Raw genomic sequence first — 97,062 nt, 5'->3', positions numbered from 1 at the left:
CAATACTAATTGCCCGTGAGGCTTGACCATATAACACCCAAGCAATTTGCTGAAGCAGATTGCGGTGGTGAAGACGCTACGAACCGAAAGTTCGCGATTCACAAGCATCACATATCCGGATTCGCTGGAGTGTCTATCAAGACCTTCTGGCAACAGAATTTCTTGACGACCATAGAGCATTGGAACCACCTGATCCCATCCCGAACTCAGTAGTGAAACGATGCATCGCCGATGGTAGTGTGGGGTTTCCCCATGTGAGAGTAGGTCATCGTCAAGATTCATTTCGCAAAACCCCTATCTGCGCATGCAGGTAGGGGTTTTGTCTTTGTAGCGCTCTAAAAGCCAATGCAGACTGCGTGGTTGGGCACAGAATCCGGGCTTGTATACAGGCGCAGGCACATCAGATGCGGGGTTCCTAGACCCCCTTCCGCAACAGCTATGTTAGTGTGCCCCTACGTTCCACTTCCCAGGATGCCTGTACATGCTCCCCACGCTCACTGATAAAGAGCTCGACCGCCTCGAAGACTTGCTCATCACCTACGGTAACGATTACTCCGTACTCAACCTTGCGGAGCTCAATGGCTTCTTCACCGCATTGGCCAGCTCCCCGTCGACTGTGCAGCCCGGGGAATGGTTGCCTGCCGTGGCCGGTGGCAGCGTACCGAAGTTCAAGAAGCCGGCCCATGAGGAGGCCTACACGGCCCTGATGCTGCGCTATGCCAGCCAGGTGGCGGAGCAGTTGGAGGAAGACGTCGACCACTTCGTACCGCTGTTCGAAGAAACTGAAAGCGAGCAGGGGCCTGTCACAGTGATGGAAGAGTGGTGTTTCGGTTATATGCGCGGCACACAGGTTGCCGCTTGGCCTGCACTGCCCGCCGCGCAAGAGCCACTGCTGAAGGCTATTTCGCTGCACGGGCTGGAAGATAACGTAGAACTGCTCGATCAGATGTCCGAGCAGGATATCCAGGCATGCGTGCCTCAGGTGATCAATGCCGTGCGCAAACTCTATGCGTTTCAGCATTCGGCAACGTGAGCTGAAATCTTAGCCCGACGGTTGCAGGTAGGCGCCAGTGCCCTCAACTGCAGGCGGGGAGGGCGAGACGCTCAGCGGCGTGGGTATCTTGAGCGGCTCATCCGCAGTAGGCGGCAACCCTGCCAGCCGGTGCATACTGGGCTTCAACGCTGGATACAGGTCGCAATAGACCGAGAACAGCTGATCGTATAACGCCTGGGTGCGAGGGTTGGGCGTGGCGCGTCGTTCAAGGGTGCGCCACCCACGCACGTTGGCCAGGTCGTCAATGTCGCCCGTGGCCAGCGCTGCTAGCATGGCCGCGCCCAGCGGTGCTTCCACGGCTTGCTCGATGGTAAGCACCGGATACCCGGTTATATCGGCAATGATCTGCATCCATAGGTCCGAGGCTGCGGCGCCCCCTACCACGATCAACTCGGGGTCCAGGCGCTCGGCGCCTTGGCGACCGCGCTCAATATTATGGCGCAGGGCATAGCCCAGCCCTTCCAGTACTGCACGGTAGAGGTGCGCTCTGGTGTGGTACAACGACAGGCCTACATAAGCGCCGCTGGCCTGGGCGTCCCAGACGGGGCTGCGTTCACCCATCATATAGGGCAGGAACACCAAGCCGTCTGCCCCCGGCGGGGTTTTGCCTGCTTCGTCCTCCATCAACTGGTGCACGTCCACGCCAACGCCCATGGCGGCAGCGTGTTTTTCCCGTGTACAGAATTGCTCCCGAAACCAACTGATCGAAGCCCCCGCCGTGATGGCACCGCCGAAGATGTAAAGGTAATCGGCCGGCTTGTGCACGTAGGGCATGCTGATAAGCCCCAGTTGTGCATCTGTGCGGCGATTGACGAAACCCCAGCACATGCTGGTCCCGAGCATCGCCACATGATTGCCCGGGGTCAGCACGCCGGCTGCGAGCGTTGCCATCGCCGCGTCCACGCCACCAGCCACCACCGGAATGCCGGGGCTAAGCCCCATCAACCGGGCAGGTGAAGGCAGCAGTTCACCAATGACTTCACCTGAGTCGACCAGGCGCTGCGGCATGAGCTGGGGGTTGATCCCCAGGCGCTCGAGTAGGGGAACTGACCAGGTGCGTTGCTTGATGTCGTACACGCCACCGATATTGCCTGCCGAACTGTGGTCTACGGCCACACACCCGCTCAAGTGATACTGCACGTAGCTGTTGGGTGGCAGCAGATAATGCGTCCTGGCCCACACGTCTGGCCTGTTGCGCTTGATCCACAGCATCTTCGTGTAGCCGTAGTAGCTGTCCACACCGTTGCCGGTCGTGTCGTGAAGGTAGGCGAGGTCGATATTCTGCCGAACCCAGTCAGCTTCTGTCGTGGCTCGGCGGTCCATCCAGATGAGGCACGGGTGCAGTGGCATCATCGCTGTGTCCACCGGTATGCCCGACCCGCCGTACAGGCTGCTGACACAGATGGCTTTGATATCGCTCGGCTGGATGCTGCTGCTGGCGACGGCATTGGCGACCGCCTGGTAAACCGCCTTCAACCACACATCAGGCCACTGCTGTGCCCAGAGTGGTTCTGGCTGCTCGACCTGGTAGCCCACGGAGGCCTGAGCAACGATCGCCCCTTGAGTTGAAATCAGCAGTGCCTTGGTACTCTGCGTACCGATGTCTACCCCAACTACATAGTTCATGAGCACATCCTTTGGTTGTTTTTATTGGCTCATGTTGACGTCTACATTTTTAGCCTGGTGTGAAGGCTCAGGATTAGAGCTGGGCTAAATCGACAGGCAATGTAAACGTCAACATTGAAATAAAACTAGCACGGCATTTTTCACCTGACAATGTTGCGTGTACCCTCGACCCACCGCCTCCTGATGCTGATTCGACATGGCCAAACCTGGTAAAGCTACGATCACCGATATCGCCAAGCGCGTGAACATGACGACTGTCACCGTATCGCGAGCGCTCAACCAGCCGGAGAAAGTGAAGAAGTCGACCCTGGCGCACATTCTTGAAGTGGCCCGCGAGCTCAATTACGTGCCCAATGCATTTGCCCGCAGCCTGAAAAACCAGGAGAGCCGGTTGATCGGCCTGGTTACCGCCAGCCTGGACAATCCCTTTTATGGCGAGATCATCAAAGCGATTACCCGCGAAGCCAAGCGCCGGGACTACACCTTGATGCTTTTCGACACAGATGGCTCCCCGGCGCTTGAGGAGAAGGCAGTCGACACGCTGCTCAGCTACCAGGTAGCAGGTATTATTCTGTCAGTGGTATCTGATGCTGAAGATTATTGCCCAGCCTACCTTCCCAAGTTGGAGCAGGCCGCCATACCGGTAGTGCAGATCGACAGGAAGCTGCACGATGCCACGTTCGCCGGTGTATATCTGGATAATGAAGAAAGCGGTCTGCGGGGCATGCGGGCGGTGCTTGCCCAAGGTTATCGCCACGTGCTGGTGGTAGGTGGCCCCGCGCGCTCGGCCATCACCCAGGCCCGTCTTGCCGGGATCCGCAGGGCGATAGAGGAATGTCCAGATCCGGTTACCCTCGATGTGCTTGAGGGTGACTACACACAGGCGCCTGCATGCGACCGGACCGCGGCTTACCTGCAAGGCGGAGCGCGGCCTCAGGTCATCTTCGGCCTGAACAACCTGATGACCCTGGGCGCTCTGGAAGCGCTGCGCAGCCAAGGCCTGTCGAGGGCGGACATTCAGCTGTTCAGCATCGATCAGGTTCCGTACGCCGAACTTCATGGCGAGCCCATTGCGTGTGTCAGCCACAGTAGCTACGAAGCCGGGGCGGGCGCCATCGGCATGCTGTTCGAAGCCATAGACGAGCCCGGTCGCACCCAGGCAGACCTCACAATCAAAGGCACATTGCTTGGCTGAGGCGGCAGCCCGGGTCATCATCAACGTATTTGCTTACAAATGTAGACGTTGACATTTTGCTTGTCACGCACCTAGATTCAGCGCCGTGACAAGGCTGAACGGCCAAAGATGTAGACGTGAACATTTCTGCCCAAACAATTACAACATGCCTCACGAAGGCAAGCAGGAGCTGAATATGTCCTATCAACTGGAAGGGAAGGTTGCAGCAATCACGGGTGCCGCCTCTGGCATCGGCTTGGCCACCGCAGAAGCAATGACACTGGCGGGGGCCCACGTGGTCTTGATAGACCGGGATGAAACCGCCCTTGGGCTTGCATGTGAGCGGCTTGGGCCGCAGGCGACACCGTTGGTGATCGACTTACTGGACAACGACAGCTGTGCCACTCTGCTCAAAGGGATTGTGGATCAGGCTGGCGGATTGGATATTTTCTATGCCAACGCAGGCAGCTATCTGGGTGGCAACTTCACCGAGGCCGACCCCCTGGCCATCGACCGCATGCTCAACCTCAACGTCAACGCGGTCATAAAGAACATCAACGCTGTGCTGCCACACATGATCGCCAAAGGCACCGGCGACATCATCGTCACAGGCTCGGTCGCCGGGCATTTCCCTGTCCCTTGGGAGCCTGTGTACTCGGCGTCGAAGTGGGCCGTGAACTGCTTCGTACAAACCTTGCGCCGCCAGGTCAAAGACCAGGGCATCAGGGTTGCGGCCGTGTCCCCCGGCCCGGTCAACAGCGCCTTGCTCGCTGACTGGCCGGCAGAAAACCTGCAGAAAGCCCTGGCCCTTGGCAGCCTCATAGAACCCTGTGTGGTGGCCGATGCGGTCATGTACATGCTCACGCGCCCTCGAAACGTGACCATCCGCGACATGGTGGTGCTGCCTTCGGCGTTTGATATGTAGCAGGTATCACTCTCCCACAGGGCCAGGTGTTGCATTGAGTGTGTGCCTGCCAGTGGGAGAGGGCTCGCCCGCCCTAGGCCTTCAATCACGACTAATGGTCTTATTATTCCACCCCACGAAATTATGGATTACCCCGCACGCTGATTCCTCTGCGTTGTGATCCGGTGCAGCATGTGCTCCACCAGCCCACCCCGGTGCTGACCTGGAGTTCAAGCCATGCCTCGCCCCATCAAGCTTTACAACTTCCCCAAGTCTGGCCACGCCCTCCGTATCGAACTCATGCTCTCTCTCCTCGGGCTGCCAACCGAACAGGTGCTTGTCGACTTGGCAAAGGGGGCACACAAGCAACCGGATTTCCTGGCGCTCAACCCGTTCGGGCAGGTGCCGGTCATTGACGATAATGGCACTGTGATCGCTGACTCCAACGCCATCCTGGTCTACCTGGCCAAGCAATACGGCGAAGGGGCCTGGTTGCCGGAGGCCCCTGCGGCGGCTGCACGTGTGCAGCGCTGGCTGTCGGTGGCGGCCGGGCCGTTGGCATTTGGCCCCGCTGCGGCCCGGCTGGTTACCGTATTCGGGGCCTCGTTCAACACCGACGAAGTGATCGCCCGCGCCCACACCCTGCTCAAGGTAATGGACGCCGAGCTGGCCAAAGCACCCTTCCTCGCGGGTGATACGCCCACCATTGCTGACGTCGCCAACTACTCCTACATTGCCCATGCCCCTGAGGGCAACGTATCGCTTGAACCTTACATCAACGTGCGTAACTGGCTGGCGCGCATCGAAGGGTTGCCTGGTTTCGTGCCCATGCCGCGCACCGTCATCGGGCTGCAGACCAGCGCCTGACACCCCCGCCCCTCATGAGGAGCGCCGTTATGGAACAGCCTCAGCACCACCGCGCCTCACCCTGGCATGCGGGCGAGAAAAGCCTGCAGGAAATGGCCGGGGTAGCGGCGCGCATGGAGGCGGTCGGGCAAAAGGTCATTCGTGATCACATGCCCGAGCAGCACCGCAGCTTTTTCCAGCAACTGCCGTTCCTGGTGGCGGCCAGTGTCGATGCCCAAGGCTGGCCTTGGGCAACCCTGCTGGAAGGGCCGGAAGGGTTCATCCGTTCCCCGAGCCCCCAACAACTGACCATCGACGCCGGGTTATCAGCGGATGACCCCGCCACCCCCGGGTTGCGGCCTGGGCAGGCCATTGGGTTGCTGGGTATCGAACTGCACACGCGTCGACGCAACCGTCTCAATGGGCAGATCCGCCACTCGGCGTCAGGCGAGTTGCAGGTCACAGTGGAGCAATCCTTTGGTAACTGCCCGCGCTACATTCAGCCGCGTGACTACAGGCGCGTCGATGCGCCCGCCCAGCGGCGTGAGGAATCAACCACCCTGAACGCGGCCACCCGAACATTGATCCAGGCCGCCGATACCTTCTTCGTTGCCAGCTACGTGGAGCATGACGACGGCAAGCGCTCGGTTGATGTGTCTCACCGTGGCGGCAGGCCGGGGTTCATCAAGGTAGAAGGCAATGTTCTGACTATCCCGGACTATGCTGGCAACCTGCACTTCAACACGCTGGGCAACCTGCTGCTGAACCCGCTGGCCGGTTTGCTGTTCATTGATTTCACCAGCGGCAGCGTGCTGCAGCTAAGCGGGCACGCCGAGGTACTGCTGGAAAGCCCCGCGGTTCACATGTTTGAGGGCGCACAGCGGTTATGGACGCTGCGTGTGGAAGAGGTAGTGTGGCGCCCAGCTGCTGTTTCCCTGCGCTGGGCCCTCAAGGAGTAAGCCCGCGGTGTACCCTGCTACCGCTACCTCGAGCCCTTGGAGCCTGAATGGACCAGATCCACCTGATGAAGGTGTTTGTCGCAGTCGGTGAGCTGGAAAGCTTTGCCGCCGCCGCCCGCCGCCTGGATATCTCCCCGGCTGCCGTCACCCGTGCGGTCAGCGCCCTGGAACAACAGCTCGGGGTCAAACTGCTGCTGCGTACCACGCGCAGCGTACGCCTGACCGAAGCCGGCAGCCGCTACCTGGAGGACGTACGGCATATCCTGGCCAGCCTCCATGAGGCCAACGAAGCCGCTGCCGGCATCAACGCCAACCCTAAAGGCGAGCTGGCGGTGACCGCGCCGAGCCTGTTCGGCAAGAAATTCGTCATGCCCTGTATCGTGCGCTACCTGCAGCACTACCCGCAGGTGGATGTGTCTGCCTACTTCCTCGACCGGGTGGTGAACATGGTGGAGGAGGGCATGGATGTGGCCGTGCGCATCGGCCCGTTACCCGACTCCGGGCTCAGGGCGTTGCGCGTGGGCCAGGTGCGGCGCATGTTGTGCGCCTCGCCCGGGTATCTGTCGCGCCACGGGATGCCACGGCATCCCTCGGATTTGTCCGACCATGCCGTGATCGGCACCACCAACCTTTCCCCAAGGGCCGGCTGGCGTTTCGGGGTCACCGATGAGCCCACCCTGGTGCGCATGAAGCCGCGGCTGATGGTCACCAGCAATGATGGGGCTATTGCAGCGGCCGTCGGTGGGTTGGGGATTGCACGGCTGTTGTCGTATCAGGTCGCAGACGAGTTGGCCAGCGGCCAGTTGCAGGTGATTCTGGCCGAATACGAGGAGGCTCCCTGGCCGATTCATGTGCTGCACAGGGAGAGCAAGTATGGTTCAGCCAAGGTCAGGGCCTTCATCGACATGCTGGCGCACGAGCTGCGTATGCAGCGGTTGGATTGAGCGATCCGATGGATGCCCCCTGTAAATGCTCTGCTTGATAATGATTCTTGGTCGCGTGTAACATCGCTGCCCGTGTGATTTACTGGTATGCCGTTCCGTGTCGGATGACAAGCTCCAGCTCTACTTGGCCCACCGCGCGGCATTGCTCGACTACGCGTCGCCAATCGTGGGCTGTCGGGCCCGTGCAGAAGATGTCGTGCAGGAAGCCTGGCTTCGCTTCAGCCGGCAGGACGCGGATACGAAAATCAGCCATCCGGCCAGTTACCTGTATCGCATTGTGCGCAACCTGTCGCTTGACCACACGCGTCGTATGGCTACCGAGAAGGTCCAGCCTGGTGGCGAAGAGATGCTCACCGACCTGCCCTCCAGTTGCGCCTCACCTGAACAAGCTGTCACTCAGCAGGACGAACTCGCTGTCATCAGCCGGGCGCTCGAAGCGTTGCCCGAACGAACAAGGGTGGCCTTCGAAATGCACCGGCTGGGTGGTTTTACCCTGCAGCAGGTGGCTACCCACCTGGGCGTCTCTGTAAGCCTGGTGCACCAGCTCGTCCATGATGCATTGCGCCAGTGCATGGCACAACTGGAGGAGGATTTGTGAAAAACACTGCTGTTGGCGCGTCCTTTCCAATGGGCGGACTCTGTGCGACCCTGCGCGCCCCCGTGCCCCTGGAGACTTGCCGGACATGACGTCAGCAGACCGCGTATGCAGCCGCCGCGACCAGGCCCTGGACTGGCTACTGCGCATACAGCAGGCCCCGCACGACGCACACCTGCGTGCAGAGCTACTGCAGTGGTGCACCAGCGATGTGGCCAATGCCCAGGCCTATGCAAAGGCCGAGCGTGTCTGGCGCCTGACCGGCCAGCTTGCGCCTGCCACCGCCCAGCACTGGCCCGCACCGCCCAGTACGGCCACGGTGGTGCAACTTTCAGCCACGAGGCCACGCCGCTGGTGGCTGGGTGCAGCAGTGGCGGCCTGCCTGCTGGCCGCCGTTGCGCCATCGCTGAACCTGCGCCTGCATGCCGACTACCGCACCGCTCAAAATGAAATGCGCGATGTCACCTTGGCTGACGGCAGCGTGATACATCTGGACAGCGACACAGCTATCAGCGTGGACTACTCAGGTGATCACCGTGACGTGCGCCTGCTCGCCGGCCAGGCGTTTTTTGAAGTCATGCCCAACAAGGCCAAGCCCTTTCATGTGCGGGCCGACGATGTACGGGTGACAGTCACTGGCACCGCGTTCAACGTCCAGATACGGCCGGGCATTGTGGGTGTCGATGTCCAGCATGGCGCGGTTCGGGTTGAAGACGCAGTACGTACCCAGGTGCTGTCTGGCGCACTGGGCGCGGGGCAACGGCTGCGGTATACCCATGGCATTGCCCGGGTTCAGGTCTTCGCGCCTTCGCAGGCCGCAGCGTGGCGCCAGGGGCAGTTGGTGGCCGACGACCAGCGTATCGCTGATCTGGTGCAGGAGCTTGCCAGGTATATCCCCGGCAAGGTTTTACTGCGCGATGAGGCATTGGGTGAAAAGCGTGTCACCGGCGTCTACGACCTGCGCAAGCCTGAGGCAGCACTGCGGGCCGTGATCCAGCCTCACGGGGGGGAAGTGCACAGCTACGGCCCCTGGTTCCTGGTAATCAGCAAGCGCTGACCGCTCCGCTGAGCAGCGCGAGCACCACCCTCGAAATAAAAATTTCAGAATTTTCTGAAAATTACCCGAATTGACCCGTCTTCTTACCCGCGCGCAACAACTGATATCGATTCTTATTCATTTTTGCTGCCCGGCATGCGTCGGGGCGGGGATATAGCATGTCTCACACCATAAGCCGTAAGCCGCGTCGTGCACGTGGTTGGTCGTTGCGCCTCACCTATGTCATGGGCAGCAGCCTGCTGGGCATAGGCTGCATGCTGCCTGTGCCAGTGCTGCGGGCCGCCGAGGCCCCCACACAACTGACCCAGGTGCACGCTTTCGCTATCCCGGCGCAAAGCCTGGCCGCCGCACTCATTGCCTACGGCCAACAGAGCGGTTTGCAGGTGAGTGTCGATGCCCAGATGCTCGCAGGTGGACAAAGTAACCCCGTGCACGGCCACTTCAGCAGCGAGGCAGCCCTTGCTCGCCTGCTCTCCGGCAGCGGCCTGACCTGGAGCACCGACGGCGAGGTGATCAGCCTGCGTTTGCTGGACGGCCAAGCCGGTGCAGGCCCGCTTGAGCTGCACGACACCCTTGTGCTGGGCGACACCGAAGGCAACAGCTACCTGGGTGCCACCGTCATCAGCGGCCAGGCCATTCGCGCGTTCCCGGGTGCCAACGGCGACATCACCACACTGCTGCAAATGCACCCCAGCGTGCAGTTCTCCGGCGCGCAGAAAAACTCCAATACGCCCGGTGAGATCGACCCCGCCGACATCAGCATCAACGGCGCCAAGTTCTACCAGAACAACTTCATGATCGATGGCATCTCGATCAACAATGACCTGGACCCCGGCGCCCACGGCTACAGCGAGAACCGCCAGTTCGATGCGGCGCCCAGCAACCCGCACGGCATTGCCCTGGACGCCGACCTGCTGCAGGAAGTCAAGGTCTACGACAGCAATGTGCCGGCCGAGTATGGCGGCTTCAATGGTGGTGTGATCGACGCCATCACCCGCCGGCCGAGTAAAGGCTTGCACGGTAAATTCTCGTACGGCATCAGCCGGTCGGAATGGACGCGCTACCACATCACCCAGCACGATCAGGAAAGCTTCGACAATTCGTCCTCCGAGCAGTACCAGCCCGAATTCGAAAAGACCACGCTGCGCGGCATGCTCGAAGGCCACCTCACCGACAACTTTGGTGCGATCCTGAGCTTTTCCCAGCGCCGCTCGGTGATCCCCCTCAACCGTTACGACAACGGTTACACCAGCCCCAACACCGATAGCCGCCAGGACCAGACCCGTCAGCTCGACAACTACATGCTCAAGACCTACTGGGATGTCAGCGACCGGCTCACGCTGGAGGGGTCGTTCATCCATGCCCCCCAGGAGAACGTGTTCTTCCGCGAAAACTTCCTTGACTCCGGTTTCACCAACAAGAACGGGGGGTGGCAAGGCTCTTTGAAGGCCATCTGGGAAGGCGACCAGGCCCGCTGGACACATACCCTGGCGCTGACCAACCTGTACAGCTCGCGCGAGTCTGATGAAACCGACACCGTGCTGTGGTGGTATTCAGACGCCAAGAACTGGGGCAACCCCAGCATCACCAACGCCAAAAGCGGCGAGGGTGCGTTCGGTAACCTCGACCAGACCCAGCGCGGTGTCGACTACACCCTCAAAGGCGAATGGCAGACCTTCGAGTTTGCTGGCCTTGCTCACGGCTTCACCACAGGCCTTGAGCTGTCGCAGCAGCGCGCCGTATGGGAACGCGAGGAGACCGGGCAAGGCGTCAGTACATTCAAGCGTGACAAGGGCACCAGCTGCGCAGGCAGCGACCCCTGGTGTTCGGTCAGCCCATTGCTTGATGGCAATAGCCGGCAGTGGGCCAGTACCCGCACTCAGTACAATGCCGGCAAGATCGACCTCACCGAAAACGCCTACGCGTTCTTCGTTCATGACCAGATGCAGGTGGGCAAGCTCAGCCTGCGTCCCGGCCTGCGCTTCGAAGGCGATGACTACATGAAGCAGAAGACCGTATCGCCGCGCTTTGCCGGTGACTACGATTTCTTCGGGGACCGCAGCACGGTGCTGGTGTTCGGCGCCAACCGTTACTATGGGCGCAACCTGTTCAAGTACCGGCTCGCCGATGGCCGTCAGGGCCTGAACACCACCTACACCCGTGCCACCCAGACCAGTGGCTGGGTTGGGCGCCAGGGGCTCAACACCAACCGCCTTGCGGACATGAACATCCCCTACGACGACGAGCTGATGTTGGGCCTGGAGCAACAGTGGCTGGACACCGATTTTCGCCTGAAGTACGTGCACCGCAAAGGTAAGGATCAGGTCGTGCGAGCCTCCTCGCGGGTACTGGGCCTTGACCCTGCGCAGGGCTACCAGGCCATCTACTACAACTACGTCAATGCCGGTACAAGCGAGAGCGACAACGTCTCGCTCACCATCACGCCCAAGCAGACCTTCCGTGTGCTGGGCAGTGTTACCAACCTGCAGCTGGCGCTGGACTGGTCGCGAAGCAAGAACGCCTACAGCACCTATGAAGCCGGTTTCAACGATACCGAGTATGCCGACGGTGACGTGCTCTACGAGGGTAAACGGCTGGCCTACAGCCAGCTACCGGCCAGCGATTTCAATCGCCCATGGACCGCGCGCCTGACCACTGTCACCGAGATCCCCGCCTGGCACCTGAGCATCAGCAATTTCTTCCGCTACCGCGGCGCTTACGACCAGATCATCGACACGGGTCGCACCGAGGAAAGGGACGGGGAGGCTCTACAGGTTTACGACACCGCCTCGGTGGCCGCTGCGCCGACTTGGGACATGCGCGTGAAGTGGGAGATTCCCACCGCCCGTGAGCAAGCCCTGTTCGTCGCAGTGGACGTGACCAACGTCACCGACAAGGTCAACCCGATCGTGAGCAACAGCAGCACCGCCCGCACCACTTATGAAGTCGGCCGCCAATACTGGCTGGAAGTCGGCTACCGCTTCTGATCCCCCTGAGATAACCGTGGATAACCCGATGAACAAGCTCATCGCGGGCCTGCTTGGCCCGCTGCTGCTGAGTGCCTGCGCTTCGCTGCCTGGACATGACGCGCCACTGCCCTGGGATGCCCAGGTGCTACAGGGCCGCCTGGCCAACGGCGTTGAATACCGCCTGGTCCATGAGGCGACCCAACCAGGCCGGCTGGACCTGCGCATGACAGTAAATGCCGGCTCAGTGGACGAGGCCCACGACCAGGTAGGCGTCGCGCACCTGGTCGAACACATGGTGTTCCACAGCCATGCCGGGAATGCCGAAGACCTGCGGGCGCGCATGCTCAACTTGGGTTGGGTGCAGGGCCGGCACTTCAATGCCGTGACCAACTACGAACGTACCCAGTACATGCTCAGCCCGCCCGCCGGGGTGCGCCAGGCGCCGCAGGCACTGGCAGTGCTCGGCGACATGGCGTTTGCCCGCGACTACAGCGCGCTCGACCTTGAGCGCGAACGGCCGATCGTCATCGAAGAATGGCGTGGTGGGCTGGGCGTGGCACAGCGCATGAACGAACAGCGCACGGCGTCGCAGCGGGTGGGCTCACGCTACCCCGCGCACCGCACCATCGGCAACGAAGCGGCCATCCGCAGTGCCAGCCTGGCCAGGCTGCAGGCCTTCCAGGCCAGTTGGTACCGGCCTTCGAACATCGTCATCTCGGCGGTGGGCGATTTCGAGCCACGGGCGATGCTGGCGCAGGTCGAAGCGGTCTTCGGTGCGGCCCAGGCCAGCAGCACACCGCCGCGCGATCATCGCGACTTGCCGCTGGACGATCACCTGAAGGTTTTCCGCTTGCAAGACCCTCAGTCGGGCAGCAACCAGGTGGCGCTGTTGCTGCGCCTGCACGAACCCGGTAGCCGCGGCACTACCCGTGCGGCCATGCGCGAACGGTTGATCGACCGCATGACCTTGGCGGCGCTGGTCGACAGCCTGCGTCGCCAGCCCAGGCAGCCCGGTGTGCGCAGCCTGACCGCGCAGAAAACCCTGATCGGCACCCAGTCAACGGTGTTGGGGATCGCCGCGGGTGTGGAGGGCTTGCAGCACGAACAAGCGCTGAAGCAGTTGCTGACCGAGATCGAACGCTTGCGCCAGCATGGTTTCAGCGAGCAGGATTTTGCTGAAGGGCGTGCTCATATCCGCGCGCTGGGCAACAAGACCTTGGCTAACCCTGTGCCCCGCACGTTCGAACAGTGGGTCGGTCTGCTCAACGACGCCACCGCCCCCGAGGCTCGGGTGGTCGAGCGCCATGCTGCGGCACGCCGCTACCTCGAGGTATTGCCAGGCATCGAACTCAAGGACCTGAATGGCAGGCTGCGGCTCTGGCTTGGCAGTGCAGACCGTGTGCTGCAGTTCACCGTACCTGGGCAGGCGCAGGTCGTGTTGCCCAGCGTGGCGGCCGTGGAGGCACTGCAGGCGGGCATTGCCCGCCAGGCGCTTGCCGCCCCCGCTCGGCAGCAGGCAACCGCGCCGGTTATTGCAACCTATGAGCCCGGTACGCCGGGGCCTGCCGGGCGAATCGTGACCCGCAAGGCATTCACTGCCGAAAAGGTCGAGCACTGGACGTTGGGCAACGGCGACCGCCTGGTATGGTTGCGCCGTAACGGCCCCGATGGCAAATGGTTACTGCAGGCGGACTCGCGCGCCGGTTATCGCTTGGCCGATGCACCCGCCTGGCGCTTGCAAATGGCCGCGCAACTGGCGGTACGCAGCGGCCCGGCAGGTGCCCAGGCATGGCGCCAGGGCCAAGGTGCAACCGTGAGCCTCGAGCATCAGCCGCAGCGCTTGCAGTTGAACCTCAGTGGCGCTCCCCGGCAACTGGAAGCTTTGCTGCAGAGCTACCGCCTTAGCCAACTGGCCGGCATCGACCCGGCATTGTTCGACGAAGCCCGCAACGACCTGCTGCAGCGGCTGCGCAATCGGCCTGCCGATGTGCGCGCTCGCCAGGATCACGAGCAACGGGTGCTCAAGTACGGTATCGATCATTGGCAAGCACCGGGCGTAGCTGCACTTCAGCAGCTTGAGCGCGAGCAACTGCAGGCCGATTGGCAGCGCCTCGCCCGTGCGCCTGTAACCTTTTACCTGATGGCCGACGTGGCCGCTGACCAATTGGCACCCCTGGTACGTGGCTACCTGGCCAACTTGCCGCGCGGCGCGTCGCCAAGCCCGCAACCCACCGTGCAGCAACCTGGTCAGCGCCGCAGCGACCTGGCAATCGCGCTGGAACCCCGTGCGGTGCTTCAAGCCAGCAGCTTCCAGTTACACGCATGGCAGCCCCAGGCAGCCATGCGTGTGGCATTGCTGCGTGAGCTGGCCAACCAGCAACTCAAGCAACAACTGCGTGGCGAGGCTTCTGGTGTATACCGCCTGAATTTCGACGCACAGCTCAGCCCCGATTCACAGCGCATCGAAAGCAGCCTGAGTTTCAGCTGCGACCCGGCGCGTGTGGATGAGCTATGGGCGCTGGCACAACACACACTGGCCGGCCTACACGTGGATGAACAGTGGCTGCAGTCACAGCGTCGCGAACTGGTGCGCCAGGAGGCCAAACGCCGAGAAGACCCGCAAACCCAGTTCAAGCGCCTGGTCCTGAGCGAACGCCATTGGCAAGACCCGCGCTACCTGAGTCAACAGGCCGAACTGCCAGAGGCACTGACCTTGCCCGCCATGCAGCAACTGGCGCGCGAGCTATTCCCCGCCGCCAACCAGGTGCAACTACGGCTGCTGCCACTGCCTGCAGCACAGGAGCAGGCGCTATGAGCACTTTACTTGCCTTCTACCGGCTGAGCCGACCGTTCTGGCGCGACCGCGGGCAGTGGCCGGCCTGGCTGATGATGGCGGCGGTGGTTGGCTTGGGGCTGCTGGTGGTGCAGATCAATGTACAGATCAACAGCTGGAGCAAGACGTTCTACGACACCCTGGCCGCGTTCGACACCACGGGGCTTTACGGCCTTGTGGGTGAATATGCCCTTTACTTGGGCAGCTACGTGCTGATCGTGGTGTCCATGGACTACATCCGCAAGGCACTGGAGCTTCGCTGGCGCCAGGCGATGACCAGCCGCCTCACTGACGCCTGGCTGGGCGATCAGGCCTACTATCGCCTGGGGTTGACCGGCGAGCCTGATAACCCTGACCAACGTATTGCCCAGGACGTCGACCTGATGGTCGGCCTGAGTATCGAGCTGGTAGCGTCGCTTGTAATCAACCTGGCGCAGGTCGGTGCTTTCGTTGTCATCCTGTGGAACCTCTCCGGGGTTCAGACCTTCACCCTGTTCGGCGAGCTTTATACGGTGCAGGGGTATCTGGTTTGGATCGTACTGGCCTACACCGCGCTCGGCAGCCTGCTGACACACCTGATCGGCAAACCACTGCATGCGCTCAACTACGAGCGCGAGCACCGTGAGGCAGATTTCCGTGCCAGCCTGCTGCGCAAGCGGGACCATGCCGAGCAGATTGCGCTGTACCGGGGCGAGGCCGTGGAGCGCGAGCACCTGGCCGAGCGCTTCCAGGCTATTGCCGACAACTGGCGGCGGTTGATGGGGCGCGAGCGTAACCTCAGTTTGTTCACGGTGTCTTACGAACGTTTGAGCCTGATCATCCCAGTCTTCGCCGCGCTGCCGGCGTTCATGGCCAAGGCCATCACCCTGGGTGGCCTGATGCAGATCCGCAGTGCGTTCAACGCCGTGCACGGTTCGCTTAGCTGGTTCATCAAGTTGTACAACAAGTTGGTGCGCTGGAGCGCTGCCTTGCAGCGCCTGGAACAGTTCCAGCTGGCCATTGACGCCAGCCGCGCTCAGGTGGGCACCGCTGCACGCGGCAACTGCCTGTGCACGCGCGGGCTGACACTGTGCAGGCCTGATGGCAGCATGTTATTGAAAAGCATAGACCTGCGTGTGGAGGAGGGCCACTGGGCGCGCGTAGGCGGTCGCAGCGGCCTAGGCAAGTCAACCTTGCTCAGGGCTTTGCAAGGCTTGTGGCCTTACAGCCAGGGCGCCTGGCAGTTACCTTCAGGGCGTAGCCTGTTGTTACCTCAAAAACCCTACATGCCATGCATGAGCTTGCGTCGGTTGCTGGCTTACCCACGGGTATGTCCGATCGACGATGTGTCCTTGATTGATGCACTGGTCAAGGTGGGCCTGGGCGGTTTCATCGGCCAGCTCGACCAGCAGAAGGAGTGGGAACGTGTGCTGTCCGGCGGCGAGCAGCAGCGCCTGAGCCTGGCGCGGGCGTTGCTGTACCGGCCAGACACCCTGTACCTGGATGAAGCCACCAGCCAGCTGGATATCAGCAGTGCGCAATGTTTGCTGGAGATGCTCAAACGGGAACTGCCGGATTGTACCGTGGTGGCAGTGACCCATCAGGAGGGGTTGGGAAAGTTGTTTGGTCAGACGGTGGAGCTGGCGGCTGTAGAATTACCGGCTACTGGCTTTGTTGGACGGTAATGGCCCGTCACGGGATCGCTATTGTGCGATAGCTCATTCGGGACTGTCAGTTTTTTTGTGTTCGGGCCGGTAACGGCCTGCCGTCAGGCAGGCCCTGATTTTCACCAGGTCGGCCTGATGAACCGATCTCCGTACAGAATCGCGAACTGATTCATCGCACTTTTCCAATCATGCGCCGCCGAGCCCCAGTTTGCCGTGATGTTTCGCAGCCCCAGCCCTATCAGCTTGGTGGCTGCTTCATCGTTCGGGAAATGCCCCCGGGTTTTAATGATCTTGCGTAGCTGAGCATTGATGCTTTCAATGGCGTTGGTGGCGTAAATCACCTTCCTGATGGCCGGTGGGAAGACGAAAAATGGAATCACTCGATCCCAGGCGCGTCTCCAGGCAGCCACCACCGTTGGATATTTCTCGCCCCACGGCCCGTTCTCAAACTCATCAAGGGCTTGCTCAGCCGCCTCAGCATTGATGGCTTGGTAAATCGGCTTCAGCTCCTTGGCCAGAGCCCGTCGCTTGTCCCAGGCTGCGTAGTCGAGGCTGTTGCGGATCAGGTGCACGATGCACGTCTGCAACGTCGTCTCTGGAAATACAGCGCTGAGAGCCTCTGGCATGCCCTTGAGGCCATCGGTCACGGCAATCAGCACGTCCTCGACCCCACGTGTCTTGAGATCGTTAAACACCTTCATCCAGAACTTCGCACCCTGGGTGTTCTCGATCCAGATGCCCAAGATATGGCGCGTCCCGTCGGGGAGAACGCCCAACGCCAAGTAGATGGCCTTGTTGCGCACTAGGCCTTCTTCGCGGACCTTCACCCGCAGCGCATCGAAGAAAATGACTGGGTACATCGGCTCCAGTGGCCGCTGTTGCCACGCGCCAATCTCCTCCATGACCTCGTCTGTCACAGAACTGATGAAATCGGGTGAAACGTTGGTTCCATACTGCTCGGATAGAAAGGCTCGGATCTCTCTGACCGTCATTCCACGGGCGTACATGGCGATGATCTTGTCATCGAATCCGGTGTAACGGGCCGTCCCCTGTTAAAACCGTCTTTGCACTCTTGCCGTTACGTTGGTTGGTTTCATCCTCTGGGCGCTGCGCGCCCGGCGGATAACCCAAGTGATGGCCGAGTTCGGCACTCAAAGCGCGTTCGATCAGGGCCTTCTTGAACGCCGCAGAGGCATCCTCGATAGCCTCTGCGGACATCAGGCCCTCGCCGAACTGCTCCAGCAGCTCTTTAGGGATTTTGGGTAGGTCACGCAAGGGTTTCTTTTTGGTTGGCATACATGCACCTCTTACTCATGTTATGCCCGAACACAAAATTTCTGACACCCTCGGCTGTAGAAGCTCTACCGTGAGGCCTCTGGAGACATATTACGACTTAGGTAGTCCCATGCACTATTCCAACAGCGGGCGCGATCCCTGTAGGAGCGGCTTTAGCCGCGAACACCGGCAAAGCCGGTGCCATCCACCGCGTAGCCTGCTTCGCGGGCATGCCCACTCCCACAGACGTCCGCCTGTAAACCGAAGACATGGTTTACAAATTCAATCCAATCGCCTGTGGACCCTGCCGCAACCCTGCGCTATCTTCAGATCTGGCCTCGCCCTCGACCACGTAGACTGGCATGTCCAGTCCCGGCACCTCGTTGTGCCGTACCCCTCTTGTCGGCGTGGGCGGGGCCTCTTCTTTTCTCGACAGTCGAACCATGGCGTCTATCAATATCCGCATCGACGACGAACTCAAAGCCCGCGCCTACGAAGAGCTCAAGCGCCTCGGTGTAACCCCCTCCGAACTCATGCACCAGGTTCTGCAATATGTAGCAGAGCAGGGCAAGCTGCCTTTCGGGCCAGCCAGCATGGCCGACGAAGATGAAGACCTCATCGCGTCTGTAAATGAGCGTCTCGCTTCCCCGCTGCGCATGAAGGTCCAACTGGATGACCTATAGCATCTGACTCGATGTACGGCGCCGGCTTTGCCTGCGTTCGCGGGTGATCTCTAATGCCAATCAGTCAGCAAAAATTGGGGCCGCTTTGCGCCCCATCGCCGGCAAGCCAGGCTCCCACAGGTACAGCGCATGGCTTGAGTGCGATGCGGTCGGTGTGGGAGCTGGCTTGCCGGCGATGGGCTGCGCAGCAGCCCCGATTGGCTTAACTGACTGGCATTAACCCGCTACCCCGCTTTTGACCTGCTAACCCAGCAATTGCCAGCAAACGAAGTCTTTTGTAGGAGCGGGTTCACCCGCGAAGGGGCCAGCACAGGCAAAAATAGCTCGCTAAACCCCATGCATCCGCAGCGCCCGCTGCGCACACTCCCGCCAACTCAATTTGCGCTTCTCCACCGGCCCCGGCAGCTCCACTTCCCCCGCCAGCACCACCGGCATATCCCGCATCCTCACCCAAGGCTCACTCTGCCAATACAACAAAGTCGCACTTCGCCCACCAGGCCAGCACATCTGCCCCAGCCGCGGCGCATCGTCCACCCCATCAGCCTGAGCATCACGCAGCACCGCCACCACCTCATGCGTCAGCCACCAGCGCAAATGGCGGTTCTCCGGTACATGGTGATGCGCCAACAAGGTATAGGCTCCGGACTCGCTGACCATGGTGGCCTGCTGGTACTTGCCATAGCGCAGCAGCGGCACAGAGCGGTACTGGTCCGGGTCGAGCTTGCGCATGCAGTGTTCGTCGAAGAAGTGACCGCTCAGCCGGCCGAGTTCGTGGGCGCAGAACCAGGCTTGGGATTCGAGCCAGAGCGTGTGGAGGGGGCGGTTGTGGCGAGTGAAGAGGGTGGGTGTTTGAAGGTCAGACATGGCTGGCCTCCGTGGTCATTGTAGATTTGAGCTGGCAAGACGCATGTGCGAAGAGCCTGAAATTGCTGGATTTGGCAGGCATTTTATTACCTCTACGTGATTTCAGCTTTCTTAGGGCTGGGTGTCGGGAGCTAAGAAATCCCACGTAGCGGACCGGACGTATTCCCCTTGCGGGTCTTGTATTAGTCCGCTCCCGACATAACACGTTTTCTGCGCGCAGGATTAGACCACAGGCACAAAAAAGCCGCATCTGTCGGGGCGGATTGACCGCTACGTGAGGCGTTTCTTAGGCGCCGCTTGTCACCTTGCCCTCCTCGGTAAGCAGAAGCAAATGCTTTCTCGTAGGAAAATGCTGAACTTAAAAGATCGTTAGGCTGTAGAAGGTCATGCTCGCCTATGGCCGAGCATGATCGACCAGCTCAGACGGGCGAAGGATCGTGGATGGTGGGTTGGCGAACATGCTCAATGTGATCTGCTGAGCGCCGACAGCTAGTCACGGTCATTGTTCGAGCGACCAGTGCCTAATCGGCCTAATGATGGCCTGGTCTGCTGCCGGACGTTGTGACGCTAGCTTGAACGGAGGCGCCTTCAGATTTGGCTGCTCAGTGGCCAGCCTGCGCTGATAGCGCCACTGTTATCTGAGTCGCGGGCAGCCGGCCTATAATTACTGAGGGTAGGGCGGTTAGGCTCACTGGTGGTTTTGACGGATTCACCGTCAAACGTAACAATTCGGGTGTGGATGTTTAGCTGAAGGAGGAATAGGATGCAGAGCTCGACGAGGCGTGAGGCTCATTGACCGATAATTGTGAGGATTTTTTGATGACAAGACCTGTTGCAATTGCGCACTGGTTTGTAAACAACCTTAGCGACCATGCTGCTGGTGAGGTAGTAACGCACTTACAAGTGCAGAAGCTTCTATATTTCGCTCAGGCATGGCATATGCTGGCCTTAGGTCGCCCTTTGTTTGAAGAAGACATGCAAGCTTGGCCCCACGGCCCCGTAGTGCCGTCGGTCTGGCATGAGTTCAAGAGTTACGGCTGGCAGCCAATTGCTCCTGGCGGTGCATCCGAAGATATTTCTCAGGATTCTCTGAATATCTTGACTCAGGTTTGTGATATCTACGGAGCGTTTGCTGCCAAGAAACTTGAGGCAATGACTCACTCGGAGCGTCCATGGATACAAGCTCGTGGCAATCGCCCTCCAGAACAGCGGTGCGACGAGGTGATTACAAAGGATTCAATCCTTAAATACTATAAGGAAACTTACGGGGAGATGGAAGAAGGTGAAGAGGCTGCCCAAGGATAAGATTCAGAGGCAAGCACAGTCGCTGGGCAAGTTATCTCCTATTGAGGAAAAAGTCTTCTCTCTCGGTGGTGTGATGAGCGGTGGTTCAGCAGACAATGAAAATCCTTTTGTAACGCTGAAATATTTTTGCCATTCCTTTGAATGTTTCTCAGCTTGGGAGAAGGAAGAGCTTAAGAGTTTTAGTGATTTCTTGTCTTCACTACGGCAGAGGACTTGGCGCCAAGTTTTAGAGACGAGCGGAAAGTCAGGGAGCAAAGTAGGCTTGGGGTACACGCCTTATGATGTGGCTACTGTGAAAACCGGTGCTGAAGAACATCTTAAAAGTGTTCGGAGTCAGATTGGAGATGATATCACTTTTTTTGAGCTTCGCCTTAATCAGAGAATTCGTGTTCACGGTTTTAGAGCAAAGGCGGCGTTTTTTTTAGTATTATTGGATCGCGAACATCGAGTTTTTCCATCTTAGGCCTTTAGTTGTTCTGCTTTAAAGCTTCACTAGCTAAGGTGCCCTTTGTCATTCGCTAGCTTGAGGCTTGGTAGGCTTAGTTTCTTGATGGGGGGGCCGGGTTAGACCCGATGTTTGAATGAGCTTGAAGTGAAATTTTTCCCTTGTTGCGACGAAAGGGGGCCAGCATGTGGGGTCTTGGATTACTTCGCAACCTATGTGGGAGGCGCGGCTGGCACCGGGCAATAGCTCAAGGTGTCAATGAATTTTTGTAATTTCTTAGGCCACGTGCCGGGAATAAATCCCATGTCCATGATTATGTAAGACTGGCTGTCATGCTTGAAAACTTGTGTCTCGGACACTTTCCAAGTGTAATAACCTTTTAGCGGTAGTTGAACAGACTTTCCAAACGCCTCTTCCAGTAAAGGCTGCAGGCGATCAGTGCCTAGATCTAATTTTTCTAGGTTAAAATTATCAATGTCAATTTTTGGTTGTGCGTGCACTAAAATGTGCGTAATTTTTTTTCTGGTATCTTCTTCGTCGAAATAGTAAGTTATTCCGCTAATGAAGCCGTGAAGTTTGACGTTATAGTATCCAGGCTGTGTTATGTCTATCTGGTCTTTTGGAAATATGTCAAATATTGAATCTGCGCTATCTTTTATGCGAAGCTTCCCTAGTCCTCTAGGGTAAGGATTGTTGTGCTGGATGACGTCAAAATTTAAAGCTTCTGCCAGCGACTCTTTAGTCTTCTTTAGATCTGTTGCTAGAGTTGTGTTTTTTTGATTGGCTTCAGATAGCTGTTTTTTTAGATTGCTTATGTGTTCAGTTTTTCCGTTAATTTCTTTTTCTTTCTCATTCAGCTCTTTGTTTTTTTCACTTATCTCGTTGTTGAGCCCGGCCGTCCTTGTGGGAATTAGGCTTTGTTCATAAATGCCGATTGCAAACAACAATGCTGCAGCTACGCTAATGGCGGCTGTTACTACATGACTATTGTCTTTCCATGAACTCATGAGTGGTCTCGCACAAAAAAGTCTAAATGTGCCGGTGATTTAGGTGCTCGCGAGGCCCTTTACATGGTAAAAGGGTCATAAATTTAGTTGTAAGTTAAATTATGGGGTCTCTAAAGGCTGTTAAGCATCAGCCTTTAGAGTTTTTTGAGAATCAGTCCCAGCTCAACGCCCCACCAGTCTGATACTCAATCACGCGCGTCTCAAAGAAGTTCTTCTCCTTCTTCAAGTCCATGATCTCGCTCATCCATGGGAACGGGTTGGTCGTGCCTGGGTATTCTTCTTTCAGGCCAATCTGGGTCAGGCGACGGTTGGCAATGAACTTGAGGTAGTCTTCCATCATTGCCGCGTTCATGCCCAGCACGCCGCGAGGCATGGTGTCGCGGGCGTATTCGATCTCCAGCTGGGTCCCTTGCAGGATCATCTGGGTCGCTTCTTCCTTCATCGCCGCGTCCCACAGGTGCGGGTTTTCGATCTTGATCTGGTTGATCACATCGATGCCGAAGTTCAGGTGCATCGATTCGTCACGCAGGATGTACTGGAACTGCTCGGCCACGCCGGTCATCTTGTTGCGGCGGCCCATGGACAGGATCTGGGTGAAGCCGCAGTAGAAGAAGATGCCTTCAAGCACGCAGTAGTAGGCGATCAGGTTGCGCAGCAGCTCCTTGTCGGTTTCTACGGTGCCGGTGTTGAATTCCGGGTCAGAGATGGCGCGGGTGTACTTCAGGCCCCAGGCGGCTTTTTTAGCGACCGACGGGATCTCGTGGTACATGTTGAAGATCTCGCCCTCATCCATGCCCAGCGATTCGATGCAGTACTGGTAGGCGTGGGTGTGGATCGCCTCTTCGAATGCCTGGCGCAGGATGTACTGGCGGCATTCCGGGTTGGTGATCAGGCGGTACACGGCCAGGGCCAGATTGTTGGCGACCAGCGAGTCGGCGGTGGAGAAGAAGCCGAGGTTGCGCATGACGATGCGGCGCTCGTCTTCGGTCAGGCCGTCCATGCTCTTCCACAGTGCGATGTCGGCGGTCATGTTGACCTCTTGCGGCATCCAGTGGTTGGCGCAGCCATCCAGGTACTTCTGCCAGGCCCAGTCGTACTTGAACGGTACCAACTGGTTGAGGTCGGCGCGGCAGTTGATCATGCGCTTTTCGTCAACAGCCACGCGGGCCGACGAGCCTTCCAGCTCAGCCAGGCCTTCGGCGATGTCGAGGGCGTCGAGGGCGGCCTTGGCGCGCTTCACGGCTTCGGAATCAGCAGCGGTGGCGGCACGGGCCTCCAGGGCGGCGGCACCGCCGGCGCTGTCCAGCTTGTCGAGGGTGGCGGCGGCAGTGGCCTGCGCAGGGGTGTTGCCTTTGGCGGCTACTTCGCCGTCTTCTTTGTCGAATTCGTCCCAGCTCAGCATGGTGAGGTTCTCCTGCTTGAGGGCCATCTATGGAGTATGGCCGGTGGATCGTGGTTGCGATGCTTTGGCCCCGGAGGGGGTACTGCAGTGCACGCAAATCTGATTGCCCTTGGTCGGGCTGGCCCAGGCATTGGCGCCCAGGACTGTTGTGTTTGGCTGTTGGGCAGGCGGCGGCAAGGCCGGCCTCCCACAGGGTGCCGTGTGGCTACACGGAAAAGAGGCTTCCCAAGGGAAGCCTCAGCCAAGCCTTACTGGCAGGCTTCGCAGTCCGGCTCGTCGATCGCGCAGGCCTTTGGCACAGGTGCCGGGCCGGCGGCCTGAGCAGGGGCGCTGTCGCCACCGCTGGACACGGCGTTGAGCTTGCCGGTGTTGATGGTCGACTTCTCGGTGCTGGTCGCGGCCAGGGCACGGAGGTAGTAGGTGGTTTTCAGGCCACGGTACCAGGCCATGCGGTAGGTCACGTCCAGTTTCTTGCCCGAAGCGCCGGCGATGTACAGGTTCAGCGACTGGGCCTGGTCGATCCACTTCTGGCGACGGGAGGCGGCATCGACGATCCACTTGGTCTCGACTTCGAAGGCGGTGGCGTACAGGTCTTTCAGCTCTTGCGGGATACGCTCGATCTGCTGCACCGAACCGTCGTAGTACTTCAGGTCGTTGATCATGACCGCATCCCACAGGCCGCGGGCTTTCAGGTCGCGGACCAGGTACGGGTTGATCACGGTGAACTCGCCCGACAGGTTCGACTTCACGTACAGGTTCTGGTAGGTCGGCTCGATGGACTGCGACACGCCAGTGATGTTGGCGATGGTCGCGGTCGGCGCGATGGCCATGATGTTCGAGTTACGAATACCTTTTTGCACGCGCTCGCGCACCGGCGCCCAATCCAGGGTTTCTTCCAGGTTGACGTCGATGTACTTCTGGCCACGGGCTTCGATCAGGATCTGTTGCGAATCCAGCGGCAGAATGCCCTTGGACCACAGCGAACCCTGGAACGTCTCGTAGGCGCCGCGCTCGTCGGCCAGGTCACAGGAGGCCTGGATGGCGAAGTAGCTGACCGCTTCCATCGACTTGTCGGCAAACTCGACGGCAGCATCGGAGCCGTACGGAATGTGCTGCAGGTACAGCGCATCCTGGAAGCCCATGATGCCCAGGCCGACCGGGCGGTGCTTGAAGTTGGAGTTGCGCGCTTGCGGCACCGAGTAGTAGTTGATGTCGATGACGTTGTCGAGCATGCGCACAGCCGTGTTCACGGTGCGTTGCAGCTTGGCGGTGTCCAGCTTGCCGTCGGTGATGTGGTTCGGCAGGTTAATCGAGCCCAGGTTGCAGACGGCGATCTCATCCTTGTTGGTGTTCAAGGTGATCTCGGTGCACAGGTTGGAGCTGTGTACCACACCCACGTGCTGCTGCGGCGAGCGCAGGTTGCAAGGGTCCTTGAAGGTCAGCCACGGGTGGCCGGTTTCGAACAGCATCGACAGCATCTTGCGCCACAGGTCTTTGGCCTGGATGGTCTTGAACACCTTGATCTTGTTGTACTCGGTCAGGGCTTCGTAGTACTCGTAACGCTCTTCGAAGGCCTTGCCGGTCAGGTCGTGCAAATCTGGCACTTCCGAAGGCGAGAACAGGGTCCACTTGCCGTCATCGAAGACGCGCTTCATGAACAGGTCCGGGATCCAGTTGGCGGTGTTCATGTCGTGGGTACGACGGCGGTCATCACCGGTGTTCTTGCGCAGCTCGATGAATTCTTCGATGTCCAGGTGCCAGGTTTCCAGATAGGCACACACCGCGCCCTTGCGCTTGCCGCCCTGGTTCACTGCAACGGCGGTGTCGTTGACCACTTTCAGGAAGGGTACGACGCCCTGGGACTTGCCGTTGGTGCCCTTGATGTAGGAGCCCAGTGCACGCACCGGGGTCCAGTCGTTGCCCAGGCCACCGGCGAATTTGGACAGCATGGCGTTGTCGTGGATCGCGTGGTAGATGCCCGACAGGTCATCCGGCACGGTGGTCAGGTAGCAGCTGGACAGCTGCGGGCGCAGGGTGCCGGCGTTGAACAGGGTAGGCGTCGAGGCCATGTAGTCGAAGGACGACAACAGGTTGTAGAACTCGATCGCGCGGGCTTCCTTGTCCTTCTCTTCCAGCGCCAGGCCCATGGCCACACGCATGAAGAACACCTGAGGCAGCTCGAAGCGTACGCCATCCTTGTGGATGAAGTAGCGGTCGTACAGGGTCTGCAGGCCCAGGTAGGTGAATTGCTGGTCACGCTCGTGGTCGATGGCCTTGCCCAGGCGCTCCAGGTCGTAACCTTTGAGGGCAGGGTCCAGCAGCTCGAACTCCACACCCTTGGCCACGTAGGCCGGCAGGGCCTTGGCGTACAGGTCGGCCATTTCGTGGTGGGTGGCGCTGTCGGCCACGTTCAGGAAGCCCAGGCCTTCGGCGCGCAGGGTGTCCATCAGCAGGCGGGCGGTAACGAACGAATAGTTCGGCTCACGCTCGACCAGGGTACGGGCGGTCATCACCAAAGCGGTGTTGACGTCCTTGAGGGCCACGCCGTCGTACAGGTTCTTCAGGGTTTCGCGCTGGATCAGGTCGCCGTCGACTTCGGCCAGGCCTTCGCAGGCTTCGCTGATGATGGTGTTCAGGCGCGCCATGTCCAGCGGGGCCTTGCTGCCGTCAGCCAGGGTGATGCGAATGGTCGGGTGCGCCTCGATCACGCTTTCGACGTTGGCGCGGGTAGCGCGCTCTTTGGCGCGCTGGTCGCGGTAGATCACATAGTCGCGGGCGACTTTCTGCTCGCCTGCGCGCATCAGGGCCAGTTCGACCTGGTCCTGGATTTCCTCGATGTGAATGGTGCCACCCGATGGCATGCGGCGCTTGAACGTCGCGGTGACCTGCTCGGTCAGGCGCGCGACGGTGTCGTGAATGCGCGACGAGGCGGCGGCGGTGCCGCCTTCAACTGCGAGGAACGCCTTGGTGATGGCCACGGTGATCTTGTCGTCGGTGTAGGCGACGACGGTACCGTTACGCTTGATCACGCGCAGTTGGCCAGGTGCAGTGGCGGCCAGATCCTGGTTGGAATCGGCAACCTGCGGGGCCTTGGCCTGCGAGTTCTCGCGAGTCGTGTCGGTTTGCATGGGTGGGTGTCTCCACAGTTTCTATATTGATCAGGCGCCTTCTGGGCGCCCACCGTTCCGTCCACTTGCTCGATTGCCCTGGGGGATGCGCAAAACGAACGCATCCGCCCGCGCGGGCGTACCGACTTCGGGACAGACTCAGGAATTAGGGCAATGGCTCGCCGCTCCCTGGCCGAAGTCAAAGGTTCTGGGCTGGGCCCAAAAACTGTTGCTCACAGGTGGCAGGCCTGGCCTGTTGCACCCGTGCCCGAACAAGGCCCTGGAAGGGCTTGCCTCGGTCGCCTCCGCAGGAGCGGTTTGGCTGCTGAAATCACGTGAAGTTCAGCCGAAAAATCGCTTGATTTTGCGGGTTGACTTTTAGGTGTGATTTTGCACGAACCCCTATATCTAGTGGTTCGCTGCGTTCGGGATACAAGATAATGCGGTATTGGGGTGTTTGCAAGGCGAGCTGCTGTGGATAAGTTGTGTGTACTTTGTGAGTGAATCCTGAGTATTCGCTGTAGGCCTTGTGGCCACTGGTTTGGAGTCCTTTTCAGCCCTGAACTGCCATTGGGCAGATTTGCGCCGGCGTGATCTTTGTCACAAAAGCCGCTTCATCCAACGTGCTGGCCATGGCTTGGCGGCGTACCCCGCCAACCGTACTATGACCCAGCGAACACCCTTCACAAGGCGCCTGCCATGGACAACCGCTGCGCACGTATCCTCATCGTCGAAGACGACCCGCGGCTGGCCGAGCTGACCGCCGAGTACCTGCAGGCCAACGGCTATGCTGTCACCGTCGAGGGGGATGGTGGCCGGGCCGCACGGCTCATCATCGACAGCCAGCCCGACTTGGTCGTGCTCGACCTGATGCTGCCCGGTGAAGACGGCATGAGTATCTGCCGGCGCGTGCGCAGCCAATACCCTGGCCCCATTCTGATGCTGACGGCGCGTAGCGATGAACTCGATCAGGTGCAGGGCCTGGACCTTGGGGCCGACGACTATGTGTGCAAGCCGGTGCGGCCGCGTTTGCTGCTGGCGCGCATACAGGCGCTGCTGCGCCGCACTGAACGGCCCCAGGGCCATGCCTTGGCCTTCGGTGCGCTGCACATCGATAACCGCCTGCGCGAAGCCCGGCTGGGCGAGCAGTTGATCGAGCTGACCGGTGCCGAATTCGACCTGCTCTGGCTGTTGGCCAGCAACGCCGGCAAGGTGCTGACACGCGAGCAGATCTTCACCGCGCTGCGCGGCGTTGCCTATGACGGCCAGGACCGTTCCATCGATATACGCATTTCCAGAATCCGCCCGCGAATAGGCGATGACCCCCTCCAGCCGCGTCTGATAAAGACGCTGCGCAACAAGGGCTACCTGTTCGTCGGCGAGGCGCCATGAGCAACTCGATTTTTCTGCGTATCTATGGTGGCATGCTGGCCGTGCTGGTGCTGGTGGCGCTGCTTGGGGTGCTCAGCCTGCATCTGGTCAACGAGGTGCGTGCCGCCCAGCACCGTGAGGGCCTGGCTCAGGGTACCTTCAGCCTGATGGCCGACAACCTCGCCCAGCAGAACGACACCGAACGCAAGCGCTCGCTGCTGATGTGGGAGCGCCTGATGGGGGTGCCACTGGCCGTGCAACCCATGGCAGCCGTAAGCCTGGACGGCGCACAGCGTGCGCGCTTGTATCGCGGCCTGGTGGTGGTGGAGAAAACCGGCGCGCATGCGGCCAGGGTATTGCGCAGGGTGGGCCAGCAGGACCTGTTGCTGGTGGCGCAGGTGAAGCAGGTCAGCGAGCAGTTGGCCCGCGCCACCCTGTACCTGCTGGCCGACGAACTGGTGCGCTACCCGGTGACGGAGCAACAGCAGCGCCTCGAGCAGCTCAAGCAGGACAAGGGGTTCGGCTTTGGCGTTGCGTTGCAGCGCATCGAGCGGGCGAGCCTGGACGATGACCAGCGACGCCGCGTGGAGGAGGGCGACACGGTCATGGCGCTGGGCCGGGACGGTGACTCGATTCGGGTATTCGCCGGGTTGGCGGGCTCGCCCTGGGTGCTGGAGATTGGCCCGCTGTACCAGCTCAACCCGTACCCGCCGCAACTGTTGGTACTGATCGCACTGCTGGGCCTGAGCCTGATCGGGCTTGTCGTGTACTGGCTGGTGCGCCAGCTTGAACGCCGTGTTTCCGGGCTGGAAAGCGCCGCAGCGCGCATCGCGCACGGCAGCCTGGATACGCGCGTGCCTGCAGGTGGCGCCGACTCGGTAGGGCGCCTGGCCCAGACGTTCAACGGTATGGCCGAACACCTGCAGCGTTCGTTGACCATGCAGCGTGAGCTGGTGCGGGCGGTGTCCCATGAACTGCGCACCCCCGTGGCACGCCTGCGTTTTGGCCTGGAAATGGTCGAAGCCGCCGCTACCGAGCAGGCCCGTGCCAAATACCTGGCCGGCATGGATGCCGACATTCAGGACCTCGACGAACTGGTCGATGAAATGCTGACGTACGCCCGCCTGGAGCAGGGCGCACCTGCCCTGCGGTTTCAGCCAGTTGACCTGGACGCGCTGCTCACCCGGGTAATCGACGAACTGGCGCCGCTACGCCCCGGTGTCAGGGTGCTGCGGGGTAATTGTGACAGCACCGCCGCTGATGGCGCCTGGGTCGAGGCCGAGCCGCGTTACCTGCATAGGGCGGTGCAAAACCTGGTCAGCAATGCCTTGCGCCATGCCGAAAGCGAAGTGCGCCTGAGCTACCAGCTGGGGCCTCAGCTATGCCGCATCGATGTGGAAGATGACGGCCCTGGCGTGCCTGAAAGCTACTGGGAGCGCATTTTCACACCCTTTACCCGGGTCGATGACAGCCGCACCCGCGCTTCCGGTGGGCACGGCCTGGGCCTGTCGATCGTGCGGCGCATCATCCACTGGCATACAGGCCGCGCTACGGTAAGCCGCAGCGCCAGGCTTGGCGGGGCCTGTTTCAGCCTGGCATGGCCGCCACGGCAAACACTGCAGTAGTGCTCAGGCGCTGACCAGGCTCAGCAAGTGGCCCGCCTGCAGGCAGAACTGGCCCTGCAGCACGGCGCCATGCCGCCACTGGGGTGAAAGGTCGGTCAGCAGGCGCAGGCGGGCCAAACCGTCAGCGGACCAGTCCAGCAGCTCGGCGTGCTCGAAGTAGAAGCGCTGGCCGGTCAGCGGGTAGAGGGTCTTGAACAGGCTTTCCTTGAGGGAGAAGGTCAGGGTCACCGTCATGCCCAGCTGGCTGCGGTCCAGCCGCTCCAGCTCCATCGGGGTCAGGATCTCGCCCATCAGCCGTTCGGCGCGCTCGTCGTCCAGCAACGCTTCCTGATCCAGCCCCAGGCCCTGGCAATTGGTTTGGGCCGCTACCACGGCCGCTGCCCAGCCTTTGCCATGGGTAATCGAGCCGCGAATGCCAGCAGGCCATACAGGCGAACGGTCTTCGTGCGTTGCCGGCACATGATCGCGGCCGTCCAGGCGCTGCAGAGCGGCCCGCGCGCACACGCGGCCGGCCAGGTACTCCGCCTGGCGCTTGGCGACCGAGCGTTGCAGGCTGGCACTGGGGACCACACCCGCGCGGTGGAAGTCGTCAGGGCCCAGGCGGGCGGGGTCGAACGCGCAGCTGACCAGGACCGCCCCGGGTAGCGGGCGGGGCAGGGGCCAGTGGTGTTGAAGCGGGGCGCAACAGGCAGGCAATGTGTTCATGGGCCTATTGTGCCAGCTGCGCAGATGCCATGGGAGGCCGTAGCTATTTGAGTACCTTCTTGAAGAACGCCTGCATGTCGGCCCACGAGCGCTCGTCCGCTTCCTTGTTATAGCCGATGTCCGGGCCACCATGCCCGCCATGGCTCAGCCTGTCTGCGTCCGGGTTGGTGAACCCGTGCTTGGCGCCTTCAAGGGTGACGAACGTGTAGTCCACCTTCGCCGCGTCCATTTCGGCCTTGAACGCGTCTACCTGCTGCGGGGTGACCATGCTGTCTGCGCCACCGTGCTCTACCAGGATCGCGGCCCGCACCACGCCTGGCTTGGCCGGTGTGTCGGTGACCAGCGCACCATGGAAGCTCACCACGCCGTCGAGCTTCTCGCCGCGGCGTGCGGCGTCCAGCACTACCTTGCCGCCGAAGCAGTAACCAACGGCGCCCAGTTCGTGTTTGTTGGTGTTGGGCTGCATCTTGAGCAGCTCGAGGCCGGCATCGAAACGCCCTGCGGCTGCGGCAGGGTCCTTCATGGCTTCGGCCATGAAGGCCTGGGCGTCCTGAGGGTGTTCGGTGTGTTTGCCATCGCCATACATGTCGATGGCCAGCGCGTTGTAGCCCAGCGCTGCCAGGTCGCGGGCACGGCGCTTGGCGTAGTCGTTCAGCCCCCACCACTCGTGCACCACGACAATGCCGGGGCGCTTGCCAGTGACGGCGTCATCGTAGGCGTAGTAGCCAACCAGCCGATCGCCATTGGCATCCTGGTAGGGGATTTCGCGGGTTTGGACCGCCGCTTGGGCGAGGGCGGCGCTGCACATCAGGGTCAGGGCCAGCAGGGCACGCATGGGTAGTACTCCTTGTTCGCATTCGGTTCGTTCAGCCAGGGTTCAGCGTGGGTTCAGTCGCGGTTCAGTGTGCCTTGCTTACTCTAGCTTCCACACCAAAGCAGCGCACTCAAACAGGAGCTACTTGCCATGAAAACCTTCAATTCCCTGCTTGCCGCCATGGCCGTCTGCGCCGCTGGCATGACCAGCGCCCAGGCCGCTGATGACACCTTCGCCAGCCTGACCTACGGCCAGACCAGCGACAAGGTTCGTAAGTCGGGCCTGCTGCAACGCAACACCGACAACCTCAATGCCGACGGCATCATCGGCAAGGACGATACCTGGGGTGTGCGTCTGGGCCAGATCAACGACCAAGGCCGCTACTACATGACCTACGACAGCGTTTCCGGTGACCACAGCGGCTTCAAGCTGCGCCAGCAGAACCTGCTGGGCAGTTACGATGCCTTCCTGCCAATCGGCGATACCACCAAGCTGTTTGGCGGTGGCAGCGTGGGCATCACCAAGCTGACCCAGAATTCGCCAGGTGCCAGCCGTGACAGCGACTACGGTTATGCCTACGGCCTGCAGGCGGGCGTGATCCAGGAGCTGACCGACAAGGCTTCGGTCGAGCTGGGCTACCGCTACCTGCGCAGCAATGCATCCACCGAGTACAGCGCCCACGGTGCACCCAAGTCCGGTGTGCTGCGCCTGACCAGCAGCGCACAAACGTATCTGGCGGCTTCCTACAAGTTCTGAGACCCAAGCCGCGTTATCCTGTACAGGCCCAATCGCTGTCACCTCAGCGATTGGGCCTGTACAGGCAAAGCCATAAGGAGCTGCACATGAAACTGCTGGTGGTCGAGGACGAAGCGCTGCTTCGCCATCACCTCAACACCCGCCTGGGCGAAAGCGGCCACGTGGTCGAAGCGGTTGCCAATGCCGAAGAGGCGTTGTACCAGGCCGAGCAGTACCATTTTGACCTGGCCATCATTGACCTGGGGCTCCCCGGTATCAGCGGGCTGGAGCTCATTTCGCGCTTGCGCAGCCAAGGCAAGGTTTTCCCCATCCTCATCCTCACCGCCCGTGGCAACTGGCAGGACAAGGTGGAGGGCCTGGCCGCTGGCGCCGACGACTACCTGGTCAAGCCGTTCCAGTTCGAGGAACTGGAGGCCAGGCTGAATGCATTGTTGCGCCGTTCCAGCGGGTTCACCCAGTCGACCATCGCTGCCGGGCCGCTGGTGTTGGACCTCAACCGCAAGCAGGCGGCCCTGGGTGAGCAACCGCTGGCGTTGACCGCCTACGAATACCGCATCCTCGAGTACCTCATGCGCCATCACCAGCAAGTGGTGGCCAAGGACCGCCTGATGGAGCAGTTGTACCCAGGTGACGAGGAGCGTGACCCCAATGTCATCGAAGTGCTGATCGGCCGCCTGCGGCGCAAGCTCGAAGGCGAGCAGGGCTTCAAACCCATCGACACCGTACGCGGGCTGGGCTACCTGTTCACCGAGCGCTGCCGGTGATCCGCTCCCTCCGGGTACGCCTGATGCTGGCCGCCACACTGCTGGCGCTGCTGTTCATGCTGGCGCTGCTCCCGGCCTTGCAGAAGGCGTTCAGCCTGGCGCTCGAGGAGTCCATCGAACAGCGCCTGGCCTCGGACATCACCACCCTCATTTCTGCCGCCCGCATCGAGCACGGCCAGCTGCAGATGCCTGAGCTGCTGCCCGACGAACGCTACAACCTGCCGTACACCGGGCTGCTGGGTTACATCTTCGACCGCCAGGGCAAGCTGGTCTGGCAGTCCCGCGCCACGGCGGCGCAAAACGTCAACTACACCCCCCGCTACGATGGCCGCGGTAACGAGTTCGCCCGTATCCGCCAGGCCTCTGGCGAGGAATTCTTTGTCTACGACGTCGAGGTCAAACTGCTGGGCGGCCAGAGCGCGGCCTACAGCATCGTTGCCCTGCAGCCGGTGCGTGAGTATCAACACACCCTCGATGGCCTGCGGGAAAAACTCTACTTCGGTTTCGGCGCTGCCCTGCTGGCGCTGCTAGTGCTGCTATGGGCCGGCCTGACTTGGGGCCTGCGCTCGTTGCGGCGCCTCAGCCACGAACTGGACGACCTGGAGTCTGGCGCGCGGGAAGGCCTGAGCGGCGATCACCCAAGGGAGCTGCTGCGCCTCACCGGCTCATTGAACCGTCTGCTGCGCAGCGAGCGTGAACAGCGCCAACGCTACAGGCACTCGCTGGACGACCTGGCTCATAGCCTGAAAACACCCCTTGCGGTGTTGCAAGGGGTAGGCGAGAGCTTGCAGCAGCGCAGCGGTGAGCGTGAGCAGTCGCGTATCCTGCAAAGCCAGATTGAGCGCATGAGCCAGCAGATCGACTACCAGTTGCAACGTGCCAGCCTGCGCAAAAGTGGCCTGGTGCGGCACAGCGTAGTGTTGCGGCCACTGCTCGACAGCCTGTGCAGCACCTTGGCCAAAGTCTACCGGGACAAAAACGTGGACGTGACGCTGGACGTGCCGGAACAGGCCTGTGTGCCGATGGAGCAAGGGGCCCTGCTGGAACTGCTGGGCAACCTGCTGGAGAACGCGTATCGCCTCAGCCTGGGCCGGGTGAACGTCAGTTGGGCCAAGGTGCCAGGCCAGCTTACGCTGTGCATCGAAGATGACGGGCCCGGTGTGCCTGCCGATCAGCGCCAGCGCATTCTGGAGCGCGGGGAGCGGCTGGACAGCCAGCACCCGGGGCAGGGCATTGGCCTGGCAGTGGTCAAGGACATCGTCGACAGCTACGACGCCCGGCTCAGTTTGGGTGATTCGGTACTGGGCGGCGCCGCCTTTAGAATCACCTTCAATTTGGAATAGGCCTTTACCACCCGGCGCAAGGCGGATTTCCGCCATCGCCGGTGTACAAATTCCGCCAGCGGGCGGAAACCCGCCATATCCTCTGCAGTGTCGCCCCGTCGTTGGGCACGAAATGCCCGTAAATACTGCCATTGCACCTATCGTGGGCATTTTGGCACCACCTTTGCTATCGATATCGGCAGAGGCCTGCCAAGGCAGCTCGAACACAACGACAAATCCCTCCATGTGCAGGAGGGTTAGCGATTCAGGCGCCGCACCACCCTGGGAAGGGTGAACCGGCGCACTCGAGGAAATTTAGCCATGACGACACGTCAGCCGCTGTACAAATCCCTGTATGTCCAGGTGTTGGTCGCCATCACCATCGGCATTCTGCTCGGCCACTTCTACCCAGAAACAGGCGTCGCCCTCAAACCGCTGGGTGATGGCTTCGTCAAACTGATCAAGATGGTCATCGCCCCGATCATCTTCTGCACCGTGGTCAGCGGCATCGCCGGCATGCAGAGCATGAAGTCGGTCGGCAAGACCGGCGGCTACGCGCTGCTGTATTTCGAAATCGTCTCTACCGTCGCCCTGCTCATCGGCCTCGTCGTCGTCAACGTGGTCAAGCCAGGCGCTGGCATGCACATCGACGTCAGCACCCTGAACGCCAGCAGTGTGGCCGCCTATGCCGCCGCCGGCGCGCAGCAGACCACCGTCGGCTTCCTGCTCAACGTCATTCCCAACACCGTGGTCGGCGCCTTCGCCAACGGCGATATCCTGCAGGTGCTGATGTTCTCGGTGCTGTTCGGCTTCGCCCTGCACCGCCTGGGCAGCTATGGCAAGCCGCTGCTGGACATGATCGACCGTTTCGCCCATGTCATGTTCAACATCATCAACATGATCATGAAGCTGGCCCCGATCGGCGCCATGGGCGCCATGGCGTTCACCATCGGCCAGTACGGCGTGGGTTCGCTGGTGCAACTGGGCTACCTGATGGCGTGCTTCTACGTCACCTGCCTGCTGTTCGTGCTGGTGGTACTGGGCGGCATCTGCCGCGCCCATGGTTTCAGCGTCCTCAAGCTGATCCGCTACATCCGTGAAGAACTGCTGATCGTGCTGGGTACTTCCTCGTCGGAATCGGCCCTGCCGCGCATGCTGGCCAAGATGGAGCGCCTGGGTGCGAAGAAATCGGTGGTTGGCCTGGTAATCCCCACCGGCTATTCCTTCAACCTGGACGGCACCTCGATCTACCTGACCATGGCGGCCGTGTTCATTGCCCAGGCCACCGACACCCCGATGGACATCACCCACCAGATCACCCTGCTGCTGGTGCTGCTGGTCGCATCCAAGGGTGCTGCTGGCGTGACCGGTTCGGGCTTCATCGTGCTGGCGGCTACGCTGTCCGCCGTTGGCCACCTGCCGGTTGCCGGCCTGGCCCTGATCCTCGGCATCGACCGCTTCATGTCCGAAGCGCGTGCACTGACCAACCTGGTCGGCAACGCCGTGGCCACCGTGGTGGTTGCCAAGTGGGTCAAGGAAATGGACAACGACAAGCTGGCTTCGGAGCTGGCCTCCGGTGGCGGCCCGCTGATCGATACCCGTCCTACCGACGACCTGGGTGTCGCTGAAGGCCCTGCTCGCTGATCTCGGGCTAGCGAAACGAAAAAGGCGACTGTGAAGTCGCCTTTTTCATGCCTGCGTATTTACCCTCGGTGTGCGCTTGCAGGTTGGCCCGAATCAGGCCAGCACCACCTCCAGCACCCGAATAACCTGCGCTTGCGGGTAATGCCAGCGCACCTGCACGTCCCAGAACCTCACCCCGTATACCCGCTCCGGCGTGGGCACCTGGTAGGCAGGCCGTGGGTCTTGGGCCAGGCATTGCTCGATGAGGTCTACCACGGGTTGCCCCAGGCGCAGGGTATGCTCGCGAGCTTGCGCCAAGGCTGCGTCGCCCCACTGCACGGCAATCGCTACAGGTGGCTGGCTGGCCATCTGGTTACGGGCATCGGCGACGGTGTCGGCGTAGGGCACATAGGGTTTGATGTCCAGCACCGGGGTACCATCGAGCAGGTCGATGCCCGACAGCAGCAAACGCCCGGGCTCCACACCCTCCAGGCGGACCACCGACTGGCCGATACCGTTGGGCCGGTGGGTGGCACGGGTGGCAAACACCCCCATGCTCTTGTTGCCGCCCAGGCGCGGGGGCCGCACTTTCAGCCGCGGCTTTTCTTCAAGGGCCTGGTGGAACAGAAACAGCAACCAGACGTGGCTGACCTGTTCCAGGCCGTCTACAGCATCACCCTGATCGAACGGCGGCAGCAGCTCCAGCACCCCCCGTGCAGCCGGTGCCAACTGCGGCTGGCGCGGTATGGCGAACTTTTCCTTGAAGCAGGAGCGCACGATGCCGACCGGGCTTACCGTATGCTGCATGGTCATTCAGCCGCGCACGCGCTGGGTAAGGCCCTTGAGGAAGTTGCGCAGCAACTGGTCGCCGCAGGCACGGTAGTTCTCGTGGCCAACCTTGCGGAACAGCGCGCTCAGCTCGGGTTTGCTGACGGGGAAGTCCACTGACTTGAGGATGGCGTGCAGGTCGTCTTCCTTGAGCTCGAAGGCTACCCGCAGTTTCTTGAGGATGAGGTTGTTGGTAACCGGCAGCTCGATTGGCTGCGCTGGCCGGCTGTCATCCTTACCGCGGCGGTAGATGACCAGGCCGTCCAGAAAGTGCGCCATTACCCGTTCAGGGCAACGCACGAAGCCTTCTTCTTCCTCTTTTTTCACGTAGGTCGCCAGCACCAGGGGATGCACGTCGAGGCCGGATAGCCCGATGATTTCGGCCATTTTGGCGTCGTTCACCTTGAGCATGTAGCGCAGGCTGCGCAGGACGTCGTTGTGGTTCATTGCTGCAGAATCCTGTTCAGGTGCCGCGCACCAGCGCGGCGTGTTGCTTAGAAGCGTTCGGTTGCCGCCACGTAGCGCCATTGGCCAAGCGGCAGCTTGCCCATGGACACACCCCCCAGGCGGATGCGGCGCATGCCCAGCAGCTCAAGGCGCAGATAGGCGCACAGCTCGGAGATTTGCCCAGGTTGAGGGTTTTTCAGCACCAGGCGCAGATGGGTTTCGTTCTGCCAGCTGGCCTTGGCCTTGGGCAATTCACGGTCATTACGCATAACACCCCGCGCCAGGCGTTCCAATGCCTGCGGGCTGGCTTCGCCGCGCACCTGGACGACGAATTCCTGCTCCAGACGGCGCAGGTCGGCATTGACCTTACGGGTCACCCGCCAATCCTGGGTGAACACCTGCAAGCCGCTGGCACCGGGTTCAAGCGGCGCTACGCAGGCCTGGCGGGCAAAATGGCCGTGCAGGGCGCGCACGCCTTCACGGTGGGCCTCGCTCAGGCTATCCATGCCCATGCTTACGCGGGCGCTCTCGGTATCCTGGCCGGCAGGCTGGTTCAGCAGCAGGGTAACCGGCTCCAGTGTTTCGGCGCGGGCGCCAGGCAGGAGGGCGACGCTTTGCTGTTCAACCTTGAACTGCGGTTGCTCGACCACCACACCGTCGACCGTCACCCAGCCCCCCTCTATATACAGCTCGGCCTCGCGACGAGAACAGCCAAGCTGCTCGACAAGGCGTTTGGACAGGCGGGTGGGTTCGGACATGACGGCGGTTCGCAAAGGCAAAAAGAGCCTGCATTGTACCTTCCCGCGCGGTTGAGGGGCGGGAATCTGTGGCAATCACACCGTTTTGCGCAAACGCATGTGCAGCAACGGGTAGGGCTGGCCCAGGCCATCGGTTGGCGAGCGGCCGGTCACTTCGAACCCTTCGTGCAGGTAGAAGCCCAAAGCCTTGGGGTTCTGCTCGTTGACGTCCAGCGTCTGGGCATTCAGCACGCTGACGGCGTGACGCAGCAACCGCTTGCCCACCCCGTGACCATGCCAGGCAGGGGCCACGAACAGCATGTCCACGCGGCCTTGGGCCACCCCGATAAAACCCTGGATACTGCCGTTTGGCGCCCGGCAGCACACCAGCATCACGGCGTCCAGGTACTGGCGCAAGATCTTGTCGCGCAGCAGCAGGATGTAGCCCTCGGGCATGAAGTCGTGAGTTGCGCGCACCGCATCTTCCCAAACCTGCACCAGCTCCGGGTAATCGCTGAGATGTGGCGTCTCCAGGGTTGGGAGCTGGCTCATGGTCAGATCGGCTCGGCCCACATGTCGTACTCATCGGCATCTACCACCCGGCAGCGCACCTTGTCGCCCGGCTTGAAGCCATGGTCGCCATCAATGAACACGCTGCCGTCGATTTCGGGTGCATCGAAGAAGCTGCGGCCAACCGAGCCTTGCTCTTCCACTTCATCGATCAGCACGTCGATTTCCTTGCCGATACGCAGTTGCAGGCGGGCAGTACTGATGGCTTGCTGATGAGCCATGAAGCGGTCCCAACGGTCCTGCTTGATGTCATCCGGCACCTCGGCAAGGCCCAGGTCGTTGGCAGGCGCGCCTTCCACCGGCGAATACTGGAAGCAGCCCACGCGGTCGAGCTGGGCTTCGGTCAACCAATCCAGCAGGTACTGGAAGTCTTCTTCGGTTTCGCCCGGGAAACCGACGATGAACGTGGAACGGATCACCAGCTCCGGGCACTGCTCGCGCCATTGCTTGATGCGGGCGAGGGTGCGGTCCTCGAACGCCGGGCGCTTCATCGCCTTGAGCACCTTGGGGCTGGCATGCTGGAACGGGATGTCCAGGTACGGCAGGATCTTGCCGGCCGCCATCAGCGGGATCACATCGTCAACGTTCGGGTACGGGTACACGTAATGCAGGCGAACCCAGGCACCCAGGCTGCTCAGTGCCTCGCACAGTTCGAGCATGCGGGTCTTGACCGGGCGGCCGTTCCAGAAGTCGGTCTTGTACTTGACGTCCACGCCGTAGGCGCTGGTGTCCTGGGAAATCACCAGGATCTCCCTCACACCGGCCTTTACCAGGCGCTCGGCCTCGCTCAGCACCTCACCCACCGGGCGGCTGACCAGCTTGCCGCGCATGGACGGGATGATGCAGAAGCTGCAGCTGTGGTTGCAGCCCTCGGAAATCTTGAGGTAAGCGTAGTGGCGCGGCGTGAGCTTCACGCCCTGTGGCGGCACCAGGTCGATCAGCGGGTTGTGATCCTGGCGCGGCGGCACCACTTCGTGCACGGCATTGACCACCTGCTCGTACTGCTGCGGGCCGGTCACCGATAGCACGCTTGGGTGCACGTCACGGATACTGCCTTCCTCGACACCCATGCAGCCGGTGACGATGACCTTGCCGTTTTCCTTGATCGCTTCGCCAATCACTTCCAGCGACTCGGCCTTGGCGCTGTCGATGAAGCCGCAGGTGTTGACCACCACCACGTCGGCATCTTCATAAGTGGGCACGACTTCGTAGCCTTCCATGCGCAGCTGCGTCAGGATGCGCTCGGAATCGACCAGGGCTTTGGGGCAACCCAGGCTTACGAAACCTACCTTGGGGGTGGCGGGCGTGGTGGACATGACTAACCTCGGTATTGAATGCAGGTCGCCCGGCCGGAATCGGGGGCGAGCTTGACGGGCGCTTTCGGCGCCTCTGATCAAAAAGTGCGCAATTCTAGCGAGCACAAGGTCGCTTGACCAGCAGAAATACGACGAACGCTGCGCTATGCTTCGCGCCGTTGCGTCAGGCCGCTGCGGGTGGCCTGCGTGGAAGTGAACAACAAGGGCCTTGAAGGCCGTCTGCGGGAGTGGTCGATGGTTCAGGCAAGCAGTCACGCCGAGGGCGGGCACCCAGGTAAGCAGGGCGCGACACGGTCGCTGGGCCTGCTGGTGGCGGCGGTCGGGGTGGTTTATGGCGATATCGGCACCAGCCCGTTGTATACCCTCAAGGAAGTCTTTACCGGCGGCTATGGGGTGCCGGTCAACCATGAAGGTGTGTTGGGGATCCTGTCGTTGATCCTCTGGTCGCTGTTATGGGTGGTGTCGTTCAAGTACGTGATGTTCATCCTGCGCGCAGACAACCAGGGCGAGGGCGGCACCATGGCGCTGACTGCACTGGCGCGGCGGGCCACGGCGGCCTACCCGCGGTTGCGCACGCTGATGGTGATATGCGGGCTGATCGGCGCGTCGCTGTTCTACGGCGACAGCATGATCACCCCGGCCGTGTCGGTGCTGTCTGCGGTAGAGGGCATGGGCCTGGCGTTCGATGGCATCGACCACTGGGTGGTGCCCATTTCGCTGGTGGTGCTGGTGGCGCTGTTTCTGGTGCAAAAACACGGTACCGAGAAAATCGGCAAGCTCTTCGGCCCGGTGATGGTCACCTGGTTCCTGGTGCTGGCTGCCCTTGGCGTGCACGGCATTCTGCAAACACCCGAAGTGCTCAAGGCTTTCAACCCGGGCTGGGCGGTGAACTTCTTCGTCGTCCACCCAGGCATGGGCGTGGCCATTCTGGGGGCTGTGGTGCTGGCCCTGACCGGTGCCGAGGCGCTGTATGCCGACATGGGCCACTTCGGTCGCAAGCCCATCGCCCGGGCCTGGTTCGCCTTGGTGCTGCCTGCGCTGGTGCTCAATTATTTCGGCCAGGGTGCGATGCTGCTGCAGAACCCGGAGGCAGCGCGTAACCCGTTCTACCTGCTGGCGCCGGGCTGGGCCCTGCTGCCGCTGGTCGGCCTGTCGACGCTGGCCACCGTCATCGCCTCCCAGGCGGTGATCTCGGGGGCGTTCTCCCTCACCCGCCAGGCCATCCAGCTGGGTTACATTCCGCGCATGCATATTCAACACACCTCCAGTGACGAGCAGGGGCAGATCTACATTGCCGCCGTGAACTGGACGTTGATGGTAGGGGTGGTGCTGCTGGTGATCGGCTTCGAGTCATCAGGGGCACTGGCGGCGGCTTACGGGGTGGCTGTGACCGGGACCATGCTGATGACCACCATCCTGGTGTCTGCGGTGATGCTGTTGCTGTGGAAGTGGCCGCCGATGCTGGCCGTGCCGATCCTGGTGGGGTTCCTGCTGGTCGACGGGCTGTTCTTTGCTGCCAACGTGCCGAAGATCGTACAGGGCGGTGCCTTCCCGGTATTGGCCGGTGGCGTGCTGTTCCTGCTGATGAGTACCTGGAAGCGCGGCAAGCAGATCTTGGTGGAGCGCATAGACGAAGGCGCGCTGCCGCTGCCGCTGTTCATCAGCAGCATCCGCATCCAGCCGCCACACCGGGTGGAGGGCACTGCGGTGTTTCTCACGGCCCGGTCCGACGCGGTGCCCCATGCGCTGTTGCACAACATGTTGCACAACCAGGTGCTGCACAGCCAGGTGGTGCTGCTGACCGTGCTCAGCGAGGACCGGCCGCGGGTGCCGGAGCAGGAGCGTTTCGAAGTGGAGGCCTACGGCGACGGTTTCTTCAGGGTGGTGCTGCACTTTGGCTTCATGGACGAGCCTGACGTGCCGGCAGCGTTGAAGCTGTGCCACCTGGACGACCTGGACTTCACGCCCATGCGCACCACGTATTTCCTCAGCCGCGAGACGGTCATCGCCTCCAGGCTGGAGGGCATGTCGCGCTGGCGGGGCAACCTGTTCGCGTTCCTGCTGAAGAACGCCAACGGCAACCTCAGGTTCTTCAACCTGCCGCTCAACCGAGTAATCGAGTTAGGAACGCAGGTAGAGATTTGAGTGACTAGGCAGGGGGGGCCTGAAGGCCCCCCCTTTTCCTCAGTTCTGCTCCGCCACACTCGACTTGCCTTGGCGCGTCTCTATCTCGTCGATCAGGCGCTTGGCCAGTGCCGGGTAGTTTTCGTCAAAGTGGTGGCCGCCCGGCAGCTTCAAACGCTCGCCCACGGCCGTCTTGTCGGTACAACCGCTTTCGTCGGTTTCTTCCACCCCGTACACGCACACCACCTTGGCCGCTGGCAGTTTTGCCATTTCCGGGCCTGTAGGCGCTTCCTGGCCTTCCTTGCCCAACCAGCCTTCAACTTCGATCTCAAAGCTGCCACTGCGAGCGAAGGCCAAAAGCACAACGGCATCGATGCGTTGCTGGTCCTCGGCCGGCAGGCGGTTATAGATGGCCGGCAGTACGTCTGCACCAAATGAATAACCGGTCAGCACGAAGCGCTTGGTGCCCCACTTCTGGCGGTAGTGATGCATCAGCTCTGACAGGTCGGCTGCGCTCTGTTCCGGCGTCTTGTGCTGCCAGTAGTAGCGCAGAGTGTCGATGCCCACCACCGGGTAACCGAGCTTGGCCATTTCCCCGGCCACATCACGGTCAAGGTCGCGCCAGCCGCCGTCACCGGAAAGGAACAGGGTCACGGTGTCGGTCGTCTGCCCGGCAGGTACTTCAACCACCGGTATGGCCAGGGCGTTGCCGTCCTGGCCAACCAGCGCCTGGGTCAGCTGCGCCTTGAGCACTTGTGGCAAATGAATGTCGTAGTCGCTGATGCTGGTTTCGGCGTTGGCCTGGTCGCGGACGAAGGCGGCGCTGGCATCATCGGGGTTGTCGTTCCAGGCCACGTTCCAGTGGCCGTGGGGGGCGGATTTAGGCAGCGGGGCCTGGCACCCGGGTTGCTCCAGCGTGAAACCCACGGAAATAGCCCGGGCCTTGTCGTTGCCTTGGCTGGCCAGCCAGCGCCAGGCCTGTGCGGCACCTGGCCCGATACCGGCCACCAACGTGGGTGGCTGCGGCAACTGGGCCAGCGCCTGGTCCATCGCTTGCTGCTGCTTGCTGCAATCGGCGGCGGGCAAGGTCACCTGCACCAGTTGCGCATCTGCGGCCTGGGCCAGGTCCAGCAGTTGCTTGTGGGTCAGGGCCTGGTCTTCAGGCACACCGATGGCGACCCGGGCGGTGGCGCGCACCCCGGGGGTAACACGGGTGATGCTGGTGCCATCAATGGTCAGTTGTTCAAGCCGGGCCTCAGGTGCTGGGCGCGTCCATAGCCAGAACGCCAACCCGGCGCCAAGGGCGGCCAGCAGCAAGGGAACCAGCAGGTACAGCCAAAAGCGTCGGGTCATCAGCGTTTCACCAATCCAGTCAAGCCGCCGGCAATCAGGGCAGCAGTGTCGGCCAGTGCCACCAGGGGGTCGAGCCCGGCTGGCACAGCCATGTAACGGGGTTCCCAGTCCGGTTGGAACTTGTCCTTGAAACGGCGCAGCCCCTGGAAGTTGTAAAGCTGCTCGCCACGGCGGAACACCATCGAACCCAGGCGCTGGGTAAGGGGCGCGCCACGGCGCGGCTGCAGGCCGGAAAGCGGCACCATGCCGAGGCTGAAGCGGCCGTAGTCATGGCTTTTGTAATGCAGGATCAGGCCGATCATCATGAATTCCATGGTCAGCTTCGGCGCCTCTGGGTGGGCGCGCATCAGGTCCAGGCTCGCCAGTTCGTTGCTGTGGGTTTCCAGCAGGTTGGCAAACGCCACCGGCCGGCCCTGGAAGCGAATCAGGGCGATGCGGAAGTGCTGCAGGTACTCCGGGCTGAAACGCCCCAGCGAGAAGCCTTTCTCGCGCACGTTCTTGCCGGTCAGCCAGGCATCCGAAATTTCCTTCAGCTCGGCCAGCGGGGCTTGGCCGTGCTCGTGAATTTCCAGGGTCAGGCCATCGCGACCGCCACGGTTCCAGGTGTAGCGCAGGTCCTTCATCTCCTTGCCTTTAGCTTCGAGATCAAAGCGGCGCAGGTCGACCCGGGCTTCCTCGCCCAGCTTCAACGCGGTCAGGCCAATGTCCATGTAGAACGGCAGGTTCTCGGCGCGCACCTGGTAGAACACCGGCCGGGCATGGTGCAGGTCGCACAGGTCACGGAACTGCCAGATCATTTCAGCACGTTCCTGGGCAGGGCCAATGGGGTCGTACAGCGCCACCAGGCTGCGACCACGGCGTGCGTACATCAGAAACGCGTTGTCGCGGGGGTGGAACAGCAGGGCCTTGTCGCCGGTCAGGGCCAGGCCCCCGTCGGGTTGGTCCGACGCCAGCAGTATGCGGTTGGCGCGCTGCAGCTCCGCTTCATCAGGCTGATGAATGACCGGTGGCGCCGTACGCAGCAGCCAGGTCAGCGCCAACGCGGCCAGCAGCAAGGCACTGCCCATGGCCGCACGCAGACCGCGTGGGGCATCGGCGTCCAACGTGAACTGCCACCACAGTTGGTGGCTGTACGGCACGTCCTGGTAAGCAAACAGCAGCAGCCATACCGAAGCACCGACCGCGCAGGCACTGGCGACCAGATACACCGGCGAGAACGGCAGTTCCAGCAGGCGGCTTGGGCGGTAGAACGAGCGGCGGAACAAGGCGAGCAGGGCAGCGGTGAATGTCAGCAGGGACGCTTCTTCCCAGTCGAAGCCCTTGAGCAGCGACAGCAACGAGCCCACCAGCAGCAGTACCGTGGTCAACAACCAGGCAGCCGACAGGCGCCGGCGCAGGCCCTGGGCCAGCAGCAGGCACAGTACGCCAATCAGGCTGGCGCCAAAGTGCGATGCGTCGATCAGCCGGTGAGGGATCAGGAAACCCATGTGCTCAAGGCGCGAGTCAATCTCGGGTGTAGCGCCGGAGAACAGCAACACCACGCCGGAGATGAACACCATGATCGCCAGGATCGGCGCAGCCAACCCCGACGCAGCCTTCATTGCCTGCTGGGCGAACAGCAGGCGCTTGGCTTCATTGGCCAGCAGCAGTACGCACGCTACCAGCAACGGCAGCACCACATAGATCAGCCGATACAGCAGCAAGGCCGCTGCCAGCGGAGCGGCACCCAGCTGGTTGGCAAAGGCGGCCAGCAGGATCGCTTCGAATACCCCGACACCTCCCGGTACGTGGCTGAGCACGCCGGCTGCCAGGGCCAGCAGGTAGACCAGGACGAACGCGCCGAAAGGTGGTGCCTCTGGCAGTAGCAGGTACAGCACAGTAGCCGCAGCGGCGACATCCAGCGCAGTGATCAGCAACTGCAGGCCTGCCAGGCGGGCACCTGGTAGGCGCAGGGTGCGGCGGCCCAGTTGCACCAGCAGGTTGTCTGCCAGTGGTTGCTCCGCAAGGCGCCTGCGGTACAAGCCGGCCACCAGCAGTGCGCTGGCCACTAGCACCGCGATGGCGACACCCGCCAGCAGGGTGGGCGACAAACGCAGGGCAGTGGAGGCCGCTGGCAGGTTGCTCAAGGTGGCCAGGGCTGCCAGCGGTGGCAGTGCGCAGCCCAGTGAAAGGCTGGCGAATACCGTCATGCGCGCCACTTCACCCGCACCGAGCCCCTGGCGGGCATAGAGGCGATAACGCACCGAACCGCCCGAGAGCATCGAGAGGCCAATGGCATTACCAATCGCGAAGGCGCTGAAGCCGCCCAGCACCAGGCTGCTTGCCGGCAATTTCACCCCGGCGTAACGGCTGGCCGACCACTCGTAACCTAGCAGGATCACAAAGCCGACCACGGTCGCCAGCAAGGCGCCCAGCAACGCGTGCACCGGCACACTCAGCATGGCGTCGTGCAGGGCATAGATGTCCAGCTCGCTCAACAGGTGGCGGCAGGCGATCAGCGCCATGGTGAACAACAGCAGGGTCACCGCCAGGCCAATGGGCTGGCGGTAGCGGCTGATGCGTTCGAGCAAAGGCAGGCGCTGCGCTGCAGTTGGCAGTGCGGTTGCCAGTGGCCCTGCGGGTTCGGGGTTGTGCGAAGTCATGGGTTACCTCGTGCATCAGGCGCGAGGTGAAGAAGAGGTGCGGCCAAGTGAAAGTCCCTTTGGGAAAACGTATCCAATATTACTCCTGCCCAAGGCGCTTAACAGCCAGGCAGCGTTAAAGATAGTTCATTCTAAGGGCGGCGGGCCAAGCCTGTGGTTGGGCAGGCCCCGGCAAAACAAGGCGGGCGGGGTATACGAGTGGGCTAAAGCAACAAACCCCGCCTGTCGCTAAACAGGCGGGGTTTGTTCTGACGATATGGTTGCGGGAGCCGGATTTGAACCGACGACCTTCGGGTTATGAGCCCGACGAGCTACCAGGCTGCTCCATCCCGCGTCAGTGGGGCGAATTCTACAGTTTCCATGGAGGGTGTCAAGCGCTACTTGTTGATTCTTTTGATTTTTTTAGCCGCACTTTCTCAGGGCCAAAGAAAAAGGCCACTGCGTTAACAGTGGCCTTCTCTCGAATCTGGTTGCGGGAGCCGGATTTGAACCGACGACCTTCGGGTTATGAGCCCGACGAGCTACCAGGCTGCTCCATCCCGCGCCTGTGAGATCGAATTCTACGGATTTCCCTGGAGGTGTCAAGCTTTATTCTAAAAAAACCTTTCCCGTTCAAACTCTTAGCAGCCGTAAAGGGGGAGCGCCCCAGGCGTGGCGGGGTTTTCAGGCCGGTAATCGGGCAACCTTGGGCACAGGCTGTTTCACTCCAGGCCTCATGCGCTACTATCTGTATGAATTTACAGTGCTCACGGTCATCCATGTCTTTGCGCAAGATCATCCACGTCGACTGCGACTGCTTCTACGCAGCAATCGAGATGCGCGACGACCCGCGCCTGGCCGGTCGGCCGATGGCAGTGGGTGGCTCCGCCGAGCGGCGTGGGGTCATCGCCACCTGCAATTATGAGGCGCGTGCCTATGGTGTGCGCTCGGCCATGTCGTCCCGCCATGCCCTCAAGCTGTGCCCGGACCTGTTGATCGTGAAGCCGCGTTTCGAGGCCTACCGCGAAGCTTCGCGTGAAATCCACAGTATTTTCCGCGAGTACACCGACCTGATCGAGCCGTTGTCCCTTGATGAAGCCTATCTGGACGTCAGTGACAGCCAGTGGTACGCCGGCAGCGCCACGCGCATCGCTGAAGACATTCGCCGGCGTGTTGCCCGCACACTGCATATCACGGTTTCTGCGGGTGTGGCGCCCAACAAGTTCCTGGCCAAGATCGCCAGTGACTGGCGTAAGCCCAACGGGTTGTTCGTGATAACACCCGACGAGGTCGAGGCGTTCGTCGCCGCATTGCCGGTTGCCAGGCTGCATGGGGTGGGCAAGGTGACCGCAGAGAAGCTGACGCGCCTTGGCATCGAAACCTGCCTGCAACTGCGAGACTGGTCGCGCCTGGCGTTGGTGCGCGAATTCGGCAGTTTCGGCGAGCGCTTGTGGGGCTTGGCGCGAGGCATTGACGAGCGGGTTGTTCATAACGACAGCCGTCGCCAATCGGTCAGCGTGGAAAACACCTACGACACCGACCTGCCGGACCTGGCCAGTTGCCTGGCGCGCTTGCCGGAGCTGCTGGAAAGCCTGAATACACGCATCGAACGAATGGACGCCAGCTACCGACCGGACAAACCCTTCGTCAAGGTCAAGTTCCACGACTTCACCCAGACCACGCTGGAGCAGGCCGGGGCGGGCAGGGACCTGGACAGTTATCGTCAGTTATTGGGGCAGGCGTTCGCCAGGGGTGGCAAACCGGTGCGTTTGCTGGGGGTAGGGGTGAGGTTGCGTGACCTGCGCGGGGCGCATGAACAGATGGAGTTGTTCCCGCCGCAATAGCGCACCTGGCGACGGTGCGCCCGCTTTCTATAAAGAAGGCGCATTTTGCCAGTGGATCAATGGGTCAGTGCGCGCCTGGGTCGGCCACCAGCCGGCCGGTTGCCTTGGTCAACGACTTGAGAAACTCCTGTTGCAGCTCCGGGTCGTTGCGCGTCAGCTCGATCAGGCTTTGCTCCATTTCGCTGGCTTCCTCTTCCAGGCCCAGCTCTGCCAGGCGTTTGACCCGGTGCACCCATTGCCCGACATCGTCGTCTTCGAGGTCGTCGAAAATCAGCTCGTGGGCTTCGCGCAACTTGTTGCGCAGCGTGGCGCTGACCAACAGACTGGCATCACCACGTACCGCGTTGTCTTCATCCACTACCTGTAGATGCAGTGTGCCAACGTGGTTGAGGTTCTGTTCGGAGAACGGAGTGTCCAGCAGGTTCAAGCGCAACATGCCATTGCGGTCGGTAGTGAGTTCGTGGGTCATCTTGCCCGCTTTCACCTCGACCAGGCGCTCGCTCCACGGCATGCTCGTGGCCTCTTCGCGCTTGGCTTTCTGCACTTCGCTGATACCCGCAAGGTTCTGCTGGGCGCGGCCATTGGACGCCACGTTCATGAACGGGTTGAGGCCGTCCACGCCGTAGCTCAGCCAGTCATGGGTGACACTTTGCGGCAGGTTGCCCAAGGCGAAGACGTTGACCACGTTTGCCCCAACGCCTGCCACCACCGCAACAGCGCCAAGCGGGATTTCGTAGATTTCCCGCCATGGCTGGTAGGGCGTATAGCGGTCGTAGTGACGGGTCACTTCGTATTCGGTGACTTCAAAACGCTTCTGCTCGTGCACGCGCACACGTCGCTGCGGCAGCTCCATGACCTCTGGCTCGCCAACATCGATTTGCAAGGTGTGCTCGAGCAGCTTGCGCTCCACGCGCTCCTCATGGTCGCTACGCTGGGGCATCTGGTTGGCGCAGCCGCTGACGAGCAGGGCGCCGCAGAGTGCGGCGCCCGTCAGGTTGAAGGTACTTCGCTTTGACATGATCACTCGGGCATTGGTTATCAGCGGCGAACGCGGGTCTGCAGGAAGGTCAGCACCTCGTTGAGCGGCAACGCTTGGGCATCCTGCTCGGTCCGGTGCTTGTATTCCAGGTTGCCATCAGCCAGGCCACGGTCACTGACCACGATGCGGTGCGGAATACCGATCAGTTCCATGTCGGCGAACTTGATACCGGGGCTGGTCTTCTTGTCCCGGTCGTCCAGCAGCACTTCGTAACCGGCAGCGGTCAGCTCGGCATACAGCTTGTCGGTCGCCTCGCGAACAACCTCGGTCTCATAGCGCAGTGGTACCAGGGCGATCTGGAAGGGCGCCAGTGCATCGTTCCAGATAATGCCCTTGTCGTCGTGGTTCTGCTCGATGGCAGCGGCCACCACGCGGGATACACCAATGCCGTAGCAGCCCATGGACAGCACCACTGGCTTGCCGTTTTCACCCAGTACCTGGCACTTGAGCGCCTCGCTGTACTTGGTGCCCAGCTGGAAGATATGGCCCACTTCGATACCGCGCTTGATCACCAGCGTGCCTTGGCCGTCCGGGCTTGGGTCGCCTTCGACCACGTTACGCAGGTCGGCCACCTGAGGTACTGGCAGGTCGCGTTCCCAGTTCACGCCGAAGTAGTGCTTGTCGTCGATGTTGGCGCCGATGCCGAAGTCGCTCATCAGGGCCACCGAGCGGTCGATCACGCACTCCAGCGGCAGGTTCATCGGGCCGAGCGAGCCGGCGCCGGCGCCAATGGCGTCACGCAGGTCGGCATCGGTTGCCATGACCAGCGGGTCGGCCACCTGCTCCAGCTTGGCGGCCTTGATTTCGTTGAGCTCGTGGTCACCACGCACGACCAGGGCGACCAGCTTGCCCTCTTCGGAGCCACGTACGATCAAGGTCTTGACGGTTTTCTCGATCGGCAGGCCGAAGTTCTCAACCAGCTGGGCAATGGTCTTGGCATTGGGCGTATCGACCAGGCGCAGCTCTTCGGTAGGGGCAGGGCGCACGGTTTCCCGCGGCATGGCCTCGGCCTTCTCGATGTTGGCGGCGTAGTCGGAGCTGTCGCTGAAGATCACATCGTCTTCACCCGACTCGGCCAGCACGTGGAATTCGTGCGAGTAGCTGCCGCCGATGGACCCGGTGTCGGCCTGCACAGGGCGGAAATCCAGGCCCAGGCGGGTGAACACATTGGTGTACGCCTGGTGCATGCGGTCGTAGGTTTCCTGCAGGGAGCCCTGGTCGGCATGGAACGAGTAGGCGTCCTTCATGATGAACTCGCGGCCGCGCATCAGGCCGAAGCGCGGGCGGATCTCGTCACGGAACTTGGTCTGGATCTGGTACATGTTCAGCGGCAGCTGTTTATAGCTGGACAGCTCATTGCGGGCCAGGTCGGTGATGACCTCTTCGTGGGTAGGGCCCACGCAGAACTCACGCTGGTGACGGTCCTTGACCCGCAGCAGCTCGGGGCCGTACTGCTCCCAGCGGCCGGATTCCTGCCACAGTTCGGCGGGCTGGATGCTGGGCATCAGCACTTCCAGTGCGCCGGCTGCGTTCATTTCCTCGCGCACCACGTTCTCGACCTTGCGCATGACCCGCAGGCCCATCGGCAGCCAGGTGTACAGGCCGGAGGCCAGTTTGCGGATCATGCCGGCACGCAGCATGAGCTGGTGGCTGATGACCACTGCGTCGGCAGGGGTTTCTTTCTGGGTGGCGAGCAAATATTGACTGGTGCGCATGGTTAGCCGTGTCTAATACGTTGAAATAGCCCCGCATTGTACGGGGGTGAAACGAAGGCGTACAGGATGCCCCAGGGCGCCGCTGTTGTCAGCCAAAGAAAAAGCCCGGCGTGATCGCCGGGCTTTTCAAGGGCGGGGCACTGCAAGCCAGGCTTACAGGATGCTCAGCGGGTACTCCACGATCAGGCGCAGTTCGTCCAGCGATGGGGAGCCGTAGTAGACGCCATCGGAAGAGCGGTAGGTGGCCTGACGTACGCGGAAGCTGAGGTCCTTGGCCGGGCCTTCCTGCAGCACGTACTTGATGTCGATGTCGCGTTCCCATTCCTTGCCATTGCTGGTGGTGCCGGTGTCTGCACCGGTACCGCGCACGTAGCGAGTCATGAAGCTCAGGCCTGGGATGCCGTACTCGGCAAAGTTCAGGTCGTAGCGGGCCTGCCAGGACTTCTCGCCTTCGGCGTTGAAGTCGGAACGCGCCACGGAGTTGGCCAGGAACACGGTGCCACCGCCGTCTACGCCGTAGCCATAGTCGCCGTCACCGGTCACTTTCTGGTAGGCCAGGGTGAAGGTGTGCGCGCCGATGTTGTACGCACCGGACAGGCTGAAGGCACGGTTGTCGAGCTTGGTCACGCCGTCTTTCTCGGCGCGCTGCAGGCCTTGGCCATCGCTCTTGGTGTCGTAGAAGTTGAAGTCGAACACCAGGCCTTGCTTGTCGGACAGCGGCAGCGCCCAGTTGACGTTGGCGTAGTATTTGCGCCAGTAGTCTTCGACCTTGGAGTAGTACAGGCTGGTGGACAGGCTGTCGGTGAAGGCGTAGGTACCACCGAATACATCGGCTTCCTTCAGGCGCAGGCTGTCACGGTTGGTCTGCTCCTGGCCGGTCAGGCTGGTGAAGCGGCCGGCGTGCAGGGTCAGGCCTTTGATGTCGTTGCTGGTGAGCAATGCACCTTGGGCGATCTCAGGCAGCAGGCGGCTGTCATCGGTTGCGAAGACGGGCAGCGCAGTGAACTGGTCGCCGACTTTCAGAACGGTGTCGGAAATGCGGAATTTCACCGCGCCGCCGCCTTTGGAGTAGTCATCCTGCGAGCGGCCGTCGGAGCCCGTCGGGAACAGGCCGGTGCCGGCGCGGCCTTTGCCGCTGTCCAGCTTCAGGCCCAGCATGCCGATGGCGTCCAGGCCTACACCTACGGTGCCCTGGGTGAAGCCCGACTCGTAGGTGCCGACGAAACCGAGGCCAGTTTCTTCGCGGCGGCTTTGGCCGCCCTGGTTGTTGCGGAAATCACGGCTGAAATACAGCATGCGAGTTTTGACGCTCAGCTTGCTGTCTTCAACAAAACCTTTGGACTCATCCTGCGAAGAGGCCAGTGCCATCTGCGAGGACCCCGCCGAAACGGCCAGGGCGATCATGCTCCACTTCATCACGCGCATCGTGATTTGCTCCTTTGGTTTTTTTAGGAAGAGTACCGCTGCGTCCAGGTGTTCTAGTTATCGGGCGCAGCTCTTTCTTGTTATGTCGGCGAAAAGATATAGCACGCTGACTGACGTTGGCGATATGGCAATAAGCACTCTTTACGGAACTTTTTTTCCACGTCGCTGTCGGGCATTTTCAGGTCGTAATCCGCAGCTTTTCACATATAGCCTTGGTAACCCGGGTATTGCAGTAGTCATGCCGACTTGGCGTCAGAGCAATGCAACAAGCGTGCTCATATTTGCCCCGGTTGATGAAATTTTCACATTTGCCGGGGGCGACCCCCGCCGAGGTCCTGAAAACACGGGGTGTGCGCTGTCTGATGGTGTGCCTGTGCAAACCCACGTGGCAAACCCGCTAGCTTGCTATCAAAGTCAATGTGTTACCGCGATTTGTTAATCCAGAGTCAATTGTGGCCTTCGTTTGTGTCAGACCGTGTATAGGAGGCGTCATTTTGGTGCGAAAAGTAGCGCTGTGTTACCGGGATCGTGCAGCGTATTCTGATGACGGCTTTTTTTTACGTTGTAACCGCTGTATCCGCTTGGAGGAGATTCACTTTGTTTGTTCTTGATTCGCGTTTGCAACTCGATACGGTGGTACTGGGTGACTTCGCGCTATGCCAGCTGCTGCTGAGCAAGGATGCCAACTATCCGTGGTTCATCCTGGTGCCAAAACGCCCGGGCGTCAGTGAGCTTTTCGACCTGGACGCCGCCGAGCAACACCAGTTGTGGCAAGAAACCACCCAGTTGGCCGTCGCGCTCAAAGCCAGCTATGGCGCCGACAAGATGAATGTCGCCACCCTGGGTAACGTGGTCAGCCAGTTGCACATGCATGTGATCGTGCGTATGCAAGGCGACGCGGCATGGCCGGCACCGGTTTGGGGCAAGTGCCCGGCGGTGAGCTACAGCGACGAGCAGGTGCAAGTGGTTCGCCAGCGCGTGCGGGCTTTGCAGCTGGAAGGCTTCAAGGAGGCCGCCGATGTCGCTTGAGCAGCGCATGGTCGAGCTGGAAACCCGTCAGGCGTTTCAGGATGACACCATCCAGGCGCTCAATGACGTGGTGGTGGAGCAGGGGCGGGTGATCGAGCGGCTGCAGTTGCAGATGGCCGAGCTGCTCAAGCGTTACGAGGAAATGGTAGGGCAGTACGGCAGTGAGGGTGAGGAGGCGCCGCCGCCTCATTACTGAACACAGCGGCTTACCTGTCGGGCCGGTGGCCGGCCCGCTGGAGGGGTGGGTTTCAGCGGCGGTTCACCGCCACCACGTCCTCGGCCTGCAGGCCTTTGTCGCGGTGCATCACGGAAAACTCGACGCGCTGGCCCTCGACCAGAATGCGGTGGCCCTCACCGCGAATGGCGCGAAAGTGCACGAAAATATCGTCGCCGGAATCCCGGGAGATAAAGCCGAAGCCTTTGGAGGTGTTGAACCACTTCACGGTGCCGGTATCCCGGTTGCTGGCATCAGGTGTGCTGTGCTGGGTTGCGCGGGCCTTACGCGGGCTTTGGGCGAAACCCGCCACCAGGTGCAGCAGCACAGCCAGCGATGCACAGACCAGCGCCGCCAGGTTGCCCATTTCCGGGCGCGCCAGCAGGGTCAGGGTTTGCAGCACCACCGCTACCACCAGCAAGGCGCAGGCCAGGTATTGCAATTGTTGCCTGGCGCCGCGGTAGTGCAGCGGTACCACCGGTGCCAGTACCAGGTTGAGCAGGCCGAGCAGGGCCAGGTACACCGCGTCGGGTTGTTGCAGGAAGGGTATGGCTTCGGTTTTCAGGCTGGGCATGAACGATAGCAGCAGCGCTGCCACGCCCGTCACCAGATGGACGATCTTGAACATGGGATTGGCTCACAGTTGATAAAGCTGATCACGGGGAGAGCTGGCGGCACGGTGCGCATGAGATGTAGAGCGCGAACACATGACCCACAGCCTATGCACCCGGCAATTGCAGTCCGCACGGGTGGCACGCTGCCTATTTAACAGTAAAGCCGCAGGGTACTCAAACCGCAGGGCGTTCGCGGGTGGCCTGCAACGCCTTGTCACAGGCGCAACGCCCCAGGTATTGCTACAGTGGTCGGCACCCGTTTGGGTCTCAAGCTTTCAGAAGGGGAACGTCATGGCAATCGATATCGGCATCAATGAAGCAGATCGCAAGTCCATCGTCGATGGGCTGTCCCGCCTGTTGTCGGACACGTACGTGCTGTATCTGAAAACCCATAATTTTCACTGGAACGTCACCGGGCCATCATTCCGTACCTTGCACCTGATGTTCGAAGAGCAATACAACGAGCTGGCGCTGGCAGTCGACTCCATCGCCGAGCGTATCCGTGCACTGGGCTTTCCGGCACCCGGTTCGTATGCATTTTATGCCCGCCACTCCTCGATCGAGGAGGAGGAAGGGGTGCCCCATGCCGATGAAATGATCCGCCAGTTGGTACAGGGGCAGGAAACCGTGGTGCGCACGGCGCGCAGCATCTTCCCGGTGGTGGACAAGGTCAGTGACGAACCCACCGCCGACCTGCTGACCCAGCGCATGCAGGTTCACGAAAAAACCGCCTGGATGTTGCGAGTGCTGCTCGACGGCAAGTAGCAGGCACTGTATGCGAAGGCCCGGGTAACCGCCCGGGCCTTTGTGATTTGTGCGGGAAGGCTTTGCCGCTGCTCAGTACCGACCGAACGGCGCTTCATACACCCCCTGGTACCTGATACGAGGAGGTGTGGCAGATGATCCCCGCGAGCAAACGTACGACAGGCCAAGGGCGTTGGCCTGGCAAACAGTGCATCGACCCCTTCAAGGCCGACTTCGACATGCTGCAGACACAGCCCGTGTCGCGCTCGGTACGGTTGAACGGGTTTTCAACCTGCCTGCGCCTGGAGGCGGTGTACTGGAGCATCCTGGAACGCATCGCTGCGGTGAACCACTGCTCGGTCAGCGCGGTACTGTCCTACGTGGACCGCGAAATACACCTGCGCCAGGGTGGGGTGCGCAACTTCAGTGGCCTCATCCGCGTGATCTGCGTGGCATGGCTGCAGGACCCGCCAGCTGCGCACTGATCGCCCGGCGGGCTGCGCAGTGCCGGTTAACCATATATAATCCCGCTTTTTGCTGCCCCGGCAGCCAGCGTTGTGGTTGACGAGAGACACCCATGCCCCTTTATGACTATCAATGTGCGTCCTGCGAGCACCGCATGGAGGTGCTGCAGAAAATCAGCGCCGCGCCGCTTACCGACTGCCCGGCCTGTCAGGCCCCGGCGCTGAAGAAGTTGCTGTCGGTACCCGGTTTCCGCCTCAGCGGTAACGGCTGGTACGAAACCGACTTCAAGACTGGCGCCAAGAAGAACCTGGCAGGCGGCGACAAGGCCGACTGAGTTGAATGCTGTGACCGGGTCTTGCAGTATTAGCCCTCCGGGCGGCCAAGGCCTCCACCGAATACACGAATCACGAGAAGCGAAACCACCATCATGATGCGCAGCCATTATTGCGGCCAACTGAACGAGAGCCTGGACGGCCAGGAAGTCACCCTTTGCGGCTGGGTCCATCGTCGCCGGGACCACGGCGGGGTGATCTTCCTCGACATCCGTGACCGCGAGGGCATGGCCCAGGTCGTGTTCGACCCGGACCGCGCCGACACCTTCGCCGCTGCTGACCGCGTGCGCAGCGAGTACGTCGTGCAGGTCACCGGCAAGGTGCGCAAGCGCCCTGACGGTGCGGTCAATGCCAACATGGCGTCCGGCGCCATCGAAATCCTCGGTTATCAGCTCAATGTGCTGAACGAAGCCGAAACCCCGCCGTTCCCGTTGAACGAATACTCCGACGTGGGCGAAGAAACCCGCCTGCGCTATCGCTTCATCGACCTGCGTCGCCCGGAAATGGCCGACAAGCTGCGCCTGCGCTCGCGCATCACCAGCAGCATCCGCCGCTTCCTCGACGAAAACGGCTTCCTGGATGTGGAAACCCCGATCCTCACCCGTGCCACCCCAGAAGGCGCGCGTGACTACCTGGTGCCAAGCCGTACCCACGCCGGCAGCTTCTTTGCCCTGCCACAGTCGCCGCAACTGTTCAAGCAGCTGCTGATGGTGGCCGGCTTCGACCGCTACTACCAGATAGCCAAATGCTTCCGTGACGAAGACCTGCGCGCAGATCGCCAGCCGGAATTCACCCAGATCGACATCGAGACCAGCTTCCTGGACGAATCCGAGATCATGGGGCTGACCGAGAGCATGATCCGCAAGCTGTTCAAGGAAGTGCTGGACCTGGAGTTCGGCGATTTCCCGCACATGACCTTCGAAGAAGCCATGCGCCGCTACGGTTCCGACAAGCCAGACCTGCGTATCCCGCTGGAACTGGTCGATGTTGCCGACCAGCTCAAGGACGTCGATTTCAAGGTGTTCGCCGGCCCGGCCAACGATCCGAAATGCCGCGTCACCGCCCTGCGCCTGCCAGGCGGCGCCAGCATGCCGCGCAGCAAGATCGACGAGTACACCAAGTTCGTCGGCATCTATGGTGCCCGCGGCCTGGCCTACATCAAGGTCAACGAGCGCGCCAAAGGGGGCGAGGGCCTGCAGTCGCCGATCGTCAAGAACATCCCCGAGGCCAACCTCAACACCATCCTCGACCGCGTCGGCGCTGTAGACGGCGACATCGTGTTCTTCGGTGCAGACAAGTTCAAGATCGTCAGCGAGGCCCTGGGCGCGCTGCGTATCCGCCTGGGTCACGACTTCGAGCTGTTCACCTGCGAGTGGGCACCGATGTGGGTCGTCGACTTCCCGATGTTCGAAGAGAACGAAGACGGCAGCTTCACGGCGTTGCACCACCCGTTCACCGCGCCGAAGTGCTCCCCGCAGGAGCTTGAGGCCAACCCCGCCACGGCCCTGTCCCGCGCCTACGACATGGTGCTCAACGGCACTGAACTGGGTGGCGGTTCCATCCGTATCCACCGCAAGGAAATGCAGCAGGCCGTGTTCCGCCTGCTGGGTATCGAAGCGGCGGAACAGGAAGAGAAGTTCGGCTTCCTGCTCGATGCCCTGAAGTTCGGTGCACCGCCCCACGGCGGCCTGGCCTTCGGTCTGGACCGCCTGGTCATGCTGATGACTGGCGCCCAGTCGATTCGTGAAGTGATCGCCTTCCCGAAAACCCAGAGTGCCGCGTGCGTCATGACCCAGGCCCCAGGGCTGGTCGATGCCAAGGCCCTGCGCGAGCTGCATATCCGTCTGCGCGAGCAGACCAAGGTCGAGTAATCGGCCCCGGGCGTATCCGGCGGATGCGCCCATGCGCTTCGGCGCAGTCTTTCCATGTTCCGCCCTTCGGGGCGGAACCTGTTTCTGTTTCAAGGATCGGGAGTCGTTATGGCAGGCCATTCCAAGTGGGCGAACATCAAGCACCGCAAAGAGCGCCAGGATGCCAAGAGAGGCAAGGTCTTCACCAAGTGGATCCGTGAGCTGACCGTCGCTGCCAAGCAGGGCGGCCCGGACGCGGCCTCCAACCCGCGCTTGCGCCTGGCGCTGGATAAGGCCCTGGGTGCCAACATGAGCCGCGACATTATTGACCGCGCCGTGGCACGTGGTGCCGGTACCAACGAAAGCGACAACGTCGAAGAGCTCAGCTACGAAGGTTACGGCCCAGGCGGCGTGGCGATCATGGTCGAAGCCATGACAGACAACCGCAACCGCACGGCTGCGGCTGTGCGCCATGCCTTCACCAAATGCGGGGGCAACCTGGGCACCGACGGTTCGGTGGCGTATCTGTTCGAACGCAAGGGCCAGATCAGTTTCGCCCCAGGGATAGACGAAGACGCCCTGATGGAAGCTGCGATGGAGGCCGATGCCGACGACGTGGTAGCCAACGATGATGGCTCGTTCGAGGTGTTTACGTCGTTCAACAGCTTCTATGCCGTGCGCAATGCGCTGGAAGAGGCAGGTTTCAAGGCGGCGGATGCGGAAATCGTCATGCAGCCGACCACCAGTGCCGAGTTGGACCAGGATGGCGCTGAAAAGGTACTCAAGCTGATCGACATGCTCGAAGACCTGGACGACGTGCAGAACGTCTATTCCAATGCGCAGATCTCCGACGAGATCATGGAAAACCTCGGCTAGGGTGTTCTGGTAGCTCCAATCAGGCATTCAGGCTTTTCTTTGCTCGCACCGGCCCTTTCGCGGCGGTACGGCGCTCCGATAGACTCGCAGCGCCGTACCGCCGCGAAAGGGCCGTACCGTTTGCAGCATGCATCATTTTTTTCGACAGGCGCTATGACTCTGATTCTAGGTATCGACCCCGGCTCGCGCATCACCGGTTACGGCGTGGTGCGCCAGACCGCCCGCGGCTGCGAGTATGTGGCGTCAGGCTGCATCCGCACCGGCAGCGGCGAGCTGCATGAGCGGTTGCAGATCGTGTTTCGCGGGGTCAGTGAAGTCATCGCCCAGCACGGCCCTGTGACCATGGGCATCGAGCGGGTGTTCATGGCCCGCAATGCCGATTCGGCGCTCAAGCTGGGCCAGGCCCGGGGGGCTGCGATCGTGGCGGCCGCCGAGGCGGGCCTTGAGATCGCCGAGTACAGCGCCACCCAGGTCAAGCAGGCGGTGGCCGGCACCGGCGGCGCCAACAAAGAGCAGGTGATGATGATGGTCATGCACCTGCTCAAGCTCACGCAAAAACCGCAGATCGACGCCTCCGATGCCCTGGCCATCGCCTTGTGCCACGCCCACACCCGTTCCAGCCTGGTGCCCCACGGCCTGGCCACGGCGCGCCGGCGCGGCGGGCGCTTGCGTCTGTAGGCGCTTCATGCGCTGATACACATTATGTGCGGGTGGCGCGTTCACCCGCCGCATTTGCTGATAGGGTTGAGCGGTCTGCGACCGGCTCCCCGAGAATAAGGATCGGAACGTGATTGGAAGATTGCGCGGCACTCTGGCGGAAAAGCAGCCCCCGCACCTGATTATCGACGTCAATGGCGTGGGCTACGAGCTCGAAGTGCCCATGACCACCCTGTATCGCCTGCCCAAGGTTGGCGAGCCAGTGACCGTGCACACCCACCTGGTGGTGCGCGAGGACGCCCACCTGCTGTACGGGTTCGCCGAAAAGCGCGAGCGCGAGTTGTTTCGTGAACTGATCCGCCTCAATGGCGTAGGGCCCAAGCTGGCGCTGGCGCTGATGTCGGGCCTGGAAGTCGACGAGCTGGTGCGCTGCGTACAGGCTCAGGACACCTCGGCACTGGTGCGTGTGCCGGGCGTTGGCAAGAAAACCGCCGAGCGCCTGCTGGTCGAGCTCAAGGACCGCTTCAAGGCTTGGGAAACGTCCCCGGCCATGTTCACCCTGGTATCGGACGGGCCGTTGCCGGTGGCCAGTGAATCAACCGCCGAAGCCGACGCCGTCAGCGCCCTCGTTTCGCTGGGCTACAAGCCGCAAGAGGCGAGCAAGGCCATTGGGGCCATCAAGGACAAGGCCAGCCTGAGCAGTGAAGAGCTGATCCGTCGCAGCCTCAAGGGGATGATTACCAAGTGATCGAAGCCGACCGCCTGATCGCCGCCAGTGGCCGCGACCGCGAAGACGTGCAAGACCGCGCGATCCGGCCATTACGCCTGGAGGAGTACATCGGCCAGCCGGTAGTGCGCGAGCAGATGGCACTGTTCATCCAAGCCGCACGGGGGCGCAGCGAATCGCTTGACCACACGCTGATCTTCGGCCCCCCGGGTCTGGGCAAGACTACCTTGGCCAACATCATCGCCCATGAGATGGGTGTGTCGGTCAAGAGCACTTCGGGGCCTATCCTCGAGCGGCCTGGGGACCTGGCAGCGATGCTTACCAACCTGGAGCCCCATGACGTTCTGTTCATCGACGAAATCCACCGGCTGTCACCCGTCGTCGAAGAAGTGCTGTACCCGGCCATGGAAGACTTTCAGCTCGATATCATGATCGGGGAGGGGCCTGCCGCCCGGTCCATCAAGCTCGACCTGCCACCGTTCACCCTGGTCGGCGCCACCACCCGTGCGGGCATGCTTACCAACCCGTTGCGCGACCGTTTCGGTATCGTCCAGCGCCTGGAGTTCTACAGCGACAAGGACCTGGCGACCATCGTCAGCCGCTCGGCAAGCATCCTGGGCCTGGTCATCGAAGACCTCGGCGCCTATGAGATCGCCCGCCGCGCGCGCGGCACCCCGCGTATTGCCAACCGCCTGCTGCGCCGGGTGCGCGACTATGCCGAAGTGCGGGGCAAGGGCCAGATCACCAAGGCGGTGGCCGACATGGCGCTGAACCTGCTGGATGTGGACGAGCGCGGCTTCGATCATTCCGACCGTCGCCTGTTGTTGACCATGATCGAGAAGTTCGACGGGGGCCCGGTGGGGGTCGACAACCTGGCGGCCGCCATCAGCGAAGAACGCCACACCATCGAGGACGTGCTCGAACCCTACCTGATCCAGCAGGGCTACATCATGCGCACACCACGCGGGCGTGTGGTCACCCGTCATGCCTACCTGCATTTCGGGCTCGACGTGCCGGGGCAGCTGGGGGAGGGCGCCGTTTTTTCCCAAACGGGCGATGAATGACAGATCGAAAACGGCTTTTCGTGGTCCTACCGCTGGCAGGTTGCATGGGCGCTGGCAATACGACATGAACGATGAAAAAACAGTTGCCACAGCGGATTGGCAAGGCGAGGAGTAAGCACTAGAGTATGCGCGCGCTAAATGGCCTGGAACCCTTTGCACACCGTTGTCGCGTCTATTACGAAGATACCGATGCTGGCGGCGTGGTGTATTACGTCAATTACCTGAAATTCATGGAGCGCGCGCGCACCGAACGCTTGCGGCACCTGGGTTTTTCCCAGTCGCAGCTGGCGCAGGGCAACCTGCTGTTTGTAGTCCACTCCAGCGAAGCGCGTTACCACGCGCCGGCGCGGCTGGACGATGAACTGCGGGTTACCGCGCAAGTACTTGAACTCAATCGCGCCAGCCTGCGCTTCGTGCAGCAGGTCTGGCGGGAAAAGGATGAAACGCTGCTCTGCGAAGGGCAGTTCCTGGTGGCCGCTGTGCGCGCCGACACTTTCAAACCCCGAGCCATCCCCCCGGAGCTGCGCGACGCCTTTGTGGCCGACTGCTCGGGTAATCAATCGAATGCAGGAGAATAAGCGTGGAAGCTAACGTCGTCGACCATACCTCCATGTGGAGTCTGGTCAGCAATGCCAGCGTAGTGGTGCAGTTGGTGATGCTGACCCTGGTGGCCGCCTCGGTCACCTCGTGGATCATGATTTTTCAGCGCAGCACCATGCTGCGCGCCGGTCGTCGTGCGCTGGATGCCTTCGAAGAGCGCTTCTGGTCGGGTATCGACCTGTCCAAGCTGTACCGCCAGGCCGGCAGCAACCCAGATCCGGATTCGGGTGTGGAGCAGGTCTTCCGTGCCGGTTTCAAGGAATTCTCGCGCCTGCGCCAGCAACCGGGTGTTGACCCGGACGCGGTCATGGAAGGCGTAGGCCGTGCCATGCGCGTTGCTATTTCCCGCGAGGAAGAAAAGCTCGAGCAAAGCCTGCCGTTCCTGGCGACCGTGGGTTCCACCAGCCCGTACATCGGCCTGTTCGGTACCGTATGGGGGATCATGAACTCCTTCCGCGGCCTGGCCAGTGCCCAGCAGGCCACCCTGGCCACTGTTGCCCCCGGTATCGCCGAGGCCCTGATCGCTACAGCCATCGGCCTGTTCGCGGCAATCCCGGCGGTCATTGCCTACAACCGCTTCGCGGCACGCAGTGAAACGCTGATCAGCCGCTACTACACCTTCGCCGACGAGTTCCAGGCGATCCTGCACCGTAAAGTGCACACCAGCGAAGAGTAATCAGGTAGAAGCCCATGGCCCGAGTTCGCCACAAACGCAAGCCCGTCGCCGAGATGAACGTGGTGCCCTACATCGACGTGATGCTGGTACTGCTGGTCATCTTCATGGTGACGGCGCCCATGCTCAACCAGGGCGTCAAGGTAGACCTGCCCAAGGTTTCCAGCGAAGCCTTGCCGCAGGACAACAACGTCCAGATCCTTACCATTTCCATCAAGGCCGACAAGACCTACTACTGGAACCTCGGCAGTGAAGTCGACACCGACAAGCAGATGGACAAGGCCATGACCTTGCCGGCCATGACCGACGCTGTGACCAAGATCATTGCCGCCGGCCGCGACCAGGGCAAACAGACCCAGGTCTTCATCCGCGGCGACAAGGCCGTGGACTATGGCGCGGTCATGGGTGCCATGGGCGGGCTGCAGAAAGCCGGTGTCGGTAACGTTGGCCTGATTACCGAGGCGCCCTGATGCAACAGCGAGAGCCATCCGCCTCGGAAAGCTACTTCTGGCCCAGTGTCTGGGCCATCGGCCTGCATGTGCTGGTGTTTGCCTTGCTGTTCGTCAGCTTCGCCATGACCCCAGAGCTGCCGCCGTCCAAGCCGATCGTTCAGGCTACGCTGTATCAGCTCAAGTCCAAGAGCCAGGCGACCACCCAGACCAACCAGAAGATTGCCGGGGAAGCGAAAAAAACCGCTTCGCGCCAGACCGAGGTCGAGCAGCTGGAGCAGAAGAAGGTCGAGCAGGAAGCTGTGAAAGCGGCGGAACAAAAGAAAGCCGACGCTGCTCAAAAGGCCGAGGAAGCCCGCGAGGCGGCCGAGGCCAAAAAAGCCGAGGAAGCTGCAAAAACGGCCGAAGCCAAGAAAGCGGCCGAAGCGAAGAAGGCCGAAGAGGCCAAAAAAGCGGCGGAAAAACAGCAAGCCGACATTGCCAAGAAAAAAGCCGAAGACGAAGCGAAGAAAAAAGCCGAGGACGAGGCCAAGAAGCAGGCGGCTGAAGAGGCGAAGAAACAAGCCGCAGAGGATGCCAAGAAAAAGGCAGCCGAAGAGGCGAAGAAAAAAGCGGCCGAGGACGCCAAGAAAAAGGCGGCAGCCGAGGACGCGAAGAAAAAGGCAGCTGAAGAGGCCAAGAAAAAGGCCGCGGCAGATGCCCAGAAGAAAAAGGCCCAGGAAGCAGCGCGCAAGGCGGCTGAGGACAAGAAGGCGCAGGCACTGGCCGAGCTGTTGTCCGACACCACTGAGCGTCAGCAGGCACTGGCGGACGAGCAGGGTGACCAGGTGGCCGGCGATTTCGACGACCTGATCCGCATGCGTGCAGCAGAAGGTTGGGCGCGGCCCCCTTCGGCACGCAAAGGCATGACGGTAGTCCTGCAGGTCAGCATGCTGCCGGATGGCACCATCACCAATGTGAGCGTGCTGCGCTCCAGTGGCGACGGCCCGTTTGACAGTTCGGCAGTGGCCGCCATGAAGAACATCGGTCGTCTGACTGAAATGCAGGGTATGAAGCCGAGCGATTTCAACAGGTATCGCTCGTTCAAGATGACATTTACACCTGAGGATCTAGCGTTGTGATTAAACGTCTGAGAGGACTGCTGGTCATGCTGTGCTGCGTGGCAGGCATGGCCGTAGCAGAGGAAAAGAACATCCTGGTCACCAGTGGTAGCGACCGGGCCACACCCATCGCGGTGGTACCCTTTGCCGTACAGGGCGGGAGCGTGCTGCCTGAAGACATGGCAGACATCATCGGGAACGACCTGCGCAACTCGGGCTACTACTCGCCCATTCCGCGTCAGAACATGATCAGCCAGCCGTCCCAGGCCAGCGAAGTCATCTTCCGTGACTGGAAAGCGCTGGGTGCCCAGTACGTGATGGTCGGCAGCATCGTGCCGTCCGGTGGCCGCCTGCAGGTGCAGTACGCCCTGTTCAACGTGGCCACCGAGCAGCAGGTGCTGACTGGCAGCGTGGCCGGCACTACCGACCAGTTGCGCGACATGTCGCACTACATTGCCGACCAGTCGTTCGAGAAGCTCACCGGCATCAAGGGTGCATTCTCTACCCGCATGCTGTACGTCACTGCCGAGCGCTTCTCTACCAACAACACCCGCTACACCCTGCAGCGTTCGGACTACGACGGTGCACGTGCGGTCACCCTGTTGCAGTCGCGTGAGCCGATCCTGTCGCCGCGCTTCGCGCCGGATGGCAAGCGCATCGCCTATGTGTCGTTCGAGCAGCGTCGCCCGCGCATCTTCATCCAGCACATCGACACGGGCCGTCGCGAGCAGATCACCAACTTCGAAGGCCTCAACGGCGCACCTGCCTGGTCGCCTGACGGCTCGCGCCTGGCATTCGTGCTGTCCAAGGACGGTAACCCGGACATCTATGTGATGAACGTGGCGTCGCGCCAGATCAGCCGCGTAACCGCCGGCCCGGGCATCAATACCGAACCGTTCTGGGGCAAGGATGGCAACACCCTGTACTTCACCTCGGACCGTGGCGGCAAGCCACAGATCTACAAACAGTCGGTCAGCGGTGGCAGTGCAGAACGCGTTACCTTCGTGGGTAACTACAATGCCAACCCGAAACTGTCGGCTGACGAAAAGACCTTGGTCATGATTCACCGTCAGCAGGGCTTCACCAACTTCAAAGTTGCGGCCCAGGACTTGCAACGCGGAAGTGTAAAGATTCTCTCGGAGACCAGTCTTGATGAGTCTCCCACTGTTGCGCCCAACGGCACCATGCTAATCTACGCCACCCGCCAGCAGGGCCGGGGAGTCTTGATGCTCGTGTCGCTTAATGGCCGCGTGAGGCTCCCACTTCCTACCGCTCAAGGCGAAGTCAGAGAACCGTCCTGGTCCCCTTACCTGAACTGATTGCGGCGTAATACGTTTTGCTTAACACACTGGGGTTTCATTAGGAGTTTCACGATGGAAATGCTGAAGTTTGGTAAATTCGCTGCGCTGGCTCTGGCCATGGCCGTGGCTGTAGGTTGCTCCTCGAAGGGCGGTGACAATGCTGGTGAAGGCGCTGGCGCCGTTGACCCGAACGCTGGCTACGGTGCAAACACCGGCGCAGTGGACGGTTCCCTGAGCGAAGAAGCCGCTCTGCGCGCAATCACCACCTTCTACTTCGAATACGACAGCTCGGACCTGAAGCCAGAAGCCATGCGCGCTCTGGACGTTCACGCCAAGGACCTGAAAGCCAACGGCAACCGTGTCGTCCTGGAAGGTAACACCGACGAGCGCGGTACCCGTGAGTACAACATGGCTCTGGGCGAGCGTCGTGCCAAGGCCGTTCAGCGCTACCTGGTTCTGCAGGGCGTTTCCCCTGCTCAGCTGGAAGTGGTTTCCTACGGTGAAGAGCGTCCAGTTGCCACTGGCAACGACGAGCAGTCCTGGGCTCAAAACCGTCGCGTAGAACTGCGTAAGTAAGTTTTTATGCGTATGTGCCGCCGTGCAGTAACCGTCCTCGCACTCAGCCTGCCCCTTTCGGCGTGGGCTGCAGTCCCTGTAGTAGATGACAACTCAGGCAGCTATCCGCCTGCGGGTTATGGCACGAGCGGCGCCTATGCCGGGTCAGGGGCTTCGGCCCCTGCCTCTGCACAGGGCCAGCTGTTCATGCAGCTGCAACAGATGCAGGATCAGCTTTCCCGCCAGCAAGGCATCATCGAAGAGCTGCAAAACGATGTGTCGCGCATGAAGCAGGAAAACCTGGAGCGTTACCAGGACCTGGACCGTCGCATCAACAGTGGCGCCGCGCCTGCCGCGACCCCTGACAATTCTGCTGGTAGTGGTGCCTCTGGCGCCGCCACCGGGGCAGCAGCAGGTGCTGCAGCCCAACAACCGGCCGCCAACAGCGAGCCCGGTGACCCGGCGAAGGAAAAGCTCTACTACGATGCCGCCTTCGACCTGATTAAACAGAAAGACTTCGACAAGGCCAGCCAGGCGTTCAACGCCTTCCTGCGCAAATACCCCAACAGCCAGTATGCGGGCAATGCCCAGTATTGGCTGGGCGAAGTGAACCTGGCCAAAGGTGACCTGCAAGGTGCCAGCCAGGCCTTCGCCCAGGTCAGCCAGAAGTACCCCAAGCACAGCAAGGTGCCGGACTCGCTCTATAAGCTTGCTGATGTTGAGCGTCGCCTGGGGCATACCGACAAGGTTAAAGGTATTTTGCAGCAGGTCGTTACCCAGTACCCCGGCACCTCCGCCGCTCAGCTGGCTCAGCGAGACCTGCAAAAGCTTTAGGCTGTGCCGCTTGGTGGTACCGTTCGAAAGAAACCCGCGCCTGTCGCGGGTTTTTTCGTTAGAATCAGCGCCCTTTTTTCGTAAACACGCTGTTGCGGATAACGCCATGTCGAGTCCGCGACAGTGCCTGACGGAGGCGGGCAGCCTGTTTAGCTGTCACGCCCGTGGCGATCATGCAAGACACATTACGCATCACCGAAGTCTTTTACTCGTTGCAGGGTGAAACGCGAACGGCTGGGCTACCCACGGTATTCGTGCGGCTCACCGGTTGCCCCCTGCGCTGTCAATACTGCGACAGTGCCTATGCCTTCAGTGGTGGCACCGTGCGCAGCCTCGATTCGATCCTTGAGCAGGTGGCGGGCTTCAAACCGCGTTATGTCTGCGTTACCGGCGGCGAGCCGCTGGCTCAGCCCAATGCCTTGCCGTTGTTGCAGCGTTTGTGCGATGCCGGGTACGAGGTGTCGCTGGAAACCAGCGGCGCCCTCGATATCGCCGGCACCGACCTGCGCGTCAGCCGCGTGGTCGACCTCAAGACCCCGGGTTCGGAGGAGTCGCACCGCAACCGCTACGAGAACATCGAGCAACTGACCCGAAACGACCAGGTCAAGTTCGTCATCTGTTCCCGTGAGGACTACGACTGGGCGGTGTCCAAACTGATCCAGTACAACCTGGCCGAGCGCGCGGGCGAAGTGCTGTTTTCGCCTAGCCACCACCAGGTCAGTGCCAGCGACCTGGCGGACTGGATCGTCGCCGATAACCTGCCCGTACGGTTCCAGTTGCAACTGCACAAGCTGTTGTGGAACGACGAGCCCGGACGTTGATTGAAAGAGTGACAGACATGACAGACAAACGCGCAGTAATCCTGTTGTCCGGTGGCCTCGACTCGGCCACCGTCGTAGCCATGGCCAAAGCCGAAGGCTACAGTTGCTACACCATGAGCTTCGATTACGGCCAGCGCCACCGCGCTGAGCTGAATGCTGCAGCCCGTGTGGCACGTGACCTGGGTGTGGTGGAGCACAAGGTGATTGGCCTGAACCTGGACGGCATCGGCGGTTCCGCCTTGACCGACACCAGCATTGATGTGCCAGAAGCCCCGGGTGAAGGCATCCCGGTCACCTACGTGCCGGCGCGCAACACCGTGTTCCTGTCGCTGGCGTTGGGCTGGGCTGAAGTACTGCAGGCCCGCGACATCTTCATTGGCGTCAACGCGGTGGACTACTCCGGCTACCCCGACTGCCGCCCCGAGTTCGTCGAAGCCTTCGAGCGTATGGCCAACCTGGCCACCAAAGCGGGTGTAGAAGGGCAGGGTTTCCGTATTCAGGCGCCGTTGCAGAACATGAGCAAGGCGCAGATCGTACAGGCGGGCATGGCCCGCGGTGTGGACTACAGCCTGACGGTTTCCTGCTACCAGGCGGACGATGATGGCCGCGCATGCGGCAAGTGCGACAGCTGCCGCCTGCGTGCCGAAGGCTTCAGGGCTGCTGGGCAGGCCGACCCTACCCGGTATTTTTGAGAAAATTGCGCTGATGTGTTGATTTCCCGTTAGAAATCAGTATTATACGCGCCATCCAACGGGTCGTTAGCTCAGTTGGTAGAGCAGTTGGCTTTTAACCAATTGGTCGTAGGTTCGAATCCTACACGACCCACCATACGCAGTACGTTGAAGCCCGCTACCGGAAACGGTGGCGGGCTTTTTCGTTTATGTGCTCAGCTCCCGCTGTGCGTCTACCAGACTTTTGCGTTCATGGGATACCTCATCGGGGCAGCGGACCGTCGGGTGCGGTCCTGGGTGTGTTGGGATCATGCGTGCAACAGCCAGATCAGCAGCAGCCCGTTCAGCAGCAACGAGCCGAGGGCCAAGCTGCGCCAAACCTTGAGGGGGGCGCGTTCAAGCAGTGGGCGTGGGCGCGGGCTGGGTTGTTGTTCGCCGTGTTGCAGCGCCAGTTGCCAGTGCTCGGCGGTTTCGAAGCGCTCGGCTGGGTCGCTGGCCAAGGCTTTGTCGAGGTTGTGCACCAGCCACTCGGGCAAGTCGGGGCGGTAGCGGCTGGCGGGGACAGGGGGGCCGAAGCGGGGGCGCTGGAAAGCCTCGATCTCGCCATGGGGGTAATGGCCGGTCAGCAGGAAATAGAGCGTCACGCCTGCGCTGTAGAGGTCTTGCGCCACGCTTGGCGCGGCGCCTGCGTAGGCCTCCGGGGCAATGTAGTTGGGGGTGCCGGGCAGTTCGCCGGGGGTGTGGGACGACAGCCCCGGGCAGTACGCCAAGCCAAAATCCAGAACCCGCAATTTGCCGTTTTCGTTGAGCAGCAGGTTCTCGGGCTTGATGTCGCGGTGCAGGATGTTGCGCCGGTGCAGCATGCCCAGCGCCCGTAGCAGGTGCATAGCGATGTCCAGACCTTGAGTGAGGCCCAGCGTGCCGTGCTGGCGGTGATGTTCGGCGAGGGTGAGGCCGGGGTGTTCGCGCATCAGGTAATAGAGGTGCTGGCGCTCGCTGGCGGGGTGCACTTCGGGGAAGTAGCGCCCGGCTACGCGGCGCAGAAACCATTCTTCCTGCAGCAGGCGCTGGCCGGCTTCCTCGTCGCCATCGCAGTGGGCGGGCAGGGTTTTCAGCAGCCAGGGTTGCTGGTGGTCATCATGGACCCGGTACAGCAGCGATTGCCGGGTATGGCCCAGCAGCGTGTCGACCTGCCAACCTTCGAAGCGTTGGCATGCTTTCAAAACAGGGGGGAGCGGCCATTGCTGCACGTGTTCGAGGGCGTCGCCCAGGCTCGCTTCGCCAAGATCGTCGACACACGCGAGTACGGCGCTGGCGTTGTCCTGGCTGCCAGCCAGGTGGGCGGCGGTGACCAAGGCCTGAGTAGCCTTTTGCAAATCAGGCTCATCGCGCAGCACGCCAGCGATGGACGCATCGCCCAGTGTCGCCCAGACGCCGTCGCTGACCAGCAGAAAATGTTCGCCTGCGTGCAGCTCACCCTCGCGGTAGTCCACCACCAGGTGCTGCTCCAGGCCCATGGCACGCTTAAGCACATGCTGCATGCCCGGTTGGCTCCACACGTGGTCTTCACTCAGGCGCTGCAATTGCCCCTCATGCCAGCGATACACCCGGCAATCGCCGACGTGCGCCAGGGTAAAGCGGCGGCCGCGTAGCACCAGCGCGCTGAGGGTGGTGAGCAAGGGCTGGCCACCGCCGTTGGCGTGCAGCCAGCGGTTCTGCGCGATCAGCAAGCGGTCCAGCGCCTGGGCCACGCCCCACGTTTGCGGGGTGGCGTAGTAGTCGTGGGCCAGGGCCTGCACTGTGGCGCGTGCGGCCAGGCCGCCATCAGCACACTGGCTGACGCCGTCGGCCAGGGCGAACAGGTAGCCCTTGCTGGCCGCAAGCGATGCGGCGGGGCAGACCAGACGCGTGGCGTCCTGGTTTTCGGCGCGTGGTCCGCTGGCACTGCTGTGTGCATAGCGCAGGTGCAGGGGCATGGCGGTGGCTCAGACCCGCGCAGCGGTAAAGGCCGCCGAGCCCCAGGTAGTCCTCCAGCGGCGCTTGACGGTGTAAAGCCCGAACCAGGCTACGACGCCAAGGCTGGCGAACAGCCACAAGCCCAGTTGGTAGTCGCCGGTACTTTGCTTGATGGCACCAAGGCCTGCCGCCAGGAGAAAGCCGCCGATGCCACCGGCCATGCCGATAAGGCCGGTCATCACGCCGATTTCGCGGTTGAAGCGCTGCGGCACCAGCTGGAACACCGCCCCGTTGCCGGCGCCCAGGCCGAGCATGGCGCTGACGAACAGCGCCAGGGCGGCGATGGAACTGGACAGGTGCATGCCCACCGCCGCAATGCACACGGCGGCCACAGCGTACATGCCGAGTAGCGTGCGGATGCCGCCGAAGCGGTCCGCCAGCGCGCCGCCCAAGGGGCGCATCAGGCTGCCGCCGAACACGCAGGCGGCGGTGTAGTAGCCGGCGGTCACCGGGCTCAGGCCGTATTGGTCGTGGAAGTAGCCGGGCAGGGCGCTGGCCAGGCCGATGAAGCCGCCGAAGGTGACGCAGTAGAAGAACATGAACCACCAACTGTCACGGTCGGCCAGGGCCTTGAGGTAGTCGGCCATGGATTTGGGTTTGCTGCGGTTGGGGGCGTTTTTCGCCAGCACGGCGAACACGATCAGGGTCAGTACCAGCGGGATCAGCGCCAGGCCGAACACCTGGGTCCAGCCGAAGGCGGCGGCCAGCACCGGCGCGGCCAGGGCGGCCAGCACGGTGCCGGAGTTGCCGGCGCCGGCAATGCCCATCGCCTTGCCCTGGTGCTCGGCAGGGTACCACTGCGAGGCCAGTGGCAGCGCCACGGCGAACGAGGCGCCGGCCATGCCCAGGCACACGCCGAGCAGCAGAGCTTGTTCGTAGCTGTGGATGCCGAGCTGCCAGGCCGTGAGCAGCGAGACGATGACGGTCACCTGGCCGATGATGCCGGCGGTTTTCGGCGACAGCTGGTCGGCCAGCATGCCCATGATGAAGCGCAGGATCGCCCCGGCCAGAATCGGCGTGGCCACCATGAAGCCGCGCTGCTGGGTTGTCAGTTGCAGGTCGGTGGCGATCTGCACCGCCATAGGGCCAAGCAGGTACCAGACCATGAAGCTCAGGTCGAAGTAGAGAAACGCGGCGAATAACGTGGGGGTGTGTCCGGCTTTCCAGAAGCTCTTGTTCATTCCAGCACCTCATCTGCAATTGGGTTGTGGGCTTGCAGGTGGGCGAGCCTTACGGCTGCTCCACCACCTCGTCATGCGAGGCCAGAAACGCAAAGACGTCGCCATGCCAAATCCGTTTTCGCGAACGGGCATGCGACGTCTTTGTCGGGGTGGGGCAACCGCCGTTGGTTACCTGTAGGGAGGTGAAAGCAGGTTGTGTGCCAGGTGTCGGGTGGAACAGCCGGGCAGCTCTACAGCGCCCTTGCAGTCAGTGGTGCAAGCGTACTGAATCAGGCAATGCGCATGGACAACGGTGCAGCATGGCCGGGGCTGCCGCATTCTGGTGCATGAGCAGTTGTGTGTGCGTCACGTCAGCAGCTCGTTCATCGCAATGATCTGCTCCGCCACTTGAATCAGCTTCTGCTGGCGACTCATCGCCTGGCGCCTCATCAGCGTGTAGGCCTCTTCCTCGTCGCAGCTTTTCATCTTCATCAGCATGCCCTTGGCCAGTTCGATGCGTTTGCGTTCAGCCAGTTGCTGGTCGCGGGCGTGCAGCTGCGCGCGCAGCACTTGGTCGCTTTCGAAGCGCGCCATGGCCACGTCCAGGATCGGTTGCAGACGTTGGGCGTGGATGCCTTCGACGATATACGCGCTGACGCCGGCCTTGATCGCCTGGCGCATCACGCCGGGATCGTGCTCGTCGGTGAACATGACGATGGGACGCGGCTGGTCGCGGGTCACGATCACCACTTGCTCCATCACGTCGCGGCTGGGGGATTCGGTGTCGATCAACACCACGTCCGGGCGTACGGCTTCGACCCGGGCGGGCAGGTCGATGGTCAGGCCCGACTCGTCGATGACGTCGAAACCCGCTTCGCTCAGCGCGGTGCGCAGGCGACCGCCGGTGCGCGAGGTGTCGTTGATCAGCAGAATGCGCAGCATCCAGACCTCCGGTCAGCCATCGTGGCGGGCGTGCAAGGCGAAGCTGCGCGCGTAGGCGGCCGGGTCGCTGCCGTCCCACACGCTACCGTCGAGCAGTTGCGTGCGGCGCAGGGGGCTGGCCGGCACAGCGATGCCTAGCGCGCCCGCGGCAGCGCGGTAGAGGTCGAGCCTTTGCACTCGGCCAGCCACAGCGCGGTAATCCGGGTCGTCGCGCAGCAGGCCCCAGCGGCGGAACTGGGTCATGAACCACATGCCGTCGGAGAGGTAGGGCACGTTCACCGCGCCATGATTGTGGAAGCGCAGCGGGTGCTGGTCTTGCCACTGGTGGCCCAGGCCATCGTCGTACAAACCCATGAAGCGCGGCTCAATGCTGCTCAGGGGCAGGTCGAGGTACTCGCGGCCACTCATCAGCTGCGCGGTGCTGCGACGGTTCTGCGCGCTGGCCTCGATGAAGCGGCTGGCATCCAGCACCGCCATCAGCAGGGCGCGGGCGGTATTGGGGCACTGCTCGACGAAGGCCCGTGTGCAGGCCAACACCTTCTCCGGGTGGTCAGGCCAGATCGACTGGCTGGTGGCGACCGTGCAGCCATGGCCCAGCGCCACGGCGTGGGCGCTCCAGGGCTCGCCTGCGCAGAAGCCGTCGATGCGCGCGGCCTGCAAGTGCGCGAGCATCTGCGGCGGCGGCACCACCACGCTGTTGACGTCGTGCAATGGGTGTATGCCCTGGCTGGCTAGCCAATAGTACAGCCACAGGGCGTGGCTGCCGGTGGGGAAGGTGTGGGCGAAGGTGAGCTTGCCAGCGCCCGCGGCGGCGCGTTGGCAGAGTGCGGCGGGGCGGGTGATGCCGGTGTCCACCAACGCTTGCGACAGGTTGATGCTCTGACCATTGTGATTGAGACCCATCAGCACCGCCATGTCGGTAGCCGGCGCGCCACCGAGGCCCAGCTCCAGGGCGTAGACCATGCCGTACAAGGCGTGCGCGGCATCCAGCTCGCCGCTTGCCAGCTTGTCGGCGACCCCCGCCCAGGAGGTTTGCCGGTGCAGCTCCAGGGTGAGCCCATAGGGCTGGGCGAAGCCCTGGGTGGCGGCGACCACCACCGAGGCGGCATCGCTGAGCGGCATGAAGCCGACGTTCAGCACGCGCTTTTCTGGGGCGTCGCTGCCGGCGGTCCAGGCCAGGGACTGGCGTGGGATGAGATCGTTGCTGGTGTCGCTCACTTTGTGATTCCCGATCCGTAAGATGTCGCAGAAGCGCAGGGCGGCCTGCTCCTACCGGTGTTCAGTAAACATCACGCAAATAACGCCGCGCTTTGCTCATCTCGCTGACGTAGAGCGTGGCCGCAGCGGCGCTCATCTTGCCGTGGCGCTGCACGATCGCCTTGAGCGCAGCGTCCACGTCCTTGGCCATGCGCGCGGCGTCGCCGCAGACACACACATGGGCACCTTGCTCCAACCACTGCCACAACTCGGCTCCCGCTTCGAGCATGCGCTGCTGCACGTAGACCTTCTCGTCCTGGTCACGGGAGAACGCCGTGTCGAGCTTTTGCAACACGCCGTTGCGCTGCCAGTCGCGTAGTTCTTCGCGGTAGTAGAAGTCGGTGCGGGCCCGCTGCTCGCCGAAAAACAACCAGTTGCGTTTGCTGCCCTGCGCCTCGCGCTCCTGCAAGAACGCTCGAAACGGTGCAATACCGGTGCCAGGACCGATCATGATCAGCGGCGTACTGGGGTTCTCCGGCACATGGAAGTGCGCGGAAGGTTGCAGGTAGATACGCACACCGTGCTCGCCGGCGCGGTCGGCGAGGAAGGTCGAGCAAACGCCGCCGCGCGCCTGGCCTTCATGCCGGTAGCGCACGGTGGCGATGGTCAGGTGCACTTCGTCAGGCGTCAGGGCTGGGCTCGAGCTGATGGAATACAGCCGCGGTTGCAGCGGTTTGAGCAGGCGTACCCATTGCTGCGCGTCGAGCGCGAGGGGAAATTCGCGCAGCAATGTAGGCAACTGCCGGCCCCACAGCCAGGCCTGCAAGGCGGTGTGCTGCTTCTCTTCCAGCAGGGCGCCTAGCCGCTCGTTGCCGGGTTGGGCCGCGACCCGGTGCAGCAGGTCAGGGCTGATGCGGGCGATTTCCAGGCGCTCGCCCAGGGCGATACGCAGCGGCATGGGCGGCTGTTCGTCGAGATGCACCGGGGTGTCGCCGTCCACGCCAATCAGGTTCAGCACCTCTTCCACCAAGGCGGGCGCATTGATCGGCCAGACGCCCAGAGCATCGCCTGCGCGGTAGGGGAAGTGCTGCCCGGCCAGGTCGAACGCCAGGTGCCGGGTTTCCTTCTCGGCGCCTTCGCCGTTGAGCAGGCGGTTGGATAGCAGGCGCGTGTGCAGCGGGCGGGCGCGGGTATAGGGGTTGCGAGCGGCGTCGGCGGCCTCAGGGGCCGGGGAAGACTGCGCAGCGGCCACGGCACCTTTGGAGCGACCCGCACCCAGCTTGCCGCACAGTTCGACCAGCCAGCTTTCGGCCGGCGCCTGATAGTCCGGCTCACAGTCCAGGCGCGGCTGGATGCGCTCGCTGCCCAGCGCGGCCAGGCGCTCGTCGAGCTTGCGGCCAAAGCCGCAGAACTGCTGATAGCTCGAGTCGCCCAGCGCCAGCACGCCGAAACGGCTGTCGCGCAGGCTGTCGGGCGCGGCGCCGGCCAGCGTTTCCCAGAAGGCGACGGCGTTGTCCGGCGGGTCGCCATCACCAAACGTGCTGGCCACCAGTAACACGCCCGCGGCGCTGCGCAGGTGCTTGAGCTCGACGCTGTCCATGGCCTGTACACGAGCGCGCTGGCCGGCGTTGCCCAGGCGCTGTGCGCACAGCGCGGCGAGGGCTTCGCTGTTGCCCGTCTGCGACGCCCAGAGCACCAGCCATTCGGCAGCGGGCGCACAGGCCTGCACCTCCGCAGCGGGCGCGGCGCCCCCAGCACGCGAGAACATACCGGCCAGCAGGCCATTGAGCAGCAGTCGCTGCTCGGGGGCCAGGGGCGCCTGCTCGGGAATCGTCGGTACGCCGCCATGCGGGGCCTCGGCGCTGCGCAGGCCCAGCAGGTAGCCATGCAGGTAGGCTTGCGCGTCGGCGTGCAGGGTCAAGGGCGCGGCGGCCGGCAGGTTCAGCAGGCGTGCCAGGTGATCAATCTGCATGGGGGCGTACACCTGGGTTGTATCCATTGAAGGCAGCGCTGTGGGCGGCTCTGCGTCGGGCACCGGGTGCAGCGCTACGGCGCAGTACTTGAAGGCCGGTTGCAGTGAGAGCGGATCGACCGCGTCGCTGGTTACGGCATTGACCGCCAACCCCTCACCGAACACGTCGTTCCAGTGGAACGGCGCGAAGCAATTGCCCGGCCGCACGCGGTCGCTGAGCACCGCCGGTAGCAACGCCACGCCACGCCGCGAGCGCACCTGCACCGGCTTGCCCGGTACCAACCCCAGACGCTCGGCATCGCTGGGGTGGATTTCGACAAAGGGCCCCGGGTTGAGGCGGTTTAGCGCCGGCACCTTGCCGGTCTTGGTCAGGGTGTGCCACTGGTGCTGCACGCGACCGGTGTTGAGCACCAGCGGGAACTCGTCGTCGGGCAGCTCGGCGGGCGGCAGGTGCGGCCGGGCGAAGAACTGCGCCTTGCCACTGGCGGTGGGAAAACGCAGCTCGGCGCTACCGGCCTGGCGGTAGCGGATCGGGTTGCGCACGGCAGTCTCGGCCGTGGCGCAGGGCCATTGCAGTGGCTGCTCGCGCAGGCGCGCATGGCTGGCGCCGCGTAGATCGTAGCCGGTCTTGGGGTTGGCGGTGCGCTTGATCTCTTCGAAGACCTGAGCCGCATTGCTGTAGCTGAACGCCTCCGTATAGCCCATGGCACAGGCGATCCGCGCGATAATCTGCCAGTCCGGCAGGGCCTCGCCGGGCGGCTGTACGGCCTGCTGGGTGAGCGTCAGGTTGCGCTCGGAGTTGATCATGACGCCTTCAGCCTCGGCCCACAGCGCGCCGGGCAGGAGGATGTCGGCGTAGCGGTTTGTTTCGGTGTCGAGGAAGGCTTCCTGGGTGATCACCAGCTCGGCCTGGCGCAACCCGTCGATTACCTGCTGACGGTTGGGCACGCTAGCCACCGGGTTGGTGCAGATGATCCAGCAAGCCTTGATCTGGCCGGCGGCCATGGCACGGAACATGTCGACGGTGCCGGTGCCCGCGTCGGTGCGCAGGCTGCCTGCCTCGAGGCCCCACAGCTGCTCGATGAAGGCACGGTCCTCGGCCACCAGCGCCGAGCGCTGGCCTGGCAGGCCCGGCCCCATGTAGCCCATCTCGCGGCCGCCCATGGCGTTGGGTTGGCCGGTCAGCGAGAACGGGCCGCTACCGGTACGGCAGATGGCGCCTGTAGCCAGGTGCAGGTTGCACAGGGCATTGGTGTGCCAGGTGCCTTGCACGCTCTGGTTCAGGCCCATGGTCCAGCAGCTCATCCAGTTGCTCGCCTCGCCGATCCAGCGTGCGGCCTGGCGGATGTCAGCCTCGGCCAGCCCGGTCACCTGCGCCACATAGGCTGGGGTGTAGGTGTGCAGAAAGTCTTCCATCACCTCCCAGCCTTCGGTGAAGTCAGCGATGAAGGCAGGATCGGTCAGGCCGTCTTCGACCAGCAGATGCAACAGGCCGTTAAGCAGGGCCAGGTCGCTGCCGGGGGCGATCTGCAGGTAAAGGTCGGCTTTGTCCGCAGTGCCGGTGCGCCGGGGGTCGACAACGATCAGCTTGGCCCCGGCCTTGAGCCGATCGAGCAGGCGCAGGAAGAGGATCGGGTGGCAGTCTGCCATGTTCGCGCCGATCACCAGGAACACGTCGCTGTGCTCGAAGTCGTCGTAGGCGCCGGGCGGGCCGTCGGCGCCGAGCGAAAGCTTGTAGCCGCTGCCAGCGCTGGCCATGCACAGGCGCGAGTTGGATTCGATGTGCTGGCTGCGGATGAAACCTTTGGTCAGCTTGTTGGCCAGGTATTGCGCCTCCAGCGACATCTGCCCGCTCACGTACAGGGCGAAGGCGTCCGCGCCGTGTTCGTCGATGATGGCGCGCAACCGGCTGGCGGTGGCCTCGATGGCCTGGTCGATGCCGACGCGCACCGGGTCGCGCTGGCGCTGTTCGCGCATGAAGGCGTGCTGCATGCGCCCGGCATCGGCCACAGGCACAGCGCAGGTGCTGCCTTTGGTGCACAGGCGACCGGTATTGCTCGGGTGCTGCTTGTCGCCTGAAACCTTCACGATCAGGCCGTGTTCCACCTGCATGACGATGCCGCAGCCCACCCCGCAATAGGGGCAGACGCTGCGTACGGTTTTGCTGGGCTCGAGCAGGGAGTTGGTCATCGCGGTGCTCTCTTGCTTGAACGACGAAGGCGCCATGCCGCCCCTGCGTTTTTCAACGGGAGCTGCACGGCGCCTTTGTCGTGAGGTATTGCCTGGAAGTACGGCCATCGTCGTTGACGGCCTTTGTCTGGGTGTAGCAATGCCTGGGCCAACACCAGGTCAAGGCCTGTGTGAACGCTGCGCCGCTGTGATTCCGCCCGACAGGTCGCTCTCGACCAGGCGTATATGGGGTGGGATGGCCGCTTCGTGCTGGGGCGGCCGGGGTGGGTTCGCACCGTTTTGGAACATTGACAGGCATTCTTTTACCCTCACCACGTTCAAGAAGCCCGCATCAAGTCGTGTACGCGGCTTTGTGGCTTTGTGGCACAACCGCTGCATAGTGATTGGCAACCGCTGCACAGTGTCAGCGGGCCCCTTGTCGATCAACGGCGATCGAGCGGCCGCAACCGGCCCAAGGAATAAAAACTGCGCCAGGCCCATGGGCCGGCAGCGAGAACAGGCAATGGCGCCTGGAACCTTTGGGTTCCAGGCGTTTTTTTTTTGCTTCGCGACAACCGGATCGGCTTGAGAGGTGCTCCATGAACAGCGAATTGGCGAGTGATCTGAAAAACCTCGTGGTAATCGGCAACGGCATGGTCGGCCACCACTGCGTCGAGCAGTTGGTGGAAGGCGGGGCGTTGAGCCGCTTCCGCATTCACGTGTTCAGCGAAGAGCCGCAGCGCGCCTATGACCGCGTGCACCTGTCCGAATACTTCGGCGGCCGCGACGCCGAGTCCCTGGCTCTTGGCGATGCCGCGTTGTATCAGGGTGAAGGCGTGACGCTGCATCTTGGCGTGCCGGTGCTGGAGATCGACCGCGCACGCCAGGTGGTGATCACCGCCAACGGTTGCGTGCCTTACGTGCACTTGATCATGGCCACCGGCTCCTATCCCTTCGTGCCGCCGATCGAAGGCGCGGCGGGCGATTCGCGGCTGGTCTACCGGACCTTGGCCGACCTCGACATCCTTCGCGCCGCTGCCGGCAACGCCCGTCGCGGGGTGGTGGTTGGCGGCGGCCTGCTCGGGCTGGAGGCGGCCAACGCGCTGCGCAGCCTGGGCCTTGAAGCCCATGTGGTGGAATTCGCACCGCGGCTGATGCCGGTGCAGTTGGACGAAGCGGGTGGCGTGGCGCTCAAGGCGCGTATCGAGGCGCTGGGCGTGCAGGTGCACCTGTCGCGCAGCACCCAGTCGATCACCCCCGGTGAGGGCCACCGTTTCCGCATGAACTTCGCCGGCGGCGACTACCTGGAAACCGATCTGGTGGTGTTCTCCGCCGGCATCCGCCCGCAAGACGCGCTGGGCAAGGCTTGCGGGCTCGAACTGGGCGCCCGTGGCGGCATCGCCATCGACGGCGCCTGCCGCAGCAGCGACCCACGCATTTCAGCCATCGGCGAATGCGCGGCCTGGAACGGCAGCGTGTTCGGCCTGGTGGCGCCGGGTTACCAGATGGCCCGCAGTGTGGCGTCGCAGCTCTGCGAACAGGGCAGCGAGCCGTTCGCCGGTGCCGACATGTCGACCAAGCTCAAGCTGCTCGGCGTCGACGTCGGCTCCATCGGCGATGCCCATGGCGCCAGTGCCGGAGCGCGCAGTTACCGCTTCATCGACGAAGCCACTGCCAGCTACCGCCGCCTGGTGGTTTCAGCCGACGGCAAGCAGGCCATTGGTGCCGTGCTGGTAGGCGACAACAGCTACTACGACACCTTGCTGCAATACATTCAAAACGGCATCGCGCTGCCCGCCGACCCGGCTTCGCTGATCCTGCCGTTGGGTGGGGCGGCGCCGGCGCTGGGCGTCGACGCACTGCAGGCCACCGCCACGCTTTGCTCATGCCACAACGTCAGCAAAGGTGCGGTCTGCAGTGCCATCGACGGTGGTTGTACCGACCTTGCCAGCCTCAAGTGCCAGACCAAGGCCGGCACCGGCTGCGGCGGCTGCGCCGGCCTGCTCAAGCAAGTCTTCGAGCACGAACTCACCGCCCGCGGCGTCGCCGTCGACAAGCGCCTGTGCGAGCACTTCGCCTACACTCGCCAGGAGCTGTATTCGCTGGTGCGCGTCGAGCGCATCGAGACCTTCGACGCGCTCCTGGCCCGCCACGGCAATGGCCACCTGGGCTGCGACATCTGCAAGCCCGTGGTCGGCTCGATCCTCGCCTCGTGCTGGAACCGGCCGATCATGGAGCCGTGGCTGGTGCCGCTGCAGGACACCAACGACACGTTCATGGCCAACATGCAGAAGAACGGCACCTACTCGGTGGTGCCACGCATTCCCGGCGGCGAAATCACACCCGATGGGCTGATAGCCATCGGCGCGGTGGCTAAGAAATACGACCTTTACACCAAGATCACAGGCGGCCAGCGCATCGACCTGTTCGGTGCCCAGCTGCACGAGCTGCCGGACATCTGGGCCGAGCTGATCGCAGCCGGTTTTGAAACCGGCCATGCCTACGGCAAGTCGACCCGTACGGTGAAGAGCTGCGTCGGCAACACCTGGTGCCGCTACGGCGTGCAGGACAGCGTGCAGATGGCCCTGCGCATTGAAGAGCGTTACAAGGGCTTGCGTGCCCCGCACAAGCTCAAGTTCGCCGTGTCGGGCTGCACTCGCGAGTGCGCCGAAGCGCAGAGCAAGGACGTTGGCGTGATCGCCACCGAGAACGGCTGGAACCTCTACATCAGCGGAAACGGCGGCATGCGTCCACGCCATGCCGAGCTATTTGCCACCGACCTCGATGACGACACCCTGATCCGCTACATCGACCGCTTTCTAATGCTCTACATCCGCACCGCCGACAAGCTGCAACGCACCTCGGTGTGGCGAGAAAGCCTTGAAGGCGGCCTGGACTACCTCAAGGCGGTGGTGATCGACGACAGCCTGGGCCTGGCCACCGAGCTCGAAGCGCAGATGCAGCTGGTGGTCGACCGCTACGAGTGCGAATGGGCCAACGCCTTGAAAGACCCGGAAAAACTCAAGCGCTTCCGTACCTTCGTCAACGCCAGTGGCGCCGACCCGGACGTGCAGTTCGTCCAGGAACGCGGCCAACGCCGGCCGGCCCGGGCGGAAGAAATGAGCCTGATCGATGCGACGGAGGTGGTCTGATGCCTGGCATGAATGCAATGCGGATTGAAACGGGTAATGGTTGGAGACGAGTTTGCGGGCGCCGCGATCTGGTGGCTCATTCCGGCGTGGTCGCGCTACTGGGCGGCCATCAGATCGCCTTGTTCTACGTGCCGGGCGAGCAGGGCGAGGGCCAGGTGTTTGCCCTCGACAACCGCGACCCACGCTCAGGTGCAAACGTGATCGGCCGTGGGCTGCTCGGGAGCATGGCGGGCAAACTGGTGGTGGCTGCGCCCTTGTACAAACAGCATTTCGGGCTGCACGACGGTCTGTGCGTGGAGGCGCCGACGGAGCGGTTGCGGGTATGGCCCGCCCGACTTCGCGGGGATGATGTGGAGATCGACACTGCCCAAGGTGCGTCAGTACCCGGTCAGGATGCTGGTGATCACCCCAGTGGCAATCGCCACTAGCACGTAGTCGCCGTTGATGCGCAACCACCGGTGGTCGGGTGGTGGCGCGGACAGCTGGCGCGCGCGCCAGTCGGTGACCCAGTAGCGGTCGTCGCGGTACTGCGGCTCTACCACGCGCCCGCGCTGCCACTGCTGGTGGGGCACCGTGGCACTGAGGGGCTTGCAGATTATGACCACGGGCTTGCGTAAGGTATCTCCAGCAGGAGGTAAAGATCGGGTATTGCCTGAGCGCAAGGTGCACTGACAGAACGCAATGGGCGGGTGCATTTTAGGAACTCGAGGGCTTTCGGTAGGGCAATCGGCAGTGTGGTGCTGATTTTCAAGCTGGCAGACGTTTAATCAGCATAATATTGCTGGTTTCCACCTTAGACTCTATGATAATCAGCATTAAAGTACTGATTTAGGCTGCCAGGATGCCGTTTCGAATCACTATCCAAGCCTTCTCAAAAGGTGCATGGCACGATGCAGCGTTGCTTTCGATTCAGAACCCGGAGCACGTCGAGCAAGGCATGTCTTTTGTGGCGTACGACACTGACTACATCGTTGCCAACTTTGATCGCATCGAAGACCGGTGCGAACTGGCCCTAAGCGTTAACCTGCCGCTGAACTGGGACCACCATGACGTCAAGGGCTATCCAGCATTCCTCTATGACATGATTCCCTCGGGTGCTGCCAAGGAGTCCCTCGAAGCCCGTTACGGGCGCTTGAAACCCGAGGGGCTGGAAATGGGGCTGTACCTTCTAAGCCGCTTCACACCAGCTCCTATTGGGCATCTGCGCATCAAGGAGTCCGTTGAAGGCCTCCAGCCGGATCGAAATGAGGCTTTCGCGCGTGTCGAGGTCGTGGTCAGGACCAACGAGTTCCTCGAGTACGCCTACGAAACCGGCGCAGCGTTGGGCGGCGCTACGGGCGCCAACGGGCAAGCTCCCAAGCTGCTGATGACCGAAGCCCGCGATAGCGCTCTGTACGCTGACGCGATGCTTCCCGATGAACAGGCGTGTCGTCACTGGCTGATCAAGTTCGCGCGTAACAAAGGTGGCGAGCGCGACAAGGACATCCTGCGAACAGAGTTCCATTACTACAAGGCTGTTGCCGCCCTGGGCCTTGATACCGTATCAACTGAGGGTTTAGCGCTTGAAGAGTCACTGAAGCCAAGCCTATGGATGCAACGGTTTGACCGCAGAATAGTGAATGGCAGGGTAGAGCGCCTACCGGTGGAGTCGGTGTACTCGGTCTGCGGCGTTACCGGCTACGGGCAGATGATGAAGCACGTTGAAGTGGTTCACCGGCTGGTAGAACTGTGGACCCGTAACGGCCAGCAGGATGAAGTGGACGACTTGGTATTCGAGTACGTGCAGCGTGATCTACTGAATCGAATTCTGGGGAACACCGATAACCACGGCCGCAACACGTCCATTATCCGTATAGGTGGAAGGTTTTGTTTAGCTCCCATCTATGACCTCGCGCCCATGATCCTGGATGAGGAAGGTATCACGCGAACGACGAAGTGGGCGGCGGAGCGCAAAGGTTCTTCCAACTGGAGGGACAATTGCGCTGAGCTTATCAATTACACCGATCCCGACGTTCTGCTGCAACGGTTGATGAATGCAGCTGAAAACTTCAGGGCGTTGCCCGATTTGCTGACCGAAGCCCCTGAATTGATGCGAAATGCAGCTTCCCTACCCGTGAACAACTTGGATAAGCGACTTGTGGAGTGGGGGCTGCGATGAAAAAACTACAGCCTGAAGAGCGTGCTCAGCTCGTGGAGGAGATCGTCGAGCGCAATGCGGCGGGGTTCGACCCCATCGGGGCATCCATCCGCCGTCTGCGGCTCGAAGTCACCGGGCTTGACCAAGAAACGTTCGCGGCAATGTGCAAGATGTCTACAAAAAGCTTGTACGAACTGGAGAGCGGAAAGTCGAACCCGAAACTCAGTACTTTGGAGGCCGTTCTGCGTCTGTTTGGTGTACGGATGGGGATGGTGATGGCTGCCAAGACTAAGCATGCAATGACGACCGTCGGCAACACTGTGGGTCAGTTGGAATCTGTTGCGCCAACCACGGTAGCCGCGCCAACGGGCGCGGGCCTTTTGCCGCTGGCCAGTACGTATGTGGCCGGACCAAAACGAGGGAAAAGCCCTGCGGCCGCCAAAGCGAAGAAAGCCTTGTCGGGCCCGGCGTCGTCACGGGCACGAAAAAGGCGTGATGAGAAGTGAGCGTGTTGGGATGAAAGTGAAAGCCTCATCCCGTTTTCCTTGTGCACTGCAATCCCCTATACAAACGTGCGCGACTCACGCCGACGATCCTGGTTAAGCAACGCCTCGATCTTCTGTAGCGCACGCCCCAGCTCGGCCTGGTCCTTGGCGCCACCCAGGGATATACGCAAGCAATTGGGCGCAGGTACAGCCGCTGCAAACGACTGCCCCCCGGCCACGCTGACCCCCTGCTCGCGCAGCGCATGGGTGAACAGCTCCTGGTTCCACTGCGTCGGCAGTTCAAGCCACACGTGCAGCCCGGTCGGGTGCGTCTGGTACGGGTGCGACAGCAGCGTGCGCGCCAGCCGCTGTCGCGCGCGGGTTTCGCGCTGGATTTCCTGCACCAGCTGCGTTGCGCTGCCACTGTTGATCCATTGCTCAACCAGCGCCAGCAGCAGGGCGGAGCAGCCCATGCTCGAGGCGCGCAGGCTGAGCTGCAATTGCTGGCCATCGTCCCCGTGCGGGGGTAACACGAACGACGTGCGCAAACTTGGCCACAGGCATTTGGACAAGGAGGCCAGGTAATAGGTGTTGCGGCGCCCAGTGAGCGTGGCGATCGGTGGCGGGGCATCGTCGAGCAGATAGCGGTAGGGGTCGTCCTCAATCAAGGTGATGCCGCGTCGCAGTATCACGTCGGCAATCTCCTGGCGCCTGCCCAATGGCATGGTGTGCGCCGTCGGGTTGTGGAACGTCGGATTGAGGTACAGCAGCCGTGCGCCGCTTTCCTGGCAAGCTTGTTCCAGGGCGTCGGGTTGCATGCCGTCCGCGCAGCTCGCCACTGGCCAGAGCCGCACGCCAAGCTGCTCGGCTGCCAGCAACAAGCCTGGGTAGGTGACGGCGTCGCACAGCACGGCATCCCCCGGGCGTGTCCTTGCGCTGAGTATCGCGAAGATCGCCGCCTGCGAACCCGAACACACCACCAAGCCCTCGCCGCTCAGCTCGCCGATGGCAGGGCGCAGCCAGCTTTGGGCAGCGTGCAGCAGTGAGCGCGGCGGCAACTCATGCTGGTAAATCGAAAGCGCCTCGATGCTATGGCGGGCAAACAGCTCAGCCATTGCACTGCCTGCTTGTTCGGTCATCGAGCCATTGGCCGGCTGTGGCGGAATGTTCATGGCCAGGTCGACGTTCAGGGGCAGGTCAGGGTTACCGCCCCCCATGACGAACGACCCACGCCCGGTATACGACGCGATCAGGCCGCGATTACGCGCTTCGTTGTAGGCGCGGGTAATGGTGGTGAGGTCGACGCCCAGGTGCGCCGCAAGCGTGCGTTGCGGGGGCAGGACATCCCCTTGCTGAAGAAATCCAGATTGTATGGATTTTTCCAGCATATCTATTATCTGTATGTATTTTGCCCCGGATCCTGCGGTGAATGGCCTTGTCCAGGCAATTTCACTAGTCAAAGTTGATTCATCACGAGGGCTCATAGCACTTCCTACAGTTGTAAATCCATACGCTCAGGAATATCATGGCATACGTTTTCTAAATATTCCATACAATCAAATAGAGTATGGATTTGTGCGTAGGCACCGGTATGGCGCTGCAGGTTGCAACCATAAGCGCTTCCGGGTTGCCAGTCATGGAGATGTTTGATGAGCGACTGCCATCTGATCTGTGCCAACCGTCTGGATGACGGTGCTGTGGTGTGGCTGGATGCACAGTATGAATGGGTCGAAAGCGTATGTCTGGCTGCTGCTTTCAGCCCCGATGCGCTGCCTGCCGCCAATGATGCTGCACAGGCCTGGGTACGCGACAACCATGTGGTTGGCCCGCTGCCTTGTGCGGCATCGCTGGTAGAGGGCTTGCCCGTACCCGATAGCCTGCGCGAGCGGCTGCGGGCACAGGGGCCCTCTATCCGCACCGACCTGGGTAAACAGGCGCAGGCAGCACGCCCAAGCGGGGGCGCCTCGAGTGAACGGCCGCTCGTGCCGATGGCGGCCGGCAAGGCCGGGGTCTACCAGTACGACCCGTTCGAGCGTGACTTCCTCAAGGAGCGCGCGCAGCAGTTTGGTCAGCAGGTGGCCAGGCGCCTCAGTGGCGAGCTGGACGAGGAGGCGTTCAAAGTCTATCGGCTGATGAACGGCCTGTACCTGCAATTGCACGGTTACATGCTGCGGGTAGCGATCCCGTACGGCACGCTGAGCGCCGTGCAACTGCGCCAGCTGGCCTACGTGGCGCGCACCTACGACAAAGGTTACGGTCACCTCACCACGCGCCAGAACATTCAGTTCAACTGGCCGCACCTGGCCGATACACCGGAAATACTGTCGGTGCTGGCCGACGCCGATCTGCACTGTATCCAGACCAGCGGCAACTGCATTCGGAACGTGACCACCGACCACTTTGCCGGCGCTGCCGCCGACGAGGTGGTGGACCCGCGGGTGCACGCCGAGATTCTGCGCCAGTGGTCCACCGACCACCCGGAATTCACCTACCTGCCGCGCAAGTTCAAGATCGCCATGACCGGCAGCCCTAAAGACCGCGCTGCAGTGCGCTTTCATGACATCGGCATCCTTGCGCAGCGCAATGCCGTGGGCGAGGTGGGTTTCGAGGTGTATGCCGGGGGTGGCCTGGGGCGTACGCCAATCGTCGGCACGCGAGTACGCCAATGGCTGCCCGAGCGCGACCTGTTGCGTTACGTCGAGGCGATCCTGCGGGTGTACAACGCCCTGGGGCGGCGCGACAACCTGTACAAGGCGCGTATCAAGATACTGGTACGTGAACTCAAGCCCGGCCGTTTCATCGAGATGATCGAGCATGAGTTCTGCAGCCTGCCGAGTGACCGCCAGTACCTGGAACCCGAGATCGTCCAGGCCATCCATGCGCGTTTCGTGCAACCGGCCTTCGAGTCGCTGCCCGGGCTGTGCGATGAGTATTTGACTGCACGCGCCGAAGACCCGGCATTCGCTGCCTGGGTGCGCACCAATACCCACCCGCACAAGCAGCCTGGCTATATCAGCGCGGTGGTTTCCCTGAAGCCGCCAGGGGGCATTCCGGGCGACGTCAGCGCCGAGGAAATGCTGCAGGTGGCTGACCTCGCCGAAGCTTACTCGCTGAACGAGATTCGCGTGTCCCACGAGCAGAACCTGGTGCTGCCGCACATCCGCCAGCGCGACCTGTACACGGTGTGGCAAGCACTGCGCGCGGCGGGCCTGGCAACGGCCAACGTGGGCTTGTTGTCTGATTCCATCGCCTGCCCGGGCATGGATTACTGCAGCCTTGCCACCGCCCGCTCGGTGCCGGTTGCACAGCGCATCGCCCAGCGCTTCGATGGCCCACGCCAACGTGAAATCGGTGAGTTGAAGCTCAACGTCTCCGGTTGCATCAACGCCTGCGCTCACCACCATGTAGCGCATATCGGCGTCCTCGGCCTGGACAAGGCAGGCCATGAAAATTACCAGATCACCCTGGGTGGCAGCGCCGAGGAAGACGCGGCGGTGGGCACCATCCTCGGGCGCTCCGTGCCTTATGAGCAAGTGCCCGAGGTGATCGAAGCACTCATTGATATCTACCTGGCACTGCGCCAGGCGGATGAACGCTTCCTCGACACCTATCGGCGGGTGGGTATTGCGCCGTTCAAGGAGGTGCTGCGTGATGCTCATTGATCGACACGGCCTGCCGCAGCACGACCCGTGGCATTACCTGGCCTGCGACGAAACGCCTTCCTTCTCCCCCAGCACCGTGGTGCACCCGGCGCAATGGAACGACTACCACATGCGCTTCGGCCTGCCGGCCCAGGGCCTGTGGCTGGCCGGCGACCAGGCGCTTGAAGAGGTGCAGGCGGTGCTCGGGCAATTGACCCTGATCGTGGTGGAGTTTGCCAAATCCCGTGATGGCCGTGGGTTCACCTTGGCGCGCCGGTTGCGCGAACGCCACGGTTTCACCGGCGACCTGCGAGCGGCCGGGCCGTTGTTGCCCGACCAGTTCGCAATGCTCATGCAGTGCGGTTTCAGCAGTGTGCTGGTGTCGCCTGCCATTCCCCTGGTGCGTTGGCAGGAAGCCGCAGTCGCCATTCAACACGCCCGACCGAGGACCCTGCTCGAGCGCCTTTCCCAACGTAATGAGGTATAAGCCGTGTCTGGCCTGACAGCGCTTGAACTGGCCCGCATACAGTTCGGTTTCACCGTGACGTTTCATATCGTCTTCCCGGCAATCACCATCGGCCTGGCGGCATTTCTGGCCATGCTGGAAGGGTTGTGGTTGTGGAAAAAAGACGACGCCTACCTCGACCTCTACCACTTCTGGTCGAAAATCTTCGCCGTCAACTTCGCCATGGGCGTTGTGTCCGGGCTGGTGATGGCCTATCAGTTTGGTACCAACTGGAGTTTCTATTCGCAATTCGCGGGCAGCATCACCGGCCCGTTGCTCACCTACGAGGTGCTCACCGCCTTCTTCCTGGAGGCGGGCTTTCTCGGTGTGATGCTGTTCGGCTGGCACAAGGTCGGGCGCGGTCTGCATTTTTTCGCCACGGTGATGGTCGCAGTCGGCACGATGATTTCAGCCACCTGGATTCTTGCCTCCAATAGCTGGATGCAAACGCCCCAGGGGCACGAGGTGGTCAACGGTGTAGTGATCCCGGTGGACTGGCTCGCGATCATCTTCAACCCGTCCTTCCCCTATCGCCTGGCGCACATGGTCACCGCCGCCATGTTGTCGACAGCGCTGTTCGTCGGCGCTTCGGGCGCATGGCACCTGCTCAGGGGCAACAAGACCCCGGCAGTGAAACGCATGTTCTCGATGGCGTTGTGGATGCTGCTGTTCACTGCGCCGTTGCAGGTGCTGATCGGTGACGTGCATGGCCTGAATACGCTCAAGCACCAGCCCGCAAAGATCGCTGCTGTCGAGGGTCACTGGGCCAACGTACCGGGTGAAGGGGTACCGCTGATTCTCTTCGGGCTGCCGGACATGGACGCGGAAACCACCCGCTTCAAGGTCGAGATCCCGCGGTTGGCGAGCCTGATCTTGACCCACTCGCTGGATGGGCAGATAGCCGGCCTGAAAGACTTCCCGCGTGAAGACCGGCCCAACGCCACCGTGCTGTTCTGGAGCTTCCGGGTGATGGTCGGGCTTGGCCTGCTGATGGTGCTGCTTGGCGGCTGGGGCGCCTGGGTGCGCTGGCGCGGCCGCTTGTATCAGTCGCCGATGCTGGCACGCTTCGCCCTGTGGATGGGGCCATCTGGCCTGATCGCCTTGCTGGCGGGTTGGTATGTGACCGAAATCGGCCGCCAGCCTTGGGTGGTGTATGGGCTGATGCGCACCAAGGACGCGGTTTCCGAGCATTCGGCAATGACCCTCAGCATCGGCCTGGTGGTGCTGGTGGTGATGTACCTGGGCATCTTCGGCACGGGCATCGGCTACATGCTGCGCCTGGTGCGCAAAGGGCCACAGCCACATGAGCCGCACCCTGTGGACATCGCTGACAACCAGCGCCCGGCCCGCCCGCTGTCGGCAGTGGACGAGTCGCTCTATTGCGCCCCCAACACCACACATTGACTGACGGGAGACGTTGTCATGGGTATTGATCTTCCGCTGATCTGGTTTCTGATCATCGGCTTTGGGGTGATGATGTATGTCATCACCGACGGCTTCGACCTGGGGATTGGCATTCTTTTTCCCTTCATCCGTGACCGTGAACACCGCGACACCATGGTCAACACCGTGGCACCGGTGTGGGATGGCAACGAGACCTGGCTGGTGCTGGGCGGGGCAGGCTTGATGGCGGCCTTTCCGAAGGTCTACGCGATCCTGCTGAGCGCGCTGTACCTGCCGGCGCTGGGCCTGCTGGCCGGGCTTATCTGGCGGGGCGTGTCGTTCGAGTTCCGCTTCAAGGCCGACGAGGCGCACAAGCCATTCTGGGACCGCGCATTCATGTCCGGCTCGTTCGCCGCAGCGTTCTTCCAGGGCGTGATTCTGGGAGCGTTCATCGAAGGCCATCAGATCGTCGATGGCGCCGCTACCAATGGCGTCATGAGCTGGCTGACGTTGTTCAACGTGTTCTGCGGATTGGGCGTGGTCGTGGCCTACGCGCTGCTGGGGGCCACCTGGCTGGTGTACAAGACGGAAGGGCCCCTGCAGGCCAGCATCATCCGCGCCGCCACGCCAATCACCCTGGCCACGGTGGCGACCATGTTGGTGGTCAGCATCTGGACGCCGATGACCCACCCGGCCATCTTCGAGCGCTGGTTCAGCCTGCCGAACTTCTGGTTCTTCCTGCCAGTACCCCTGCTGGTGCTACTGGCCACTTGGGCAATTTTGCGCTCGCTGCGTGGCGAGCCGCATGCCGGGCCGTTCGTATGGTCGCTGGTGCTGGTGTTCCTCGGTTACACCGGGCTGGTCATCAGCATCTGGCCTTACGTACTACCGCCCAGCCTGACCCTCTGGGATGCCGCAGGCCCTCCAGAGAGCCTGGGCTTCGCCCTGGTGGGGGCGCTGTTCATCATCCCGTTCATCCTCGGGTACTCGGCGTGGTCGTATTACGTGTTTCGCGGCAAGGTCAAGGTGGGCGAGGGCTATCACTGATGAGAAAGGGCAACTCGCAATCATCGCCAGGTGCGTTCAACAGGCTTCTGTGGATGGTGGGCATCTGGGGCGCCAGCGTTGCCGCGCTTGGCGTCATGGCCATGGCTGTACGCCTGGCCATGTCGCTGGCCGGCATGAAGCCTTGATTGCCACGCCTCATTAGGCGTTCTGGTAAAAGCTGGCCACCGGCAGTGGCCAGCTTCCCTTTACAGGCCCTGCCAGCCCAAGAGCAATGCCGGGGTCAATGGTTAACGGCTCTGCAGGCACGGCAGGCAATAAAACTCATTCGATCAGTGGCACGCCACTGAGCGCCTGTAATGCCTCGAACGAGAGGTCTGCGCAGATTTCCACGACTTTCAGCCCAGCAGGCGTCACATCCAGTACAGCTAGGTCCGTGTAGATGCGGCTCACGCAGCCAATACCCGTCAGCGGGTAAGTGCACGCGGGCACCAGCTTGCTTTCGCCAGTCTTGGTCAGGTGGTCCATCATCACGAACACCTGACGGGCGCCGGTGGCCAGGTCCATCGCGCCGCCCACGGCCGGGATCGAGCCTTCGGCGCCGGTGTGCCAGTTGGCCAGGTCCCCCTTGACCGAGACCTGAAACGCCCCCAGCACGGCGATATCCAGATGGCCGCCACGCATCATCGAGAACGAGTCGGCATGGTGGAAGTAGGCGCCACCGGTGAGCAGGGTCACGTGCTGTTTGCCAGCGTTGATCAGGTCGTCATCTTCCTCGCCAGGTGCCGGGCTTGGTCCCATCCCCAGCAGGCCATTTTCGCTGTGCAGAAACACTTCTTTGTCGCCCAGGTAGTTTGCTACCAGGGTGGGCGCGCCGATGCCCAGGTTCACATAGGCGCCTTCCTGGATATCCGCGGCCACGCGTTGGGCCATTTCGGCACGGGAGAGCTTTTTGTTGATGGTCATGGCAGGCCTCAGGATGCGTGAGCGATTGGAGCGGTGGTGGCGTCAGGGACGGCAACCACGCGCTGGACGAAAATACCCGGGGTGATGATATGTTCCGGGTCCAGCTCGCCCAGCTCGACGATCTGGTCAACCTGAACGATCGCGGTCTTGGCGGCCATGGCCATGATTGGCCCGAAGTTGCGTGCGGCCTTGCGGTAGGTCAGGTTGCCCCAGCGGTCCCCTCTGTGCGCCTTGATCAAGGCGAAGTCCGCGTGCAGCGGCATTTCCAGAACGTACTGGCGGCCATCGATTTCACGGGTTTCCTTGCCCTCGGCAAGCAGGGTGCCGTAGCCCGTCGGTGAAAAGAAGGCGCCAATACCTGACCCTGCGGCGCGAATGCGTTCAGCCAAGTTGCCCTGGGGCACCACTTCCAGTTCGATCTCGCCGGCGCGGTACAGTGCGTCGAACACGTAGGAATCTGACTGGCGCGGGAACGAGCAGATGATCTTGCGCACGCAGCCGGCCTTGAGCAAAGCGGCCAGGCCGGTGTCACCGTTACCCGCGTTGTTGCTGATGATGGTCAGCTCACGAGGGCGCAGGGCGATCAGCCCGTCGATGAGTGCAGAGGGCATACCTGCGTTGCCGAAACCACCGATCAGGAGGGTTGATCCGTCGGTAATGCCTGCCAAGGCGCTGGCGATGGACGAATGCGTTTTGTCGATCAAAGCGGGACTCCCCGTGAGTTCAGATGAAAGTTTCGGCACGAGGGATGGTAATAATCCGAATAGCGCCTGAAACGGATTGCAATTTCCGGACAGTTTGACTTAACCCGGAAACGCCGCCGAGAGGCGTGGGCTACTTGTGGGCGATTAACGAACCGTTGTTCAACAGCTTACTGGGGCTCGGTGGTCAAGCGAGGGTGCATGATCTAACCCAGCGCCTGAACACCTGCGCGACTCACGTGTGAATCAAATAGCCAGGGGTCAGCCGCCGGACACAGGCGCAACCCATGTTGGCCAAGGTTCGGCTAATTTCATCTTTGAAAATATCCAGCACGCTGGCCGCGCCTACTGTCCCGGCAGTAGCCAAACCATAAAGCAACGGGCGGCCGATGAGCACGCCGCTTGCGCCCAGCGCAAGTGCTTTCACAACATCCGATCCGCGACGAAAGCCGCTATCTACCAATACCTTGCCGGGGTGGGCTGTCGCAATCTGCTCCAGCACTGCCATGGGCGAGCAGCTTGAGTCCAATTGGCGGCCACCGTGATTTGACAAGATAACGCCGTCAGCACCCAGCTCGATGCAGTGTTTCACGTCATCCGGATGCAGAATGCCTTTGACCAATAGCCGATGTGGCCACAGGTCTCGCAGCCTTTTAAGGCCCGCCCAGTCAAAGCTGGCATCCATCTGGCGTGAGAGCAGTGCTGCCTGAAGTTCTGCATCGTAGGCTTGGGTGCTCGCGAAGTTGGCCAGTTGTGGCATACCTGCCGTCAGCAGGCGCAGCGACCAGCGCGGGTGCAGCATCCCATCGATAATCACGTTGGGCGTGTACTTGAACGGGAGGCCAAACCCGCTGCGTAGATCGCGTTCTCGCTTGCCGTTCACCGCTACGTCCGTGGTCAGGACCAAGGTTCGATAACCAGCAGCCAACGCGCGCTTAACCAGGTGTTCCGCTAATGTCGGGTGCACCACATAAAGCTGAAACCACAGATCGCCGCCAACCTGCTCGGCTACCTCTTCGATGGATGCGTTGGACGCGGTGGAGAGGATGAACGGTATACCGGCCTTCTTGGCGGCGCGTGCGAGTTCAAGGTCGCCCTTTGGCCAGAAAGCACCGCTGAGCCCCATTGGCGCTACGATCAAGGGCAGTGGCTGACTCACACCTAGAACCTCGGTGCTCAAGCTTGGCTGTGCCACGTTTATCAATCGGCGTGGGAGCAACTCCAGTGCATCAAATGCATCCAGGTTACGCTGTAGGCACTTCTCGTCATCAGCCCCACCTTCGAGGTAGTCGAATACCATTCGTGGGAGATGGCGGCGTGCAAGTTCTCTATAGCCGTTGACACTGAAAGCGCAGCTCATGACGTCCTCTAAGCCAGGCGAAATTGGGCATGGCTCAATGTAAAGAGGACGCTCTTCTGTATCAAATTGATATTAGGTCAGCTAAAAATAAGCACCGTCTATGGTAGTTGCCGTTTGATTAAACGGTACCCGTGTCATTGGCCGTCGTGGTTTTCTGGGCATCCAGGCTGCCAAGGCTGGTTTGTAACTGCCGCAGGAACCAGGTCAGGGCTGTGGATTGGGTACTGCGCGAGTGCCAGTGCAAGGACACCTCGAAACTCGGCACGTCGAATGGCAGTTCGAGGGTCTTGAGCTTTCTGGGTAACGGCATTTCGCAAAAGCTTTCGGCAATCTGGCTGGGCAGAATGCCCAGCAGGTCGCTGCCGGGAATCAACCGTGGAAGCACTGAAAAATGGGGCAGCCGCAATTTTATCCGGCGCTCCACGCCCAGCCGTTTCAGCGCATCTTCGGCCATGCCATGGCCAGAGGTGCGGGTAACCAGCACGTGGGGTTCGGCGAGGAACTGTTGCATGTTGATGGCATCCCCAATGCGGGGGTGAGCCGCGTCGAGCAGGCAGACATAACGCTCCTTCATCAGCACGCGAGAAACCACACCATTGTCACTGAGTTTCTGGCTGCAGATAGCGGCATCGATATGACCGTCGTTCAGCCAGGTGCCAACCTTGTCAATTTCCAGGGGCACGACTTCCAGCTCGATGTTCGGCGCTGCTCGGCCAAGGCAATCCATCAGCCGAGGTAACAGTGCCATCTCCCCTAGGTCCGATAGGGCCAGGCGGAATTGTCGCTGTGAGTGGCTGGGGTCGAACTTGCGTGCCTCGCCCACCGCCGAGTCGATTGCCCGGGAAGCTTCCTTGAAGCTGCCGTAGAGCTGGGTGGCAAGCCGGGTGGGTTGCATGCCCTGGCGGTTGCGCACGAACAAAGCGTCATCGAACTGCTCCCTGAGCTTGGCCAAGGCGTAGCTCACCGACGGCTGGGTAACGAACAGCCGCTGCGCCGTGGTGGTCACGCTGCGGGTTTCGTACAGGGTGATGAAAGTGGTGATGAGGTTGAGGTCGAAGCTGGCCATGGTCGTGGTTGTCCGTGCACGGGTGGCGGATGAGGGGGCGAGCGCGTAGCTGGCACACTCACTAATATAGGCAGTATTTATACAGCATCACTAAAACATTTATTTGATCGATCTATATGCCGTTCATAGAGTGGAAGCTTCAAGACATACGCGGACCCTAGCCTCATGCAAACCATTCACTCCGCCGCCTACACGCTGCTTCGGCGCCATGGCATGACTACCCTCTTCGGCAACCCGGGCTCGAACGAACTGCCATTCCTCAAGTCGTTCCCCGAGGACTTCCAGTATGTGCTGGGCCTGCACGAAGGTGCGGTGGTGGGCATGGCCGACGGCTATGCACTGGCCAGTGGCAAGCCGGCCTTCGTCAACCTGCATGCTGCCGCGGGTACCGGCAATGGCATGGGCGCGCTGACCAACTCCTGGTATTCGCACAGCCCGCTGGTGATCACCGCTGGCCAGCAAGTGCGGCCAATGATCGGGGTGGAAGCCATGCTGGCCAACGTCGATGCGGTGCAATTGCCCAAGCCGCTGGTCAAGTGGAGCTACGAGCCCGCCAACGCCCAGGACGTGCCCCGCGCGCTGAGCCAGGCCATCCACTACGCCAACACCACGCCGAAAGCGCCGGTGTACCTGTCCATCCCGTACGACGATTGGGATGCACCTTGCGCACCGGGTGTGGAGCACCTGTTCGAGCGCCAGGTGCAGGTTGCCGGCACGCCCGATGCTGCGCAGTTGCAAGCATTGATCGGGCAGCTGAACCAGGCCCGTAACCCAGTGCTGGTGCTGGGGCCGGAGGTAGATGCCACGCAGAGCAACGCGGCGGCAGTTGCCCTGGCCGACAAGCTGCACCTGCCGGTGTGGATAGCGCCGTCGGCCTCGCGCTGCCCGTTCCCCACCCGCCACCCCAGTTTTCGGGGCGTACTGCCGGCGGCCATCGCCGGCATCAGCAAGACCCTCGACGGCCACGACCTGATCGTGGTGGTTGGCGCCCCGGTGTTCCGCTATCACCAATTTGCCCCGGGTGACTATCTGCCTGCCGGTGCTCGGCTGCTGCACATCACCTCCGACCCGCAGGAAGCCGCCCGTGCGCCGATGGGTGATGCATTGATTGGCGACATTGCCGTCACCCTGCAGGCGCTGGCGGGCGGCGTGGCGCAGCAGTCGCGCAGCTACCCTGAGGCACTGCCCGTGCCGCCCCCGGTGGCTGACGAGCCTCGCCACCTGCGCCCGGAAACCCTCTTCGATGTGCTGGATGCCGTAGCCCCGCACGACGCCATCTACGTCAAGGAATCCACCTCGACCACCAGCGCCTTCTGGCAGCGCATGAACCTGCGGCACCCGGGCAGTTATTACTTCCCTGCCGCCGGCGGCCTGGGCTTTGGCCTGCCCGCGGCGGTGGGCGTGCAATTGGCGCAACCGCAGCGCCGGGTAGTCGCACTGATCGGTGATGGCTCTGCCAACTACGGCATCACTGCCCTGTGGACCGCTGCCCAGTACCGCGTACCAGTGGTGTTCATCATCCTCAAGAACGGCACCTACGGTGCCTTGCGCTGGTTCGCCGGGGTGCTCAAGGCCGAAGACGCGCCAGGCCTGGACGTGCCTGGCCTGGATTTCTGCGCAATCGCCAAGGGCTATGGCGTGAAGGCGGTGCACACCGACACCCGCGCCAGTTTCGAAGCCGCTTTGCGCGCAGCGCTGGATGCCAACGAACCGACCCTCATCGAGGTACCGACCGTCACCATCGAACCTCACTGATCGGCAGCGGGGGCCATCGAAGCCCCCTGCACCCACTTACATAACAACAAGAAGACATCGCCATGACCCAAAAACGTGCGCTGGACGTCGCAGGGGCCGCGCCCCTCGGCAAACTTCATTACACACTGCTGTTCTGGTGCTCTTTCATCATGCTGTTCGACGGCTACGACCTGGTCATCTACGGCTCGGTGGTACCACGGCTGATGGAGGCGTGGGCGCTAACGCCCGTCATCGCCGGCTGGATGGGCAGCGCCGCGCTGTTCGGCATGATGTTCGGTGCTGTGGTGGTCGGCCCGCTGGCGGACCGGCTTGGCCGGCGCAAGGTGATCATCTGCTCCATGGGCCTTGCCAGCCTGTGCGCGCTGATGACGGCGTTCACCTGGGACGCGCCGAGTTTTGCCCTGGCCCGCTTTGTCACCGGCGTAGGCCTGGGCGGCGCGATTCCCAACATCGTTGCCCTGATGAACGACCTGGCGCCCACCGCCCGACGCAGTTCGCTCACTACCATCATGCTCAGCTTCTATTCGATCGGCGCGATGATCTCTGCGCTGGTGGCCATGCTGATCATCCCGCGCTACGGCTGGGAAGCAACCTTCATCATCGGCGGGCTGCCACTGCTGTGCCTGCCTTGGCTGGCGCGGCAATTGCCTGAGTCGCTGCACTACCTGCTGGAGAAGGACCCGGCTGGCGCAAGCCGTTTGCTCAACCGCATTGACCCACAGGTGAACAGCAGCCAGGTCAGTTTCGAAGCGCCGGTCAGAACATCGTCTGCCGCGCCCCTCTCGCGCTTGTTCGCCGAAGGCCGGGGTGTTGGCACTGTGTTCCTGTGGCTGGGCTTTGGCATGTGCATGCTGATGGTTTACGGCCTCAACACCTGGCTGCCGAAAATCATGGTCGCCGGTGGCTTCGAGCTGGGCTCGAGCCTGATGTTCCTGGTCACCCTCAACATCGGCGCCACCTTCGGTGCGCTGGGCGGTGGCTGGTTGGCCGACCGCTGGGGCTGCAAGCCAACCTTGATGCTGTTCTTCCTGCTTGCCGTGGTGTCGCTCTGCACCCTGGGGGTCAAGCCCGGCCCGGTGCTGCTGAACATCATGTTGCTGATTGCCGGCGCTACCACCATCGGCACCCTGGCGGTCATACACGCCTTCGCCGCCCAGCAGTACCCCAGCGAGATTCGCGCCACCGGGGTCAGCTGGTGCTCGGCAATCGGCCGCTTTGGCGGCGTTGCCGGGCCGACCCTGGGTGGGGTGATGATGAGCATGAACCTGCCATTGCAGCTCAACTTCATCCTGTGCGCCGTGCCTGGGGCGGTGGCTATCTTCGCCATTGCGATGATTCGCAAGCGCCGCGCTGCCGTGCCGGCTGCACCGGGCCGGGCGCTGCAGGCGCGTTCCTGACCTGAGCCCGTCGGTTACGTCAGTCGGCACGTGCCCACCCCGACATTTTTGCAAATACCGGCCGCTCGGTGCCGAGCGGCCCGGTGGATTGTGCCGTTCCAACAACAATAAAAAGGTCTCGGTTATGCGTCTTTCTTCATCAACCAGCCGTGGTGTATGGCTGGTCGGCTGTGCCTGTTTTGCGCAATCGTTCGCCGCCCACGCCGACTTTCTGGCTGATAGCAGTGTTGTACTCGGGCTGCGCAATGCCTACATCGACCGCGATTTCAAACAGTCCGATGCTGCCAAGTCGCGCGTTGGCAGCTGGACCCAGGGCTTTGACCTGCGTTTCACCTCAGGCTACACCGAAGGCCCACTGCAATTTGGCGTAGAAACCAGCACCCAGTGGGCCTATCGCCTGGACGGTGGTGGCGGGCGCGGCCCTGACAGCGTGATCCCCTACGATGCCGGCAAGGGCGAGCAGGTGCGCGATTACGGGCGCACTGGCGTCACCGGCAAGGTTCGGTATTCACAGACCGAGCTGCGTGTCGGCGAGCTGCGCCCGCGTTTGCCGGTGGCCTACATCGACGACTCGCGGCAATTGGTCACCACTTACCAAGGCGCGATGATCGAGTCCAGGGAGTGGTCCAACCTCACGCTCACGGCCGGGCGCATCAATGAGATCGCCACGCGTGAGTCGTCCAACCGGGAAAAGATCTACCTCATGAATGGTGCGAACATTCGGCGGCCCAGCGACGGCCTGAACTTTGCCGGCGCCACCTATCAGTTCACGCCCGACCTGTC

At 62.0% G+C, this 97,062-nt stretch carries 80 protein-coding genes, 3 tRNA genes, 1 rRNA gene and 3 pseudogenes (1 of these 87 running past the window's edge); 55 read left to right on the top strand and 32 right to left on the bottom strand.

The features are described 5' to 3' along the window. Nucleotides 1-161: 161 nt before the first annotated feature. Both rrf and IAE38_RS06275 read left to right on the top strand, forming a co-directional pair. Nucleotides 162-277 (top strand): 5S ribosomal RNA (rrf, locus tag IAE38_RS06280). Nucleotides 278-481: 204 nt separating this feature from the next. Beyond that, on the top strand, nt 482-1,033 hold the full coding sequence (locus IAE38_RS06275; protein ID WP_201216603.1) for a UPF0149 family protein: 552 nt from the start codon (nt 482-484) through the stop codon (nt 1,031-1,033). 9 nt (nt 1,034-1,042) lie between these two features. Here the strand turns inward: IAE38_RS06275 and IAE38_RS06270 are convergent, their stop codons facing one another. Then, nucleotides 1,043-2,680, bottom strand: a complete 1,638-nt coding sequence (locus IAE38_RS06270; RefSeq protein ID WP_201216600.1) for an FGGY-family carbohydrate kinase — start codon at nt 2,678-2,680, stop codon at nt 1,043-1,045. Nucleotides 2,681-2,876: 196 nt separating this feature from the next. On the opposite strand from IAE38_RS06270, the gene IAE38_RS06265 reads away from it, so the two are divergent. The 10 genes and pseudogenes from IAE38_RS06265 (at nt 2,877) to IAE38_RS06220 (ending at nt 16,625) form a co-directional block, all read left to right on the top strand. Continuing rightward, the gene (locus IAE38_RS06265; RefSeq protein WP_201216598.1) at nt 2,877-3,875 is read left to right on the top strand and encodes a LacI family DNA-binding transcriptional regulator; all 999 of its coding nucleotides are present in this window, start codon (nt 2,877-2,879) and stop codon (nt 3,873-3,875) included. Between the two features lie 175 nt (nt 3,876-4,050). After that, the gene (locus IAE38_RS06260; protein ID WP_201216596.1) at nt 4,051-4,779 is read left to right on the top strand and encodes an SDR family oxidoreductase; all 729 of its coding nucleotides are present in this window, start codon (nt 4,051-4,053) and stop codon (nt 4,777-4,779) included. Nucleotides 4,780-4,995: 216 nt separating this feature from the next. After that, entirely contained in the window at nt 4,996-5,625 is a 630-nt protein-coding gene (locus IAE38_RS06255; protein ID WP_201216592.1) for a glutathione S-transferase family protein, read from the top strand. A gap of 29 nt (nt 5,626-5,654) precedes the next feature. After that, nucleotides 5,655-6,560 (top strand): annotated as a pseudogene (locus IAE38_RS06250) (pyridoxamine 5'-phosphate oxidase family protein); the annotation flags it as partial. A gap of 50 nt (nt 6,561-6,610) precedes the next feature. Next, nucleotides 6,611-7,507 carry a LysR family transcriptional regulator gene (locus IAE38_RS06245; RefSeq protein ID WP_201216589.1) on the top strand — a complete coding sequence of 299 codons (897 nt, stop codon included), beginning with the start codon at nt 6,611-6,613 and terminating at the stop codon, nt 7,505-7,507. A gap of 97 nt (nt 7,508-7,604) precedes the next feature. Beyond that, a complete protein-coding gene (locus tag IAE38_RS06240; RefSeq protein ID WP_201216587.1) occupies nt 7,605-8,105 on the top strand; it encodes a sigma-70 family RNA polymerase sigma factor in 501 nt (166 codons plus the stop codon). 85 nt (nt 8,106-8,190) lie between these two features. Beyond that, the gene (locus tag IAE38_RS06235) at nt 8,191-9,159 is read left to right on the top strand and encodes a FecR family protein (RefSeq protein ID WP_201216584.1); all 969 of its coding nucleotides are present in this window, start codon (nt 8,191-8,193) and stop codon (nt 9,157-9,159) included. Nucleotides 9,160-9,317: 158 nt separating this feature from the next. After that, nucleotides 9,318-12,146: a TonB-dependent receptor gene (locus tag IAE38_RS06230; protein ID WP_201216582.1), complete on the top strand. Its 2,829-nt coding sequence runs from the start codon at nt 9,318-9,320 to the stop codon at nt 12,144-12,146. A 28-nt stretch (nt 12,147-12,174) separates the two neighbouring features. After that, nucleotides 12,175-14,943, top strand: a complete 2,769-nt coding sequence (locus IAE38_RS06225) for a M16 family metallopeptidase (protein WP_201216580.1) — start codon at nt 12,175-12,177, stop codon at nt 14,941-14,943. Then, a complete protein-coding gene (locus IAE38_RS06220; protein WP_201216578.1) occupies nt 14,940-16,625 on the top strand; it encodes an ABC transporter ATP-binding protein/permease in 1,686 nt (561 codons plus the stop codon). The genes IAE38_RS06225 and IAE38_RS06220 overlap by 4 nt, the downstream gene beginning before the upstream one ends. 101 nt (nt 16,626-16,726) lie before the next feature. On the opposite strand, the pseudogene IAE38_RS06215 reads toward IAE38_RS06220, so the two are convergent. Continuing rightward, nucleotides 16,727-17,903 (bottom strand): annotated as a pseudogene (locus tag IAE38_RS06215) (IS256 family transposase). Nucleotides 17,904-18,325: 422 nt separating this feature from the next. Between IAE38_RS06215 and IAE38_RS06210 the strand changes: the two are divergent. Further along, a complete protein-coding gene (locus IAE38_RS06210; protein ID WP_201216616.1) occupies nt 18,326-18,565 on the top strand; it encodes a type II toxin-antitoxin system RelB/DinJ family antitoxin in 240 nt (79 codons plus the stop codon). 327 nt (nt 18,566-18,892) lie between these two features. Here the strand turns inward: IAE38_RS06210 and IAE38_RS06205 are convergent, their stop codons facing one another. After that, the gene (locus IAE38_RS06205; protein WP_201216577.1) at nt 18,893-19,429 is read right to left on the bottom strand and encodes a BRO-N domain-containing protein; all 537 of its coding nucleotides are present in this window, start codon (nt 19,427-19,429) and stop codon (nt 18,893-18,895) included. Nucleotides 19,430-20,248: 819 nt separating this feature from the next. Here IAE38_RS06205 and IAE38_RS06200 point away from each other — a divergent pair. Both IAE38_RS06200 and IAE38_RS06195 read left to right on the top strand, forming a co-directional pair. Beyond that, nucleotides 20,249-20,734: a Panacea domain-containing protein gene (locus tag IAE38_RS06200; protein ID WP_201216574.1), complete on the top strand. Its 486-nt coding sequence runs from the start codon at nt 20,249-20,251 to the stop codon at nt 20,732-20,734. Then, on the top strand, nt 20,712-21,197 hold the full coding sequence (locus IAE38_RS06195; RefSeq protein ID WP_201216572.1) for a hypothetical protein: 486 nt from the start codon (nt 20,712-20,714) through the stop codon (nt 21,195-21,197). Before IAE38_RS06200 ends, IAE38_RS06195 begins: the two co-directional genes overlap by 23 nt. A 194-nt stretch (nt 21,198-21,391) precedes the next feature. Here the strand turns inward: IAE38_RS06195 and IAE38_RS06190 are convergent, their stop codons facing one another. From IAE38_RS06190 to IAE38_RS06180, 3 genes are all read right to left on the bottom strand, one after another. Next, a complete protein-coding gene (locus IAE38_RS06190) occupies nt 21,392-22,186 on the bottom strand; it encodes a hypothetical protein (RefSeq protein ID WP_201216570.1) in 795 nt (264 codons plus the stop codon). 151 nt (nt 22,187-22,337) lie between these two features. Next, entirely contained in the window at nt 22,338-23,588 is a 1,251-nt protein-coding gene (locus IAE38_RS06185) for a ribonucleotide-diphosphate reductase subunit beta (protein WP_028634571.1), read from the bottom strand. 248 nt (nt 23,589-23,836) lie between these two features. After that, nucleotides 23,837-26,716, bottom strand: a complete 2,880-nt coding sequence (locus IAE38_RS06180; protein WP_201216568.1) for a ribonucleoside-diphosphate reductase subunit alpha — start codon at nt 26,714-26,716, stop codon at nt 23,837-23,839. Between the two features lie 678 nt (nt 26,717-27,394). On the opposite strand from IAE38_RS06180, the gene IAE38_RS06175 reads away from it, so the two are divergent. Beyond that, the gene (locus IAE38_RS06175; protein WP_060482112.1) at nt 27,395-28,087 is read left to right on the top strand and encodes a response regulator; all 693 of its coding nucleotides are present in this window, start codon (nt 27,395-27,397) and stop codon (nt 28,085-28,087) included. Then, nucleotides 28,084-29,691, top strand: coding sequence for an ATP-binding protein (locus IAE38_RS06170; protein WP_201216566.1), 1,608 nt, complete (start codon nt 28,084-28,086; stop codon nt 29,689-29,691). The genes IAE38_RS06175 and IAE38_RS06170 overlap by 4 nt, the downstream gene beginning before the upstream one ends. 3 nt (nt 29,692-29,694) lie before the next feature. Here the strand turns inward: IAE38_RS06170 and IAE38_RS06165 are convergent, their stop codons facing one another. Continuing rightward, complete coding sequence (locus IAE38_RS06165; RefSeq protein ID WP_201216563.1) at nt 29,695-30,396, bottom strand: 4'-phosphopantetheinyl transferase family protein; 702 nt, start codon at nt 30,394-30,396, stop codon at nt 29,695-29,697. Between the two features lie 43 nt (nt 30,397-30,439). After that, the gene (locus IAE38_RS06160; protein WP_201216561.1) at nt 30,440-31,231 is read right to left on the bottom strand and encodes a dienelactone hydrolase family protein; all 792 of its coding nucleotides are present in this window, start codon (nt 31,229-31,231) and stop codon (nt 30,440-30,442) included. Nucleotides 31,232-31,360: 129 nt separating this feature from the next. On the opposite strand from IAE38_RS06160, the gene IAE38_RS06155 reads away from it, so the two are divergent. From IAE38_RS06155 to IAE38_RS06140, 4 genes are all read left to right on the top strand, one after another. Continuing rightward, complete coding sequence (locus tag IAE38_RS06155) at nt 31,361-31,966, top strand: outer membrane beta-barrel protein (RefSeq protein ID WP_201216560.1); 606 nt, start codon at nt 31,361-31,363, stop codon at nt 31,964-31,966. A gap of 86 nt (nt 31,967-32,052) precedes the next feature. Continuing rightward, nucleotides 32,053-32,730, top strand: coding sequence for a response regulator (locus IAE38_RS06150; protein WP_201164976.1), 678 nt, complete (start codon nt 32,053-32,055; stop codon nt 32,728-32,730). Continuing rightward, nucleotides 32,727-34,073, top strand: coding sequence for an ATP-binding protein (locus IAE38_RS06145; RefSeq protein WP_201216558.1), 1,347 nt, complete (start codon nt 32,727-32,729; stop codon nt 34,071-34,073). Before IAE38_RS06150 ends, IAE38_RS06145 begins: the two co-directional genes overlap by 4 nt. A 300-nt stretch (nt 34,074-34,373) precedes the next feature. After that, nucleotides 34,374-35,696, top strand: a complete 1,323-nt coding sequence (locus IAE38_RS06140; RefSeq protein ID WP_028634580.1) for a dicarboxylate/amino acid:cation symporter — start codon at nt 34,374-34,376, stop codon at nt 35,694-35,696. Between the two features lie 93 nt (nt 35,697-35,789). Here IAE38_RS06140 and tsaA read toward each other — a convergent pair whose 3' ends face one another. The 5 genes from tsaA to rimO form a co-directional block, all read right to left on the bottom strand. Beyond that, nucleotides 35,790-36,482 carry a tRNA (N6-threonylcarbamoyladenosine(37)-N6)-methyltransferase TrmO gene (tsaA, locus tag IAE38_RS06135; protein WP_201216614.1) on the bottom strand — a complete coding sequence of 231 codons (693 nt, stop codon included), beginning with the start codon at nt 36,480-36,482 and terminating at the stop codon, nt 35,790-35,792. Nucleotides 36,483-36,488: 6 nt separating this feature from the next. Then, nucleotides 36,489-36,950: a DUF1456 family protein gene (locus tag IAE38_RS06130; protein WP_201164973.1), complete on the bottom strand. Its 462-nt coding sequence runs from the start codon at nt 36,948-36,950 to the stop codon at nt 36,489-36,491. Between the two features lie 47 nt (nt 36,951-36,997). Further along, a complete protein-coding gene (locus IAE38_RS06125; protein WP_201216555.1) occupies nt 36,998-37,708 on the bottom strand; it encodes an rRNA pseudouridine synthase in 711 nt (236 codons plus the stop codon). 75 nt (nt 37,709-37,783) lie between these two features. Beyond that, nucleotides 37,784-38,239, bottom strand: a complete 456-nt coding sequence (locus tag IAE38_RS06120) for a GNAT family N-acetyltransferase (RefSeq protein ID WP_201216553.1) — start codon at nt 38,237-38,239, stop codon at nt 37,784-37,786. A 2-nt stretch (nt 38,240-38,241) separates the two neighbouring features. Next, complete coding sequence (gene rimO, locus IAE38_RS06115; protein ID WP_201216551.1) at nt 38,242-39,573, bottom strand: 30S ribosomal protein S12 methylthiotransferase RimO; 1,332 nt, start codon at nt 39,571-39,573, stop codon at nt 38,242-38,244. 234 nt (nt 39,574-39,807) lie between these two features. Here rimO and IAE38_RS06110 point away from each other — a divergent pair, with 234 nt between their 5' ends. Beyond that, nucleotides 39,808-41,718, top strand: coding sequence for a potassium transporter Kup (locus tag IAE38_RS06110; RefSeq protein ID WP_201216611.1), 1,911 nt, complete (start codon nt 39,808-39,810; stop codon nt 41,716-41,718). A gap of 39 nt (nt 41,719-41,757) precedes the next feature. Here IAE38_RS06110 and IAE38_RS06105 read toward each other — a convergent pair whose 3' ends face one another. The 4 genes from IAE38_RS06105 to IAE38_RS06090 form a co-directional block, all read right to left on the bottom strand. Next, nucleotides 41,758-43,050, bottom strand: a complete 1,293-nt coding sequence (locus tag IAE38_RS06105; RefSeq protein WP_201216548.1) for a virulence factor family protein — start codon at nt 43,048-43,050, stop codon at nt 41,758-41,760. Continuing rightward, nucleotides 43,050-45,692, bottom strand: coding sequence for a bifunctional lysylphosphatidylglycerol flippase/synthetase MprF (mprF, locus tag IAE38_RS06100; RefSeq protein ID WP_028634588.1), 2,643 nt, complete (start codon nt 45,690-45,692; stop codon nt 43,050-43,052). Before mprF ends, IAE38_RS06105 begins: the two co-directional genes overlap by 1 nt. 257 nt (nt 45,693-45,949) lie before the next feature. Continuing rightward, nucleotides 45,950-46,026 (bottom strand) — tRNA-Met (locus tag IAE38_RS06095). Nucleotides 46,027-46,159: 133 nt separating this feature from the next. Continuing rightward, nucleotides 46,160-46,236: transfer RNA gene (locus tag IAE38_RS06090), tRNA-Met, on the bottom strand. Nucleotides 46,237-46,456: 220 nt separating this feature from the next. On the opposite strand from IAE38_RS06090, the gene dinB reads away from it, so the two are divergent. Then, the gene (gene dinB, locus IAE38_RS06085) at nt 46,457-47,515 is read left to right on the top strand and encodes a DNA polymerase IV (RefSeq protein ID WP_201163725.1); all 1,059 of its coding nucleotides are present in this window, start codon (nt 46,457-46,459) and stop codon (nt 47,513-47,515) included. A 64-nt stretch (nt 47,516-47,579) separates the two neighbouring features. Here the strand turns inward: dinB and IAE38_RS06080 are convergent, their stop codons facing one another. The 3 genes from IAE38_RS06080 to IAE38_RS06070 all read right to left on the bottom strand — a co-directional run bounded on the left by IAE38_RS06080 (nt 47,580) and on the right by IAE38_RS06070 (nt 51,694). Continuing rightward, a complete protein-coding gene (locus IAE38_RS06080; RefSeq protein WP_201216546.1) occupies nt 47,580-48,533 on the bottom strand; it encodes a hypothetical protein in 954 nt (317 codons plus the stop codon). 20 nt (nt 48,534-48,553) lie between these two features. After that, nucleotides 48,554-50,269, bottom strand: a complete 1,716-nt coding sequence (locus IAE38_RS06075; protein WP_201211921.1) for a proline--tRNA ligase — start codon at nt 50,267-50,269, stop codon at nt 48,554-48,556. Nucleotides 50,270-50,422: 153 nt separating this feature from the next. Next, nucleotides 50,423-51,694 carry an OprD family porin gene (locus IAE38_RS06070; RefSeq protein WP_028634592.1) on the bottom strand — a complete coding sequence of 424 codons (1,272 nt, stop codon included), beginning with the start codon at nt 51,692-51,694 and terminating at the stop codon, nt 50,423-50,425. Between the two features lie 597 nt (nt 51,695-52,291). Between IAE38_RS06070 and IAE38_RS06065 the strand changes: the two genes are divergently transcribed. Together IAE38_RS06065 and IAE38_RS06060 are read left to right on the top strand one after the other, a co-directional pair. Beyond that, nucleotides 52,292-52,723: an HIT domain-containing protein gene (locus IAE38_RS06065; RefSeq protein WP_201163664.1), complete on the top strand. Its 432-nt coding sequence runs from the start codon at nt 52,292-52,294 to the stop codon at nt 52,721-52,723. After that, nucleotides 52,713-52,919, top strand: coding sequence for a SlyX family protein (locus IAE38_RS06060; protein ID WP_201163665.1), 207 nt, complete (start codon nt 52,713-52,715; stop codon nt 52,917-52,919). The genes IAE38_RS06065 and IAE38_RS06060 overlap by 11 nt, the downstream gene beginning before the upstream one ends. A gap of 52 nt (nt 52,920-52,971) precedes the next feature. Here IAE38_RS06060 and IAE38_RS24145 read toward each other — a convergent pair whose 3' ends face one another. Beyond that, nucleotides 52,972-53,565, bottom strand: coding sequence for a cold-shock protein (locus IAE38_RS24145; RefSeq protein WP_201216544.1), 594 nt, complete (start codon nt 53,563-53,565; stop codon nt 52,972-52,974). Nucleotides 53,566-53,842: 277 nt separating this feature from the next. On the opposite strand from IAE38_RS24145, the gene IAE38_RS06050 reads away from it, so the two are divergent. From IAE38_RS06050 to IAE38_RS05965, 18 genes are all read left to right on the top strand, one after another. Beyond that, on the top strand, nt 53,843-54,316 hold the full coding sequence (locus IAE38_RS06050) for a Dps family protein (protein ID WP_060482094.1): 474 nt from the start codon (nt 53,843-53,845) through the stop codon (nt 54,314-54,316). A gap of 134 nt (nt 54,317-54,450) precedes the next feature. Further along, nucleotides 54,451-54,780: a ribbon-helix-helix domain-containing protein gene (locus tag IAE38_RS06045; RefSeq protein WP_201216543.1), complete on the top strand. Its 330-nt coding sequence runs from the start codon at nt 54,451-54,453 to the stop codon at nt 54,778-54,780. 92 nt (nt 54,781-54,872) lie between these two features. Continuing rightward, nucleotides 54,873-55,094 carry an FmdB family zinc ribbon protein gene (locus tag IAE38_RS06040; RefSeq protein WP_003254776.1) on the top strand — a complete coding sequence of 74 codons (222 nt, stop codon included), beginning with the start codon at nt 54,873-54,875 and terminating at the stop codon, nt 55,092-55,094. Nucleotides 55,095-55,187: 93 nt separating this feature from the next. Continuing rightward, complete coding sequence (gene aspS / locus IAE38_RS06035) at nt 55,188-56,963, top strand: aspartate--tRNA ligase (protein WP_201216541.1); 1,776 nt, start codon at nt 55,188-55,190, stop codon at nt 56,961-56,963. Nucleotides 56,964-57,071: 108 nt separating this feature from the next. Continuing rightward, the gene (locus tag IAE38_RS06030; protein ID WP_201216537.1) at nt 57,072-57,818 is read left to right on the top strand and encodes a YebC/PmpR family DNA-binding transcriptional regulator; all 747 of its coding nucleotides are present in this window, start codon (nt 57,072-57,074) and stop codon (nt 57,816-57,818) included. Nucleotides 57,819-57,971: 153 nt separating this feature from the next. Continuing rightward, a complete protein-coding gene (ruvC, locus tag IAE38_RS06025; protein ID WP_028634600.1) occupies nt 57,972-58,496 on the top strand; it encodes a crossover junction endodeoxyribonuclease RuvC in 525 nt (174 codons plus the stop codon). Nucleotides 58,497-58,605: 109 nt separating this feature from the next. Continuing rightward, nucleotides 58,606-59,223 carry a Holliday junction branch migration protein RuvA gene (gene ruvA, locus IAE38_RS06020; RefSeq protein WP_028634601.1) on the top strand — a complete coding sequence of 206 codons (618 nt, stop codon included), beginning with the start codon at nt 58,606-58,608 and terminating at the stop codon, nt 59,221-59,223. After that, entirely contained in the window at nt 59,220-60,266 is a 1,047-nt protein-coding gene (gene ruvB / locus IAE38_RS06015) for a Holliday junction branch migration DNA helicase RuvB (RefSeq protein ID WP_060482092.1), read from the top strand. The genes ruvA and ruvB overlap by 4 nt, the downstream gene beginning before the upstream one ends. Before the next feature lie 125 nt (nt 60,267-60,391). Beyond that, on the top strand, nt 60,392-60,844 hold the full coding sequence (ybgC, locus tag IAE38_RS06010) for a tol-pal system-associated acyl-CoA thioesterase (RefSeq protein ID WP_028634603.1): 453 nt from the start codon (nt 60,392-60,394) through the stop codon (nt 60,842-60,844). Nucleotides 60,845-60,846: 2 nt separating this feature from the next. Then, the gene (tolQ, locus tag IAE38_RS06005; protein ID WP_027914217.1) at nt 60,847-61,542 is read left to right on the top strand and encodes a protein TolQ; all 696 of its coding nucleotides are present in this window, start codon (nt 60,847-60,849) and stop codon (nt 61,540-61,542) included. 14 nt (nt 61,543-61,556) lie between these two features. Continuing rightward, the gene (gene tolR / locus IAE38_RS06000) at nt 61,557-62,009 is read left to right on the top strand and encodes a protein TolR (protein WP_003254760.1); all 453 of its coding nucleotides are present in this window, start codon (nt 61,557-61,559) and stop codon (nt 62,007-62,009) included. After that, entirely contained in the window at nt 62,009-63,109 is a 1,101-nt protein-coding gene (gene tolA / locus IAE38_RS05995; RefSeq protein ID WP_033728125.1) for a cell envelope integrity protein TolA, read from the top strand. Before tolR ends, tolA begins: the two co-directional genes overlap by 1 nt. A gap of 26 nt (nt 63,110-63,135) precedes the next feature. Beyond that, nucleotides 63,136-64,407, top strand: coding sequence for a Tol-Pal system beta propeller repeat protein TolB (tolB, locus tag IAE38_RS05990; protein WP_236403592.1), 1,272 nt, complete (start codon nt 63,136-63,138; stop codon nt 64,405-64,407). Between the two features lie 54 nt (nt 64,408-64,461). Then, a complete protein-coding gene (pal, locus tag IAE38_RS05985; protein WP_023536326.1) occupies nt 64,462-64,965 on the top strand; it encodes a peptidoglycan-associated lipoprotein Pal in 504 nt (167 codons plus the stop codon). Between the two features lie 6 nt (nt 64,966-64,971). Beyond that, nucleotides 64,972-65,778: a tol-pal system protein YbgF gene (gene ybgF, locus IAE38_RS05980; protein WP_028634606.1), complete on the top strand. Its 807-nt coding sequence runs from the start codon at nt 64,972-64,974 to the stop codon at nt 65,776-65,778. A gap of 173 nt (nt 65,779-65,951) precedes the next feature. After that, nucleotides 65,952-66,599: a 7-carboxy-7-deazaguanine synthase QueE gene (gene queE / locus IAE38_RS05975; protein WP_028634607.1), complete on the top strand. Its 648-nt coding sequence runs from the start codon at nt 65,952-65,954 to the stop codon at nt 66,597-66,599. A 17-nt stretch (nt 66,600-66,616) separates the two neighbouring features. Beyond that, nucleotides 66,617-67,291, top strand: coding sequence for a 7-cyano-7-deazaguanine synthase QueC (gene queC / locus IAE38_RS05970; RefSeq protein ID WP_028634608.1), 675 nt, complete (start codon nt 66,617-66,619; stop codon nt 67,289-67,291). 60 nt (nt 67,292-67,351) lie between these two features. Beyond that, nucleotides 67,352-67,427: transfer RNA gene (locus IAE38_RS05965), tRNA-Lys, on the top strand. A gap of 151 nt (nt 67,428-67,578) precedes the next feature. Here IAE38_RS05965 and IAE38_RS05960 read toward each other — a convergent pair. The 5 genes from IAE38_RS05960 to IAE38_RS05940 all read right to left on the bottom strand — a co-directional run bounded on the left by IAE38_RS05960 (nt 67,579) and on the right by IAE38_RS05940 (nt 76,747). Next, a complete protein-coding gene (locus IAE38_RS05960) occupies nt 67,579-69,246 on the bottom strand; it encodes a bifunctional protein-serine/threonine kinase/phosphatase (protein ID WP_201216532.1) in 1,668 nt (555 codons plus the stop codon). A gap of 9 nt (nt 69,247-69,255) precedes the next feature. Further along, nucleotides 69,256-70,467, bottom strand: a complete 1,212-nt coding sequence (locus IAE38_RS05955) for a nitrate/nitrite transporter (protein WP_201216530.1) — start codon at nt 70,465-70,467, stop codon at nt 69,256-69,258. 345 nt (nt 70,468-70,812) lie between these two features. Next, a complete protein-coding gene (locus tag IAE38_RS05950) occupies nt 70,813-71,388 on the bottom strand; it encodes an ANTAR domain-containing response regulator (RefSeq protein WP_201163675.1) in 576 nt (191 codons plus the stop codon). A gap of 12 nt (nt 71,389-71,400) precedes the next feature. Continuing rightward, a complete protein-coding gene (locus IAE38_RS05945; RefSeq protein ID WP_201216528.1) occupies nt 71,401-72,606 on the bottom strand; it encodes a CmpA/NrtA family ABC transporter substrate-binding protein in 1,206 nt (401 codons plus the stop codon). Nucleotides 72,607-72,667: 61 nt separating this feature from the next. Beyond that, nucleotides 72,668-76,747, bottom strand: a complete 4,080-nt coding sequence (locus IAE38_RS05940) for a bifunctional nitrate reductase/sulfite reductase flavoprotein subunit alpha (RefSeq protein ID WP_201216526.1) — start codon at nt 76,745-76,747, stop codon at nt 72,668-72,670. 578 nt (nt 76,748-77,325) lie between these two features. Between IAE38_RS05940 and nirB the strand changes: the two genes are divergently transcribed. Continuing rightward, on the top strand, nt 77,326-79,878 hold the full coding sequence (nirB, locus tag IAE38_RS05935) for a nitrite reductase large subunit NirB (RefSeq protein WP_201216523.1): 2,553 nt from the start codon (nt 77,326-77,328) through the stop codon (nt 79,876-79,878). After that, on the top strand, nt 79,878-80,306 hold the full coding sequence (gene nirD, locus IAE38_RS05930) for a nitrite reductase small subunit NirD (protein ID WP_442968265.1): 429 nt from the start codon (nt 79,878-79,880) through the stop codon (nt 80,304-80,306). Before nirB ends, nirD begins: the two co-directional genes overlap by 1 nt. Here nirD and IAE38_RS23845 read toward each other — a convergent pair. After that, nucleotides 80,256-80,450 (bottom strand): annotated as a pseudogene (locus IAE38_RS23845) (RcnB family protein); the annotation flags it as partial. The gene nirD and the pseudogene IAE38_RS23845 sit on opposite strands and share 51 nt — an antisense overlap. A gap of 269 nt (nt 80,451-80,719) precedes the next feature. Here IAE38_RS23845 and IAE38_RS05920 point away from each other — a divergent pair. Beyond that, a complete protein-coding gene (locus IAE38_RS05920; RefSeq protein ID WP_201216519.1) occupies nt 80,720-82,036 on the top strand; it encodes a type II toxin-antitoxin system HipA family toxin in 1,317 nt (438 codons plus the stop codon). Continuing rightward, nucleotides 82,033-82,521, top strand: coding sequence for a helix-turn-helix transcriptional regulator (locus IAE38_RS05915; protein ID WP_201216517.1), 489 nt, complete (start codon nt 82,033-82,035; stop codon nt 82,519-82,521). The genes IAE38_RS05920 and IAE38_RS05915 overlap by 4 nt, the downstream gene beginning before the upstream one ends. A 56-nt stretch (nt 82,522-82,577) precedes the next feature. On the opposite strand, the gene IAE38_RS05910 is transcribed toward IAE38_RS05915, so the two are convergent. Continuing rightward, complete coding sequence (locus IAE38_RS05910) at nt 82,578-83,984, bottom strand: aminotransferase-like domain-containing protein (protein ID WP_201216514.1); 1,407 nt, start codon at nt 83,982-83,984, stop codon at nt 82,578-82,580. A 165-nt stretch (nt 83,985-84,149) separates the two neighbouring features. Here IAE38_RS05910 and IAE38_RS05905 point away from each other — a divergent pair, with 165 nt between their 5' ends. From IAE38_RS05905 to IAE38_RS05885, 5 genes are read left to right on the top strand one after another with little or no spacing between them, the layout of a single operon-like run. Continuing rightward, entirely contained in the window at nt 84,150-86,162 is a 2,013-nt protein-coding gene (locus IAE38_RS05905; RefSeq protein ID WP_201216512.1) for a DUF2849 domain-containing protein, read from the top strand. Continuing rightward, nucleotides 86,152-86,628, top strand: coding sequence for a DUF934 domain-containing protein (locus IAE38_RS05900; protein WP_201216511.1), 477 nt, complete (start codon nt 86,152-86,154; stop codon nt 86,626-86,628). The genes IAE38_RS05905 and IAE38_RS05900 overlap by 11 nt, the downstream gene beginning before the upstream one ends. 3 nt (nt 86,629-86,631) lie before the next feature. Beyond that, nucleotides 86,632-88,050: a cytochrome ubiquinol oxidase subunit I gene (locus tag IAE38_RS05895; protein WP_201216508.1), complete on the top strand. Its 1,419-nt coding sequence runs from the start codon at nt 86,632-86,634 to the stop codon at nt 88,048-88,050. Nucleotides 88,051-88,068: 18 nt separating this feature from the next. Then, nucleotides 88,069-89,076, top strand: coding sequence for a cytochrome d ubiquinol oxidase subunit II (gene cydB, locus IAE38_RS05890; protein ID WP_201216506.1), 1,008 nt, complete (start codon nt 88,069-88,071; stop codon nt 89,074-89,076). Continuing rightward, a complete protein-coding gene (locus IAE38_RS05885; RefSeq protein WP_201216504.1) occupies nt 89,076-89,222 on the top strand; it encodes a DUF2474 domain-containing protein in 147 nt (48 codons plus the stop codon). Before cydB ends, IAE38_RS05885 begins: the two co-directional genes overlap by 1 nt. Before the next feature lie 136 nt (nt 89,223-89,358). Here IAE38_RS05885 and IAE38_RS05880 read toward each other — a convergent pair whose 3' ends face one another. The 4 genes from IAE38_RS05880 to IAE38_RS05865 all read right to left on the bottom strand — a co-directional run bounded on the left by IAE38_RS05880 (nt 89,359) and on the right by IAE38_RS05865 (nt 93,127). Beyond that, on the bottom strand, nt 89,359-90,000 hold the full coding sequence (locus tag IAE38_RS05880; protein ID WP_201216502.1) for a 3-oxoacid CoA-transferase subunit B: 642 nt from the start codon (nt 89,998-90,000) through the stop codon (nt 89,359-89,361). Between the two features lie 8 nt (nt 90,001-90,008). After that, complete coding sequence (locus tag IAE38_RS05875; protein ID WP_028634622.1) at nt 90,009-90,704, bottom strand: 3-oxoacid CoA-transferase subunit A; 696 nt, start codon at nt 90,702-90,704, stop codon at nt 90,009-90,011. A 232-nt stretch (nt 90,705-90,936) separates the two neighbouring features. Further along, on the bottom strand, nt 90,937-92,061 hold the full coding sequence (locus tag IAE38_RS05870) for an alpha-hydroxy-acid oxidizing protein (protein ID WP_201216499.1): 1,125 nt from the start codon (nt 92,059-92,061) through the stop codon (nt 90,937-90,939). Nucleotides 92,062-92,179: 118 nt separating this feature from the next. Then, complete coding sequence (locus IAE38_RS05865) at nt 92,180-93,127, bottom strand: LysR family transcriptional regulator (RefSeq protein WP_201216497.1); 948 nt, start codon at nt 93,125-93,127, stop codon at nt 92,180-92,182. Between the two features lie 165 nt (nt 93,128-93,292). Here IAE38_RS05865 and mdlC point away from each other — a divergent pair, with 165 nt between their 5' ends. From mdlC to IAE38_RS05850, 3 genes are all read left to right on the top strand, one after another. Next, nucleotides 93,293-94,882, top strand: a complete 1,590-nt coding sequence (gene mdlC, locus IAE38_RS05860) for a benzoylformate decarboxylase (protein ID WP_201216495.1) — start codon at nt 93,293-93,295, stop codon at nt 94,880-94,882. Nucleotides 94,883-94,944: 62 nt separating this feature from the next. Next, nucleotides 94,945-96,279 carry an MFS transporter gene (locus IAE38_RS05855; RefSeq protein ID WP_201216492.1) on the top strand — a complete coding sequence of 445 codons (1,335 nt, stop codon included), beginning with the start codon at nt 94,945-94,947 and terminating at the stop codon, nt 96,277-96,279. A 124-nt stretch (nt 96,280-96,403) separates the two neighbouring features. After that, a protein-coding gene (locus IAE38_RS05850; protein ID WP_201216490.1) for an OprD family porin crosses the window boundary here: on the top strand, nt 96,404-97,062 show its 5' portion. 619 nt of this gene lie beyond the right edge of the window; 659 of the gene's 1,278 nt are visible here — the first part of the coding sequence; the start codon lies at nt 96,404-96,406; its stop codon lies beyond the right edge, outside the window.

Origin of the sequence: Pseudomonas sp. S32, from assembly GCF_016648095.1 — a bacterium.
Taxonomy (GTDB): Bacteria; Pseudomonadota; Gammaproteobacteria; order Pseudomonadales; family Pseudomonadaceae; genus Aquipseudomonas; species Aquipseudomonas parafulva.
This window is presented reverse-complemented; position numbering and strand designations above follow the sequence as displayed.

Bases quoted from the DNA above. Each gene is read 5' to 3' on its own strand.
- IAE38_RS06275 (WP_201216603.1), top strand. From the start codon at position 482: ATGCTCCCCACGCTCACTGATAAAGAGCTCGACCGCCTCGAAGACTTG.
- IAE38_RS06270 (WP_201216600.1), bottom strand. From the start codon at position 2,680: ATGAACTATGTAGTTGGGGTAGACATCGGTACGCAGAGTACCAAGGCA.
- IAE38_RS06265 (WP_201216598.1), top strand. From the start codon at position 2,877: ATGGCCAAACCTGGTAAAGCTACGATCACCGATATCGCCAAGCGCGTG.
- IAE38_RS06260 (WP_201216596.1), top strand. From the start codon at position 4,051: ATGTCCTATCAACTGGAAGGGAAGGTTGCAGCAATCACGGGTGCCGCC.
- IAE38_RS06255 (WP_201216592.1), top strand. From the start codon at position 4,996: ATGCCTCGCCCCATCAAGCTTTACAACTTCCCCAAGTCTGGCCACGCC.
- IAE38_RS06245 (WP_201216589.1), top strand. From the start codon at position 6,611: ATGGACCAGATCCACCTGATGAAGGTGTTTGTCGCAGTCGGTGAGCTG.
- IAE38_RS06235 (WP_201216584.1), top strand. From the start codon at position 8,191: ATGACGTCAGCAGACCGCGTATGCAGCCGCCGCGACCAGGCCCTGGAC.
- IAE38_RS06230 (WP_201216582.1), top strand. From the start codon at position 9,318: ATGTCTCACACCATAAGCCGTAAGCCGCGTCGTGCACGTGGTTGGTCG.
- IAE38_RS06225 (WP_201216580.1), top strand. From the start codon at position 12,175: ATGAACAAGCTCATCGCGGGCCTGCTTGGCCCGCTGCTGCTGAGTGCC.
- IAE38_RS06220 (WP_201216578.1), top strand. From the start codon at position 14,940: ATGAGCACTTTACTTGCCTTCTACCGGCTGAGCCGACCGTTCTGGCGC.
- IAE38_RS06210 (WP_201216616.1), top strand. From the start codon at position 18,326: ATGGCGTCTATCAATATCCGCATCGACGACGAACTCAAAGCCCGCGCC.
- IAE38_RS06205 (WP_201216577.1), bottom strand. From the start codon at position 19,429: ATGTCTGACCTTCAAACACCCACCCTCTTCACTCGCCACAACCGCCCC.
- IAE38_RS06200 (WP_201216574.1), top strand. From the start codon at position 20,249: ATGACAAGACCTGTTGCAATTGCGCACTGGTTTGTAAACAACCTTAGC.
- IAE38_RS06190 (WP_201216570.1), bottom strand. From the start codon at position 22,186: ATGAGTTCATGGAAAGACAATAGTCATGTAGTAACAGCCGCCATTAGC.
- IAE38_RS06185 (WP_028634571.1), bottom strand. From the start codon at position 23,588: ATGCTGAGCTGGGACGAATTCGACAAAGAAGACGGCGAAGTAGCCGCC.
- IAE38_RS06180 (WP_201216568.1), bottom strand. From the start codon at position 26,716: ATGCAAACCGACACGACTCGCGAGAACTCGCAGGCCAAGGCCCCGCAG.
- IAE38_RS06175 (WP_060482112.1), top strand. From the start codon at position 27,395: ATGGACAACCGCTGCGCACGTATCCTCATCGTCGAAGACGACCCGCGG.
- IAE38_RS06170 (WP_201216566.1), top strand. From the start codon at position 28,084: ATGAGCAACTCGATTTTTCTGCGTATCTATGGTGGCATGCTGGCCGTG.
- IAE38_RS06165 (WP_201216563.1), bottom strand. From the start codon at position 30,396: ATGAACACATTGCCTGCCTGTTGCGCCCCGCTTCAACACCACTGGCCC.
- IAE38_RS06160 (WP_201216561.1), bottom strand. From the start codon at position 31,231: ATGCGTGCCCTGCTGGCCCTGACCCTGATGTGCAGCGCCGCCCTCGCC.
- IAE38_RS06155 (WP_201216560.1), top strand. From the start codon at position 31,361: ATGAAAACCTTCAATTCCCTGCTTGCCGCCATGGCCGTCTGCGCCGCT.
- IAE38_RS06150 (WP_201164976.1), top strand. From the start codon at position 32,053: ATGAAACTGCTGGTGGTCGAGGACGAAGCGCTGCTTCGCCATCACCTC.
- IAE38_RS06140 (WP_028634580.1), top strand. From the start codon at position 34,374: ATGACGACACGTCAGCCGCTGTACAAATCCCTGTATGTCCAGGTGTTG.
- tsaA (WP_201216614.1), bottom strand. From the start codon at position 36,482: ATGCAGCATACGGTAAGCCCGGTCGGCATCGTGCGCTCCTGCTTCAAG.
- IAE38_RS06130 (WP_201164973.1), bottom strand. From the start codon at position 36,950: ATGAACCACAACGACGTCCTGCGCAGCCTGCGCTACATGCTCAAGGTG.
- IAE38_RS06125 (WP_201216555.1), bottom strand. From the start codon at position 37,708: ATGTCCGAACCCACCCGCCTGTCCAAACGCCTTGTCGAGCAGCTTGGC.
- IAE38_RS06120 (WP_201216553.1), bottom strand. From the start codon at position 38,239: ATGAGCCAGCTCCCAACCCTGGAGACGCCACATCTCAGCGATTACCCG.
- rimO (WP_201216551.1), bottom strand. From the start codon at position 39,573: ATGTCCACCACGCCCGCCACCCCCAAGGTAGGTTTCGTAAGCCTGGGT.
- IAE38_RS06110 (WP_201216611.1), top strand. From the start codon at position 39,808: ATGGTTCAGGCAAGCAGTCACGCCGAGGGCGGGCACCCAGGTAAGCAG.
- IAE38_RS06105 (WP_201216548.1), bottom strand. From the start codon at position 43,050: ATGACCCGACGCTTTTGGCTGTACCTGCTGGTTCCCTTGCTGCTGGCC.
- mprF (WP_028634588.1), bottom strand. From the start codon at position 45,692: ATGACTTCGCACAACCCCGAACCCGCAGGGCCACTGGCAACCGCACTG.
- IAE38_RS06080 (WP_201216546.1), bottom strand. From the start codon at position 48,533: ATGTCAAAGCGAAGTACCTTCAACCTGACGGGCGCCGCACTCTGCGGC.
- IAE38_RS06075 (WP_201211921.1), bottom strand. From the start codon at position 50,269: ATGCGCACCAGTCAATATTTGCTCGCCACCCAGAAAGAAACCCCTGCC.
- IAE38_RS06070 (WP_028634592.1), bottom strand. From the start codon at position 51,694: ATGCGCGTGATGAAGTGGAGCATGATCGCCCTGGCCGTTTCGGCGGGG.
- IAE38_RS06060 (WP_201163665.1), top strand. From the start codon at position 52,713: ATGTCGCTTGAGCAGCGCATGGTCGAGCTGGAAACCCGTCAGGCGTTT.
- IAE38_RS24145 (WP_201216544.1), bottom strand. From the start codon at position 53,565: ATGTTCAAGATCGTCCATCTGGTGACGGGCGTGGCAGCGCTGCTGCTA.
- IAE38_RS06050 (WP_060482094.1), top strand. From the start codon at position 53,843: ATGGCAATCGATATCGGCATCAATGAAGCAGATCGCAAGTCCATCGTC.
- IAE38_RS06045 (WP_201216543.1), top strand. From the start codon at position 54,451: ATGATCCCCGCGAGCAAACGTACGACAGGCCAAGGGCGTTGGCCTGGC.
- IAE38_RS06040 (WP_003254776.1), top strand. From the start codon at position 54,873: ATGCCCCTTTATGACTATCAATGTGCGTCCTGCGAGCACCGCATGGAG.
- aspS (WP_201216541.1), top strand. From the start codon at position 55,188: ATGATGCGCAGCCATTATTGCGGCCAACTGAACGAGAGCCTGGACGGC.
- IAE38_RS06030 (WP_201216537.1), top strand. From the start codon at position 57,072: ATGGCAGGCCATTCCAAGTGGGCGAACATCAAGCACCGCAAAGAGCGC.
- ruvC (WP_028634600.1), top strand. From the start codon at position 57,972: ATGACTCTGATTCTAGGTATCGACCCCGGCTCGCGCATCACCGGTTAC.
- ybgC (WP_028634603.1), top strand. From the start codon at position 60,392: ATGCGCGCGCTAAATGGCCTGGAACCCTTTGCACACCGTTGTCGCGTC.
- tolR (WP_003254760.1), top strand. From the start codon at position 61,557: ATGGCCCGAGTTCGCCACAAACGCAAGCCCGTCGCCGAGATGAACGTG.
- tolA (WP_033728125.1), top strand. From the start codon at position 62,009: ATGCAACAGCGAGAGCCATCCGCCTCGGAAAGCTACTTCTGGCCCAGT.
- tolB (WP_236403592.1), top strand. From the start codon at position 63,136: ATGCTGTGCTGCGTGGCAGGCATGGCCGTAGCAGAGGAAAAGAACATC.
- pal (WP_023536326.1), top strand. From the start codon at position 64,462: ATGGAAATGCTGAAGTTTGGTAAATTCGCTGCGCTGGCTCTGGCCATG.
- ybgF (WP_028634606.1), top strand. From the start codon at position 64,972: ATGCGTATGTGCCGCCGTGCAGTAACCGTCCTCGCACTCAGCCTGCCC.
- queE (WP_028634607.1), top strand. From the start codon at position 65,952: ATGCAAGACACATTACGCATCACCGAAGTCTTTTACTCGTTGCAGGGT.
- queC (WP_028634608.1), top strand. From the start codon at position 66,617: ATGACAGACAAACGCGCAGTAATCCTGTTGTCCGGTGGCCTCGACTCG.
- IAE38_RS05960 (WP_201216532.1), bottom strand. From the start codon at position 69,246: ATGCCCCTGCACCTGCGCTATGCACACAGCAGTGCCAGCGGACCACGC.
- IAE38_RS05955 (WP_201216530.1), bottom strand. From the start codon at position 70,467: ATGAACAAGAGCTTCTGGAAAGCCGGACACACCCCCACGTTATTCGCC.
- IAE38_RS05950 (WP_201163675.1), bottom strand. From the start codon at position 71,388: ATGCTGCGCATTCTGCTGATCAACGACACCTCGCGCACCGGCGGTCGC.
- IAE38_RS05940 (WP_201216526.1), bottom strand. From the start codon at position 76,747: ATGACCAACTCCCTGCTCGAGCCCAGCAAAACCGTACGCAGCGTCTGC.
- nirB (WP_201216523.1), top strand. From the start codon at position 77,326: ATGAACAGCGAATTGGCGAGTGATCTGAAAAACCTCGTGGTAATCGGC.
- nirD (WP_442968265.1), top strand. From the start codon at position 79,878: ATGCCTGGCATGAATGCAATGCGGATTGAAACGGGTAATGGTTGGAGA.
- IAE38_RS05920 (WP_201216519.1), top strand. From the start codon at position 80,720: ATGCCGTTTCGAATCACTATCCAAGCCTTCTCAAAAGGTGCATGGCAC.
- IAE38_RS05915 (WP_201216517.1), top strand. From the start codon at position 82,033: ATGAAAAAACTACAGCCTGAAGAGCGTGCTCAGCTCGTGGAGGAGATC.
- IAE38_RS05910 (WP_201216514.1), bottom strand. From the start codon at position 83,984: ATGAGCCCTCGTGATGAATCAACTTTGACTAGTGAAATTGCCTGGACA.
- IAE38_RS05905 (WP_201216512.1), top strand. From the start codon at position 84,150: ATGAGCGACTGCCATCTGATCTGTGCCAACCGTCTGGATGACGGTGCT.
- IAE38_RS05900 (WP_201216511.1), top strand. From the start codon at position 86,152: ATGCTCATTGATCGACACGGCCTGCCGCAGCACGACCCGTGGCATTAC.
- cydB (WP_201216506.1), top strand. From the start codon at position 88,069: ATGGGTATTGATCTTCCGCTGATCTGGTTTCTGATCATCGGCTTTGGG.
- IAE38_RS05885 (WP_201216504.1), top strand. From the start codon at position 89,076: ATGAGAAAGGGCAACTCGCAATCATCGCCAGGTGCGTTCAACAGGCTT.
- IAE38_RS05880 (WP_201216502.1), bottom strand. From the start codon at position 90,000: ATGACCATCAACAAAAAGCTCTCCCGTGCCGAAATGGCCCAACGCGTG.
- IAE38_RS05870 (WP_201216499.1), bottom strand. From the start codon at position 92,061: ATGAGCTGCGCTTTCAGTGTCAACGGCTATAGAGAACTTGCACGCCGC.
- IAE38_RS05865 (WP_201216497.1), bottom strand. From the start codon at position 93,127: ATGGCCAGCTTCGACCTCAACCTCATCACCACTTTCATCACCCTGTAC.
- mdlC (WP_201216495.1), top strand. From the start codon at position 93,293: ATGCAAACCATTCACTCCGCCGCCTACACGCTGCTTCGGCGCCATGGC.
- IAE38_RS05855 (WP_201216492.1), top strand. From the start codon at position 94,945: ATGACCCAAAAACGTGCGCTGGACGTCGCAGGGGCCGCGCCCCTCGGC.